Raw genomic sequence first — 112,906 nt, forward strand, 5'->3', positions numbered from 1 at the left:
TCGCGCTACTCCTACGGCTACCAGAGCCTGCACACCGACCACGACCCCAGCCTGCCGCCCTACCTCGTTACCAACCGCACCTCGCGCAGCTACGACGGCACCCAGCGCACCGGCCTGGCGACGCTGCTGTTTCAGAGCGCCATCGGCAACACGGCGCACGTGTACCGCACCGGGCTGAGCTTTCTGTACGACAACTACGACGAGCGCCTGCGCGACGGCCGCACCTACGTGACCGATACCCCGGCCGACATCGACGCCCGCGAGCACCGCACCCGCCGCGAGCTGGTGCCCGGCGCTTTTGCCGAGTACACCTACCAGAACAGCCGCAACCTGACGCTGGTAGCGGGCCTGCGCGCCGACCACCACAACCTCTACGGCTGGCAGGTGACGCCCCGCCTCAACCTGAAGTACGACGTGCTCAAAAACACCGTGCTGCGCCTGGCCGCCGGCAGCGGCTTCCGCGTGGCCAACCCCGTGGCCGACAACGCCGCCATGCTGGCCAGCGCCCGCGAGTTCGTCATCAGCCCCAACCTGCGGCCCGAAAAGGCCTGGAATTTTGGCGGCAGCGCCACCCAGTATTTTACGGTATTGAACCGGCCGGCCACGCTGGTGGTCGATTATTACCACACCGAATTCCAGAACCAGGTGGTGGCCGATATGTACACGTCGCCGAGCATTATTGAGATTGGCAACCTGCAGGCCGGCGGCCGGTCCTACGCCCGCAGCCTGCAGGGCGAGCTGCAGCTTGAGCCGCTGAAAGGGCTGCAGGTGAAGAGCGCCTATAAATACCTCGATGTGCGGACCACCTACGACAACATCCTGCTGCCCAAGCCCCTCACGCCCGCGCACCGGGCGTTCCTGAACCTGGGCTACGCCAGCGCCTTCGATAAGTGGCGGGCCGATTTCACGGTGCAGTGGTTTGGGCAGCGCCCGGTGGCGCACGTTTCCGACTCGCACCAGCACGGCAGCGGGCAGGAATACTCGCCCTCCACTGCCCCCCGCTACGCCCTGCTCAATACCCAGATTACCCGTGCCTTCAAGCGGCTGGAAGTGTACGCGGGCCTCGAAAACCTCGCCAACTACCGCCAGCCCAATCCCATTGAAGGCGCGGCGAATCCCTTCGGGCCGACCTTTGATGCCGCCATGGTGTGGGGCCCGGTGTACGGCCGCCTCACCTACGCCGGCCTGCGCTACCGCATCGAATAGCTCACCCGCTGAACGGCATCGGCCGGCTCGTTCCCAATTTTTTCGGCAGCAAATTTGTTGTGACTGCCTCACCCCAACCCTCTCGTTGATTATGAAATTCCTCCTCGCCCTTCCCTTTTTCGCGCTTCTGAATTTTGCCGCCGCTGCGCAGTCGGCGGCCCCGGCCGCAGTACAGGCGGCTACTTCGGGCCTCGCCACGGTGCAGTTCAAGACCTCGGCCGTGTGCGACATGTGCAAAGCCCGCATCGAGAAAAGCCTGGCCTATGAGAAAGGCGTGCAAAGCGCCTCGCTCGATGTGCCCACCAAAGTCCTCACCGTGACCTACAAGGCGGATAAAACCACGCCCGCCGCCCTGCGCACCGCCGTGCAGAAAACCGGCTACGATGCCGACGACCTCACCGCCGATGCCCGCGCCTACAACCGCCTGCCGGACTGCTGCAAGAAGACGAACGCCGTGCACTAACGAACGCGCCGGTCATTGCGAGCCGGAGCGGAGCAATCCGTCCTCCCAACGTGACCTGTCGTGAGTGGTGATAAAGCCTTTTTAATACGTAAAGCCCCGGTGCTGATGCAGTACCGGGGCTTTTCACGCTTCAAAGGGGCTGGCCTTGACAGGACGGACTGCCGCGCTCCGCTCGCAATGACCGGGCGCTAGGCCTTCGCCCGCCACAAGCGCCACCACGGCAGGTACGGCTGGTCGTGGTGCTCGTAGTGATAGCCAAAGAAATAGCAGCTCGCAAATGCCCACAAATGGTGCCGAAACTGGCTGCGCGACTTATGCGGATTGTCGGGCGCGTGCTCGCCCCGGTGCGGCAGGTAAGTGCCGAAGAAGAACAGCTGAAACGTGGCCAGCACGGCCGGTATCATCCAGAAGGCAATGACGTTGACCTGCGGGAAAAACAGCTTCAGCACGTTGTAGGTAGCGGCCATCAGCAGCACCTGCCACCAGGTCACGTAGTTCCAGGCGAAGCGCAGGAACCAGGGCAGAAAGCCGGGGTGGCGGCCGTCGTGAAAGTCGGGGTCGTCTTCGGTGCCCACGTGGCGGTGGTGCGCGTGGTGCTTGGGCAGCTGGCCGGGAAACCAGTTGTAGGCAAACAGGCCGGCTGCCAATGTGCCGAGACCGTTATTTAGCCGCTTATTGGGGCTCACCACACCGTGCATGGCATCGTGTGCGGTGATGAACAGGCCGGTGTAGAGGTGGGTTTGCAGCAGCGCCAGCAGATAGGGCGCGGGCGAATGCCAATTGGGTTGGTACCACGCCAGCAGGTAGGCCAGCAGGCTGGCCCAGGCCAGTATTACCAGCCCGCCAATGGCCACGCCGGTGGTGCCGATGGGTGTGGGCGCTACTTTTTTCAGAGGCAAAGTCGGCGTCACGGCGGCGGACAGCTAGAGGGTCAGCAGGCGGTCGCGCACCTGCTCCATCAGCCACATGGGGGTGCTGGTGGCCCCGCAGATGCCCACCGACTGCCCCGGCTGGAACCACGCGGAATCGATTTCGGCCACGTTCGAGATGAAGCGCGTCTGCGGATTGGTTTCCAGGCACACGTTGTAGAGCACTTTGCCATTGGAGCTTTTGGTGCCCGACACGAACATGATGTGGTCGTATTGCGTGGCGAAGCGGCGCAGGTCCTTGTCGCGGTTGCTCACCTGCCGGCAGATGGTATCGTTGGCATTCACCTGATAGCCACGCTCTTCCAGCTCGTTTTTGATGCTGTAAAAGCTATTGGTGCTTTTGGTGGTCTGGCTGTAGAGGGTGATGTTTTCGGGCAGCTCGTGGCTGAGCAGCTCGGTCAGGTTTTCAAACACCACAGCCTCGCCGCTGGTCTGGCCCAGCAGGCCCAGCACTTCGGCGTGGCCGTGCTTGCCGTAGATGAAAATCTTCTCCTTGCGGTCGAAGCTGGACTTGATGCGGTTTTGCAGCTTAAGCACCACCGGGCAGCTGGCGTCAATCAGGGTCAGGTTGTTTTCCAGCGCCATCTGGTAGGTGGCCGGCGGCTCGCCGTGGGCCCGGATGAGCACAGCTTCGTTGCGCAGTTCGGCGAGCTTTTCGTGGCAGATGATGCGCAGGCCCCGGGCTTCGAGGCGCTGCACCTCTTCGTCGTTGTGCACGATGTCGCCCAGGCAATAGAGGTAGCCTTGCTCATCGAGCAGGTCTTCGGCCATTTGGATGGCGTAAATCACGCCAAAGCAAAAGCCGGAGTTGGGGTCGATTCGAACACTGAGGTGCAATGCAGGCATACGCCAGGATTAACCGCAAAGGCCCGGTTAAGGTTGCGCTGTTTGGGCCCATTGGTCCGAAAATACGCAGGTTGGCGCTAGTTCAGATTGCCAAATACCTTCTGACCTTCAAAATCCTGAATGATTCCTTCCTCAATCGGGCTTGCTTTTATCACGGCATTGTCGCGCCAGAACTGCGGGTTGTAGCGCCGCTTGCGAATCAGGCTCAAATCTGCAGCCTGCCGGTCGGTGGCGGGGTACCGCTCGCCCGGGGTCGGCGGGCCGTATTCGTAGAAAAAGAAGTACGAGCTGACGGTGGTTTCGTCGCTGAAGCCCTGCACCAGCAGGTTGATGGTAGCGGTGGTGCGGGTGCTGGCCAGGCGCGTGAGCGAGTCCTGATAAACCGCGAAGTCGGACACCATGCGGGCCGTGGCCCGCTCCTGCTGCACGGTGGCGCTGCTGCCCAGGTTGAACATCTGGGCGGCGGGCAGCTCCTGGTCGATGCGAAACAGGGAGGCCGTGCGCGGGTCGATGTAGAGGCTGCCCCGGGTGGCCTGGCCGGTGCCGGTGCGCGGGGCAAAATCTACCACGGCCAGCTCGCGGCCCTGCTCGCGCAGGGTCTGGCGCAGCACGAAGGTGAACCGGGCCAGACCGTCGGGGCTGAGCGGCAAGGCCGTTTTGTGCGGCTCGTCGTTGGGCACGATGAACACCGGCAGGTGGCGGGCAATGGCCGAGAAGTTGGTGAAGCTCAGGCCACCTCTGGTGAGGGCGTAGCGCGCCTCGCCCAGCACCCAGCTGGGCATGTTGCGCGGCGTGAGCTTCACATCGTAGAAGGCATCGAAAAACTCGCGGCAGCGGCCGTTCTGCTGGGTTTTCTGGCGGTAGAAGGCGCGGCCATACTGCACGTCGGCGCGGTGGCGCAGCAGTTTGGCGTAGCAGCGGCGCACCAGCTCTTCGGCTTCGCCATTGGCGCGCACGGTCACTTCGGGCAGCTGCACGGCGCTGGCCCGCAGCAAAATGGCGGCCGGCAGCGGCCCCGCCTGCGTCACCGGCACCGTGGTCCGCTCGTAGCCGATGCTGAGCACCGTGAGCAATTGCGGCAGGGCGGGCAGCTTCAGGCTGAACTCGCCCACTTCGTTGCTGGCCGTGCCGGTGCGGCCATCGGCCAGGGCAATGCTGGCGTAGGGCACGGGCTGCTGCTTTTCATCAACCAGCCGGCCCGAAACAAGTACCTGGGCCGGCGCAGCGGTCAGCTTTAGCAGCAGCAGGCAGAAGAGTAAGTGTCGCATCCGGTGAAGGCAGCACCAGGCCCCGCCGCGCCAGCCAACGCTTGTGCGGCGGGGCCCGCTGCTGCCACGGGGCACTGCTATTCGGCCACTTTGCTCAGGCGCTGGGCATCGGTGTCGCTCACGTGGCCCCGGCCCACCAGAAAGCTGCGCACCGCGCGGAAGGCTTCGGCATCGAGGCCGGAATGGGGGTGGCCGAGGGCGGCGTTGAGCAGCAGCTCCTTGTCCTCGTCCACGTGCTTGCTCAGGCCGAGAAAAGGCGGCAGGTTGCTCTCTACGGAGAAGCGCAGGAAGCGGATTTCCGGGTTTTGCGGGTCGAGGCTCACGGCTTGCTCGAAGGTGCGGGCGGCGTCCTGCACGTAGGTGAGCTTGTTGAACATGGAAGCATCGCGGGCGCGAATGGCTTCGGAAGCGGCTTTGTAGCCCAGCACCAGCGCGTCGCGCTCTTTGTAGTCGGCCAGGAGCTTATAGAACTTTTCGCCGGCGGCTTTATCGGCAGAGGCCTGCTCGAAGTGGCGGCGCAGGGCGGCGGGGTGGAAAGGAGATGTTGACAAATGCGTGGAGGAGAAAGAGGTAGCAAAAAAAGCCGCAGACGCTGACGCAGCAGGCTGGTGCGTGGGCGCGAAGCCGCACATCACCGGCACTATCACCGCCCCGAGTGTCCATCGAATAAAACCATTCATAGCCGCAAAACTAACCCTGGCGCCAAACAATTCAGGTTTTTGCCCGGGCTGGCCCAAAAAAGCAGCCCGCAGATGCATACGACAACTCAGCCCGAACCGGCTAAATCCGCGACAGCCGGTAGCGGAAATACGAGCCCAGCAGCAGCAGCAGCTTGGTGTTGTCGGGCACGCGCACCCGCTCGCCCAGAATGCGCGCCGCCGGCAGTTTTTTAATCTTGTAAAACAGCTTCAGGTAGTACACATACGCCAGGTACACGCCCAGCTTTGCCGAGCGCGGCAGCTGCTGAATGCCCGCGTAGGCGGCTTCAAAATCTGCTTTGATATCGGCTTCAATCTCGCTTTTGGTCGCATCGTTGAACCGCTGATACACGACCCCGGGGAAATACACCCGGCCCCGCTCCTCGTAATCGGACCGGATGTCGCGCAGAAAATTCACCTTCTGAAAGGCCGCGCCCAGCCGGCAGGCGGGTTTGCGCAGGCGCTCAAACAGGGCCGCGTCGCCATCGCAGAAGACGCGCAGGCACATCAGCCCCACCACTTCGGCCGAGCCGTAGATGTACTCGTTGTAGAGGTCGGGGTGGTAGCGATGGTCCTCCAGGTCCATCGCCATGCTGTGCAGAAACGCCTCAATAAACTCGCGGTCAATGCCGTAGCGGCGCACCACGTGCTGAAACGAGTGCAGCACCGGATTGAAGCTCAGGCCGGTTTCCAGCGCCTCGTAGGTCTGCCGGCGGAAATCGGCCAGCAGCGCCGCTTTGTCGTGGTCGTGGAAAGTATCAACTATCTCGTCGGCCCAGCGCACGAAGCCATACACGGCATACACCGGCAGGTGCAGCGCCTTGTCGAGGGTGCGAATGCCGAGCGTGAACGAGGTGCTGTAGCGCCCCGTGATGAGCTTGCTGCACGCCAGGCTGGTATCGGTGAATAGTTTGGTTTGGTCCATTCCTTAATGAGGAATGAGGAATGAGGAATGAAGAATTGCTGTCCTGCTTAAGTCTTCATTCCTCATTCTTCATTCTTAATTTCCTTTAAGACTTCGCCCGCCACCACCTGCCCCGAAATGAGCGAGGGCGGCACGCCCGGCCCCGGCACGGTGAGCTGGCCCGTGAAGTATAAATTTGAGATTTTTTTACTCTTCAACGCAGGCTTCAGAATGGCGGTTTGCTTCAGCGTGTTGGCCAGGCCGTAGGCGTTGCCCCTGAAGCTGTGGTAGTCGGCCATGAAGTCGCGGTGGGCGTAGCTGCGCTTGAACACCACCGCGTCGCGGATGCTGTGGCCGCAATGCTTCTCCAGGCGGTCCATCAGCAGCTCGTAGTACCGCTCGCGGGTGGCTTCGTCGTCGGGCAGGCCGGGGGCCACAGGGATGAGCAGAAACAGGTTTTCCTGGCCCTCGGGCGCTACCGTGGGGTCGGTTTTGCTGGGCACCGAGGCGTAGTAGAGCGGCCTGGTGGGCCACTGCGGCTGCTCGTAAATCTCGCGGGCGTGCTGGGTCAGGTCTTCGTCGAAAAACAGGTTGTGGTGGCGCAGCTTGTCGAGCTTTTTATTCACCCCGAGGTAGAACAGCAGCGACGACGGAGCCATCACGCGCGAATTCCAGTATTTGGCGTCGTAATGCCGATGCTCCGGCGCCAGCACTTCCTGCTCAATGTGATGGTAGTCGGCCCCGGCCACCACGGCATCGGCGGCCACCAGGCCGCTGGCGGTACGCACGCCGGTGCTGCGGCCGTTTTCCACCACAATTTCCGTCACCTCCTGGCCGTACCGGATTTCCACGCCCAGCTCCTCGGCCAGCCGCACCATGCCCTCCACAATCTTGTGCATGCCGCCCTTGGGGTACCAGGTGCCCAGCGCCAGGTCGGCGTAGTTCATCAGCGAATACAGCGCGGGCGTATTCTCCGAAGTCGCGCCCAGAAACAGAATGGGGAATTCCACCAGCTCCAGCAGGCGCGGGTCTTTAAAAAAGCGCCGGACGTGCTTGTGCATGCTTTGCAGCACGTCCATTCGCACCATGTCGACCAGCAGCTTCGGGTCGGCAAACTCGAAAACCGAGCGGCTGGGCGCATACACCAGCCGGTTGATGCCTACCTCGTACTTATAGGCCGCCTGCTTCAGAAACGCATCGAGCCGGGCCGCGCTGCCGGGCTCATACCGCTCAAACAGCGCCCGCAGCTCGCTCATCTTCGCCGGAATATCCACCGCCTCCGGCCCCCGGAAAATCACCTGATACGACGGGTCCAGCCGCAGCAGCTCGTAGTAGTCGGCTACCTTCTTGCCAAAGCGGGCAAAATATTTCTCAAACACATCCGGCATCCAGTACCAGCTCGGGCCCATGTCGAAGGTGAAGCCCTGGGCCCGAAAAACCCGCGCCCGGCCACCGGGACCGTCATTTTTTTCCAGCACCGTGACGCGCCAGCCGGCCTGCGCCAGCGTACTGGCCGCTGCCAGCCCGGCAAAACCGGCGCCGATGACTACTGCGTGTTTAGTATTTGGGGGTTGCAAAGGAAGGGGGGTCAAGTTCCAAGTATACAATATGCCGTGCGTTGCCGGCCCGCAGCCGGGGGTGCCGAAACAGGGATACGCAATGCAAAAAAAACCGCCGGCCCCGCGCCGCAAAAGCAGCAACAAGGCCGGCGGCCAATTCAATTACGACAACCGACTAGTCTTCGACGGCTTCGCTTGCATCGGCGGCCGAAGCCCCTACCGGCGCGTACACCTGCAGTGCCGATTTCAGCTCCTTGCGGGCAATGTGAATGCGGTTTTTGACGGTGCCAATGGGGATTTGCAGCTTCTCGGCAATCTCCATGTACTTGTAGCCGATGTAGTACATCATGAACGGCGTGCGGTAGTCGGTGCCCAGGCCGGCAATGGCCTCGTTGATGTCGCGCACCACAAAGTCCGACGTGGCGCCGTTGTGGGTGATGTAGTTCTGGTCGGTGTTGAAATACTGAAAATACTCCGTCGAATCGATGTTGGAACTGCGCTTGGTAATCTTGTTGTAGTTGTTGATGAAGGTGTTGCGCATGATGGTATACAACCACGCCTTCAGGTTGGTACCGGCTTTAAACTTGTCTTTGTTGAGCAGGGCCTTGAGGAGGGTTTCCTGCACTAAATCCTTCGCGTCATCAGCGTCTCGCGTCAAATTCATGGCGGCGGGCCGGAGGGTGAGCGAAATCTTCTGCACTTGCGAGGTAAATTCGAACGAAGTCATGCTGTTTAGCTTTTCGTGGCCGATTGTTAAACAAATATACGCGCCGGTCGCAAATCAGGCCAGCCTCCGCCGAAAGTATTTTGCTCGGCATGCCTAACACCTTCCTTCAGGCGCGGCAAGGTACGCCCGGCGCGGGTTTTGGTCCCACGAAAATCGTTGGCTCCCCGTGATGTTTTTGTGAAGCTTTCGCGGCAGCTCCGCCAACCGCAGCACCCGCCGGCACCACGCTACCGGCCGCTAAGCCGCCACCGGCTCCGGCTCGTGCTTTCCTACCAGCGCCAGAAAATCGGTCATCAGCTCCGGCGCCACAAAGTTCTTGGGCAATTCCAGGCCTTCCTGCCGGGCCAGCGGGCCATACAGCACCACCAGCTTATCAGGACACAAGGCGGCTATCTCGCGGGCAAACTCCCCTACTTTGCTGCGCTCGGGCTGTGAAGTGAGCACCGTGGCAATGGCATCGGGCCGGTAGGCTTCGCACACTGCTTTCAGCTCGGCAGTGGGCAGGTTCTGGCCCAGGTACAGCGTGTGCTGGCCGCGCGCGCGCAGGGCGTAGTTCATGAACAGCAGCGCCAGCTCGTGCAGCTCATTGGCCGGCAGAAACAACACCCAGCGCCGCGCCGAAGCCGGCACGCACGGCAGGGCATTGGTGGCAGCCAGCATTTTCTGCCGGAGCAAATGGGCCAGTAAATGCTCCTGGGCCGGGTTTACGGTGCCGGCCAGCCACATCAGGCCAATGCGCTGCAGCAGCGGATAGGCCACAAACAACATCATTTTCTCGAAGCCCAGGCTGTGAGCAGCTTCGTCGAAGAGGTAGTTGAGGCGCTGTTCGTCGAAGCTAAGCATGGCGGCCAGCAGGGCATTTACCTGCTGGTGGTAGTCGTGGGCATCGTTGCAGCAGGCCAGCACGGCGGCCTGAATCTCGGCATCGCTGAGGCAGGCCACCTGCGAGATGCGCTTGCCCCGGCCGCACAGCGTGCTCACGTTGAGCAGGCGGCGCAGGTCGTCGTTGCAATACATCCGGATGTTGGTGGGCGTGCGCACCGGACGCAACAGGCCATAGCGCTGCTCCCACATCCGGATGGTGTGCGCCTTGATGCCCGAAAGCTGCTCTAAGTCGCTGATGGAGTAATGGCCCATTGGTTCGAATTAAAAATGATGAGTTATGAATTAGCGGACGGTCACATTGGCCGCTGCCGCTGACGCACTTTCAATCTTCTCCTTCTCAATTTTTAATTGCCGCTGCCTGGCCAGCTTCAGGTATTTCGGCGACACCCACAGCAGGCCAAACTCGGCCGAGCCGTCGCGGCCGGTGGTTTTGTGATGGGTCTTGTGGGCCATGTTGAGGGCCCGCAGATAGGTATTCTGCGACTTTTTCCAGAAGCGCAACCGGCCGTGAATCAGCACGTCGTGCACGAAGAAATAGACCGTGCCATAGCAGGCAATGCCCACGCCCACCCAAAACCACCAGCGCCCGCCATTGTCGCCGGTGATGAATAAAGCGGCCGAAATAGCCCCATAAATCAGAAAAAACAGGTCGTTGCGCTCCACCGGGTGCGGGTGCCGCACGTGGTGCGAGCGGTGCAGAAACCACAGCGGCCCGTGCTGCACAAACTTGTGCATAAACCACGCCCAGAATTCCATGAATCCGAAGGTGGCGAGGGTGATACCGAGGGCAGCGGCGGCGTTCATGCAGGGGTAACCGGAACGGGAAAAGGGTTGTTTGGAAATAGATGCCGAAACGCCGCTCCGGCCCCAATTAATTCCGGGGTCGAAACGGCGTTTCGAATTATGGGGCTACGAATAAACGGCTTTTTGCGCTACCAGCCAATCTTTTGCTTGCTCAGGAAGGCCGCAATGCCCTTGCGGCAGTCTTCGGAGCCGCGGGCTTCGGCGTTTTGCTGGGCGGCGTAGCGCAGGCCTTCTTCGAGGTCGAGTTCGGGCAGGCGGGCCAGCATCTCCTTGGTGGTTTCCATGCTCTGGGCCGAGTTTTCGTGGCACATGCGCTGGGCAAAAGCGTGCACATTGGCCGCCAGCTCTTCTTTGGGGGCCAGGAAGGTGATGAGGCCCATGTCGAGCGCGGCCTGGGCCGAAATGGGGTCGCCGGTGAGCAGCAGGCGCTTGGTGCGGGCTTCGCCGATTTTGCGCAGCAGAAAAACGCTGACAATGGCCGGCAGGAAGCCGATTTTCACTTCGGTGTAGCCAAACTTGGCCTCGGGCACGGCAAACGTGAGGTCGCAGATGGCGGCCAGGCCGCAGCCGCCCGCAATGGCGTGGCCCTGCACCTCGCCAATCACCAGCTTCTTGAGGGTATAAATCTGGTGGAAAAGCTGCATGAGGTGGGTGCTGTCCTCCAGATTATCGGTGTAGCCGAAGCCCTGCAGCTCCTGAATGTAGGCCAGGTCGGCGCCGGCGCAGAAAACCTCGCCGGCGGCCCGCAGCACAATGACCTTGGCGTTTTCGTCGTTTTCGGCATATTCAAAGGCCTGCTTCAGCTCGGTTACCACGTCAGAATTCAGCGCATTGCGCTTGTCGGGCCGGTTGAGGGTGATGTAGCCGATGCGGTCCTGGGCTTCGTAGCGGATGTAGCGAAGGGCTTCGAGTTCGGGCGTGAGCAGGTCTTCCATAGGGCGAGGGAACGGCGCGGACGGATGGGTACTGAGCAATAGATGCCGCCGGGGGCAAAATGGTGGCATCCTCGCAAGGCAATTAACGCAAAAAATGCGCAGATGGACTCTCCCACTCGGCCAAGTGCCGGGCAAAACCGCCCAATTTGCCTGGCAGCCGGCTCGTTGAGGTATTTTAAAGCTAACTCGGAACCGCCCGGGCCGACGGTTGCCTGCGGCCGGGCGGCTACCGGGCGGCCAGCGGCGGCGCACAGCGGAAGGCTCCCTGCGCCGTGACATCCCAGGTGCGAAACCCGTGCGCGCGCAGGCTGGAGTCCTGCCGGGCCACGTACCAGATTTTGCAGGAGGAATCGAAAACAACCTGAGCGCCGGGGCCAAAAACGGCGGCCACCGCCTCGGGCTTCACGCGGGCGTTGCGGCGCAGCACCAGCACATCGACGGGCGTGGGCCGGGTGGCGGGAGAAATGCGGCTGGCCACGAAGGCCACGCGCAGGCCGCGCCACCGGGCCAGCACCACGGGGCCGGGCCTGAAGTACAGGCTTTCGCGGGCGCTGTCGGGGTCGGCGAGGCGCTGCACGGGCACGGTGCAGCCGCGCCAGCCCACGCGGTAGGCCGTGCGCCGCGCCGCCCGCTGAATGATGCCCGGCAGCAGGCGGTAGGTGCGCTCGGTTTCAGTGAGCGGTAGCGAGTCGGGCGTGACGAACTCGGCCGCCGCGCCCTGCCAGAACCCCACCGCCGAGCGGCGCGGAATGCTGTACACAATGAACTCCTCGGTAGGCGCCACGGCGCGGGCTTCGGCCACGCGGCTGCCGGCGTAGCCGAGCAGCAGCAGCGCCATGCCGCGCAGCCAGCCCAGCCGGCGGGTGTTGAGCCAGGCCAGGCCGGTGCCAATCAGGCCAAAGAGCAGCACCGTTTGCAGGGCCGAAACGTGGACTTCGCGCACCACCCAAGCCGAAAAATGGCGGCTGATGAAGGCAATGTATTCGTTGAAAGCCCAGACCATCCATTCGAATACCCAGGCCACGAAACGGGGGAGCAGGTCGAGCCACCAGGCCGCGCTGGCAGGAAGCAGCATTCCCAGCCCGGCCATTAGCCCCTTCACCGCCAGCAGCGCCAACCCAACGTACACGGCCCCGCTCGAAATGGGCACCGCCACCAGGTTGGAGAACAGAAAGCTGAACGGAAACTGATGGAAGTAATACAGCCCCAGCCCAAACGTGGCCACCTGCGCGGCCAGCGACAGCGCCACGGCCTGCCATATTTTATCCAGCAGCCAGCCGCTTCCCTGCCAGAACCGCTGCGCTACTTTGGGCTGCCAGGGCCGTCGGCGGGCATAGAAATAGCCTTCCACGTCGAGCCACCGGGCAATGCGCGGCTGCACGTACACAATGCTTAGCACCGCCAGAAACGAGAGCTGAAAGCCCACGTCGGCCACCAGGAACGGGTTCCAGACCAGCAGGAAAAAGGCCGCCACGCCCAGCGTATTGAAGATGGAGCTTTGCCGCCCCCAGGCTTTGCCAATGATAAAAAACGTGAACATCACCGCCGCCCGCAGCACCGACGCCGACAAGCCCGTGAGAAAGGCGTAGCTCCAAATCACGCCCAGCCCCAGCAGCGCCGACCAGATGCGGAACCCCGGCACCCGGCCAAACAGCTTCTGCAGCAGCCACGACAGCGCGTAGAACAACAGCCCCACCTGCAAGCCGCTCACGGCCATGATGTGCGAGGTTCCCGTGCTGCTGTACGCCTGCTTGGTTTCCGAGTCCACATCGTCCTTAATGCCCAGCACCAGCGCCGAGGCAATGGCGTATTCGCGTTTGGCGTGGAGGTAGTGCCGGAATACGCCATCGAGCTGCTTCGCCGCCTGCATGCTCCAAAAAATCAGCACATTGGGCGGAGCCAGCCGCAGCCTGCGGTACTGGTCGGGGTGAAGGTACTGCTGGTGGTACACCTGCCGGTATTCCAGGTAGCGGGCGTAGTCGAACTCGCCGGGGTTGAGCGGCGGCTTGCTGGGGTCGGGGTGGCCGCGAATAAGCCAGACCTCGCCGTACTGCGGCTGCGCAATGCCGGCCACGCGCGGCAAGGACACGCGCACGCCGCCGGTGGCGGCCCGCCAGCGGCCGGCTACGCGCACGGCCTGCACCCGCAGCGTGGTGGCGTAGGTGGCGGCGCGCACCACGGTGGCCTCGTCCACCACGGCCTGGTAGCATGCTATTTTGTCGGCGAAGCGGGAGAGGTGGTCGGCCCGGCGGCTGTCGGTGGCGCGCTGGGTAAGCGTGGCCCCCAGCGCCACAATGGCGAGCAGCGACAGAACGCCGGCCGCATCCACAGCGGCCGGCTTACGCTGGCGCGTGCTCCAGAAAAGCAGGGCCATGCTCAGCCCGGCCAGGCCCAGACTGACGGGCCACAGCTCCGGCCAGTGCTCGCCGAGGTAGAGGTAGCCCACGATGCCGAGAATCAGCGCGGGCGTGTAGCGCACGAAGGGAAAGGTGGCCCAGGCAATCATAAAGCGGTAGAAGTGGAAGATGCATTGGGCTGGCAATGTAGCGGTTTGCGCCACAACTGCCAAGATGCACCGCCGCCACCGCTGGCCGCCGCCGTATCTTGGAGCGTCGAACCGTTGCCTTGCCCATGTTTTCCTTTCTGCGCCGCCTCAAGCTCAGCTACGCCGCCTACAATGTGTTTCAGCGCCGCCGGCTGGCCCACAACCTGCCCATTTACCAAAAGCTGGGGCTGAACAAGCAGTACTACTCCCCCATCAGCAGCCGCGACTTTGCCCACCTGCCGGCCGACGCCGGCCTGATGCCCGTGCCGCCGCTGGCCGAGCGGCTGGCCGCCGCCCCGGCTTTCCGGCAGCTGCCCGCCGCCAGCCAGGCCAGCCTGCGCGACTTCGCGGACAACGGCTTTGCCGTGCTGCCGGGCTTTTTCAGCGCGGCAGAAGTTGATGGCATCAACCAGGAGCTGGCCAACCTCATTGCTACCCAGAAAATCAGCCTGCGCTACCGCAACAAGTTCATGTTTGCCTTCCGCAAGTCGGCCAGGATTCGGGCGGCGGGCGAAGGCCAGCTGCGCGAATTAATCACGGCCTTGCTGGGGCACGATGCCACGCTTTTCCAGAGCATTAACTTCCTCACCGGCAGCCAGCAGCGCACTCACTCCGACAGCATTCACATGAGCACCTTCCCGCTGGGCGGCATGGCGGCGGCCTGGGTGGCGCTGGAGGACATCACCCCCGGCAACGGCCCGCTGCACTACTACCCCGGCAGCCACAAGCTGCCCTACTACTTCAACGCCGACTACCAGAACGAGGGCACCGACTGGCTCATCGGCGATAAGGACTACACGGAATACGAGAAGTTCATTGCCGGCCGCGTAGCTGCGCTGGGCCTCCGAAAACAGGTTTTTCTGGCCCGCAAAGGCGACGTATTCGTGTGGCACGCCAACCTGATGCACGGCGGCGAACCCCACACCGACCTCACCCAGACGCGCAAAAGCATGGTGTTTCACTACTTCAGCCGCGCCCACATCTGCTACCACGAAATCAGCCAGCGCCCGGCGCTGCTGTAAGCCGGCTTTCCACCCGGACGGGCAGCTACGCCAGCATCATCTTGTAGTGCTGAATGCCGGCTTCCTCAAACATCTCCCCTACTTTCTTAAATCCGTGCCGCTCGTAAAACCGCACGGCCCCAAGCTGGGCATTCAGGTACACAGCGGCATCGGGCAGCTCGGCCTTCACGTCGGCCAGCACGGCGTGGAGCAGCGCCTCCCCGATTTTTTGGTTACGAAACCCTTCCAGCACGGCAAAACGCTCCAGCTTCACGCCGTTCTCGGTTTCGCGCCAGCGGGCGGCACCGGCGGGCGTGCCATCGTCGGCGCGGGCCAGGTAATGGCGGGCATCGGTGCGGTCGTGGCGGTCGTTTTCGAGGGCGGCGGGCACGCCCTGGCCCTCCACAAACACTTTTTCGCGGATGGTGAAGGCAGCGTCGAGGTCGCGCAGGTCGGTGATGCGGTAGGCGGTGGCGGGCATGGGTTTGGGGTTAAAAAAATCTGTCATCCTGAGCGCCGCAAAGGACCTTACCACGTTCGAAACTGATTCAGGTCAGTCTGAGCAAATGTGATAAGGTCCTTTGCGGCGCTCAGGATGACAGACGATGACGGTTGATTACTACAGCGCCTGCTCGTGGTTCACGGGCAGGGGCGCTTCGGCTTCCGGGGCAGCGCCGTCGAGCAGGCCCTGCTCGCGCAGGCGGCGCTCGTGGCGTTCGTCGCGGCGGGTGGCGCTGTTGGCCTGGGCCTGGCGCACCTGCTCGTCGGTGTCGAATTTGTCGTAGGCCTTCACGATTTCCTTCACCAGGCGGTGGCGCACCACGTCCTCGGCATTCATCTCGACGTAGCCGATACCGGGCACATCCTTCAGAATATCAAGCGCCTGCATCAGGCCCGATTTCTGGCGGGTGGGCAGGTCAATCTGACTGCGGTCGCCATTCACCATCACCTTGGCCGTGGGGCCCATGCGGGTCAGAAACATCTTCAGCTGCGAGGGCGTGGTGTTCTGGGCCTCATCCAGGAGCACGAAGGCGTTGTTCAGCGTCCGGCCGCGCATGTAGGCCAGCGGGGCGATTTCGATGATTTTATTTTCCTGGTAGAATTTCAGCTTTTCGGCCGGAATCATGTCTTCCAGCGCATCGTAAATCGGGCGCAGGTAGGGGTCCACCTTTTCCTTCATGTCGCCGGGCAGGAAGCCGAGGCTTTCGCCGGCCTCCACCACGGGGCGCGAAATGATGATTTTCTTCACTTCCTTATTCTTGAGCGCCCGCACAGCCAGCGCCACCGAAATGTAGGTTTTGCCGGTGCCGGCCGGGCCAAGGGTGAAGGTCAGGTCGTGGGCCATCACGGTATCGACCAGCTTTTGCTGGTTGGGCGTTTTGGCTTTGATGACGCCGCCTTTGGCCCCGAACAGGATGACGTCGGGCGAGGCGGCCAGCACGCGGCCTTCGGCCTCCTCAGAGGTGGCGGAGAGGTACTGGTTCACCGTTTTGTCGGTGATGGAGCCGTACTGGTGGTAGTGCTCGATGAGCGAGGAAAGGATGTCGTTGATGCGGGAGATGACTTCCGTCTGACCCTGGATTTTGATTTCGTTGCCGCGGCTGATGATTTTGGAGCCGGGAAAAGCGGCGGCCAGCTGGCGGATATTCTGGTTGTCGGGGCCGAGGAAATCGACCAAAGACATGTTTTCGAGGGTGATGATTTTTTCGACCAAGTTGGAAGAGAGGGGATAAGAGAAAGGGAGTGGGAAAAACGGCCCGTTTTCGCCCCAAACCGGCTACTTTTGCCCCGGTTCGGGCGCTGGAACAATACTACGAAAAACTACGGAACGAAGGCATGGGATTGATTACGCTGCTGACAGATTTTGGCTACCGCGACCACTACGTGGCGGCGCTGAAAGCCCGGCTGCTGCGTCTGGCCCCGGCGGTTCCGGTCATCGACATCAGCCACGGCGTCGAACCCTTTAACATCGCGCACGCCGTTCACGTTCTCCAGGCCGTGTTTCGGGACTTCCCCGAGGGCACGGTCCACGTCATTGGCGTGGACGACCACGGCGTGGGGCCGGAGCCCGGCTGGCAGGCGGCGCTGTATCAGGGCCACTACTTTGTGGCCGGCGACAACGGCATGCTGGCCCTGCTCACCAACGGCGCGCCCGAGCAGCTGGTGGCCCTGCCGGCCGCCGTCACCGCCTCCCCTACCCGCGACGTGCTGCTGCCCGCCGCCGTGGCACTGGCCCAGGGCGCGGCCCTCACCGACCTCGGCCCGGAGGTGACGACTTTCCACCAGCTCAACAACCGCCAGGTCCGCATTCAGGACCACCGCGTGACGGGCCACGTCGCGCACGTGGACCACTACGGCAACCTGATTACCAACATCTCGCGCACGGCGGTGGAGGCCGTGGGCCACGGCCGTCCCTTTGCCGTGCACTTCGGGCGCGACGTGGTGCGCGAGCTGCACCCGCACTTCTCGGCGGCCCCTCCCGGCGAGGCCGTGGCCGTGTTCAACAGCCAGGACTGCCTGTGCCTGGGCATCTGCCAGGGCAACGCGTCGGAGCTGCTCGGCCTGCATTTCGACTCACAGGTGGACGTGCGGTTTGCGGCGGATTAAGCAATAGACAAAAAAGAACGTCAGGCTGAGCGGAGTCGAAGCATCTCTACCGTGCAACTAATCAGGTTTAGTGTTGCGGTAGAGATGCTTCGACTTCGCTCAGCATGACGTTCTGATTATCAGAAAGCCAGTGGCTTAAAGCGCTTACTTCAGCGCGCCTTTCAGGTCGCTCACGGCCACGCTTTGCGCGTCCCTGGCCTCGGGCACCACGGCCGCCATGCCGAAGAACTCGTGGGTGGTGCCGTCGTAGAGCTTGTAGTTGGTTTTCACGCCGGCGGCGGAAAGCTTATCGGCCAGGGTTTTGCCCTCGCTTTTCAGGGGGTCATAGTCGGCGGCGATGATGGTGGTGGGCTCCAGGCCCTTCAGGTTGGCCGCCACCAGGTTGATGCGCGGGTCTTTCAAATCGGCAGCAGTGCGCTGGTAGTTCTTGAAAAACCACTCCATGCCGCCCTTGTTGAGCGGCGCGGTCTGCGTATTCGCCTGATACGAAGGCGTATTGGTGTCGGAACCGGCGATGGGGTACACCAGCACCTGGTACCTGGGCAGGGCCACTTTCTTGTCGCGGGCCATGATGCTCACGTTGCAGGCCAGGTTGCCGCCGGCGCTTTCGCCTACCACGGCCACTTTGGCGGGGTCGCCCTTCATGCTGGCGGCGTTTTTCAGCACGTACTGATAGGCCGCGAAGGCATCGTCGTGCGCCGTGGGAAACTTGTGCTCGGGGCCCTTGCGGTACTCCACCGACACCACCACCGCGCCCACCTGCTCACACAGGGCTTGGGCCGAAGCGGCGTAGGTATCGTTGGTGGCAATGACCCAGCCCCCGCCGTGGTAGTACACGATGACCGGGTACGAAGCCGCGCCGCCTTTGGGCGTGTAGATGCGGGCTTTCACGCCGGGCATCAGCGTTTTGGTCACGGTGTCGCAGTTGAGCGGCGGCGTGGGAATGCCGCTCACTTTCATCTGCTTCATGGCGGCATCGGCGGCGCTGGGCTGCTTGCGGGCCTGAGCGGCGGTAAGCTCGGGGAAAGGCTTGTTGTTGAAGCTCATCAGCTGCTCGATGACGGCCTGCATCTCGGGCTTGAGGTTGGGGCCCCAGGCGGGCTTGGGCCCGGTGGGCTTCACGGCGCCGGCCATGCCGCCGGTGCTGTCGGCCTTGGCCGTCACGGCGGCGCTGTCGGAAGCAGCATTGGTTTCCTCCGATACGACGGTGGCGGTTTTGTCGGCTTCGGTAGCGGTGGGCTGGCTGTTGCAGCTGCTGAGGAACAGGCCACCGGCCAGGGCCGGGGCTAACGCCCACACGAATGCAGCCGGGGGGGAAGAAGGAAATTTCATAAAATGAATGCGAAAATTACTGGATGAGTTGAGCCCATGATTTACGGCCTGCAATCCGGGCGAGTTTGCCGGAATGCACATAAGCGGCCGGACCGGGGAGTAGTCCACACACCTTTTTTTATGCTTGCGCAAACCTTAGCGCACTCATAAATAGCCATTTCCATGTGTGTAGTCCCGCGTTTTTAAATAATTTTGTCATCCTGCTCCCACCCAACCTCCCGACTACTTCAGAGAGATGAGAAAACGCTACGCCTTCCTGGCGCTGCTCCTGCTGTTGCAGCTGAGCCACTTTGCCGCGCACGCCCAAACCACCGTTAAGAAAGTCGTGCTCCAGGCTTTCTGGTGGGACTATTACAACGGCAACTACCGCTTTAAGTGGGCCGATTACCTGACGGAGCTGGCCCCGCGCCTCAAGAGCATGGGCGTGGACGCGGTCTGGATTCCGCCCACGCCCAAGAACAAGAACGCCACCAACGACGTGGGCTACTCGCCCTTCGACCCCTACGACCTCGGCGACAAGTACCAGAAGGGCGACGTGCGCACCCGCTTCGGCTCGAAGGACGAGTTTCTGCGCATGGTGGCCGTGCTGCACGCCAACGGCATTGAGGTGATTCAGGACGTGGTGCTGAACCATACAGACGGGGCCGGCACCACCACCGGCGACGGCGGCCAGGACCCCGAGCCCAACTTCTCGATGGCCAGCAACAGCGGCTACAAAACCTTCCGCTACAGCTCGTTCGGCACGCCCATTCCCGAGGCGGGCGACAACGGCGCGGCCTACGCCGCCCGCCAGGGCCGCTGGCCCAAGAACTACGCCAACTTCCACCCGCAGCTGGGCCACAACACGACCAGCGGCGACCAGGCGGCCCCTTATTTCGGCCCCGATTTCTGCTACGGCAACGATGGCGGCAACGACGGCTACAGCCAGCTCAGCCCCAATTACCTGGCCCTGTACCCCGGCGCATTCAACCCCGTGCAAACGCAGGGCTACAGCCAGAACCAGGCCCGCAGCTGGATAGTGTGGCTGAAGAAGCAGACCGGCGTGGACGGCTTCCGCTGGGACGCGGTGAAGCACTTCAGCTACAACACCCAGCAGGACCTCAGCTACAACCTGAAGTACCTGGCCGGCGGGGCCAGCGGCGGCGAAAGCATGTTCAACGTGGGCGAGTACGTGGGCGGCAAGACCGACCTCGACAACTACGTGACCAGCGTGAAGGGCCAGAACGGCGGCCAGGATTTCCTGATGGGAACCTTCGATTTTGGGCTGCGCGGGGCTATTTACGGCATGGTGACCGGCAATGGCGGCTACGACCTGGGCCAGATTCCGGGCCAGCAGCAGGACCAGCGCGTGGCTTACTACGCCGGCTCGAATACCTACGTGCACCGCACCGCGCCCTTCGTGAACAACCACGACACCTTCCGGCCCCAGCTCGATGCCAACGGCAACTACACCGGCTGGAACACCGGCGACGAGCTGGCCGCCCACATCGACCCGTTCGATGCGCGCCTCTCGGCGGCCTACGCCATTGCTTTCGCCGTAGATGGCAACCCCCACATCTACTTCGAGGACCTGTTCAACATCGGCGGCACCGGCAAGCGCTGGACGCACCTGCCCACCTCCACCACCGACCTGCCCGTGCGCGACGACCTGGTGAACCTGCTCTGGTGCCACCAGCACCTCGGCTTCAAGGACGGCGCCTACAAAGTGCCCTACACCTCCGGCGACCACCTCGTGATTGAGCGCAGCACCAAGGCGCTCATCGGCATCAACGACAACTATAACAACTGGCAGAGCAACGACGTGCGCACCGATTTCGCGGTGGGCACGCAGCTCAAGGACTACTCCGGGGCCAACGGCACGGCCGTGCACACCGTGTATCGGGGCGGCGACGGCAATGCCTACGTGAACGTGAACACGCCCCCCTGCAACGGCAGCGCGCTGCTGGGCCGCCGGGGCTACTCGGTGTGGGCCCCGGTGGGCCAGGACAATTCGACCTACACCACCGCCCGCGCCGCCGAAACCACCCAGGAATGGGAAATGGCCGACGACCTCGGCGACCTGAACTGCGGCGGCCTGGGCCAGGGCGGCGCCCTGCCCAGCAACTCGACAAACACCCGGCTGGTGGGCAAAATCTTTGTGCAGTCGGGCCAGCCGGTGGCCTATAACCTGTTTCCCGAAGCCACTGGCAACACCCGCAGCCTCACCATTGGGGTGTATGACCTGGGCGGCACCCTGCTGAGCAGCGCCAGCGGCATGGCAGCCGCCACGGGCACCTACACGCCCAGCACCACCGGCTGGCTGGCGCTGAAAGTGCGCAACACCAATGCCACCGATGCCGGCCAGCGCTGCTACGTGAAGGTGAGCTACACCGCCCCCGCCGCCGTGAACACCCTCACCGCGCCCACGCCGGCCAACCAGGTGGCCATCTGGACCGGCAACGACGCCTCGGCCGATGCCGCCGACTGCCGCAACTGGGAAGCCGGCGTGACGCCCACCGCCAGCACCGACGTGCTGATTCCGGCCGGCACCAGCTTCGCTCCCACCCTCGCCACCGGCACCCTGGCCGCCCACAACCTCACCGTGGAAAGCGGCGCAAGCGTGACGCTGTCCGCTGGCACCACCTTCCTGGTGAGCGGTAATGTGGTGGCCGCCGGTAGCCTGCTGGGAACCGGTACCCTGGAGCTGAACGGCAGCGCCGAGCAAACCGTGAGTGCCGGCAACAGCGCCGCGTTGGGGTTGAACAAGCTGACCATCAGCAACCCTGCCAACGTCCGCCTGCTCAGCCCGGTAACGATAAGCGGGTTGCTGAATTTCACGGCCGGCCACTTGCTCATCGACAGCCAAAACCTGTACCTGACCGGCAACGCTACCATCTCCGGCGCCGATGCCAGCCGCTACGTGATAACGCCCGACGTGCCCGCCAGCGGCGGCTTCGTGGTGCGGCCGGTGCCCGGCAATAGCAGCGCGGTGGCCTTCCCGGTGGGCACGGCAGCCTCATACACGCCGCTCACTTTGGCGAATAGCGGCACTAGCACCACGTTCCAGGTGCGCACGTTCAGCGGCTTGCTCACCAATGGCACCAGCGGCGCGCCCTACGCCCGCCAGGCCGAATTCGTGAACCGCACCTGGGAAGTGACCCCGGCGCTGACCACCGGCCCGGTGGTGGACATGAGCGTGCAGTTCAGCGCTACCGACCAGAACACCGGCTTCGTGCCCAGCCAGGCCAGCCTTTACCACAACGACAACGGCACGGGCAACACCTGGGCGGAAATCGGGCGGGCCACCATCACGGGCAGTGGGCCGTTTGTGGCCACTCGCACCGGCGTGAGCACGTTCTCGACGTTTGCCTTTGGCAATGGCACTGCGCCGCTGCCGGTCACGCTCGTGCGGTTTGAGGCGCGGCGGGCCAGCGCCAGCACGGCCCGCATCAGCTGGGCTACGGCGCTGGAAAAGGATAACGCCGGCTTCGACATCGAGAAATCGGCCGACGGCCAGAAGTTCAGCCGCCTGGCAACTGTCGCCCCGAGAGGCGGCAGCCAGGCGGCCAGCTACAGCTTCGATGACGCCGACGCGCCCACGGCGGCCTTCTATCGCCTGCGCCAGCACGACACCGATGGCAGCAGCCATTTCAGCCCCGTGGCCTACGTAGCCGGCGCGGCCAGCCCCTACTACCTGCTGCCCAACCCTAGCCACGGCGAAACGCTTCAGCTCCTCGGCGGCCCTGCTTCTGCCGATGATGCCCCGGTACGCCTCACCCTGAGCACCGTGCTGGGCCGCACGCTGCTGGCCCCCGCGCCTGCCCCCCGCGCTGCCCTCGCCGGGCAGCTGAGCAGCTGCCTGAGCAAGGCCGCGCCGGGCGTGTACATTATCAGCCTGACCGGACCCGACGGGTTGCCCCAGCGCCTGCGCGTAGTGCGCGAATAGCCGCCCCTTGTGCTGCAGATTTTGCCGTCGACGCCATCGGAGCTATCCGCTGATGGCGTCGACGGCATTTTTTACACCCAATGCGCCGCATCTTTGCGCCATGCTAATCCGAATTGTCCGCATGACGTTTGAGCCGGAGAACGTGCCGGCGTTCCTGGCCCTTTTCCGCGCTTCCGAAGACCGGATTCGGCAGCAGCCCGGCTGCCAGTCCATGGAGCTTTGGCAGGACCTTGAGAACCCGGCCATTTACTGCACCCACAGCCGCTGGGATAACGAGGCGGCCCTGAATGCCTACCGCAAGTCTGCGCTGTTTGGCGAGGTATGGCCGGCTACCAAGCGGCTGTTTGCAGCTTCGGCGGTGGCTTTCTCGTCGGTGGTGGTTGAGTGATTTAAAACGAATAACCAAGAACATCATGCTGAGCGCAGCCGAAGCATCTCTACCGCGAGAGTAATCAGTTACTTCCCCAGTAGAGATGCTTCGGCTGCGCTCAGCATGACGTTCTTTGATTACTTGTTATCGCTCCTACCGCCAGCCGCCGCCCAGCGCGTGATACAAATCGGTCGTGGCCTGGAGCTGCTGCAGCCGGTCGTTGATGCTGTTGAGCTGGGCGGCGAGCAGGCTTTGCTGCGAAGTGAGCACATCGGTATAGTTGGCCGAGCTGTATTTCAGCAGCTCCTGGGTGAAATCGACGGCGCGCTGCAGCGAGGCCAGCTGATTGGTGCGAATGGCCACTTTCTCGCCGGCCGTCTGGTAGGCAAAAAGCGCGTTGGAAACCTCCTGGCCCGCATTCAGCAGCGTTTGCTGGTAGGTGAGGCGGTACTCTTCCTGCAGGCTTTGGGCGGTGCGCAGGCGGGCGCGGTTGGCGCCCTGGCTGAAAATGGGCTGCACCAGCCCGCCCACCAGCGTGCCGAAAACGGCGCTGGGCGAAAACAGGTCCTGAATGGCCGTGTTGGTGAGGCCGCCGTTGGCCGTGATGGTGAACGAAGGATAGAAATAGGCCCGCGCGGCGTTGGTCAGCTCGTAGTAGGAACGGTAGGCCGCCTCGGCCTCCTGCACGTCGGGGCGGTTGCGCAGGAGCTGGCCGGGCACGCCGGTTTGCAGCATCGTCACCTGGGGCTGTGCATCGAGCCGGCTCCGCTCGATGGCGCCCGGCGAGCGGTTGAGCAGAATGCTCAACGCATTTTCCGTCTCGCGGATGTTGCGCTCCAAATCCGGAATCGACACCTGGGCGGCGTAGAGGTTGGCCTCGCTCTGGGCCACGGCCGCGCCGGTCACAATGGCCGCATTTTTCAGCAGCTTCGTGGTTTCCACGTCCTTGATGCGGTTCACCACCGTTTGGCGCGTGATTTCGAGCTGCGCGTCGTAGGCCAGCAGCTGGTAGTAGTTGTTGGCGATGTCGGCCAGCAGCTGGGTTTGCACGGCGCGGCGGTAGGCTTCGCTTTGCAGCAGCGCGGCCACGTAGCTGCGCTTGGTGCTGCGCAGCTTCCCCCAGATGTCGGCCTCCCAGCTGCTGCTGAGCGTGAGCAGGTACTGCTGGCTGTAGCGGCTCGTCACCACGGAGCTGGGGTCGGTGGTCGTGCCGGTGCCGGTGCCGGTTCCCGTTCCGGTCCCGGTACCCGTTCCGCTGGTGCCGGTGCCGGTCACGGTACCCACGCCGGTGTTGCTGTTCGAAACGCGCGCTTCGGTAGCGCGGGCCTGGGCCGAGAGGCTGGGCAGGAACGCGGCCCGGCTCTGGGCCAGGTTGGCCTCGGCCCGCCGAATGCGGGTGACGGCGATGCGCAAATCCAGGTTCTGGTTCAGGCCTTCTTCGAGCAGCTTTTGCAGCTGGGTATCGGCAAAAACGGTGCGCCAGGGCAGCAGGGCAATACTGGTCGTATCGGTGGTGCTCACCCCGCGGTAGAGGTTAGGCGCAGCGGCCTCGGGCTTATCGTAGGGATGCAGCACGGCGCAGGAAGCCAGCAGCGGCAGCAGCAGCCACAGCTTTCGTATCGGCAAATGTTTTAGCTTGAATAGCATGATGGTAGCTTCTTAAATATTATCCTGCTACTGCTACGGGCGCATCTTTCGGAGCATTTTCTTCCGGTTTCGCACCCGCCGGGTCTTCCTCTTCCTCGCGTTTTATCTGCTCCTGTTTGTCCTTGGGCGAGCCGCTGATGCGCTCCTGCAAGCCCTCAAAAATCATGTAGAGCACCGGAATCACGAATACGCCCAGCAGCGTCCCAAACAGCATCCCGCCGATGGCCCCGGCCCCGATGGAGCGGTTGCCGTTGGCGCCCGCGCCGCTGGCAAACAGCAGCGGCATCAGCCCGAAAATGAAGGCAAACGACGTCATCAGAATAGGCCGCAGGCGGGCTTTGGCGCCTTCCAGCGCGGCGTCCACAATTTCCAGGCCTTTGAGCCGGCGCTCGGCGGCAAACTCCACGATGAGGATGGCGTTTTTGGAAAGCAGGCCGATGAGCATAATCACCGAAATCTGGAGGTAGATGTTGTTGTCGATGCCGAACAGCTTGGCGAAAACGTACACGCCGGTGAGGCCGACGGGCAGCGACAGCAGCACCGCAAACGGCAGCAAGTAGCTCTCGTACTGCGCACTAAGCAACAGGTACACAAATACCAGACAGAGCGCAAACACATAGATGGCCTGCGTGCCACTGTTCTTCTCCTCCCGGCTCAGGCCCGAAAATTCATAGCTGTAGCCCGGCGGCAGGTGCTGCGAGGCCGTTTCCTCGATGGCCGTGAGGGCCTGGCCGGTGCTGTAGCCCTGGTTGGGCGAGCCCTGGATGGACATGGAGCTGTAGAGGTTGAAGCGGGCCATGCTTTCGGGGCCGTACACGCGGGTCAGGTTCACGAATTCGGTGATGGGCGCCATCACGTTGGAGCCGGTGCGGACCTGCACCTTATTCAGCCCGGCGATGCTGGCCCGATAGTTCGTATCGGCCTGAATAATAACCCGGTACTGCTTGCCAAACTCATTGAAGTTGGACGCATACAGGCTGCCGTAGTAGCCCTGCATCACGGCCAGCACGCTGCTCACGGGCACGCCGGCCTCGGCGCACTTCACGGCGTTCACCGTCATCAGGTACTGCGGAAATGTGGGGTTGAACGAGGTGGTGGCGTATTGGATTTCGGGCCGTTTTTGCAGCTCGGCCAGGAAGCTCTGGGCCACTTTGTAGAACTCGTCGGTGCTGTGCGCGCCGCGGTCCTGCAGCTGAAACTCGAAGCCGCCGTTCAGGCCAAAGCCCGAGATGGTGGGCAGCGAGGTAAACACCAGCTTGGCGTCGCGGATGTTGGCCGTCTTCTTTTTCATCAGCTTGATGACGTCCTCGTTGGTCACGCCCTTGCGGTCGTCCCAGTTTTTGAGGGCAATGATTTCCTGCGCGTAGGAGCTGCCCTGGCCCGCCAGCGAGTTCTGTCCCACCGTGCGCAAGGCATTGGCCACCTGCGGAATACTACGCGCCAGGCTATCCACTTCGTCGGCAATTTCGGCGCTGCGCTCCAGCGAGGCCGCCGGCGGCAGGGTGATGTTCACGAAGATGGTGCCCATGTCTTCGCTCGGCACAAAGCTCGACGGCGTGGTTTTCATCAGCCAAAACAGGCTGCCGCCAAACAGGCCCACGGCCAGTAGCGCCACCCATTTCCGCGCCGTCAGAAATCCGATGACGGCCGTGTATTTGGCCACCAGCGCATCGTAGCCCGCATTAAATGCCACGCTAAACCGCTGCATGAAGGACAGCTTTTTGCCTTCTTTATCTGCCGGTTCTTTCTGCGCTTCTCCCGCTTTGTGCTCGGCCGGCTCACCTTCCGTAGCGCCTTTCTGGTGCAGCGGCGGCTTGAGAAACAGGGCCGCCAACGCCGGGCACAGCGTGAGGGCATTGATAGCCGAAATCAGAATAGCCACCGCCAGCGTAATTCCAAATTGCTTGTAAAACACCCCGGTAGAGCCGCTGATAAACGTGACGGGCAGGAACACCGCCGCCATTACCAGCGTGATGCTGACAATGGCACCGCTGATTTCGCCCATTGCGTCAATAGCAGCGCGGCGTGGCGATTTGTAGCCGCTTTCCAGCTTGGCGTGCACGGCCTCCACCACCACAATGGCGTCATCGACCACGATGCCAATGGCCAGCACCAAGGCAAAGAGCGTGAGCAGGTTGATGCTGAAATTGAAGACGTAAAGGAAGAAGAACGTACCCAGAATGGACACCGGCACCGACACGCCGTGGATGATAGTAGACCGGAAATCCTGCAGGAAAATGAATATGACCAGAAACACCAGCGCGAAGCATTCCAGCAGCGTATGAATCACCTTATCAATGCTGGCATCCAGGAACTTATTGATGTCCACGAGCAGCGTATAGTGCACGCCGGCCGGGAAGTCTTTGGACGCCAGCGCCAGCGCCGCCTTGGCATCTTTGATAACCTGCGAGGCGTTGGAGCCCGCCACCTGGTTCACCGACACGCTGACCGAGGGCTTGCCGTTCACTGTGACGCGGGTGTTGTAGGCCTGCGCGCCCAGTTCGATGCGGGCCACGTCTTTCAGCCGCAGAATCTGGCCCTGGGCCTGGTCGCGCAGGATGATGTTGCCGAAGGCTTCCGGCGACTTCAGCTTGCCGCTGTACTTGATGATATACTGGAACGACTGGTCGCCGTTTTCGCCGAATTTGCCGGGCGCGGCTTCCAGGCTTTGCTGGTTGAGGGCGGTGGTGATGTCGCTGGGTGTCAGGCCGTAGTTGGCCATCACATCGGGCTTTAGCCAGATGCGCATGGAGTAAGTGCGCTGGCCCGAGGCCGTAGCATCGCCCACGCCGTTCACCCGCTTGAGCTGCGGAATGACGTTGATTTCGGCGTAGTTCTGCAGGAAAGTCTGGTCATAGGCCGGGTTGTCGCTGTAGATGGACGCCGTTATCAGGTTGCTGGTCTGACGCTTGCGTACCTGCACACCGGCCTGGGTCACCTCCTGCGGCAGCACGCTGGTGGCGCTGGCCACGCGGTTCTGCACGTTCACGGCGGCCTGGTCGCCGTTGGTGCCCACCTTGAAATACACCTGGATGGTGGCCCCGCCCTCGTTGGTGGCCGTGGACGTCATGTAGGTCATGCCCTCCACGCCGTTGATTTGCTCCTCCAGCGGCACAATCACGCTTTTCTGCACCACGTCGGCGCTGGCCCCGCTGTAGCTGGCCGACACCTGCACCGTGGGCGGCGAAATATCGGGGTACTGCGCAATGGGCAGCGCATACAGCCCCAGCAGCCCGAGCAGCACAATCAGCACGGAAATCACCGTGGAGAGAACCGGCCGCTCAATGAATATTTTCAGCATTTTTATTTGATAATCAGAACGTCATGCTGAGCGGAGTCGAAGCATCTCTACCGCATAGCTAATTCAATCGATTCGGCTGACTACTGCAGTAGAGATGCTTCGACTCCGCTCAGCATGACGTTCTACTTATTTTCATTCCCCGCCTTCGCCAGCGAAGCCGCGTACACACTATCGGCCTTCACCGCCCGGGGAACAATCTGGCCGTTGTCCTTCAGGCCGTTAACGCCTTCGAGCACCACGGTCTGGCCCGCTTTCAGGCCGGCGCGCACCACGAAAAACTGCCCGTCGGGCGTGGGCTGCGTGGTAATAGGCGTGTTGTGCACCTTGTTGCCTGCGCCCACGGTGTAGAGGAATTGCTTGCCCTGCAGCTCATACGTAGCGCTTTGCGGCACCAGCAGCGCGTCCTTCAGCGTGCGGGGCGAGCGCACGGTGCCGCTGCTGCCGTTGCGCAGCAGGCCGTCGGGGTTGACGAACGAGGCCCGGAAGCCGCTGGAGCCGGTTTCAGTATTGATTTGGCCAATAGCGGTTTCAACCCGGCCTTTGTATTTGTAGAGCGTGCCGTCGGCCAGCAGCAGCTGCACGTCGGGAAAACGCGCCAGCTTCTCCTGCAGCGTATTGCCGGGGATGTCGCGGGTGAAATTGAGCAGGTTTTTCTCGTTGAGTGAGAAGTAGGCGTAGACTTTGGCGATGCCCGTCACGGTGGTAAGCGGGTCGGCGGAGGTACTGCTCACCAGGCTGCCAATTTTGTTGGGGATGGTGCCCACCACGCCCTTCACCGGGCTGGTGATGTGCGTGTAGCCCACGTTGGTGCGGGCGTTGGCCAGCGTGGCCTGCGCCTGGGCCAGCGCGGCCTCCTTGCTTTGCAGGGTGTACTGCGCCTCCTTCAGCGCATAGGGGCTGATAATGTCTTTCTCGACCAGCGGGCGCAGCTTTTCGACGCCCATGCGGGCCGTGTTCACATCGGCCACGGCAGTTTTGATGCCGGCCTCGGCCGTGCGCACGGCCTCCTCGTACTGCGGCGCCCGGATGTGAAACAGCGGCTGGCCTTTCTGCACCGAGGCGCCTTCGTCGACATAAATGGCTTCGACAAAGCCATCGACTTTGGGGCGAATTTCCACGTTCTGCTGGCCCTGAATGGTGGCCGGGAAGTCGTTGTAGAGCACGGCGGTGCGGGGCTGCACCTTCACCACGGCGTAGGGCAAGACCTTGGGCGGACCGCTGTCCTTGCCGTCTTTGCCTTTGCCGCCCCCATTTGCTCCGCCGCCCGCGGCTCCGTCGGCATCGTCTTTTTTGCCGCAGGCCACGGCCAGCACCAGCAGCGGCAAAAGACTAGCCGCCCGCAACCTCAATTGAATGAAGGATAATTTGGAAAGAGCCATAAAAAAGAAATATTTCGCTCTTAACGCAAAAGCCAGGACGGCGGCTGCGCCCACCCTGCCATTCTAGCCGAGTCCCGATTTTCTGCCGCCGAACCGGGCAAAACCATCGGGCGGTTTTGACGGTACTGCTTGCAATTCGCGGGCCCTGCGCTCGCCTACCTTTGCCCCATGCCCGATACGCCCGACTACTTTGCCTTCTACGGCCTGCCCGAATCCTTCCGCCTCGACGAAGCCGCTCTCAAGCGCCGCTACTACGCCAGGAGCCGCGAAACCCACCCCGATTTCCACGCCACGTCCTCGTCCGAAAACCAGGCCGAGATGCTGCGCCAGGCCACCCTCAACACCGACGCTTACCGCACGCTCTCCGACCCCGACCAGCGCATGGCCTACCTCCTGCGCCGGCACGGCTTGCTCGAAGAAGGCAAGCAGGAGCAGCTCCCGCCCGATTTCCTGATGGACATGATGGACCTCAACGAGCAGCTGATGGAACTGGAAATGGAGCCTGACGCCGCCGCCCACGCGGCAGTGGCCGCCGAAGTAGCTGCCTTGGCAGCAACGCTCGACGCTGGCACCGAACCTGTTCTCGCTGGCTATGAGCAACTCCCCCCTGACCACCGCCCGGCCGCGCTTCAGCAAATCCGCACCTATTACCTAAAAAAGCGGTATCTGTTGCGCATCCAGCAGCAGCTAGCTACCTTTGCAGCCCGCTCCTGATACCGGCAGAGCGGATTTGTTCTGACAAAGCTCATCCTGCCCGGATGGCGGAACCGGTAGACGCGTTGGTCTCAAACACCAATACCGCAAGGTGTGCCGGTTCGACTCCGGCTCCGGGTACTTTTTACGGTTTTTCTAACTGAAAAACCGCTTTAATCAGCCGAAAACCGGCCCTACTCATCGCTGAGCAGGGCCGGTTTTCGGCTTTCTGCATGTGGGCATTTAGCAACCGTTTAGCAAATGAATTTCTCTGCTAAAATCAAACTCCGCAAGCCCGTTCGGGCCGATGGCACCTGCGCGGTGCTGCTTTAGGTCATCATCGGTAAGACGATATGGCCTCTTAATCTGAAAATTGGCTGGCCGCCGCAGCTCTTCGACGAGGAGCTGGGCCGCTGCCTGACCAGCCTCCCCCCGGCCTTGCGCGGCCCGGACTACAAGGCGGCGCTGGAGCAGGCCACGGCCGCGGCCGGCAGCACGCTGCCCCTGCTGGCCAAGCAGACGCAGGCCTGCAACCTGCTCACCGGGCAGGCGCTGGCCAAGGCAACGAGGTATTCGTGAACCGGCTGGCGGCGGAGCCAACTGATACTCTCGCTGGTGCGCTTCAGGCAGGATTGCAGGGACGCTCAGGAGCAAGTGAATCCGTCCGGTTTCTCTCAACTACGCCGACCAGTACCCGAACCGGGCACTCACGTCCACCGGCCGGCAGGACACATCACAATCACCCTCTCGAAGAAGTGAGTGCACGCCGACAACGACAGGAAGCGGGATGCCTTCCGGGGCTGGACGAGCAGGCCGAAGCCTGATGAACTTACCTTGCCCGACTAATGGATGTTGCACCTGCAAAACGATGCTGCTTACGGCCGCTGGTAGCTCTGGGCTTCACCGACCAACGGCAGCGGCTCTCCTGCTCCCTAAAGCCCTCCGGGTCAGTTAGCCGGGAGGCGCTTTCGGGAGCAAAAAAGGTGCATTTTTTCGGAAGTGGCGCATAGAACGTACGGCATTTTACGTAGGCAGGCATTGAGGATTAGCCGCTACCCAATCTGTGGAAGGCTTGGGTGATGCAGTTTATCACCATTCTTGCTCTGCTGACACACATGGAAAAGGACCCGTTTACTCAACCTGCGACCACAGCAACCCTGTTTAACTCCGAAGAGGAGTTTCGCCTGTTCCTGGCCGCCAGCTTTGACATCGTGTACAAGATGAGCGCCGACTGGCGCTACATGTACCGCCTGGTTGGCAAAAGCTTCCTGGCCGACACCCTGGCCCCCACCGAAACGTGGCTGACGACCTACATCCCATCCTCGCAGCAGCGGCAGGTGCTGGCCTGGGTTGCGCAGGCCATCCAGGGCCAGCGCACGTTTGAGCACGAGCATCAGGTATTTCAGGCCGATGGCTCAGTGGGCTGGGTGCGTTCGCGGGCCGTGCCCGTGCGCAACGCCCAGGGCGAGATTAGCGAGTGGCTAGGCACGGCCACCAACATTACGCCGCGTAAACTGGCCGAGCATACCTTATTCGGCGCCGTGCAGCAGGCCGAGGAAGCCGAGCGCAAGCGCATTGCCGAGAGCCTGCACAACGGGCTGGGCCAGATGCTCTACGCCGTCAAGCTGCGGCTGGAAAAATCGCGGTTTTTGCTCCCTGCTCCCAACGCGGAGGTCGATGCCCTGCGGCAGGAAACCGATGAGCTCCTGGCCGATGCCATCCGCCAGGTACGGGCACTCTCGCACGAGCTGGTGCCAATGGTGCTGGAAGAGTTTGGGCTGGCCAATGCCATTCAGGACCTGTGCCAGAAGATGAGCGGCGCGACATTGCGCGTGAGCTGCCGGGTAGAGCTCGACAAAGTGCTGCCACTCCTGCCGGGCGCGCTCGAACTGGCCCTCTACCGCATGGCCCAGGAGCTGATACAGAACGTCGTCAAACACGCTACCGGCGCGACCCTCGCCCGCCTGGAGGTGGAAAATGTGCCGGGCTTCGTACTGCTCCGGGTGGAAGACAACGGGCCGGGCTTTGCCGCCGATGCGTCCGTAGGCGCTGGCCTGGGCCTGCGCAACATCCGTGACCGGGTGACCCTGCTCGGCGGCGTTATCGACATCGGCAATGGCTTGCATTCGGGGGCTTACGTGCGCCTCCGCCTTCCGGTAGCCATAGGCTAAGTACCGCTAGTGCAGCGTTTGGTGCAGCGCCCACATCCTTCCTCATGCCTGAGCGCTACTCAGCCCGCCAGGGCCGCGAAGGTGCCGGCATCGGGCCTGAACGAAGAAGATGCGCAGGGCAGGGCGCCCCCGCGATGGGGCCTTTCCGTGCAGCATGATTCTCTGTTCAATTGCGGAGCCTGTCCTTACGCTTTCTCCCACCTTGCTGCGAACTCCTGCTTGCTGCAATGCATCCACAGGCGGGAAACGGGGTTGATGATGACGATTTCGGCCGGGCGCTCATCGTCGGCGGCGGTCAGGCCCAGCTCGAGCTCGTATTCCTGGCCGTTGCGGAAACCGGCATAGCCGTCCATGCCGCGAAACGTGTACTTCTTTTTCTGAAACTCCATCCGGCAAAGGTAGGCCCACGGCGTAAGGCCGTGCCAGTGGCCATTGGCCGTTTATGGGCCTGGCAAGCGCCACCGACGCAGTGTTCTGCACCATAACCCCGGCTGCAGTGGCAGCCATCTTAGCGGGCCGTGGACGCGGCGCGTTTTCCCAGCAGGCGTTCCAGGAGCTCGGGAAAACGGATGACGGCCGCAATCCACACCAGGGCTTCGATGCCCATTGGGAACAAAATTCCCTGCTGATGCTGCAAATGCGTGGCAATGGCGCCACCCAGGTAAGACGACAGCAACAGCGTGCCCAATACGCCGGTGCGCGGAAACAGAAGCAGCAGCACCGAGGCCGCTTCGAGGAGGCCCAGCGTGCGGTAGCTGGCAGGCGTCAGGCCGAACGAGCCGCCCATTTGCAGCGCGTGGGCGCTGCCCGAGATTTTATCGGCGGCGGAGGCAAGCAGCATCAGGCCGAGGAGGCCCGTCAGTATCCAGCCGAGGATATTGCGTGACTTAGTGGTCATGTCGAAGTGGATGATTAAAACATTCTGATTTGGCTGCAGGCCGAATTCTACTCAATCAGGCCCTGGAAAAGGGTAGCAGGGCGCACGGCTGGCAGCAGACTGCGAGGCGCCGGATTGTTCGTAAGTTTGTTACCCGCTATTCAATGGATACCGACTTAGCCGCAGCCCAATCATGCATCCTCAACCTTATTCCTCCCGTGGGTGCCGCGACGCACACCGCGCCGTGCGCGACACCCTAGACGTGGTCAGCGGCAAGTGGAAGCTGGTCATTCTGGCCGTGCTGCTCGAAGAAAAGCAACGGTTTAAGGAGCTGAGCCGCAAAATTGGCATCTCCCCGCGCATCCTGTCCAAGGAATTGCAGGAGCTGGAGCAGAACAAGCTCGTGACGCGCACCGTGTGCGACACCCGGCCGGTGACGGTGGAGTACGCCGCCACCGAGCACGCCCAAACCCTGGGCAACGTCATCCATGCGATGTACGAATGGGGGCACTTGCACCACGCCACCGTCATCGGCCAGCCGCGCACCAAGGCAGCGGAAGCGGCCGTTGCGCTCGAAGCATAGCCGTGCAGGGCTGCGGGGGCTTACCGCACCAGCTCGCCGGCATCGGCGGCCAGCTCGCTGCCGGTCATGATGAGCGAGAGGTCGGAGGCGGCGAAGAAGAAAACGCGGGCCACCTCGTCGGGCGTAGCAATGCGGCGGAGCGGCAGCTGCGCGGCAAACATGGCGGGGGCATCGTCCAGCCCGGTTAGCTGTTGCAAGTCAGCGGCTTGCCGCTCAATGCCTTCGGTGGCCGTCATGGTGGGCGACACGGCCAGCACCCGAATGCCGGCAGGCCCGAACTCGTGGGCCAGGGTTTTGGTCAGGGCTTCGACGCCGCCCTTCGAGGCCACGTAGGCGGCCATACCGCCGGGCGGGGTGTTGCGGGCGCCGGTGGAGTGGGTGTTGAGGATGACGCCACCGGTGCCCTGGGCTTTCATCTGGCGGGCAGCTTCGCGGCTGGCGAAAAACGTCCCGCTCAGGTTGGTGGCAATGACCTGCTGCCACTGCTCGGGCGTCACGCCCAGCGTGTCCTGCAAGGGGTAGATGCCCGCCACGTTGGCCCAGATGTGCAGCGCGCCGTGACGGGCCACCACGTCGGCAATGGCGGCGGCCACGGCCGTGGGGTCGGTCAGGTCAAACGAGGCAAAACGGTGCGTCTGCCCGGCCGCCGTTGGCAATTCGGCGATGGCGCGCCGGCCCACTGCTTCGTTGCGGCCGGCCAGCACCACCGTGGCGCCGGCTTCGGCAAAGCGGCGGGCGGTGGCCAGCCCGATGCCCGAGGTGCCGCCGGTGACAACGGCCGTGCGGCCGGCCAGCGAAATCAGCTCGGTGAGGGATTTGGAAGAAAGGTCGGTAATCATAAAGGCGACGGAGGAAAAGGGAAGGGCTGGAAAGCCCGGTTCCTGGTTGACGCCTCAAAATTATTGCCCCCTTTTCGCCGCTATGTTATGAATTACCAAAAGGATACCGGTTACCTACAGGGTAGCGGGCTGAGCGGGAGCCGGCGTTGCAGAAGCGGCCTCACCGTGCTCCACGGCGGCGTAGCTCTGCCGAAACAGGTGGTCCTGGCAAACGTGCACCCGGCCTTCGGGCTCGGTGATTACCCAGTCGCCGGCAAATAGCGTGAAGCGCCCTTTGGGGGTGATGAGGTAGGCGTGCGGCGGGCTCGGGAGCAGGCCGCCGCTGCCGGGGTGACCGGGGCTTTCATCGGTCACTCCGGCCATTTGCTGGCCCGGAAACCACTGGGCCGCTACTACCGGAGAGGCGTTGGAACGCTGGTGAATAAAAAAAGGCATGGCGGGGAAATAACTACGCTCGAAAACCGGCACCAGAGACTGCCGGCCCATTTTTAACACAAGATTAATGGGCATGAAATGAATGTTTTATGAGGCGGCAACCGGCTTGCGCGTTCATGCATCCTACACCTGCAGTGGCCGACTTTCCGGCCGGCCCGGGCACCTGCGGCGAGCCGGCGTGGGCAGCTGCCCGGCTGGCTTGCTGCGGTATTTCAAGGCGTTGCTGAGGCGCGGGCGGCGGGCGGCGGCGGGCCGGGGCGCAGCAGGCGTTGGCAGTACGCCGGTAAGCGCCGAAGAAAAAACTATCCCGACCTTCCCAAAACTTTCGCCCTGACTCCCGGCTTTTCTGACCGGTTTTTTCACTACTGCCGTACTTACGACTCCAACCCTAACCCCTTACCTCCGCATGAGCGCAACTTCCCCTAGTCATTCTTTTGGCATGATTGGCCTCGGCACCATGGGCCGCAACCTGCTGCTGAACCTGGCCGACCACGGTTTTTCCGTGGCGGGCTACGACAAAGCCCCCGATAAAATTGACCTGCTGGCCAAGGAAGGCGCCGGCAAGCCCGCCGAAGGCTTCAGCAACCTCAACGACTTTCTGGCCAGCATCAAAACGCCGCGCGCCATCATGATGCTGGTGCCCGCCGGCCCCATCGTGGACAGCGTGATTGCCGAGCTGGAGCCGCTGCTGGCCCCCGGCGACATCATCATCGACGGCGGCAACTCGCACTTCACCGATACCGAGCGGCGCGCCAAGGCGGTGGAAGCCGCGGGTTTCCACTTTTTCGGCATGGGCGTGAGCGGCGGCGAGGAAGGCGCCCGCTTCGGGCCCAGCATGATGCCGGGCGGCGACAAGGCCGCTTACGCCGTGATGCAGCCCATGTTTGAGGCCATTGCCGCGCAGGTGGATGGCCAGCCGTGCGTGACGTACATCGGGCCCGGCGCGGCCGGGCACTTCGTGAAGATGGTGCACAACGGCATCGAGTACGGCCTGATGCAGCTCATTGCCGAAACCTACGCCGTGCTGAAAACCGGCCTGGGCCTCGACAATGCCGCCATCGGCCAGGTATTCGCGAAGTGGAACGAGGGCCGGCTGCAGTCCTTCCTGCTCGACATTACGAAGGATATTTTCGGCTTCGTGGCGCCGGGCACCGACCACCTGCTGCTCGACGACATCAAGGACGAGGCCCGGGCCAAGGGCACGGGCAAGTGGACTTCGCAGGTAGCCATGGATTTGGAGGTGCCGCTCTCGACGGTAGACACGGCCGTTTCGATGCGCGACTTGTCCAAATACAAAGCCCTGCGCGAGCAGCTGGCCGGCATCTACGGCCCGGCCGCCGGGCCGCTGCCGGTAGAGCGCGAGGCCTTTCTGGCGCAGCTGGAGCAGGCCTTTTATTTCAGCATGGTGATTACCTACGCCCAGGGCATGCACCTGCTGGCCAAGGCGTCGAAGGATTTTTCCTACAACTTGCAGCTGGCCGAAATTGCCAAAATCTGGCGCGGCGGCTGCATCATCCGCTCGGGCTTCCTGAACGATATCTTCAACGCCTACCAGCAGGCCCCCGACCTGGCCCACCTGCTGCTCGATGGCCAGGTGCAGCACCTGGTGAAAGAGTCGGCGGGTGGGGCCCGCGCCGTGGTGGCCGCCGCCGTCACGGGCGGCCTGGCGGTATCGGCCTACGCCGCGTCGCTGAGCTACTTCGATACGTTCCGCACCGGCCGCATGCCCTCGAACCTGATTCAGGCCCAGCGCGACTACTTCGGGGCGCACACTTATGAGCTGATTGGCAAGGAAGGCGTTTTCCACACGCAGTGGACGCCGGAGCACGAAGATGCGGCCAACAAACAGGACGCGCAGGTGGAGGAAGGCGGCCCCGAGAAGGAGCCGGTGAAGCCGAACAGCTAGGTATCCCACTGTCATCCTGAGCATGTCGCGCCTCAAGCGAGGACGAAGGACCTTATCACCGGGAAACAGTTTGCCGCAAAATCAGCCGTTGCAAACGTGACAAGGTCCTTCGCTGCGCTCAGGATGACAACTGTTTTTTTCATCCCTCCCCTTCGCACCTAACCACATGAGTTCCAAAACCACTATTCCGCCCACCGTTTTCGTCATCTTCGGCGGCACCGGCGATTTGAATGCCCGCAAGCTCACGCCGGCGCTGTATAACCTGTTTCTGGACGGCTGGCTGCCGGCGCAGTTTGCCATCATCGGCACGGGCCGCACCAAGCTCACCGACGAAGAATTTCGCACCAAGCTGCTGGCCGATATCAACCAGTTTTCGCGCAGCGGCAAGGCCAAAAAAGAGGTCTGGGAGAAGTTTGCGCCCCACATCAGCTACCAGGTGGCCGACGTAAAAACGCCGCAGGCCTACGAGGAATTCGGCCAGCGCATTGCCGCCTTTGAGAAAGAGTGGAACGCGCCCGCCAACGCCATTTATTACCTGGCGGTGGCGCCGGAGTTCTTCCCCACCATTGCCACGGGCATTGCCAAAAGCCACGCCGGCACCGACCCGGCCCGCGTGCGCATTGTGATTGAGAAGCCCTTCGGGCACGATTTGGAATCGGCCCGGGCCCTGAACCAGCTGCTGGCCGAGCACTACGAGGAGCGCCAGATTTACCGCATCGACCACTACCTGGGCAAGGAAACGGTGCAAAACATCATGGCCTTCCGCTTTGCCAACGCCATCATGGAGCCGCTCTGGAACCGCAATACCATCGAGCACGTCCAGATTTCGGTGACCGAGCAGCTGGGCGTGGGCGAGCGCACGGGCTACTACGACGGCTCCGGCGCGCTGCGCGACATGATTCAGAACCACCTGCTGCAGCTGCTGTGCCTGGTGGCCATGGAGCCGCCCGTGAACTTTACCGCCGACGAGGTGCGCAACCGCAAGGTGGACGTGCTGCGCGCCATGCGCCGCTTCACGCCCGAAATGGTGCGCGAGTCGGCCGTGCGCGGGCAGTACGGGCCGGGCTGGATTGAGGGCAAGCAGGTGCCCGGCTACCGCGAGGAGCCCGACGCCAACCCCACCTCCAGCACCGAAACCTTCGCGGCGGTGAAGTTTTTCGTGGACAACTGGCGCTGGCAGGGCGTGCCGTTTTACCTGCGCACCGGCAAGCGCCTGCACCGCTCGGCGTCCATCATCACCATCCAGTTCAAGGACGTGCCGCACGTCATCTTCCCGGCCGAAACGGCGGAGGGCTGGCGCAAAAACCGCCTGATTATCAGCATTCAGCCCGAGATGAGTATCCGGCTGCAGGTGCAGGCCAAGCGCCCCGGCCTCGACATGATGCTGAACACCGTGGACATGGTGTTCGACTACAAAGGCACCTACACCAACGAAACGCCGGAGGCCTACGAAACCCTGCTGCTCGACGCCATGCTCGGCGACCAGACGCTGTTTATGCGCGGCGACCAGGTGGAGGAAGCCTGGGATTTGGTGATGCCCATCCTCACCTCCTGGCAGAGCCGGCCCAGCCTGAGCTTCCCCAACTACTCGGCCGACTCGTGGGGCCCCGAAGTGGCCGAAGCCCTCGTGGCCCGCGACGGCTTCCACTGGTTCACCCTGCCCCTCAGCGACAAGAAATAGCCATGGCCCAGCACGTTTTCGATTCGGTGCAGGAGGTGCTGCACCACCTGGCCGACTTCTTTGTGGAGCAGGCGCACGAAGCCGTCGCGGCGCGGGGCCGGTTCTCGGTGGCGCTTTCGGGCGGCAGTTCGCCCAGAAAACTGTATGAGCTGCTGGCCTCGGCGGCTTATCGCGAGCGGGTGCCGTGGGCGCAGGTGTTTTTCTTTTTCGGTGATGAGCGCAACGTGCCCGCCACCGACCCGCAGAGCAACTACCTGATGGCCAAAACCGCGCTGCTGGACCCGCTCAGCATCTCACCGGCGCAGGTTTTCCCGGTCGATACCTCGCTCCCGCCCAACGATGCGGCAGCGGCGTACACCCAGGCCATCAACGATTTTTTCGGTGCCGGGCCGGCTCGCTTCGACCTGGTGCTGCTGGGCCTGGGCGACAATTCCCACACGGCCTCGCTGTTTCCGCACACGGCCGTGCTGCACGCCACCACCGCCAGCACGGAAGCCGTTTTCGTGGAGGAGCTGAAGGCCGACCGCATCACACTCACGGCTCCGCTCATCAACCAGGCCCGCGCCGTGGCTTTCCTCGTGTTCGGGGCCGATAAAGCGGCGGCCGTGCGGCGCGTGCTGGTAGGCGAGCGGGACGTGGAAGAATATCCCGCGCAGCTCATTGCCCCCGAAGAAGGCGAGGCGCACTGGTTTCTGGACAAAGCCGCTGCTTCGGAGCTTGAAGCGCTTTAGAAAGTCGTCAGGACTTGCGCGAGCATCCTGAGCTGTTTTTTATGCAAAAGAAAAGGCCACCTATCAGGTGGCCTTTTCTTTTATAGTCAACCAGGGCCTGTCAGGCAGCGGCGGCCGGCGGGCGGGCCGTGAGCGTGGCCCCCACACTGGCCACCACAATCAGGGCCACGGCCAGCCATTGGCCAACGAGCAGTTTCTCCCCCAGCAATAGCCAGCCCGAAACCGCGGCCGCCACCGGCTCCAGGCTCATGAGTATGCTGAAGGTGCGCGTGGGCATGGTGCGCAGCGCCTGCATTTCGAGCGAAAACGGCAGCACGCTGGAAAAAAGCGCCAACAGCCCGCCCAGCAGCAGCAGGTACGGCGTGAGGCCCAGCAGGCTGCCGCTGGCTATGCCGAACGGCAGCACCGGCAGCGTGGCAAACAGCATGCCGATGGCCACTGCCTGCTGGCCGGGCAGCACCGCCGCCGTGCGCTGCCCCAGCACGATGTAGACTGCCCAGCACCCACCGGCCGCCAGCGCCAGGGCCAGGCCAACCCAATCGACGCCATTGCTGTGCCAGGGCGCAATCAGGGCAATGCCGGCGCCAGCCAGCACGGCCCACACGGCATCGGTCCAGCGGCGCGAGCCCGCCAGGGCCAGGGCCAGCGGCCCAATGAATTCCAGCGTTACGGCCAGGCCCAGCGGAATGCGCTCCAGGGCACAATAGAACAGTAGGTTCATCAGCCCCAGCACCAGGCCGTAGGGCACCACCGCCCGCCACTGCGCCGCCCGCAGCTGCCCCGGCTGCGGCCGCACCGCCAGCACCAGCATCAGCGCCGACAGCCCCGTGCGCAGGCTGGTAGTGCCGGCCGCGCCCAGCAGTGGAAACAGGCTTTTGGCCACTGCCGCCCCGCCTTGCACGCTCACGATGGCCAGCAACACGGCCGGCACGGCCGGGAGCGAATAACGGGTAGATACGGGCATCAGGCGCTGAAAAAGACGGTGGACGGCGAACGTGCTTACGGCAGTTCCGCAAAGTCGCTGGCGGCAGTGGCTTTTGCGCCGGCCCGCAGCACCTGTACCTCGCCGTGCTGCACGATTACCGCCGCCCGCGCCAGCCCCAGAAACAGGCCGTGCTCCACCAGGCCGGGGATGGTTTTCAGCTTGAGGGCCAGCGCTTCCGGGTTTTCAATGGCCTCGAAATGGCAATCCACCAGCAGGTTGTGCTGGTCGGATTGGGCCAGCGCTTCGGGCTTTAGCTTATCGACGCGCACCACGGGCGCACCGCCGAGAGCCGCCACGGCATCCATCACCCAGGGCAGGGCGAAGGGCACCACTTCGAGCGGCAGCGGAAAGCGGCCCAGCTGCGGCACGGCCTTGCTGGAATCGCCCACGATGAGCAGGTAATCGGAAGCCGTGGCGATGACTTTTTCGCGCAGCAGCGCCCCCCCGCCGCCTTTGATGAGGCGCAGCTGCGGGTCGAGCTCGTCGGCGCCGTCCACGGTCAGGTTGAAGCGCAGGCCGCGCCGGGGCTCCACCATCGGAATGCCGACGCGGCGGGCCAGCTCGTCGCTGGCCTTTGAAGTCGCCGTGGCCTGGATTTTCAGCCCTTCTTCCTTTATCCGCTTGCCCAGCAGCTCGATAAACGGCGCGGCCGTGCTGCCCGTGCCCAGGCCCACGGTCATGCCATCGCGCACCCAGCCGGCGGCGGTGGCGGCAACAAGCTGTTTTTCCTTGGCTAACTGGGTCTGGGTTTGCGGGCTTGACATGAGCGAGTGAGGGACGCGGTACGGGGCCGCTGGCTGGTGAGAAAATCGGGTCTGGGAGCAAAAGTAACCGCCCGATGCCCGACGAAACGGCGTGAAGGCATGGCCTTCGGCTTGGATTGTTGCATTTTTGCAGCTCATCCCTGCCCTTATCCATGGCCCACCCCATTGTTTCCCGCTGCTGGCGCCTTGCCAGCGTGCCCGGCCTGCTCGCCGTCGTTGCCCTTGCCGCTGGCTGCACGCAGCCTGCCCGCGTCAGCACCACTGCCAAAGACTACCTGCTCTACGTGGGCACCAACGTGGCCGGCGAGCAGGAAAACACGATTTTCCTCTACCGCGTGTCGCCGGCCACCGGGGCTTTCACGCGGGTGAGCGCCCAGCGCGGCGGGGCCAGCCCCACCTACCTCACCCTCACGCCCAGCCGGCGCTTTCTCTACGCCGTGAGCGAAACCCAGACCTACAAGGGCGCGGCCGGCGGCGGCGTGAGCGCCTTCTCCGTGGACCAGAAATCGGGCGAGCTGAAGCTGCTCAATCAGCAGCCGTCCAACGGGGCTTCGCCCTGCTACATCAGCCTCGACCGCAGCAATAAGATGGCCATGGTGGCCAACTACCTGGGCGGCAACGTGAGCACCTACCCGGTGCAGGCCGATGGCCAGCTCGGCCCGCCCGCCACCGACCAGCAAACCGGCCGCGGCCCGCACAAAAACCAGAACGCCTCGCACGCCCACTGCCTCCTGCCCGACCCCGCCAATAAGTTCGCCTTCGCCGTGAACCTGGGCACCGACCAGGTGTATGCCTACCGCCTCGACCCGGCCGCCGGCAAGCTCACGCGCCAGCCCGAGCCGGCCTTTGTGGCCAAGCCGGGCGCCGGGCCGCGCCACCTCACGTTTCACCCCGATGGCAGGCACGCCTACCTCATCAACGAGCTGAATTCGACCATCACGGCGCTGGCGTATGACGCCGCGGCCGGCCGCTTCCGCGAACTGCAAACGGTGTCGGCGCTGCCGGCGGGCTACGCGGGCGAGAATTCCTGCGCCGACATTCACGTCGCGCCCAACGGGCTGTTTCTCTACGCCTCCAACCGGGGCCACAACAGCATTGCCGTGTTTGCCATCGACAGCAACAACGGCACCCTCGTGCCCATTCAGGACGTGGACACGCAGGGCAAGACGCCGCGCAACTTTACCCTGGACCCCGCCGGCCGCCTGCTGCTGGTGGCCAACCAGAACTCCAACAACGTGGTCAGCTACAAGGTCGACCCGCAGTCGGGCCTGCTCACGCCCACCGGCCAGCGCACGGAAGTGCCTTCGCCCATGTTTCTGCAGATGGTATCGGATTTCACGCGCTAGCCGGTCGGCCAGCCGCCCCCGGCGTGCGCCGGCCGAGGTTTTGCCGCCACTGGCGGGGCCGGGGCAACGTGGCGGCCGTCGGCCCGTAAGCGTGGCCAGCTTCCCGGCCGAAAAATCTGCCGGGCTTACCCAAATTCTCTGATGCTGCCCCAACCCGACAACCAACCCCGCGAGCTGCAGTTTCCGCTCTATGTGAAAGCGCCGCTGGTGCTGCTGGGCCTGTCGCTGCTGGTGTTCACGCTGCACATTGCCGGCGAAATCATCTTCCCGCTGGTGTTTGCGGCCATTTTTGCCATCATGCTGCACCCGGTGGAGCAGTGGCTGCGGCGGCGGCGGGTGCCCAACCTGCTGGCCATCACGCTCACGGTGGTGCTGGGGGTGGCCGTGGTGCTGGGCCTGGTGTATTTCATTTCGATGGAGGCCGCGCAGCTGTCGGACCAGATGCCGATGTTCAAAAAGAAATTTGCCGAAACCTGGTCGCAGGTGCACGAGTGGCTGCAAAGCCGCTTCGGCGTGAGCGACCAGAAGCTGCAGGGCTGGATGAGCGAGGCCGGCACCAAAGCACAGGGGCTGCTGGGCGGCACGCTCTCGGCGGTATCGGGCCTGGTGGTATCGTTCACGCTGATACCGGTTTACATCTTTTTGCTGTTCCTGTACCAGAAGCGACTGGTCGATTTTCTGGTGCAGGCTTTTTCGGGCCGGCGCCGCGATACCGGCGTGAGCGAAGTGCTGCGCGAAAGCAAAGCCGCCATCCAGAGCTACATGGTAGGCCTGCTGATTGAAGGCAGCATCGTGGCCGCGCTCAACGTCACGGTGCTGCTCCTGATTGGCGTGCCCTACGCCCTGCTGCTGGGCGTGATGGGGGCACTGTTAAATTTCATCCCCTACGTCGGCGGCATGATTGCCATCGCGCTGCCCATGCTCATGGCCTTTGTGGCCCATGCCGGCTATGGCCATGCCCTGGCCGTGCTGGGGGCCTACGTACTCATTCAATTCGTTGACAATCACTACCTCATCCCGCGCATCGTGGCCTCCAAAATCAAGGTCAACGCCCTGGTGGCCATTGTGGGCGTGCTGGTGGGCAATGCCATTGGCGGGGTGGCGGGCATGTTTCTGGCCCTGCCGGTCATTGCCATCGTCAAAATCGTGTTCGACCGCATCGAGCCGCTCAAGCCCTGGGGCATGGTGCTGGGCGATGAGGAAACCCCGCGCGGCCGCAAGGTGAACCCCGCCAGCAAGGCCGCGCTGGCAGCCGAGGGCAAGCCCGAGGAAGCAGCGGAAGTCGCGGCAACAGGCTTATAGCCAATACGCTGCCTGACAACACCAAAGCCGCGTAGCGGCGACAGAAACCTACGGGAATCTGTCGCCGCTACGCGGCTTTTTCTTATTGAAAGCGTGCTGGTTCCCGCCCGCCGCTACGCGGCTGCTTCAACGTTTTTACTTGCTCAAATCGGCCGCCAGCAGCCAGCTTTCGGCGGCTTCCATGGCGTTGAAGCGCTGAAAAATGAGCCCGCCGGGCGAGGCCGAAACCACCGACTGCGTGGATAGCCGGTGCAGGGGGTCGCTGCCTTCCACAATGGCACAGTAGCGGGCCCGGGCCTCCCGAATGGCCTGCGGAATCCACTCGCTGGTGAGCCACTCCTGGGCCGCCCCTGACAGCGGCGGCCGCTGCCCGTGCTCCGACAGAATTTTGCGGGTGCCCGTGCTCAGCATCAGGGCCAGGGCCTGGGCGTAGTAGGCTTTCAGGGCGTCGAGCGGGGCGCGCTCGGCGCTCCAGGCCAGGCGCACGAAGCCGGCGGGCTGGTAATAAAGCTTGCCGGCTGCATTTTGAAAGTAGAGGGTTTCCTGGGGACGGGAGGGCAAATTCATGGAGGGAGGTAGAGCGCGGCAGGGCAGCTTTCGGCCTGGGTCAACAAATTTACGTCATGGCGGGGGTAGTTGGCTGTTTGCCTAACCAAACATTCTTTTCCGCGTAGGATGGGCCAGATGAGGTGACACTGCAGCACAGAAGCAGTGCTTTTTCATCGTTTTATTTATTTCTTTATCAGCGTATTATCATATCATGCGTTTATATTTTGAGAATCCGGTGGGGCGCCTCATGGAGCACCCCGACGGCTATGCCCTGGTACAATACAATGCGGGTGCCCGCGATTTCACTTCCTTTCAGGCCTTCCTTACCCACACCCATCAGCTGCTGCGCCGCCACGGCTGGCACAAGCTGCTGGCCGACCAGCGCGCCATGCTCCCCTTCACCGAGCAGGAGCGCCATTGGATTGGCAACGAGTGGCTGGCCCGCAGCACCGGCGACGGCTACGCGCTGTACGGGGCCGTGATTGTGCCCGGCACCGAAGCCGCCCGCCAGGTGCTGAACAAGGTGATGGACGACGTGGCGCACTCGCCCTACACCTACCGTCTGTTCGACGCGGAGGAAGCGGCCGTGGCGTGGCTGCGGGAGCAGCCGTAGCCGCCGCATGCCGCCTAAATTTCAGAGCGTTAGGTGCGCGGTTGCGGCGGTGCTGCCGCCCGCATCGTCATCGGTCACGAGCAGCAGCTCAAACTGTCCGTCGGGCAGCTGCTGGCGCACGGCAATTCCTTCCACTTTGCCGTAGTACGGGCGGCCATCGGCCCAGCCCAGGCGGGCGAAAGTGGCTTTCTGGCCCAGCACATCGACCGTGCCGATGAAGGAGCCCAGCACCGCGCCGTCGAGCATGGCGTCCATCGTATTTTCGACGGATGCCGCCACGAACAGGCGGCCATTCACGAAGGTGGCGCCGGAGAAACCGGCCGGGCAGCCATCAATCTGCGGCAGCTCAAATACCAGCTGGTGCGGCCGGGGCAGCTCGGCGGGCGCTACGCCGGCCAGCTGGCGCAGCACCGGCGCCAGGGGCAGCACCAGCAGCAGCGCCGCATCGGCCCGGCCCACGGTGCGCTGAAACAGCAGCAGCTCGGTTTCGGTGGTGGCGGCGGCTTCGAGGTTGAGGGTGACGCCAGCCGGCAGCCCAGCCCGCAGGAGTTGGTAGAGCGGCCCCAAATCGACCAGCCGGGGCGCCTGCCCGGCCACCGGCACAAACCAGCCCACCTCGCGGGCCGGCGTGCTGCCCGAGCCCAGCACCAGCACGCCGGCCTGCCCGTCGGGCCAGGTGAGGGCGGCCATGGCTTCGAGGTCGGGCTTGGCGGCTTTGGGAATGCGGCCGGTGCCGAAGGCATCGGTTTCGAACAGCGCCACCCGCGAGCGCACGGCCAGCGTGGCCGCATCGAGCAGGTACAGGAAAGGCGAGTCGTCGCCGATGACGTAGGCCACGGGCCCGATGATTTCGACGCCCGAGGCGGAAGGCAGGTCGGGAATGCGGTTTTCGGAGAGGATGGTGGCCGTCATGCGGAGGGCGGGCGGGCTGTAATGTGCCGCCGGTTTGGGCGATACTTCGGGAAAGGACTTCCCAAATAACAACCGACCGCGCCAACTATCTTGCAGCCTGCTCCTGCCTTTCCCATGGTTTCATACGCTCCCGGCCTGCACATACTGGCCACTTTTGCGGCCCCGGCGCCGGCCCTGTGCGATGCCGAGGCCTGTCGCGCGTTTTTCGATGCCCAGGTGCTGGCCTTCGGGCTCACCAAGGTGGGCGAGGCCTACCACACCTTTCCGGCCGACGCCGACGGGCCGGGCGGCTTCACGGCGGTGCTGGCCCTGACGGAGTCGCACCTGAGCATCCATACCTGGCCGGAGCACGGGCTGGCCACGTTCGACGTGTTTCTGTCGAACTTCCGGCGCGATAACTCGGCAGCGGTGCGCGGGATATACGCGGCCACGCTGGCGTTTTTCGGGGGCACGGAGCAACACAAAACCGAAGTCCGCCGATGAGTGACCGCCTGACTCCCCGGCCCGAATCGGCCCAGCTGGACTGCCCGGCGTGCCACACCAGCATCACGTATTACGACGTGCAGGGCAGCGAATACTATGCTTGCCCCAACTGCCACGCCTACTTCCGGTACTCGGGCGAGGAAACGCCGAAGGTACTGGGCAGCTACAAAGCGCCGACGCACGAAACTCCGCTCCTGCCGTTGGGCACGCTGGGGCAACTGAAGGACCGGCGGTGGCGGGTGGTGGGCTTTGTGGAGCGCTGCGAGTACCGCTCGGAGCAATACCGCTGGACGGAATACCAGCTCTACCAGCCCGAAACCGGCGACTACGCCCAGCTTTCGCAATACCGTGGGCACTGGATGTTTATCCAGCCCCACAAGGAAAAGATAGCGCACAACAAGCTCAGCGGCCGGTTTGTGGTCATGCCCGAAGGCACTTACAAGCTCTACAACCGCTACCAGGCGCGGGTGCTGTGGGCTGTGGGCGAGTTCGACTGGGACATTGAGGGCGACGACCGGCTGAAAATAGCCGAATACATCCTGCCGCCCCGGATGCTGGTGCAGGAGCGCACCCCGGACAACGCCGTGGCCTGGTACCGGGTCGAGCACGTCGAGCCCCGCGACGTCGCGCGCGCCTTCGGCCTGAGCAGCAGCGCCATGCCTTCGCGGGAAGGCATCGGCGCGGTGCAGCCCGACCCGGTGCAGGCCAGCTGGCCTGCGCTGCGGCTGCTCACCACCGTCGCCTTTTTTGCGCTGCTGCTGGTGCAGATTGGCCAGCACATCCGCCGGCCCGACGCGGTGCTGCTGAAAGCCAGCCTGCAGGTGCAGGCCGATACCACGGCCAGGGCGGCGCCCGGCACGGGCCGCGTCATGGTAACGCCCTCGTTCACGCTCGACCACCAGGCCGCGCTGCAGGTCGACCTCGTCACGACCCTGAACAACCAATGGCTGGAACTGCCCGTGAGCCTCGTGAACGAGCAAACCGGCCAGGGCTTCGAGTTCACCAAAAACATTGAGTTCTACAACGGCGTGGAAGGTGGCGAAAGCTGGACCGAAGGCAGCCGCGACGCTGACGCCGTGCTCTCGCGCGTGCCGGCCGGCCGCTACCACCTCAACTTTTACCCCTTCACCGAAGCCGGCCCGGCCGCACCGGGCATCGAAGTGCGCGTGACGGCCGACCCGCCGCTGTGGTCGAATTTCTTTATCGTGCTGCTGCTGCTGCTCATCTACCCCACCTGGCAATACCTGCGCCGCGCCACCCACGAAACCCAGCGCTGGCAGCAGAGCGACTACGGCCCCTCTTCCGAATAAACGTCCCATGCTCGAACGCTTTCTGATTTTCCTGCGCCCCGTGTGGCTCTACGCGCTGCTGCTGCTGCTGCCGCTGGGCTGGTTTGCCTGGGGCACGGCCACGGGCACGCGCCTGCTCGGCGACGACAACGAGAGCACCGAAACCCTGAACGCGCCCGGCAGCGGCCACGCACGCACCGGCCACGGCTTTTACTATCACAAGTAACCTTCGCATTATGACCGACTTACATCTACACCCGCTGCTGGCCTCCATTGTGTACTCGCTGCTGGGCATTGTGCTGCTGGTGGTCAGCTTTTTCGTGTTCGATAAGCTGACGCCGGGCACGCTCCGCAAGGAAATTCTGGAAGACCAGAACACGGCCCTGGCCATTCTGGGCGCGGCGTTTATGCTGTCGGTGGCCCTCATCATCAGCGCCGCCATTCATGGCTGAGCTGCTGGAAGCGCCCGCGCCGGAAGCCGCCGGAAAGGCCGGCTCCGAGGCCCGGCTGCCGGGGCTGCTGCTGGCGGCGGTGGCCGTCATTGCCACCTGCGGGCTCATTTATGAGCTGATTGCCGGCACGCTGGCCTCCTACCTGCTGGGCGACTCCGTCACGCAGTTTTCCACCATCATCGGGGCCTATCTGTTTGCGATGGGCATCGGCTCGTGGCTCTCGAAGTTCCTGGAAGGCTCGCTGCTGCGCTGGTTTATCCGGCTCGAAATACTGGTGGGCATCGTGGGCGGCTGCATGGCGCCGCTGCTGTTCGTGAGCTTCGAGTACGTGGCCTCGTTCCGGCTGCTGCTCTACACACTGGTGGGCCTCACGGGCGTGCTGGTGGGCCTGGAAATCCCGCTGCTGATGCGGATTCTGGAGCACCGCTTCGCCTTCAAGGAGCTGGTGGCGCGGGTGTTTGCCGTCGATTACGTGGGGGCGCTGCTGGCCTCGCTGATTTTTCCGCTGGTGCTGGTGCCGCAGCTGGGCCTGATTCGGACTTCGCTGGTTTTCGGGGCCCTGAACCTGGCCGTGGCCGCCGTGGTGCTGGCCCGCTTCCCCGAAACGCGGCCTTACCGGCGGCGCTTTGCCGTGGGCATCGCCGGGGCGCTGCTGGGGCTGGGCGCGCTGTTCGCATTTGCCAACAAGCTGCTGGCCTACACCGAAACGCTGGCGTTTCAGGACCAGGTTATCTACTCGAAATCGACGCCGTACCAGCGCATCGTCCTCACCCGCAACCCGCGCGAGCTGCGCCTGTTTCTCAACGGCAACCTGCAGTTCAGCTCCGCCGACGAGTACCGCTACCACGAGGCCCTGGTGCACCCGCTGCTGCAGGCCCTTCCGCAGGCCCGCCGGGTGCTGGTGATGGGCGGCGGCGACGGCCTGGCCGTGCGCGAGCTGCTGAAATACCCGCGCCTGCAAAGCATCCGCCTGGTGGACCTCGACGCGGGCATGACCGAACTGTTCAAGCACAACGAGCTGCTGCTGGCCCTCAACAAGGGCTCGCTCAACAACCCCAAAGTGCAGGTCATCAACGCCGATGCCTACCAGTGGATTCGCCAGGACACAACGCACTACGACGCCGTCATCGTCGATTTTCCCGACCCCGGCAACTACTCCATCGGCAAGCTGTATTCGGCCGCTTTCTACACGGCACTGGCCAAGCGGCTGGCACCCGGCGGGCGGCTGGTGGTGCAAAGCACCTCGCCGTTTCTGGCCCGGCAGTCGTTTTGGTGCGTGGCGCACACGCTGGCGGCGGTGGGCCTGCACACCATCCCCTACCACCTCTACGTGCCGTCCTTCGGCGAGTGGGGCTACGTGCTGGCCGGCCCCGACACCCGCTGGCGCGGCGACCTGAGCCCGCTGCCGGCCGGCCTGCGCTACATCACCCCCGCCACCATTCACGACATGCTTCGCTTCCCGCCCGACATGAGCGAAGTGCCCACCGAGGTGAACCAGCTCAATAACCAGGTGCTGGTGCGCTATTTTGAGGAGGACTGGGGGCCGTATGTGCATTGATTCCGGGAGGCAGTTTTCATTTAAACGGTCATGCTGAGCGTAGCCGAAGCATCTCGCGTGTAGCAGTAATTCAATCGTGAGGATGGTGCGAGCGAGATGCTTCGGCTACGCTCAGCATGACGGTCTTATTCAGTTAGCTTTTCTCCTTTCTTCTCTCCTCTCCCATGCCCACCCGTCGCTCTTTTCTGGCCCAAAGCGGGGCGGCCCTCACCGGGGCGCTGCTCCTGCCGGCCCTGCCCGGCTGCGCCCCGGCCAACCCGCTGGCCCACATCAAAGGCCAGCTGCTGGGCCAGGACGCCGCCACCGGCCACCTGCTGCGCGACCCGAGTAAAATCCCCGCGCCCACCCGCACCATGCAGACCGAGGTGCTGATAATCGGCGGCGGCGTGGCGGGCCTCTCGGCGCGGCGCTGGCTGCACCGCCACGGCCAGCCCAACACGCTGCTGGTGGAGCTCGCGGCCGAAACCGGAGGCAATGCCGCGGCCGGGCGCAACGCCGCGTCGGCCTATCCGTGGGGCGCGCACTACCTGCCCGTGCCCGACGTGCGCAACGTGGAGCTGCTTGATTTTCTGCACGAAGCGGGCACCCTCACCGGCTACGCGCCCGATGGCCGGCCCATCTACAACGACTACCACCTCTGCCACGACCCCGAGGAGCGGCTCAGCATTCAGGGCCACTGGCAGGAAGGGCTGGTGCCCGGCCTCGGCCTTTCCACTGCTGACCAGGCGCAGGTTGCCCGCTTCTTCCAGCTGATTGAAAGGCTGAAAACGGCCCAGGGCCGGGACGGCCGCGATGCCTTCTGCATCCCCCTGGCCCACGCCTCGTCCGATGCCGCGTACCGCCAGCTCGACCAGCTTTCCTTTGCCGACTACCTCACCCGCGAAGGCTTCACCGCGCCCGCGCTGCGCTGGTACCTCGACTACGCCTGCCGCGACGACTACGGCGCCACGGCCGCGCAGGTATCGGCCTGGGCCGGCCTGCACTACTTCGCCAGCCGCAAGGGCCGCGCCCACAACGCCACCGGCAGCGACGTGCTCACCTGGCCCGAGGGCAACCACTTCCTGGCCGACCACCTGCGCCGGCAGGCCGGCGCGCCCATTCAGACCCACACCCTGGCCTATGACCTGCGCGAAACCGCAGCCGGCGTAGAAGTGCTGACCTACGACGTGGCCACCCGCCAGAGCACCCGCGTGCAGGCCCGGCAGGTGCTGCTGGCTACGCCCCAGCACATTGCCCACCGGCTGCTGGCAAACGTGTCCGGCCACCAGCTGCTGCCGCCCGGCAGCCTGCATCATGCGCCCTGGCTCATCGCCAACCTCACCGTGGAGGGCCTGCCGCAAGGCCCCGGCCGCCCCCTGAGCTGGGACAACGTGCGCTACGGCAGCGCCTCGCTGGGCTACGTGAACGCTAGCCAACAGTCCTTAAAGCAAGACGATGGCAGCCCCAAAGTCATCACCCTCTACTGGCCCCTTACCGACGAAGCCCCCGCCCTGGCCCGCCGCCGGGCCTACCAAACCACCTACGCCGACTGGCTGCCCCGCGTGGTGGCCGAGCTCGAAACCTACCACCCCGGCGTGACGCCCTACATCCGGCAGGCCGACCTCTGGGTGTGGGGGCACGGCATGGTGGCCCCCACGCCCGGCCTACTCTGGGGCGCCGCGCGGCAGGCGGCCATGCAGCCGGTGCGAGGCCGTATTTTTTTCGCTCACACTGATTTCAGCGGGATTTCCATTTTTGAGGAAGGGTTTTACCAGGGCATTCGGGCGGCGCGGGAGATGCTACATAACAGAACGATGTAGGGGCGGGACCTGCCCCGCCCGGCTATTCGCGCCAAGCCAACAAAACCGTTCAACTACGGGCGGGGGCAAGCCCCGCCCCTACTCTTATTCTCATGGCCCAGCCCTGGATTCGCTCCCTGCGCTACGATGGTTTGCTCATCCTCGCGCCGCCGTTTCTGGCGCTGCTGGTGGTGCTGGCGCTGCCGGCCGCCTACCGCAGCACGGCGGCCATGCCGCTGCTGGCCTGGGTGGCGCTGGTGGTGCTCATCGATGTGGCGCACGTCTACGGCACGCTGTTCCAGACCTACTTCGACCCCGTGAAACGGCGCGAGCGGCGCGTGCTGCTGTGGGCGGCACCGGTGGCCTGCTACGCGGTGGGCGTGGCCCTGCACAGCCGGGGCGGGCTGCTGTTCTGGCGGGTGCTGGCCTACTTGGCGGTGTTCCATTTCATTCGGCAGCAGTATGGGTTTCTGCGGATTTATAGCCGCCACGACGCGCCCGCACCGGGGCGCTGGCTGGCCACGGCGCTGATTTACTACGCCACCCTCTACCCGCTGCTGTACTGGCATTTTTCGCCGGGACGCAACTTCAACTGGTTTGTGGATGGGGACTTTGTGCAGCTGGACTGGCCGGCCGGCCGACTGGTGGCCACGGTGCTCTACGTGGCCCTGATACTCGCCTACCTCGGCCGCGAAGCGTACCTCTGGCAGCGCACCCGCACGTTCAACCTGCCGCGCAACCTGCTGCTGGGCGGCACTTTGGTATCGTGGTACGTGGGCATCGTGCTATTCAATGGCGACCTCGCCTTCACCCTGCTCAACGTGGTATCGCACGGCATTCCGTATCTGGCGCTGGTGTGGGCCGGCGGGCCTTCCCGGCCCGATGCCCCGGCCCCGCCGCGCCGGGGTGCCTGGGCCGGGCGCTACGGGCTGGCCGTTTTTCTGGGGGCGGTGGTGCTGTTCGCTTTCCTCGAAGAAGGCCTGTGGGACGGGCTGGTGTGGCGCGAGCACGGCACGGTGTTCGGCTGGTTTCAGCACTTGCCCGCGGTGGCCAGCCCGGCGCTGCTCATGTGGCTGGTGCCGCTGCTGGCGCTGCCGCAATCCACGCACTACGTGCTGGATGGGTTTATCTGGCGGCGAAAGCGGTAGCGCGGGCTCTGCGAGGCCGAGCAGTGAGCGTAGCGAGTATCGGGCGGCTGCTATGGTCCGGTGCCGCATGCTCGCTTCGCTCGCGCTCGGACTTGCAGAGCCCAAGCCATTGTGCAACTACTTCACAATCACCAGCTCCACCCTTCTATTCAGCCTGCGGGTTTCCTCGCGGTCGTTGCCGTAGCGGGGCCTGGTGCCGCCAAAACCGATGGTCGTGATGCGGTTTTCGCCAATGCCGCGGCCCACGAGGTAGCGCTTCACCTCGGCCACCCGGTCTTCGGAAAGCTGCTGGTTTTTGTCGGCCGGGCCCACGTTGTCGGTGTGGCCTTCGAGGCGCACTTCGGTGGCGGGCGCGGCTTGCAGGGCAATGGCCAGGCGGTTCAGCTCCAGGTAGGACGAGCCGAGCAGCGTGGCCTTGCCCTGGGCAAAAATGATGGTAGGCAAATCAACTTTGGCTCCCACGGCGGCGGGCAGCAGCAGCAAATCGCGCCGGGGCGAGCCGCTGGCCAGCAGCGTGTCGCTCACCGTGAGCAGGCCGCCGCCCGTGGCCGAGAGGGCGTACCGCCCCTGCAGCAGCGACATCTGGTAGTTGCCCGAATTGTCGGTTTTGCTGGTGGCCAGAAACTGCGGGCTGGTTTTGCTGGTGCCCAGCAGGCTGGCCTTCACGGTGGCCCCCGCAATGGGCTGTTTGGTGCGGGCATCGAGCACGCGGCCGGTGAGGTAGGCCCGGCCGGCATTTTCCGAAACTTCGGCCACGGCGGGCTTGGGCAGCGAATCGGCCGGCACGGCGCGGCCCGTGCGCCAGATGTCCTTGGTGCCGTTGGGCGTGGTGGAAGACGAATAATAAGCCGTCTTGCCGTCGGGCGTCAGGGTCAGGAAGGCGTTGAAGCCGGGGCCGTTCAGGGCCGGGCCCAGGTTGCGCGGCTCGCTCCAGCGGGTCCAGCTGTCGTCGAGGCGCTGGCTCACAAACATATCGGCCGAGCCGTAGCCCATGTGGCCGTAGGAGGCAAAATACAGCGTTTTGCCATCGGGCGCGAGCCAGGGCGCGAAGTCGAAACCGGGCGAGTTCAGCACCGGGCCCAGGCTTTTGGGCTCGGTGTAGCCGCCGCTGCCATCGGGCCGGCTCAGGTAAAGGTCGTTGCCGCCTTCGGAGTCGCCGCGCTCCAGCGAGAGCAGCAGCGTTTTGCCATCGGCCGACATAAAAAACCCCGTGCCGGGCACCGCCGAGTAGAAATTGGCAATGCGCAGCGCCTCCGGCCTGGTGCTTTTGGGCGTAGCGCCCGCCGCCGTGGCCGCCGACTGTGCCACCCGGCTCAGGCCGTCGTCCACGAAGCCGTCGCGGCCGTAGGTGCCGCGCACCAGCAGCAGCTGCCCGCCCGTGCCGGTGGTCGATTCCACGGCGTTGTTCTGCGGCGTGTTGATGCCGTCCAGGCGCGTGGGCGCGCCCCAGGTCTGGCCCTTGTCCGGGCTCTGGCTCAGCCAGGCATCGCCCGAGTCGGTGTTGCCCTCGGTGTTGCCGGCAAACTTGGTGCGGGCGAAATACAGCGTGGTGCCATCGGGGCTGAGGACGGGGTGCACCTCGTTGCCGGGCGTGTTGATGGCGCCGGCCAGCGGCTGCGGCGGGCCGAAGGGCGACGGGCCTTCCAGCACGTTCAGCCGCAGCCGAAACAGCCGCCACTGCTGGCTGGCACGGCCGTTGTTCTTCTGGGCCAGCACCGGCGTGCCGTTGAACTTATCGGAAGTCGCCAGCGCCGCCACCCGGCTTTCGCTGCGGTTTTCGAGCTGGAAGCTGCCGGCCGGGCCCGCCGGCACCAGCCGCCACTGCTGCTGCTCGCTGCCCTGAAACGGGCGCTGCACCAGCGGCGTGTTTTCGCCGGGCTTGTCCACGGTCAGGCACTGGCCGCTGTGTTTGGCCTCGATGCGGAAATACTCGCTGCCCTCCCGAATGGGCACAAAGCGCCACTGCTGGCTGTTGGCGTGGGTGAACTCCCACTGCACGGCGGCCGCGCCGCTGGTGGTGCTGGCGCTGGCAATGTCGAGGCAGCGCCCGCTGCCCCGGTCAATCACCCCGTAATAGGCCCGGTCGTCGGGCACGAAAGCGGCCGGCTGGGCCGAAGCAAAAAAAGGCAGCAGGGAAAGCAGTACAAGAAATCGGAGCATTTGCGAAGGCGCCGCGAAAAAGGCCGCGCTGGGTGAACTACGCAAAAGAACGGCGGAATGGGCGGAGTGGTGCGTAAACAGAACGTCATGCTGAGCGCAGTCGAAGCATCTCTACCTCATTACTAATTCAACTGCTTGGATTTCTTCCGAGGCAGAGATGCTTCGACTGCGCTCAGCATGACGTTCTTCATTGGGCAAAAGTCCCGCTACGCCAGCAGCTTGTGCTTGATGGCGTACTGAATCAGCCCAATCACCGACTTGCAGCTGGTTTTGGTGAGGATGTTTTTGCGGTGCGTTTCCACGGTGCGCTCCGAGATAAACAGCGCCTCGGCAATGGCCTGGTTCGACTTTTCATCGGCCACGAGGCGCAGAATCTCCTTTTCGCGGGCCGTGAGCTCCACCACGGGCGGCGCCGCGCTGCGCTGGCCGGGCACTTCGAGGTGCTGCAGCAACGTCTGGCCTACCTCCTGGCTGTAGTGGGTGCGGCCGGCGGCCACGTCGGCAATGGCGGCGCTGAGCTCGGCCTTGGTGGTGTTCTTCAGCAGGTAGCCCAGGCCGCCCGCTTCGAGCACTTCCATGATGGAGGCGTGGTCGTGGAACATGCTCAGGGCCAGCACCCGCACGGCCGGAAACGCGGTGCGAATGCGCTGGGTGAGCTCCACGCCGCTCATGCCGGGCATGTTCAAATCGACGAGGGCCACCTGCACTTCGGGGTGGTCGTGCAGGCGGCGCAGGGCCTCGGCGCCGGAGTTGGCCTGGGCCACCACGCGCACGGCCTGGTCAGATTTCAACAGGGTTTTGATGCCTTCAATCACCATCTGGTGGTCATCAACCAGCAGCACATTGACACGGGAAAGCGGAAGGACGGCGGACATGGGGAAGCGAAAAGAAAGGGTTATACGCAGTGCATACACTCATTCAAACATAGCAGGATTTCATCGTCCTTCATCATTGCTTCAGCAAAAAAAGCCGTCACTCGCCCAGCTCTCAGCCCGCCAGCGGCACCGTGGCCGTCACGGTAGTGCCGTGGCCGGGGCGGCTGTCGAGGTGCAGCGTGCCGCCGAGGTAGGCCACCCGGCTTTCGATGTTTTTCAGGCCGATGCCGGCGTCCGGCCCCAGCGCGGCGGGGTCGAAGCCCACGCCGTTGTCCTCCACCAGCAGGGTCAGCTCGTGGGCGTGGCGGATGAGCTGGAGGTTGATTTCGGTGGCCTGCGCGTGCTTCACAATGTTCTGCACCACTTCCTGCACCACGCGGTAGAGGGTGCTCTCCACGGTGGGGGCCAGGCGGAATTCGTCCAGCCCCAGGGTTTCGACGTGGATGCGCAGCCGGCCGGGCCGCTGAATCAGGTCCAGAAACTCGCGCACGGCCCGGGCCAGCCCGCGCTTGATGAGGGCATTGGGCAGCAGGTTGTGCGAGATGCCGCGCACCTCGCGCACGCCCTCGTCCACTACGCCGATGGCGTCCTCGAAGCGGTGCTGCTGCTCGGGGCTGAGGAGGGGGTGCAGGTCTTCGCACAGGCCGTGCAGGTTGAGCTTGGCCACGCTCAGCAGCTGGCCCACGCCGTCGTGCAGGTCGGCCCCGATGCGGCGGCGCTCGGTTTCCTCGGCTTCCAGCACGGCGGCGGCGCGCTGCTGGGTGAGCTGCTGCCGCTCCTCGCCAAACTCAATTTCGCGGCGCAGCCGGCGGCGGCTCACCAGCAAATACCCCAGCCCGGCCAGCAGCGCGGCAATGGCCAGCCCGGCCCACAGCTGCACGTTGCGCCGCCGGATTACCTGCTGCTGGGCCCGCAGCTGCGCGGCCTGCAGGCGGTTGCGGGCTTCCTTCTGCTCGGTTTCGTACTGGGTTTGCAGCTCGGCCACGGTGCGGGTGGTGGCGGCCAGGCGCAGGGTGTCCTTCAGCAGCTCCAGGGCGCGGTGGTAGTTGAAAGCCCCGCGGTAGTCGGCGCGGGCGGCGGCCAGGTCGGCCAGCCCTTCGAGGGCATCGGCTTCTTCCTGGCGGTCGTGGTTGGCACGGGCCAGCGCCAGGGACTCCTGCAGGTAAGGCGCGGCGGCGCGGGCCTGGCCGGTTTGCACCAGCGACTCGCCCAGAATAGAATATAAATCGGCGCGGGCCCCGGGCGTGATGTTGCCCGCCGCCTGGCGGTTGTAGCCCGCCTCCACCCGGCGCAGCAGCGGCAGCGAAGCCGCCCAGCGGTTCTGGCGCTGCTCCAGCACGGCCAGCGTGAGCAGGACGCCCTCGATGGCGCTGGTGTCGGGCTGGGCCCGCGCCACGGCCAGGCCCTGCGCCAGGTACGCGCGGGCCCGCCCAAACCGGCCCGCGTCGCGGTGAATGATTGCCAGGTGGTTGATGCAGTGCAGAATGTAGGGCGGCACATGCGCCTGCTGCCAGCCGCGCAGGCTTTGCTCGTAGGCCGTTTGGGCGGCGGGCAGGTTTTGCTGCTCCAGATAAATCTGGCCAATGGTGCCGTACGAGTCCGCCACCGCGGCGGTGTCGTGGGCGGCCTGGCGCAGGCGCAGGCCGCGCAGGCTCAGGCGCATGGCCTCGGTGTAGCGGCCTTCTTCGGAGCGGCGGCGGGCGGCATTGGCGTAGTTGTGGCCCTCCCAGAGCGAGTTGCCCAGGCCCCGAAACTCCCGCGCCGAAATCATGTACAGGCGCACCGCATCGTCGTTGTGGCCGCCCTGGGCCGCCAGCGTGGCCAGGTTGTAGGCGGCGCGCGCCAGCCGTTTCCGGTCGCCGATGGCGCGGGCCAGCCGGGCGGCCTGGCGGCCGTAGGCCCCGGCCTGGGCCGTGTCGTTGTACTGAAAGTTGAACATCAGCGTCACCAGCGCCCTGGTGCCGTTGGTGTCGTGCGGGTGCTGGGCCAGCACGCGGCGCAGGCTGTCCACCTCGCGGGTGTTGCGCTTGGGAGCGGCGTATTGGGCCTTTTGGGCCGGGGCCGGCCCCGGCAAGGCCAGCAGCAGCGCCAGCAAAAGAATGTAGGGGAAGTAAAATCGGGGCATAGCACAGCGTCGGGGCGAATACGTATCGTTTTTCTGCTTCATAGCTTCATAAGCTGGTCGAATTCCTTTGAGCCTTAGCCGGCCACGGGCAGCAGCGGTACTTCCAGCGTCACGGTGGTGCCCCGGCCGGGGGCGGCATCAAAATCGGCCCGGCCGCCGAGGTAGGCCATGCGGCTTTCGATGTTTTTCAGGCCGATGCCGGCGTCCGGCCCCAGCGCGGCGGGGTCGAAGCCCACGCCGTTGTCTTCCACCAGCACCGTCAGCTCGTCGGGGTGGCGGATGATTTGCAGCGTCACCTCCGTGGCCCGGGCGTGCTTGAGAATGTTCTGCACCAGCTCCTGAATCACGCGAAACAGCACGTTTTCGGTGGTCGGCTCCAGGCGGCCGCCCCGGTCCAGGCCCACCACTTCGAGGTTGATTTTGACCCGGCCCGCCGCCGGCAGCTTGTCCAGGAAATCGCGCACGGCCTGGGCCAGGCCCCGCTTTAGCAGGGCGTTGGGCATGAGGTTGTGGCTGATGCTGCGCACTTCGGCAAAGCTTTCATCCACCACGGCCAGGGCGTTTTGCAGCAGCGCCTGCCGGCCCGCGGTCTGCACGCCCAGCTCCTCGCCCAGCGAGTGCAGGTTGAGCCGGGCCGCCGTGAGCAGCTGGCCCACGCCGTCGTGCAAATCGGAGCCGATGCGGCGGCGCTCGGCCTCCTCGGCCTCCAGCACGGCCTGGGCCCGCTGGCGCTCCAGCTGCTGCCGCTCCTGGGCAAACTCCACTTCGCGGCGCAGCCGGCGGCGGTTGGCCAGCAGATAGGCCAGCCCCGCCAGCAGCGCCGCCACGGCCAGCCCGCCCCACAGCTGCACGTTGCGCCGCCGGATTACCTGCTGCTGGGTTTGCAGCTGCTGGGCTTGCAGGCGGTTCCGGGCTTCCTTTTTCTCGGTGTCGTACCTGGTCTGGAGCTCGGCCACCTGGTCGGCGCTTTCGCGCTCAAAAATGCTGTCGTTGAGCGCGGCAAAGCGCTTTTGCCAGGCCAGGGCCAGTGCCGGGCGGCCGGTTTCCTCGTACAGGCTGGCAAAGCCGTTGTACACCACGCGCACCAGCGGCAGGGCCTGCGCCTGCCGGGCCAGCGGCAGGGCGCGGCGGTAAGCGGCCTCGGCCTCGGCGGGGCGGTGCAGCAGGGCCAGCGCATCGCCCAGGTTCAGCCAGGATTCGGCCTGCGCCTGCACGTCGCCCCGCGCCTGGTCGATGGCCAGCGTCTGGCGGTAGTAGTCGTAGGCGGCCTGCCCCTGCCTGGTGCGAAGCGCCAGCGCCCCCAGGTTGTAGAGCGCTAGGCTGGCGGCGCTGGAGTCGCCCAGGGCACGGCCCTGGCGCAGGCTGGCCAGCAGGTCGGCCCGGGCCGGGCCGTATTGCTTCATTTCCATTTGCACCGTGCCGCTGTTGCACAGGGCTTTGGCAAACGCCGCGCCGGCCCTGGCATTGCCGGCGCGGGCCAGCGGGGCCAGCAGCGCCTGGGCCTGGCGGGCATTGGCCAGCGCCTTCGGCAGCTGCCGAAGGTTCTTGTTGGTGTTGCCCAGGTTAAGGTAGGCCACGCCCTGGCCCAGGGTATCGTGCAGGGCCTCGGCCAGCCGCAGGGCCTGCACCAGGTGGCGGGCCGCCGCCTCAAAGCGGCCCTGCCCGTTGCTCAGGCGGCCCAGCAACAGGTGGGCGCTCTGCTCGCGGGCGGACTGGCTGGCAGCGTGCGCCGCGCCCAGCGCCTGGGCCGCCAGCTGGTAGGCGGCCTGGGGCTCCGCATCTTTCAGGGCCTGCGCATCGGCCAGCAGCAGCCGGGCCCGGGCCGAATCGGGGGCCTGGGCCCGGCGGTGCGCCAGGCTGTCGGCCAGCACTGTCTGCGCCCGGCCTGCCACGGTGCCTCCCCCAAGCAGCAGCAGCAGCAACCCCGTCCGACGAATAACAGCGAAGTTTCTCAAAAGTAGCTTCATGCACAACACCGGCCCCCGGCCTACCCGGCCGGACCACGCCGGGCGGGCAATTTGGTCAATAATCGGCATATAACCGCTCAGCTATACGTTATCAAACGCAGCAGCCTGCCGTGGCCTGAGCACGCCAGGCGAGCGGCAACGGTACGGGCCCAATCGGAGTACATAGCCCGATACGCTCCCTGCTTTTCTTTCTTCCCAATTCCCATGCGCAAAGGCACCAAAGTCAGCTGGAAATACGGCACCGGCACAGCTATCGGCAAAATCGAGTCGGTGCACAAAGAGGCCATTTCCCGCACCATCAAAGGCTCCGAAATTCACCGCAACGGCACGCCCGAAAACCCGGCCCTGGTGATAGTGCAGGAAAACGGCGACCGGGTGCTCAAGCTCAAAAGCGAGGTGAAGGCCACGGCTTAAGATATATAAATCAAAATATTTATCTCATATTCGCAAGCGCCTGGTGGCCGGCAACTTCGCCGGTGGCTGGCGCCTGCGCCTATGGATGCCTCCGCCCCTTTGCCCGCCGCCCCGCTGGCCGAAACCGACCGCGCCGAGCTGCTCGATGCCCTGCGCGGCTTTGCGCTCTGCGGCGTGTGCCTGGCCAACCTGCTCACCGGCTTCAGCTTCTGGGGCGAGAAAGGGGCGCCGCCCGCTGCCTCGCTGGCCACGGCCGCTACCGACCCGGCCGCCGCTTTTCTCATCCGCGCCCTGGTCGATGGCAAGTTTTACTCCCTGTTTTCGCTGCTTTTCGGGGTAGGCTTTGCGCTGCAATTGCAGGGCGCTACGGCCCGGGGCGATACCCGGCTGCTCACCTACCGGCGGCGGCTGTGGGTGCTGCTGGGCATCGGGCTGGCGCATTTGCTGCTGCTGTGGCCGGGCGATATTCTGGCTTTTTACGCCCTGGTGGGCCTGCTACTGGTTCGCCTGCGCGGCCTGTCCGACCGGGCTATTTTTCGCTGGGCCGTGGGGCTGCTCATCGTGCCAGTGCCCATGTGGGTGCTGTTCTGGCTGGGCGGCGGCTGGAAAGCACCCGTGCCCCTCACCCCGGCCCTGCCCTTCTATGGCTTCGGCGAGCACCTCGCCCGGCAAGTCGGCATGCAGTCCTATTTCGACGTGTATGCCACCCACAACTACTTCGTTTTTTTAAAAGCCCTGCTGGCCGGCGCGTTTTTCCGGGCCGGCGACCTGCTGTTTCAATGGCGGGTGTGCAAGGTGCTGGCCATGTTTCTGCTGGGCCTCTGGATAGGCCGGCACCAGGTGTTCCGGCAGCTCGAAGCCTACCGGCCCGTGCTGCGGCGCGTGGCCGCCTGGGGCCTCGCCGTGGGCCTGCCCGCCTGCCTGCTCAACGGCTACCTCGACCTGGGCGGCGCTTACAGCCAGGGCGAAACCGCCGGGCTGGTTTTTGCCGCGCTCTACGCGCTGGGCGTGGGGCCGCTGGCCCTGGGCTACGCCGCCAGCTTTGGGCTGCTGTGGCAGCGGCCGGGCCCGCGCCGGCTGCTGCGCCTGCTGGCCCCCGTGGGCCGCATGGCCCTCACCTGCTACCTGGGCCAGACGGTTATCGGCACGCTGTTGTTTTCCGGCCTGGGGCTGCACTTAGCCGGCCGGGTGGGCCCTACCCTGCTGTGGCCGCTGGCGGCAGGCATTATTCTGTTCCAGCTGCTGCTCTGCGGCTGGTGGCTGCGGCATTTCCGTTTCGGGCCGATGGAGTGGCTGTGGCGCAGCCTCAGCTACGGGCGCCTGCAGCCGTTGCGGCGGGACGCACCGGCTCAGCTGACAGCTGGATAGCGCACAGGGGCAAAACCGAGGCAACAGCCATGCCGTGAGATGGGCTAGCGCCGGATTATGGCCGCGCGCTCGTCATAAGTTGTGCCATCGGCCACAACGGCGACGCCATTGAGCACAAAACGTCGCCGTTTGTTCGTGCCGCAGTCGCAGCAGATATCGCCGCCGCCTGCACCCGCTTGCACCTCAATGCTGCTGAGGCTGTACGTCCGGTTGGCGGCGGGCAGCACAAAGCGAAAGCTGTAACTCCCCAAATCATACGGCACGGGCAATGCCGGCCACGGCAGCCGGCGCAGGGTGGTAATGGCCCCGTAAAAATCGGCTCCGCCACGCGTCTGCCAAACGGTATCGATTGGGTTGGTGAAGCCGGGCGCACTGTACCGCACCGCATAGGCCCCGTTTATTTCGGCTTTGCGAAAACCACCTTGCAGGCTGTCGCGGTCAAAAACCACGGTAATGTCGTCCAGCAAGCCGTTGCAGGGCGCGCAATTCACGCCCACGCATTTGTCGAAGCACCCGCTCAGGGTCACACCTGACGTTACCAGCAATGCAATGACACCGATGCGAGCAAGCGCGAGAAAAGGCTGCATGTAGAAAAGATTGGAAAGAGGTTGTAAAGTTGACTCCCCACTCGCCGGAATGGTTGCTCCACAAGCACAAAAAATCCCTGCCGACGGATGTCGGCAGGGATTTTTTGTGCATTAAAATTCACAGGCTTACCGGTTGTTCGGGTCGGGCTTGATGAAGGCTTCTTCGTCCATTTCCGTGGGCACCACTACCACGCCCTTCTGGAGCATGGAGTTTTTCTTGCCGTAGAGGAAATACACGATGAAGCCGAGCAGCATCCAGCCCAGGGCCAGTTTCAGGGTGTTCGAGTCGAGGGCCAGAATCATGAGCGTGCAGATGGCCGCGCCCAGGATGGGCACCAGCGGGAAGCTGGCCGACGAGAGCGGCGAGCGGAACGGCCGGGGCTGGTCGGGGTCGGAGCGGCGCATGAGCCACACGCCGATGCTCACCAGCACGAAGGCCAGCAGTGTGCCGAACGAGGTCAAATCGCCGGCCACCGAGCCGGGCACGAAGGCCGCAAACGCACCCACGAACACCAGCAGGGCCAGGTTCGACTTGTAAGGCGTGTTGAACTTGGGGTGCAGGTCGGAGAAGGCTTTGGGCATCAGGCCGTCCTTGGCCATCGAGAAGAACACGCGGCTCTGGCCCATGAGCATCACCAGAATAACCGACGAGAAGCCGAGCAGAATGGCCACCGTCACGGCCGTGCCGAGCCACTCGTAGCCGGGCATGTGCGCCTTGATGGCGTAGGTTACGGAAGCCTCGCCGCCCAGGGCCGGGTCGGCAAACTCGCGCCAGTTGGCCACACCCGTCAGCACGTGCCCAAACAGGATGTAGAGCACCGTGCACACCGCCAGCGAGCCCAGAATCCCGATGGGCATGTCGCGCTTGGGGTTTTTGGCCTCCTGCGCGGCCGTGCTCACGGCATCGAACCCGATGAAGGCAAAGAAAACGATGGCCGCGCCACCCAGCACACCGCCCCAGCCGTGCTTGTTCCAGGCCGTGTACTCGCGCACCACTTCGCCGGCCGCGTTTTTCACGGGCTCGGCGTTGTCCGGAATCAGGTAGGGCGTGTGGTTGGCGGGGTTGATAAACTGCCAGCCCACGGCAATGAATACCAGCACGATGGCCACCTTCAGCACCACCACAATGGCGTTGAACATGGCCGATTCCTGCGTGCCCTTGATGAGCAGCAGCGACAGCATGACGATGACAAACAGGGCTGGCAGGTTGATGAGGCCGTGCTCCAGCGTGCCGTTCACCACGGCGCTCTCGAAGGGCGAGTGGCTGAGATTATACGGTATACTGGTCCCAAACACCTGCAGAAGCTTGTTCAGGTATTCGCTCCAGGCAATACTGACGGTGGCCGCGCCCAGCGCGTATTCCATAATCAGGGCCCAGCCGATGACCCAGGCCACAAACTCGCCCATGGTGGTGTAGGCGTAGGTGTAGGCCGAGCCGGCAATGGGAATCATGGCCGCAAACTCGGCGTAGCACAGGCCGGCGAACACGCAGCCGATGGCGGCCACGACGAAGGCCAGCGTCACGCCCGGCCCGGAGGCCTGCGCGGCGGCGGCGGCGGTGCGCACAAACAGGCCCGCCCCGATGATGGCGCCCACGCCCAGGGCCACGAGGTTGCCGGCGCCCAGCGTGCGCTGCAGCGTGCCGTGCCCGGAAGCATTGGCCTCGCCCAGGAGCACGGCCAACGGTTTTTTGGCGAAAATACTTGCCATGTGTTAGGTGTAAAGGAGGAAGAAGTGTGAAATAAAAAAGAGGGTAAAACAAAGCCGTCCGGCACGGGCGGCCCCAACGTTCGGGTCCGGCCACAGCGGCGGGTCCGAAATATAGCGAGTAAAACAACGTCGGGGCCGTTCAGGCGCCGGCGGCGCAATGGCGCAGTTTGCCGCCGGGGCTGATATTGCGGCTCAAATCCGGCCCGGCCCCGGCGCTGCCGTTAAACCCGCTTGCCGCGCCCGCATCCAAACCGGCATTCGCTATTATCCCAATTCTTACCATTTTATGAAAAAGCTCCTCCTGCTGCTCGCTACCGTGGCGGCCACTACTGCCACCAGCTTTGCCCAGGCGCCCGCCGCGCAGCCCGCCCCGGCCGGCACCCAGAAATCGCCCGACCAGATGGCCGAGCGCCGCGCCCAGTACCTCGCCAAAGAGCTCGGCCTCTCGGCCGACCAGCAGGCCCGGCTGCAGCCCGTGCTGCTGGCCCAGCGCCAGGAAATGCTGGCCCTGCGCGAGCAGGTGCAAACCGGCGGCCGCCGCCGGGGCATGGGCCAGGACCTGAAAGCCTCCCAGGCCAGGTACGATGCCCAGATTAAGGGCATCCTCACGCCGGAGCAGTATGCCAGATTCGGCCAGATGAAGGACGAGCAGCGCGACAAGATGCGTGAGCGCCGCCAGAGCGGCCAGGGCCTGGGCGCGCCCGCCGCGCAGTAGTTTCGGGTGGCTCCATCCACAAAAAGCGCCCGTTTATCGACAGATGCGGGCGCTTTTCGTTAGGCCATTATTCATGGCATACCGCTTGCAAAGACCTCGGCAGCCGGAGCGGTTGTCGCCTCCGAGGCTGCTGTTCCCTCACCCCTTCTTACTTCTTTATTTTACGTTTCACTCATGAAAAAGACCCTCGCCCTGCTGGCAGCCCTCGCCTTCGCTACTGCCGGCACCAGCTTCGCCCAAACCGCCGTGAAAACGACCGGCTCCGATGCCAACGCCACGGCCCGCCACTACCAGAAGGGCCCCAAAGACCCCGCCAAGATGGCCGACCACAAAGCCGGCAAGATGGCCAAAGAGCTCGGCCTCAGCGCCGACCAGGAAGCCAAAGTAGAGCAACTGCTGCTGGCCCGCCAGCAGGAAAGCCAGGCCCTCAAAGCCAAATATGCCGCCAACAAGGATGCCGGCCGTGCCGAGATGAAGGCCTCGCACGAGAAATACCAGGCCCAGCTCAAGGCCATTCTCACGCCCGAGCAATACGCCAAATTCGACAAGATGAAGGACGAGCACCACGGCCACGGCAAAGGCCAGGGCGGCGGCAAGATGAAAGTAAAAGCCAAAGCTTAAGCCTCACGCTCAGCCGATAGCAAACAAAGCCCCAACCTCTCCGGTTGGGGCTTTTTCGTGTTCCAGCCCCGGCCACGCAGGTCCGTGCATTCGGCCGCTTGCTTATATTTGGCCAAACCACCCGGCTTAAAAACTCCTCTCCCCATGCCTCCCCTTCCCAGTAGCACGGCCTCGGCCGTGCAAATCCAGCAGTTTTACGATAAGGGCCTGGCCCACGCCAGCTACGCCGTGCGCAGCGGCCGCCAGGTTGCCATCATCGACCCGGGCCGCGACCCGCAGCCTTACTATGATTTTGCCGACGAGCACGAGGCCCGCATCGTGGCCATTATCGAGACGCACCCGCACGCCGATTTTGTGTCGTCGCACCTGGAGATTGCCGAAGAAACCGAGGCCCCCATCTACTGCAGCAAGCTGGTAGGGGCCAGATACCCGCACAAAACCTTCGACGACGGCGACCGCATCAAGCTGGGCAGCTACGAGCTGCACGCCATCAACACCCCCGGCCACTCGCCCGACTCCATCAGCATCCTGCTCATGGATGAGCTGGCCCAGAGCCGCGCCGTGTTCACCGGCGATACGCTGTTTGTGGGCGACGTGGGCCGGCCCGACCTGCGCGAAGACGAGGCCGTGGGCGGCCACAAGCGCGAGGAGCTGGCCGCCCAGATGTACAAGAGCACCCGCAACAAGCTCATGACCCTGCCCGGCGCCACCAAGGTATACCCGGCGCACGGCCCCGGCAGCCTCTGTGGCAAAACCACCAGCCCCGACCTGGACAGCACCATTGCCAAGGAGCTGAAAACCAACTACGCCCTTCAGCCCATGTCGGAGGACGAGTTTATCAAAGTGCTGCTCGAAGACCAGCCCTTCGTGCCCAAATACTTCGGCCACGACGTGAAGCTGAACAAGCAGGGCGCCCGCGGCTTCGAAGACAGCATCCGGGCGGTGCCGCACCTGAGCAGCGCCGCCGCCCTGGAGCCCGGCGTGCTCCTCATCGACACGCGCCCGGCCGCCAAATTCCGCGCCGGCCACCTGCCCGGGGCCATCAACCTGCAGGATGGCGGCAAGTTTGAAACCTGGCTGGGCTCGGTAGTGGGGCCCGGCGAGAAGTTCTACCTGCTGGCCGACTCGCAGATTGCGCTGGACACGGTGGTGCGCAAAACCGCCAAAATCGGCTACGAAGGCAACATCAAAGGCACCCTCCTGGCCCCTTCCGCCCTGCCCGCCACCTCGCCGGCCGTGGATGTGGAGGCCGTGCGCCAGCACCCCGAAGCCTTCACCATCGTGGACATCCGCAACCGCGCCGAGGCCAAGGTTCCGGTTTTCGACAATGCCCTGCTCATTCCGCTGCCCGAGCTGCGCGAGCGTGCCCACGAAATCCCCGCCGATAAGCCGGTGCTTGTTCACTGCGCGGGCGGCTACCGCTCGGCCGCCGGGGCCAGCATCGTGCAAAATGCGCTGCCCGGTGTGGAGGTGCTGGATTTAGGCGAAGCCATTAACGACTTTCAGAAGGCGGCCGTGCATTAAGCGACTGTTGTTTCTAAGGTTTCTGCCCCAGCGGCGGGTATGCTTACACTGAATTGGGCTTGGTGCAGTTAGTCTGGCGTCTAATTGCACCAAGCCCAATTTCATGCTGCCCCAAACCGCCTCACGACGCTCTCCGATGAAATCATTCCTGATACTATTAATCACCCTTTGTGCTCGCCTGTCTTTTGGGCAAGCAGTGGATAGCTCGGGCGCTAAGCATGAGGAGCTTGATAATTATGAGCACTTAAGAACCCGGCAAAAGGAATCAGGAATTGACAAATTAACCTATGTAGATTCGACGTTTAATTTTCAGGTTCAGGTTCCAGACTGGCTCCATTTGAGAGATACCAAATCGGCTTTTGTGTGGGGAGGCACTTTGCCTGCTGTAGAAGGAATTGAAAATGCCATCGTTATTAAAGCCTTCCGAAAATCGGATTATAAATCACTGAAAGACTTTAGGAATTTTCTGGTTGAAGGGCTTGAATTTGGTCATCCGGTGCGGTGGAGTCAATCGCATCTATTCATGGGCAAAAAGCCGCTCGGGCATTACAAAAACGTAGGCGATGCTTACAAAGTTTATATCATGCAGAGAGGGCTGCTGTACCATTGTGAATACATTTTACTCGAAACAAAAACGGCTTATCTCTGGATAGATTACACGGCGACGGAAACAACTTTCGATAAAAACATTGGCAAGTTCGAAGAATTTATGAGCGGATTTAAGGCAATGAATTTTTGAATCTGCTGGCACAATCCGTTAATTACCGGCATCTACATTTCGAATACCAGCATTAGCAGATTGATATTCAAGAAACACTGGAAATGCTGTTCCGAAAATTTATTTAGCGCAGGCTATTGTTGGTAATTTGGATAAGCTGATGGCCGTGGAACTGTTATCTTCGAAGTCCGCTACTCCATTTTCTACTCCATTATGCGCGTCCTTCACACCGCCGACTGGCACCTGGGCCAGCGCCTGCAATCCGGCCACGACCGGCACGACGAGCACCAGCGCTTCCTGCACTGGCTCACCGCCACCATTGCCGAGCAGCGGGTGGAGGTGCTGGTGGTGGCCGGCGACGTATTCGACACCGGCAACCCGCCCAGCGCGGCGCTGGAGCTGTACTACTCGTTTCTGGTGGGGCTGCGGGCCACCGGCTGCCGCGACGTGGTGATAGTGGGCGGCAACCACGACCACCCCGCCACCCTGAACGCCCCGGCCCGGCTGCTGCGCCACCTGCGCGTGCACGTGGTGGGCTGCGTGCCCGAGTGCTTCGAGGAGCAGATTTTTACGCTGGAAAATGCGCAGGGCCAGCCCGGCCTGGTGGTGTGTGCGGTGCCGTTTCTGCGCGACCGCGACGTGCGCCTGTCGGTGCCGGGCGAGTCGGCGGCGGAGCGGGAGGGCCGCATCCGCCAGGGCATTGCCGACCATTACGCCCGCCTGGCCGAGTGCGAGGCCGTGTGGCTGGCCCGCGATACCCACGGCCTGCCGGTGCTGGCCACGGGCCACCTCTACGCGGCCGGCGGCGCGGCTTCCGATTCGGAACGCACCATTCACGTAGGCAATCTGGGCCAGGTGACGGCCGACCATTTTCCCGAAATTTTCGATTACGTGGCGCTGGGCCACCTGCACCGGCCGCAGCAGGTGGGCGGGCGGGCGCACATCCGCTACTGCGGCTCGCCGATTCCGCTGTCGTTTTCGGAGCGGCTGGATGCCAAGCAGGTGCTGCTGCTGGAATTTGAGGGAGCCGCCGCGCCGCGCGTGGAGGTGCTGCCCGTGCCGGTGGCGCGCCGGCTGGTGCGCGTGCAGGGCACGCTGCCCGAGGTGCTGGCCGACCTGCTGGCCTACGAAAACGCCACTCACCCCCTACCGGCCTGGGTGGATGTCGAAATCCACTCCGACCTAGCCCCGGCCGAAGTCAGCGAGCAGCTGGCCAAGGTGCTGGACCTGCTGGACCGCCAGCAGCTGGAAGTGCTGCAGCGCCGCCACCTGCGCCTGAGCGCCGTGCGCCCGCTGGGCGCCGAAACCGAGGAGCCCGAAACACCCCTCACCCGCAACCTGCACGAGTTTTCGGCCCCCGAGGTGTTTGCCCAGCGCCTGGAAAGCGAGCCGGAAGACGGCCGGGCGGTGTTGCAGGCGACCTTTGCGGAACTGCTGGAGTTGATGCACCTGTAGCGCCTGCTTCAGCTTGCGCCCTAGCCGTTCATTGCGATGAAGTCACGCATTATGTACATCGAGAAGAAAGCCGGTTCGCTGACGGGTCCTGCCCGCATCGGGCGGGTTATTTTTTCACGGACTTACCAAAGCCTTTACTACCAGGGGCAGCATTTTATGCGGCTTGGCGGCCACGGTTTCAAGAGCAACTATTACGATGTGGCCACCGGCGAGGAATACTGGATATCTGGCTGCAAAAAGAATGGTGCCGACCGGCTGTATGGTGAGCGGCTGCCAGTTGCAATTGACGAAGAGGTGCGCGAAGAATACTGGACCATGATTCGGAGCAATTCGAAATAAGCATTCCTTCAGCCACCGACCAATTTAATTACAGGCATTATGCTGATGCCACCGGCGCAAGCTGAAGCATGCGCTACTTGATATGAAAATTCTTCGCGTCCGTTTCTTCAACATCAACTCCCTGCGCGGCCGGCACGAGCTGGATTTCACCCAGACGCCGCTGCGCGACGCGGGCCTGTTTGCCATTACGGGGCCGACGGGCGCGGGCAAAACCACTATTCTGGACGCCATTACGCTGGCCCTCTACGGGCAGGTGCCGCGCCACGACAGCAGCGTGGAGCAGGTGATGAGCCAGGGCACCGGCGAAAGCTGGGCCGAGGTGGAATTTGCGGTGAACAACCAGCACTACCGCTCGAAATGGAGCCAGCACCGCGCCCGCAAAAACGCCGATGGCCCGCTGCAGGACTCCAAAATGGAGTTGAGCCAGCGCCCCGCCGAGGCCGACGAAACGGTGGACAAATGGCCGTTTCTGGAAACGTACAAGTCGAAGGTGCCGGGCCGGGTAGCCGAGCTGAGCGGACTGGAATACAAGCAGTTTCTGCGGTCGGTGCTGCTGGCGCAGGGCGATTTCACGAAGTTTCTGAAAAGCAGCCCCGGCGAGCGGGCTCAGCTGCTGGAAAAAATCACCGATACCCGTACGTACTCCGACATTTCGCGCTTCGCCTTCGAGAAAGCCAAGCAGGAAGACCAGCGCACCGCCGAGCTGCGCACCGGGCTGGCGGGCGTCAATCTGCTGTCGGACGAGGAGGTGGCCACGCTGGAAGCCAGCGCCCGGGACCTGACCGCCCAGGTGCAGGCCACCACCGCCGAGCAGCAGCGCCTGACGCAGGCCCACACCTGGCGCCGCCGGCTGGCCGAGCTGAGCGAGGCCCAGCGCCAGGGCCAGACGCGCCTGCACGCCCTCAGCAGCGAGGCCGAAACGCTGGTGCCCGTGCGCCAGCGCATGGCGCGGCACGAGCAGGCCCTGCCCTTCCGCACGCCGTGGGCGCTGCTGCGCGAGGCCGACAAGCAGCACCTGCAGCTGGGCCAGGAAGCCGAAGCCCTGCGCCAGCAGCTCCCGCAGCTGCAGGCCGCATTGGCAAAGGCCGTGGCCAGCCAGCAGCAGGCCGAAGCAAGCCACGCGGCGGCCGTAGCAAGCCGTCGTGAGCAGGAACCCCGGCTGAACCAGGCCGCAGAGAAGGACATCGAGCTGACCGCCGCCCGCAAGCAGCTCGACGAAAACCGCCGGGAATACGACCGCCGCAACGAGCAGTGCAAGCTGCTGAAAACCTCCACCGAGGCGGCCACCAGCCAGCAGCAGGCGCTGCAGCAGCAGTTCAGACAGCTCCAGGACTGGCTGCTGAAGAACCAGCACACCGCCGACTACGGCGAGGCGCTGGGCGCCCTCACCGGCAACCTGCAGGACTGGGAGCACCTGCGCGGCGAGCTGGGCGAGCTGCAAACCAGCGAAGCCAACCGCCAAAAGCGCCTCGAAGCCGCGCAGGCGGCCGCGCAGCAGGGCCAGGCCGCCGTGGAGCAGGCCACGCAGCAAGTGGCCGCGCTGGAAGAGCAGAAGCACGCCGCCACCGCCACCCGCGACCACTGGACGGGGCAGCTCCATCGGCACCAAACCAGCCTGCGCCAGCAGCAGGCCGAGCAGCAGGGCCACTGGCAGGACCTGCGCCGCCTGGTGCAGGCCCAGCAGCTCATTCTCAGCCACGAAGAGGCGCGCCAGCACCTGACCGCCGGCGAACCCTGCCCCCTGTGCGGGGCCACCGAGCACCCGTTTGCCACGGGTGAGCTGGCCGTTTCGGCGGCATCGGTGCGGCAGGACCAGCGGCGCGAGCAGGAGCTGGGGCAGCGGCTTCAACAGCTCAATACGCGCCTGACGCAGGTGGCCGGCCTGCTGGGCATGGTGGAAAGCCACGCCACGGCCGGTGAAGAAACCAGCGCGGCGGGCGCGCTGCTATCGGAAGCCGAAGAAGCAGCAGCCGCGGCTGGGCTGCGCGCCGCCGTGCAGCAGCTGCGCGCGCTGGACCAGCAGCAGCCCGCCCTGCAAGTGCAGCTGAGCCGGGCGCAGGGCACCGTAAAAAATGCCGCCGAGCAGCAGCAGGAGCTCACCGAAGAGCTCACCCGGCTGCGCCAGCGCCTGGCCGATGCCCGCGAGCGGGAGCCGCTGGTGCGCGGGCTGATTGCGAGCATCTGCAGCAGCTTCGGCCTGCAGTTTGGCGGGGAGAACGGCCCGGCGCTGGTTGACCAGCTCAAAACCCTGGGCGCGGCCTACCAAACCCAGCTCAAAGCCGCCCGCGATGCCGAGCGGGAGCTGGCGCTGCTGGCGCAAAAGCTGGCGAAGGAAGTTCCTGAAAAAGACGAGCTATTGGCCTGGCTGAAAACGAACAAGGGCGAATTGCTGCAGCAGCACGAGGCCATTCAGCAGCTTCAGCAGACGCGCCAGGAGTTGTTTGCCGGTGCGGATATTGCCCGGGCCCGCCAGCAGCTGCAAGCCGCCGAAGACACGGCCGCGCAGCAATTGCGCCTGGCCGAGCAGCAGGCCCAAACCCACCGCACGGCCCTGGCCCTGACCGAAGAAAAGCAGAAGCAGCGCGAAACCGACGCCGCCCGCCAGGCCCAGACCCGCGACGCGCAATACGCCGACCTGGTGGCTGGCCTGCGCACCGCCGGCCTGCCCCCCGCTCCCACCGCGCTGGCCGAGCGCCTGCTGCCCGACACCGTGGCCCAGCAGCTCAGCCAGCAGCTCACCCGGCACGAGCAGGCCGTGGCCGCCGCCCAGCAAACCCTGCTCGACGTGGCCCAGCAGCTGCACACCGAAGAAGGCCGGGCCCTCACCACCGAGCCGCTGGAAGCGCTGGCCACGCAGCTGAGCGCCAGCACCGCGCACCTCGCCCATCTCAACCAGCAGCTGGGCCAGTGCCAGCAGCAGCTGCGCGCCCACACGCAGGGCCTGGAACGCCACGCCGCCCTGGCCCAGCAGATTGAGAAGCAACAGCACGAAGCCCGCCGCTGGCGGATTCTGGCCGACCTCATCGGCTCGGCCGACGGCAAGAAATTCAGCGAGTTTGCCCAGGGCCTGACCCTGGCCCGGCTGGTGGAGCTGGCCAACCGCCACCTGCGCCGCCTCAACGAGCGGTACCGCATTGCCCGCCACCCCAGCGAGCACCTCGACCTGCTGGTGGTGGACGAATACCAAGCCGGCGCCACCCGCTCCATGAACTCATTGTCGGGCGGCGAGAGCTTCCTCGTCAGCCTGGCGCTGGCCCTGGGGCTGAGCGAGCTGGCGGGCCGCAAAACCCAGATTGACACCCTGTTTATCGACGAAGGCTTCGGCACCCTCGACCCCGACACGCTGGAAGTAGCCCTGGCCGCCCTGGAGCAATTGCAGGGCCTGGGCAAAACCATCGGCATCATCTCGCACGTCGAGGCGCTCAAGGAGCGCGTCAACACCCAGATTCAGGTGCGGCGCGGGGCCGGCGGCGTGAGCACGCTGCACGTAGTGGGCTGAGGCACAGGGAACGGGCTTACTGCCGAGGATTGGCCGTGCCCGCCGCTTTCACCTCAGCCCAGGTCCAGTATTTCCTGGGCTGAATGCCGGCATAGCCGTCCCGAAAAAACGCCACCACTTCCCTCTCCATCACCTCGGGCGCAATGGAGGAGGCGTAAATCGGCCGGCCGTCGGGGTCGGCGTAGCGCTCGGCTTTGGGGAGCTTGCGGCCGGCGAGGCGCAGCAAGGGGCCGGTGTCGGTGATGCCATCGGCGGCCCAGCGCTGGCCACTGGTTTCCAGCTCATTGAGCCGGGCCACCAGCGGAGCCAGGTTCAGGCGCGGCAGCGTGGAGCGGCTTTCCAGGTCAATCCAGGTAGTGTACTTGTATTCGAGCTCGTAGCGGTTGCCATCGTATTGGCTCAGCACAACATCGCACCCGGCCGTGGGGCCGAACAGCGCATAGTAAGGCACCGGGGCCGGCGTTTTGATGACGGCCAGACCGGTTTCCGGATGGCGCTGAAACGTCGTCAGCGGCCCCTGCAGCTGGGAAACCGCCCCCTTCACCCGCTCATATTCCGGCTGCCAGGCGGCGCGGCCGGCTTCGGGGTCTTGCAGCACTTCGGCGAAGCGCGGCAGAAACCAGTCGAACTTCCCGGCCGACGCCTCGTCCTCACGCCGGCGGCGGATGGGCGCACCGAAAGGCTCGTAGAAACGGGCTTTCTCTTCGGCGTTCAGCCAGCACACCAGCTTCAGCGCCGTGTCTGCCAATGGGCTGGCCCAATCGATTTCCCGAAAATCGCCCAGCACGGCCACCCTGCGCAGCAGCTCTTCGTGCTGCAAAGCCAGCGCCGGATTGAGCAGGCTCCACACGCCGATAAAGCCATCGATATCGAAGTGGTTCGCCGTCACGGCGCGGGCTTCCAGGCCCGGCGTTTCGGGGTGGCGCAGGGCGCGCAGGGCCGAGCCGGCGCTGGTATCGTCGCGCAGGTGCCCGGGCGTGGGCGCCGCCCGCCAGTGCGCCAGCGTAAGCACCGCCCCCAGCCCCACGCTGTCGACGATAATAGTGGGCTGCTGCCGAAGCTGCGCGAAGGGCACAAAATATCTCACAGGGAATGGCGCTGGTTGCGGCAGCAAAGCAACACCGGATAGCGCTTAAAACTCAACATTCACCCCTCAAAACTTCTTCCCGCGCCGGTTGCTGATGCGCTCCACGCGCTGCTTCCGAATCCAGCGCAGGTAGGTTTGCAGCTCCTCGGCCGCCCGTAGCGCCGCTACCGACGGGTAGCGGCGGGCCAGGTCGCGGTTGCTCAAAAACCGGTGCACGCTGCTGTGGCAGGGCTGGCACAGCTCCACCGTGGGGCCGTATTTGCCGCCTTCGGCACGGGGCACCAGGTGGTGGCGCGAGGTGGCCTGCACGGTGCGCTCGCAGAGGCCGCACTGGCAGCCGGCGGCCGAAACCGTGTGGGTGAGCGAGTTGGCAGAAGGCTGGATGTGCTTCCGGGCCATCGTGGCGGAGCGGTCAGAGCGGACGGTGAATTTCGGTGATTCTTAACACAAGGAGCGCGGCGCAAGTTGCGGAATTGTTATGGCCGCGCTATCTTGGCTGCCTTAGGCGTCGAAGCAGGTCTTCATTTAGCCTTTGTTTTACAGTGCTTTCATCTTTTTTTTCAACCGCTCTATGACTACACCTATACTCTCTTTTCTGCTCAAACGCCTGCCGTGGACGGCAGCCCTGGGGCTGCTGCTGCTGGGCGCTGCGCCGGCCGCGCACGCCCAAACCTGGATGGTAAGCACCACGGCCCAAATTAAGCTGGGCGTGCTGGACAAATACGGCCAGCTGGGGCCCTACACAGCCACTTTCATTGTGCACAGCGAAAAAACCGGCAAAGATTTCTACCTCACCAAGGAGCTCGCCAAGGGCCAGACCGGCGTGGATGTGCTGTTTCCCACCGACCCGTCGGACCCGCAGTATTTCAAGGCCGAAACCGGCGAGGCGGCCACCGCCGCGCCCGGCCGCTACACCTGGGAATGCCGCGTGAAGGGCGTGAAAGCCGTGGGCGGCCGGTTTACTTACCCCGAAGTAGCCAACGACGTGACGGTTATCAAGCAATAGCAACGCGGCCCGCTCCAACGTTTCGGCGCGAAAACCCTGCAAAAAGCCTAGCCATGCGCCGGGCTTTTTTCGTTTAGGGGCTGTTATTCGTTTTCACTTTGCTCATTCTCAATCATGCCCCGCAAGTCTTTCTCCGAACTCATCAACAGCCCCGGGATGCCCGTATTGGTCGATTTCTTCGCCACCTGGTGCGGCCCCTGCAAAACCATGGCCCCCATTCTGGAGCAGGTGGCGGCCCAGCACGGCGGCAAGCTGCGCGTCATCAAGATTGACGTGGACAAGAACCAGGCGGTGGCCCAGCAATACCGCGTGCAGAGCATTCCCACGCTCATTCTGTTCCACCAGGGGCAGCCGGTGTGGCGGCAGGCGGGCGTGGTGCCGGCCGCGCAAATTTCGCAGGTCTTGCAGCCTTTCGTGGGCAAATAGGCTCTATTCGCCGGGCGAGGCCGCCGAATAGGGCGGCCGTAAACTATCCGACGAATTCAGGCGTTGGGGAGGGCGCTACCTTTGCAGCTTCCCCTATTGTTACCCTATGGTTTTAGATTCGGCTACGCGTTATTTCTGGTTACTTTTATTGGTAGTGCTGGGGCTGAGCGGGCCGCAGCGGGCAGACGCTCAAAATGCTGCGCGCTTCACCATCAGCGGCACGGTGCGCGGCGGGCGCGGCGAAACCCTGCCCGGGGCCAGCGTGGCCGTGCCCGCCCTCAACACCGGCACGGCGGCCGACTCGCTGGGGCATTTTTCGCTGAGCTTGCCGGCCGGCCGGCACCAGCTGGCGGTGGCCTTTATTGGTTATCAGCAGATTACCCGCGACATCAACCTGACGAAGAACCAACGCCTCAGCTTCGACTTGGCCGAGAGCGGCAACGAGCTGGGCGAAGTGGTGGTGGAAGGCGCCGTGACGCTGGAGCAGAAGCTCAAAACCACCCAGATGGGCGTGGAGCACCTCAGCATTCAGGAGGCGAAGCTGCTGCCGGCCCTGTTTGGCGAGGTCGACATTCTGAAGACCCTGCAGCTGAAGCCCGGCGTGCAGAGCGGCGGCGAGGGCACCAGCGGCCTGTTTGTGCGCGGCGGCTCGGCCGACCAGAACCTGGTGCTGCTCGACAACGCCATCGTGTACAACCCCAACCACTTGTTCGGGCTGTTTTCGGTGTTCAACTCCGACGCCGTGCAGAGCGTGGACCTGTACAAGTCGGGGTTTCCGGCGCAGTTTGGCGGGCGGCTGTCGTCGGTGGTGGACGTGAAGCTGCGCGAGGGCGACCGGCAGCACTACGTGGCCACCGGCGGCGTGGGGCTGATTTCATCGCGCCTCACCTACGAAGGCCCCATCAACAAGGGCAAAGGCTCGTTCATTGTGAGCGGCCGGCGCACTTACTTCGACATTTTCACGCGGGCCCTCAACAAGGCCAATGAGGGCAAAGAGGACTACAGCCCCATTCCGGACTACTATTTCTACGACCTCAACGCCAAGGCCAACTACACGCTGGGCGAGAAAGACCGGCTATTTTTGACCGGCTACCTGGGGCGCGACATTTTTGGTTTCAGCAGCACCAACGGCTTCAATTTCAACTTTCAATGGGGCAATACGGTGGGCTCGCTGCGCTGGCAGCACACGTTTTCGCCCAAGCTGTTTGTCAATACCTCGGTCACGCTGTCGGACTACAAATACAGCCTCGTCAACAAGCTCGACCAGTTCAGCTTCTCGCTGGGCTCCGAAATTCGGGACTACACCGGCCGCACCGATTTCGAGTACACGCCCGACGACCGGCACCAAATTAAGTTCGGGGCCATGCTCACCGAGCACAAGTTTGGCGTGGGCCGGCTCGATGCCAATTCCGGCGACGGCCGCGTGAACTTCGGCTCCGACGTGAACTACTACGGTCTCGATGGGGCTGTGTACTTGTCAGATAACTACAAGTACAACGACAAGCTGCAGCTGGAAGGCGGCCTGCGCCTCACCGGCTTCCGCAGCGGCTCGGACCAGTACGGCGGCCTGGAGCCCCGCGCGGCGGCCCGCTACGCGCTGAACGACAAGACCTCGTTCAAGCTGAACTATGCCATGATGTACCAGTACGTGCACCTGGTGACCAACTCGGGCGCCACGCTGCCCACCGACATCTGGTACCCGTCGCGGCTGAATGTGAAGCCGCAGCAGTCGCAGCAGGTGAGCGGTGGAGGCAGCTTTCTGCTAGGCGGCGGCAAGTATCTGCTGACCAATGAGGTGTACTACAAATGGGGCCGCAACCAGGTCGATTTCCGCGACGGCGCCCAGCTGTTTGTGAACCCCGAGCTGGACGCGGAATTCATTTTCGGCAAAAGCTGGAGCTACGGCAACGAGCTGTACCTGGAAAAGAAAACCGGCAAAACCACCGGCTGGATTGGCTACACGCTGGCTTGGGCCTGGCGCAATTTCCAGCCTCAGCGCGGTGGAAACGGCGTGAACAACGGCCAGGATTTCCACCCCAACTACGACCGCCGCCACAACCTGACCGTGGTGGTCATGCACAAGCTCAACCCGCGCATCACGCTCACGGGCAGCTTCATCTACACCTCCGGCAACCTCACCACGCTGCCGCTGGGCCGCTTTGGCATTCAGGACATTCCCGGCGCCAGCACCGGCCTCGACCCGCGCCCCGTGCCCATCTACCCCGACCGCAACTCCTACCGCCTCATCCCCTACCACCGCCTCGACCTCGGCGTGGTGTATAAAATCGGCGCCCGCCGCGACCAGGACCTCACCCTGAGCATCTACAACGCCTACAACCGCCGTAACGCCTATTTCGTGTTTTTTGAAACGGTGAAGGACAAGGCCACCGACCGCATCACCGGTTTCCGGGCGCAGCAGGTGTCGCTGTTTCCGGTCATCCCGTCGCTCACGTACAATTTCCGGTTTTAGAAAAGAACGCCGTGCCGAGCGCAGCCGAAGCATGACGTTCCATATTGCCCGACCTATCCTATGCTAATCTTCCCCAAAGCCGCCGCCCTGCTCTCCCTCCTGGCCCTGGCCGGCTGCGGCAAGCTGCAGAACAACATCGACGTGCCGCTGCCCAGCTACTCCTCGGAACTGATTGTGGAGTGCTACCTCGAAGCGGGCAAGGTGCCGAGCCTGGCCGTGACCACCTCGGTGCCCTACCTGAGCCCGGTGCTGCCCCAGGTGCCCACCGACGTGACCGTGACCCTGACCCTGCCCAACGGCGCGCAGGTGCCCCTGGCCTTCTCGCCCAACTACAGTGCTTTGCTCGATACCACGGGCGTGAAATTCCACAGCCACATTGGGCGCGACCCGCTGGTGGCACAGCCCGGCGACGTGTTTAAGCTGGACGTGCGCGACACCAAGGGCCGCCACGCCACCAGCACCACCACCATGCTGGCCCCGGTGCCCATCGACTCGATGAGCTACAAGTTCAACGACAAAAGCCCGGCCGAGCGCCGCGCCTACGTCCTTACCAGCTTCCGCGACCTGGCCGCGCCCGACGACTGCTACCGCCTGCAGCTGCACAAGGGCAACCCCGCCCGCGGCGTGCTCCTGAAAGCCCCCGAAACCGATAACTCGCTGGAAGACCGGCTGCTCAATGGCCAGCAAATCGTGTTTGGCACCAGCTACCGCTTCTACCCCGGCGATACCGTCACGGCCACCCTCTACCACACCGAGCGGGCCATGTACCGCTTCCGGCAGTCGGTGCGCGACGCCCGCAGCGCCAACGGCAACCCTTTCGGGCAGCCCTCCGCCATCTACGGCAACGTGCAGGGCGGCATCGGCATCTTCGCCGTGCTGAGCGGCACGAGGATGACGAAGATTCTGCGGTAAGCACCTGTAGCACATGCTTTAGCTTGTGCCCGTCTGCAATAAGCCACTTAAGACGGGCACAAGCTAAAGCATGTGCTACAAGCCTGCCACCACTGCCCGAATCAGGGCGGTCAGCCGTGGCTCGGCGGCCCCGGCGGCGGCGAAAATATCGGCCAGCACCACGGGCTTGAGGTGGCCGGGCGCGCACAGGTCGGTGATGACGGACACGGCCAGCACCGGCAGGCCCAGGTGGCGCGCGGCAATAACCTCCGGCACGGTGCTCATGCCCACGGCATCGGCCCCGATGGTGCGCAGGTAGCGGTATTCGGCGGGGGTTTCGAGCATGGGGCCGGGCACGCTGGCGTACACGCCGCGCCGGGTGGTGGCGGTTTGGCCCAGGGCTTCGGCGGCGGCTTCGGCGCGGCGGAGCAGGTCGGCGTCGTAGGGCGCAAACATGTCGGGGAAGCGCGGGCCCAGCTCGTCCAGGTTGGCGCCGATGAGCGGGTTGCCGGGCTGCAGGTTGATGTGGTCGTCAATCAGCATCAGGTCGGCGATGTTGAAATCGGGATTGAGGCCGCCGGCCGCGTTGCTCACCAGCAGCCGGCTGATGCCCAGCAGCTTGAGCACGCGCACGGGCATGGCCACCTGCTGCATGGTGTAGCCCTCGTAGTAGTGGAAGCGGCCCTGCAGCACGGCCACCTGGCGGCCACCCATGCGGCCTAGCAGCAGCCGGCCGGCGTGGCTCTCCACGGTGCTCAGCGGGAAATGGGGAATGTCGGCGTAGTTGATTTCGTATTCGACGTCGACCTCGCGGGCCAGGGCGCCCAGGCCGGTGCCGAGGATAATGCCCGTTTCGGGCCGGAAGTTCTGAGAATTGGCCTGAATGAAGGCGGCGGCTTCCTTGAGTTGGTTCAGCATGGCGCGAATGTAGCCTGCCTACGGGAATGCCCGCTCTTCCATGAGCCGCAAGCCTACCCAATACGTTGGTATTTGGCCACGAAGAACGAAATCCATATTATTTTTTCGATAATAGTTGACTTATCCCGCGAACTGTATATATTATAAATTTACTGTGATTTTTGTAAAATTTATTTTCCCCAAACGTTTCTGACAATAGAAATAATAAAAAATTAAATCTATATGAAAAAACTTTCAATAATCTAACCCTCAAGTTATTATATTGATAGCAAAACGTTATCGGCGGTAAGTTGATTCGCTTCTACATTTAGCGGCAGCAACTTAACCAACCGTTTATGCGCAAACCATTTACCAACTATCTAAAGCTCGTACTCCTGGCACTGGCCCTGGGCACGGGTTTCACCTCACAGGCTCAGGTTACCTACAGCCAGGTGCCGCTCACTGCGGGCAGCTTCAATGCCGACGTGATTGCCGACGGCACGGCAGCCATAACGCCTGCTTCGGTGCCCACCACTGGTACCAATCAGAACGTGGACGGCGGCGGCTGGTATTTCATCTCACAGGACTACAACACGAATACGGCCTCCCATGCCTCAGGCATTCCTAACAGCGGCATTATTCCCAACTCAGTGGCCGGTTATTCGGCCTTGACCTACCAGCTGGCGCCCTTCACCGGCAACAACTCGCTGCGCATTCCGGCCACTGGCAACACCCAGGTGGCCGGCTCGGGCACCGTCACGTTTGCCACGCCCCAGGCCGCGACCGAGGTGTACGTGCTGGCCAGCAGCGGCTCGGCCATTTCAACCGTGACGATGACGGTGAACTACAGCGACGGCTCCACGACGGCCTTCGCCGGGCAGACAGTGCCGGACTGGTACACCGTCGATGCTTCGGTGAACGTTTTCGGGATGTCGGCCCGCGCCAACAGCACGGCGGCGGTGAGCCCCACCGCCGCCACGAACACCGCCCCCTTCTTCAACCAGGTGAAGCTGACCATTCCCGCCGATAAGGTGACCCAGCCCATCGCCAGCATCACATTCAATAAAGCGGCGGCCGGCTTCCTGCACATTTTCGGCGTGAGCGTGGGCGCGAAGCCAACGTGTACGGCCGCTCCCGCCAGCCAGGCACAGGCTACTACCACCAGCGGCGGCAGCACGGCCCTGACCACGGCTTGTTCCTCCACCAGCATCTACCTGTCGCTCACGGGGATGCCCAACTCGGCGGGGTACACCTACCAGTGGCAGTCCTCGCCCGACAATAACACCTGGACCAACATCAGCGGGGCTACCAGCAGCACCTACACGGCCACTGGCCAAACGGCGGCTACTTACTACCGCAGCCTGGTGTATTGCCTCTACGATTCCGGTAGCGGAGCCACTCCCGTTGCCTCGGGCGCGGTGCAGGTAGGGCAGAATGCGGCCGTGAACTGCCCATGTATTCCAAACCGTACCAACACGAGCACCAGCTATACCAACGTAACGGCGGTGTCGCTGCCCGGCGATGGTGGGGTGACCCTCAGCAACGCGCCGGGCACCATCACCAGCGCTTCGGCCGGCTATGTGTCGAACAGCTACGCCGTGTACCCGGCCAGCACGACCACGACCACGCTTGTCCCCGGCTCCACCTACACGCTGTCGGTGTCAGTGCCGAGCTTTACCCGCGCTTCGGCCTGGATTGACTACGACCAGAGCGGGACCTACAGCGCCAACGAGTTTTATATTCTGAAAACGTCGGGCAATGCCGTGTATGCTTCTTCGGCTACGACTCTGACGGTTAGCATTCCGGTGCCGGCCACGGCCACGGCCGGCCAGACCCGGCTGCGCATTCGCACGGAATACTATTCCAATACGGTGACGAATACCTACACCGGCGGCTGTGGCAACACTGCCTACGGGCAGTCGATGGACTACTATCTCACGATGGCTACCCTGACCGCCTGCGCAGGCACGCCGCCGGCCATCACGCTGGCTTCGTCGAATGCGGGCCCGGTGTGCGGTGGCACGGCCTTCACGCTCACGGCCAGCGGGCCGGCCGCCGGCACCACCGGCCTGAGCTACCAGTTTCAGAGCAGCCCCGCCGGGGCCGGCACGTTCACCAACCTGGGCAGTGCCCAAACCACGCCTACCTACACGATAAGCAGCCAGACGGCCGCTACCGACTATCAGGTGGTGGTGACCTGCACCAACAGCAGCCTGAGCACCACCTCGAACGTGACCTCCATATCGCAGAACCCGTTCTATAACTGCTACTGCACCATTGCCGTGCCGAGCGGCGGTGCCAACGAGTACATCACCAGCTTTGGCCTGCCGGGCACCAACGGCTTTACCAGCACGTCGAACCCTACCCCGGTGCCGGGCACGCCGAACGGCAACAGCACCGGCTACTCGGACTACACCACCAACTCGGCCCTGACCACCACGCTCTACCAGGGCGCTACGTACCTGGGCGGCATCGCCCTGACGGTGCGCTCCAACGCGGCCAACTCGGCGGGCGGCATGTGGATTGACTACAACCACAGCGGCACCTTCGATGCCTCGGAATACATTGCCATTGGCGGGTCGAGCCAGACGTCCAGCATTGTTTCCTTCAACAGCGACCTGACGATTCCCGCCTCGGCCCTCACCGGCGTCACGCGGGTGCGGGTGCGCTGGCGCAACGGCAGCATTGCCACCACCGATGCCTGCGTGACGGGCTCGGGCAACTGGTTCGGCGAAGCCGAGGACTACCTCATCACCATTGCCGCGCCCACCACCTGCTCGGCCCCGCCGGCATCGGTGACGGCCGCCACGTCGGTGAGCAGCGCCTGCGCCAATGGCAGCTTCACGCTGAGCGCCGTGGGCATTCCGACCACCCTGGGCGGCTACACCTACCAGTGGCAGAGCAGCCCGGCCGGCGCCGGCACCTTCGCCAACATCAGCGGCGCCACTACCCAGACCTATGTGGTGAGCGGCCAGACGGTGGCCACCGACTACCAGCTCATCGTGGGCTGCCAGTACGGCGGCACGCCCGTGAAGTCTAACGTGGTGAGCGTGGGCCAGAACGCCTTCGACCAGTGCTACTGCGCGCCGGCCTACACCAACGGCTGCGGCGGCTACGGCCAGATTGCCAACGTGCAGCTGAACACGCTGAACTACAGCTCGGGCTGCGCGGCCTCGCCCTACTACACGGTAGTGCCGGCCGGCACGGCCACCACCACCGTGAACGGCGGCAGCAGCTACACGCTGCGCATCACCAACGCCGGCACGGCCTCGACGTTTGGGGTGTGGATTGACTACAACCAGAACGGCACGTTTGAGTCGACGGAGTTTGTGTACGGTGCCACCGGCTCGACCAGCGGCGTGGGCACTACCATCACCATCCCGACGACGGCCCTGGGCGGCGCTACCCGCATGCGCGTGCGCACCGACTCGTACACAGCCTTCACGTCGGCCTCGAACCCCTGCAACACGCTCAACTACGGCGAAGCCGAAGACTACACCATTACCATTGTAGCCCCCACGGTTTGCAGCGGTACGCCCGCCACCACGGCCTCGGCCAGCACGGCCAGCGCCTGCGCTGGCAGCTCGTTCACGCTGTCGGCCACCAACCCCGGCAACGCCACGGGCCTCACCTACCAGTGGCAGAGCAGCCCGGCCGGCGCCGGCACCTTTGCCGACATCAGCGGCGCCACGGCCCTGACCTACACCGTGGCCAGCCAGACGGCTGCCACCGACTACCAGGTGGTGGTGACCTGCACAGCCAGCAGCCAGTCGGTTACGTCCAACGTGGTGAGCGTCGGCCAGAACTCGTTCCTGAACTGCTACTGCCTGCCGACCTATACCAACACCACCAGCAGCGGCGACGGCATTGCCCGCGTAGTGCTCGGCCCCCTGAGCAACGCCACCGGCTACAACGCGCCGTATAGCAACTACACCACGGCCCAGACCGGAGCCACGCCCACCCTGCAAATCCCCGACCTGACGCCGGGCACCAACGCCAGCGCAGCCGTTACCTTCGGCTCGGACGGCAACCAGTGGGGCGCGGTCTGGATTGACTTCAACCAGAACGGCGTGTTTGGCGATGTGGCCAATGAATACGTGGCCGCCACGTCGCAAACCGGCAGCGGCGGTACCTACACCTTCACGCTGCCCGTGCCCCTGACGGCCATTGCCGGCCAGACCCGGATGCGCGTGCGCGGCGGCGAGGACAGCAGCAGCCCCAGCCAGAGCCAGGCCTGCGGGGCCAGCAGCTCCAGCTACGGCGAAGGCGAAGACTACCTCGTTAACATCCTGGCCACGGTGGCCTGCACCGGCACGCCGGCGGCTACCACGGCCACGGCTTCGGCCAGCACGGTCTGCCAGAGCACCTCGCTCACGCTCAACGCTACCGGCATTACGGCAGGCACCACGGGCCTGACCTACCAGTGGCAGAGCAGCCCAGCCGGCGCCGGCACCTTTGCCGACATCAGCGGGGCCACCACCAACCCCTACACGCTGACCGGGCAAGCCACCGCCACCGACTACCGCCTGCAGGTGACCTGCACCGCCAGCGCCCAGACCACCCCGTCGAGCGTGGTAGCCGTGGGCCAGAACGCCTTCGATACCTGCTACGGCACGCCCACGGGCGGCGTCTGCACCAACGAGTACATCCGCAGCGTCACGCTGAACACGCTGAGCAACATCGGCACCGGCACGGCCGGCACCGGCTGCACCGGCAACGGCTACAACGACTACACCGCTAACTCGGCCCTGACCACTACGCTGAACAAAGGCACGGCTTACACCATCAGCCTGAACCTGCGCATCAACTCCAACCCGGCCGGCGCCGGCATCTGGATTGACTACGACCACAGCGGCACCTTCGACGCCAGCGAGTACGTTTCGGTGTACAGCAACACGGCCGCGGCTTCCAACCTCGACGTGTCGGGCTCGGTGAGCTTCACCGTCCCGGCCTCGGCCCTCACCGGCGCTACCCGCCTGCGGGTGCGCTCGGCCAACAGCTCGGTGCCCATCAGCGCCACCACGGCCACGCCGCCCAACCCGTACTACGGCGAAATCGAGGATTACCTGGTGACCATTGCGGCTCCGCTGCCGGTGCAGCTCATCAGCTTCACGGCGGCGGCCCAGGACAATGCCGTGCGCCTGGCCTGGGCCACGGCCTCGGAAAAAAACAGCGAGCGGTTCGACGTCGAGCGCAGCCTCGATGGCAAAACCTTCGAGCGCATTGGCACGGTGGCCGCCCAGGGCAGTTCCACCCACCGCGTCGACTACGAGTTCTTCGATGCCAAAGCCCTCGGCAAGGCCGCCATGCGCTACTACCGCCTGCGCCAGGTCGACCTCGACGGCTCGGCTGAATACTCGCCCGTGCGCAGCGTGCAGGCCGGTGGCCTCAGCCACCTGGAGCTGTACCCCAACCCGGCCCACCGCGACCTGTCCGTGACCGGTGCTGCTGCCGGCGCGGCCGTGGAAGTCTTCGACGCCCTCGGCCGCACCGTGCTGACGGCCCCGGCCAATGCCGACGGCCAGGCCCGCCTGGTGCTGCCCGCCGGGCTGCCCAGCGGGGTGTACCTCGTGCGCAGCGGCACCGACGTGCGTCGCCTCACGGTGGAATAATCTTTCCGCCGCGTGCCTCTAAGGCCCGGCCGCTCCCTGTGGGGCGGCCGGGCTTTTTGTTTAACGAGGTATCTTTGATTTTTACAGCACCCGCGATGAAGCCTAATTCGCTCGAAGAATTCTACACCAAGCTCGTGCCGTCGGCCCGGAACGCGCCCGACGCCCTGCTGCCAGCGGACGTGCAGCGCGAAATCGGGCACTTCAACGTCTTCAACGTGGCCGACCTGATGGCCACCAAGCACCAGCGCCCGCCCATGACGTTCGACCGCCGGGCCTTCTGCAAAATCAGCCTGATGCGCGGGCGCTGCCGGGTCGAGAACGGCGACCAGGTGGTGGACATTGACGGCAACGGCCTGTGGTTTGCCACCTCCCGGGTGCCCTACCGCTGGCTGCCGCAGGACCAGGACCAGACCGGCTATTTCTGCATTTTCACCGATGAGTTTCTGCTGCCCGCCAAGAGCGGCGTGGTGCTCGATGAGCTGCCGATTTTCCAGCCGGGCGCCCAGCCGGTACTGGAAATAGCGGATGCCGACTATGCGGCCATCGAAGGCATCTTCCTGCGCATGACGCAGGAAATCAATTCGACGTATGCCTACAAGTACGACCTGCTGCGCACTTTCCTGCTGGAGCTGATTCACTACGGGCAGAAGCTGCAGCCAGCGTCGGCCCAGGCGCCCGTGCCCAATGCCTCGGCCCGCGTCACGGCCCAGTTTGCTGAGCTGCTGGAACGGCAGTTTCCGCTCGATACGCCCCAGCAACAGCTGCGCCTGCGCACCGCCAGGGACTACGCCGACCAGCTGGCCGTGCACGTCAACCACCTCAACCGGGTGCTGAAGGAAACCACCGGCCGCACCACCACCGCCCTCATCGGCAGCCGGGTGGCGCAGGAAGCCAAAATCCTGCTCAAGCAAACCAACTGGAACGTCTCGGAAATTGCCAACAGCCTCGGCTTTGCCGATGCGGCCCACTTCTGCAACTTCTTCAAGCGGCAGACCGGCCTGGTGCCGGGGGCGCTGCGGGAGCAGGCCACTGTTTGAATTCTTCAGTAGATGGTTTGACCGGCGCAATACCGGCAGCGGAGGCGCACCAGACCTTTGTGCTGTTCTTATTCATCCACACAAAGACCACTCACATGCGTGTTTTCGTCACCGGCGCCACGGGCTTTATCGGCTCGGCCGTTGTTTCAGAATTACTCGAGGCCGGCCACCAGGTGCTCGGCCTGGCCCGCACCGACGAGGGTGCCCAGCGCCTGGCCGCCGCCGGGGCCGAGGTGCAGCGCGGCTCGCTCGAAGACCTCGACAGCCTGCGCAGCGGCGCGGCCGGGGCCGACGGCGTCGCCCACCTGGCCTTTATTCACGACTTTTCGCAGTACCAGGCTGCGGCCGCGGCCGACCAGCGCGCCATCGAGGCAATGGGCAGCGTGCTGGCCGGCTCCAACCGCCCGCTGGTCGTCACGTCGGGCCTGGCCGGCTTTGCGCCGGGCCGCCTGGCGACCGAAGAGGACGTGCCCGGCCACTTCGCCCGCGTGTCGGAGCAGGCGGCGCTGGCGCTGGTGCCGCAGGGTGTGCGCGCCATGGTGGCCCGGCTGGCCGCCTCGGTGCACGACGCCAATGACCACGGCTTTGTGCCCTACCTCATCCAGCTGGCTCGCCAGAAGGGCGAGGCGGCTTACATCGGCGACGGGCAGAACCACTGGCCGGCCGTGCACCGGCGCGATGCGGCCCGCCTGTTTCGGCTGGCGCTGGAGCGGGGCGAGGCCGGCGCCCGCTACCACGGCGTGGGCGACCAGGGCATTGCCTTCCGCGACCTGGCCACCGTTATCGGCCGGCACCTGAATGTGCCGGTGGTGTCGAAATCGGCCGAAGAAGCCGAAGCGCACTTTGGCTGGATGGCCCGCTTTGCCGGCCTCGACATGCAGGCATCGAGCGCGCTCACGCAGCAGTGGCTGGACTGGCAGCCCACCCACCCCGGCCTGCTGGCCGACCTGGAGCACGGCGACTACTTCAGCAAATAACCACTTGCTGAAAAGCCAAAAAAGCCCCGGCAGTGCCGGGGCTTTTTGGTGGCCGGTCCGACGGCGCAGCCGTCCGACCGGTTGAAGTATGCACGTTCTGTATAGACTAAGCACGTTCTGGAGAGGCAACGACAACCGGTCGGACGGCTGCGCCGTCGGACCGGGGCGGCTTACTGAATGTCCAGCGTGTAGGGCAGGCGGGCCTGCACGCCGCGCATCTGCAGCAGCAGCTGATACTGGGCGTAGGCGGGATAGAGCGGGCCGAGCTCCGCTTTGATGGCGCGGGTTTTGGCTTCGTCGTCATCGCCCACGAAGCGGGCCATCAGGCTCTCCAGCGACGAGCGTTGGCGCGGGAGGCGCTGCACGCGGTAGTCGTCGGCCTTGAGGTGGGCGCGCTGGGCGGCGATTTTCAGGGCGTCTTCGTAGTCGCCGAGGATGTCCACCAGGCCGTTGTTTTTGGCTTCGAGGCCGCTCCAGACGCGGCCCGAGGCCAGGCGGCGCAGGCGCTCCACGGGCATGCGGCGGCCGATGGCGGCTTTGCTGGTGAAGTCGGCGTAGATGTTATCGACTTCGTGCTGCAGGGTCTTTTTCTCAAAATCCGAGAGCGGGCGGGTGATGGTGGGCAGGTCGGAGAACTTGCCGGTGGTCACGCGGTCCACGGTGATGCCGAGCTTGTCGGCGAGCAGCGGCTGGATGTTGGGCAGCACGCCAAACACGCCGATGGAGCCCGTAATGGTGTTCGGATGGGCCACAATGGTGTCGCAGGCCATGGCAATGTAGTAGCCGCCGGAGGCCGCCACGTCGCTCATGCTGGCGATGATGGGCTTCACTTTGCTGGTCAGCAGCACTTCGCGGTAGATGATATCCGAGGCCAGCGACGAGCCGCCGGGCGAGTTGATGCGCAGCACCACGGCCTTCACTTTGTCGTCGAGGCGGGCCTTGCGGATGGCTTCGGCAAACTTGGTGCTGCCGATGTTGTCGTCGGAGCCCTTGCCGGTCACGATGTCGCCTTCGGCATACACCACGGCAATGCGGTTGCCGCTGGTATTGCCTTCTTTTTCGTCGGCTTTGTCGCCTTCGGTGTAGTCGCTGAGGCTCACTAGGCTCGGTTTTTTGTCTTTAGCCAGGCCCAGCTTGCCGCGCAGGTAGTCCTCCACTTCATCGAAGTAGCCGAGCTTGGTCACCAGGTTCAGGCGCAGGGCGTCGGGGGCGTTGTGCACCAGCATGGAGTCCGAAATCACCTTGAGGCGGGCCGGCTCGATGCGGCGCGACTCGGCCACACGGCCAATCATGTAGCCGTTGATGGAATTGAGGAACGACACGGTCTGGTAGCGGGCCGAATCGGAGAAGTTCTCGCGGAAAAACGGCTCCACGGCGCTCTTGAACGAGCCCACCCGGAAGATGTAGGGCTCGATGCCGGCCTTGGCAAACAGCCGCTTGTAGAACATTACCTCCGAGCTCAGGCCGTTGAACTCCAGCGTGCCCTGCGGATGCAGGTAAATTTCATTGGCCACCGACGACAGGTAGAAGCTCTTTTCGGAGCACACCTCGTGGTAGGCCACAATGAACTTGCCCGACTTCTTGAAGTCCAGCAGCGCGTCGCGCACCTCTTCCAGCGAGGCCATGCCGCCCTGCACCAGCCCCAGGTTCAGCAAAATGCCCTTGATTTCGCTGTCGCCCTTGGCCCGGCCAATGGCTTCTTTCAGCTCCACCAGGCCCGTGCTGCCGCTGTTGCCGCCGAAGGCCCCGAAGCGCCCGTCGCGCCCGCGCTCATTCAGCGGCTCGTTGAGCTTGAGCTCCAGCACCGAGTTGGCGGCGGTTTCCTTCTTGGTGTCGCTGCTCACGGCCGCCCCGATGATGCCGGCCACCACCAAAAATCCAATAAACCCAAACACGAACAGGCCCACGATGGTGGCCAGCACGAATTTCAAAAACTGACGCATAAAAACGAATGAGGTAAGACGGAGTAAATGTAGGCGGCGCGGGCCGTTTGACCGTACGAACACTGTTCCCGCCCTCGGGAACAGTCTTCCCGGGCTTTCGAACACTATCCCCGAGGTCGGGAACACTATCCCCGAGGTCGGGAACACTGTTCCCGAGGGCGGGAACACTCTTCCCGAGGCCGGGAAGACCGTTCTCAAGGCAGGGAACAGTGTTCCCGATGGCGGGAAGAGTGTTCGAAACGCCGGGAAGACTGTTCCCGAGGGCGGGAACAGTGTTCGAAGCGGCGGGACCGGTGTTTGCAGGGCCGCGCCCACTGTTCGACATGCCGGGCAGGGGGTTCGAGCGGGCTTAGTAGCCGTACTTCTCGCCCCACCAGCCGCGCAGGCGCTCCTGGATTTTGGCCTCGCTGGGGTTGAGGCCGGGCGCGTAGAAGCGGGTGCCGCTCAGGGCGTCGGGCAGGAACTCCTGCTCCTCGAAATTGCCCTCGCCGTTGTGCGAGTAGGCGTATTCTTTGCCGTAGCCGAGCTGCTTCATCAGGCGCGTGGGGGCGTTGCGCAGGGGCACCGGCACGGGGTGCACGCCGTGGGCCTTCACCTCGGCCTGGGCGGCCCGAATGGCCAGGTAGGCCGCGTTGCTTTTCACCGACGTGGCCAGGTAAATGACGGTTTGGGCGAGTATCAAATCGGACTCGGGCAGGCCGATGACGGTGCAGGCCTGGAAGCAGCTCGTGGCCAGCATCAGGGCGTTGGGGTTGGCGTTGCCGATGTCTTCGGAGGCCAGGATGAGCATGCGGCGGGCAATGAACTTCACGTCCTCGCCGCCTTCGAGCATCACGGCCAGGTAGTAGAGGGCGGCGTTGGGGTCGGAGCCGCGGATAGACTTGATAAAGGCCGAAATCACGTCGTAGTGCATCTCGCCGCCCTTGTCGTAGCGGGCCAGCGGGCGCTGGGCTACCTGCTGCACCACGGCATCGGTGATGTCGACGACGCCTTTTTTGTCGGGCGGCGTGCTCTGCACCACAATTTCCAGGAGGTTGAGCAGCTTGCGGGCGTCGCCGCCGCTCAGGGCCAGCAGGGCGTGGTCTTCTTTCAGCCGGACCTTTTTCTGCTGCATGGCGGCGTCTTCGGTCAGGGCTTTTTGCACCAGCCCGCGCAGGGTGTCGGCGCTCAGCGCCTCCAGCACATACACCTGGCAGCGCGAGAGCAGGGCCGGGATGACTTCGAAGGACGGGTTCTCCGTCGTGGCCCCAATGAGCGTCACGGTGCCGTGCTCCACCGCGCCCAGCAGGGCATCCTGCTGCGCCTTGCTGAAGCGGTGGATTTCGTCAATAAACAGGACGGTGCCGCGCTGCCGCTTCGCCTTTTCGATGACGTCGCGCACGTCTTTCACGCCGGCGTTGATGGCGCTCAAGGCCGAAAACGGCTGCTTTAGCTCCGAAGCCAGCAGGTGGGCCAGGGTGGTTTTGCCCACGCCGGGCGGCCCCCACAGAATGAGGCTGGGCAGCCGGCCGGCGTTCAAATAGCGGCGCAGTACGCCGGCCTCGCCCACGAGGTGCTGCTGGCCGGCGTAGTCGGCCAGGCGGCGGGGGCGCTGGCGCTCGGCCAGCGGGGCATCGGGGCCGGGCGCGGGCGGCGGGGTGAAGGCGGCGGGTTCGTCGTCGGGGAAGAGTTTCATTGTAGCGCATGCTTTAGCTTGCGCCACCGGCAACAAGCACCGCAAAGTTCGGGTTAAAGGCCGACGCTTTCGATTACCACCCAACGGCGCAAGCTAAAGCATGCGCTACACGCTATGTCCAACCAATTCCGCGTCCACGCGGCCCTTCTCGTCGTCACCATCATCTACGCGGCCAACTACAGCCTGTCGAAAGATGTGATGCCCACCTACCTGCACCCGTTCGGCATCGTCACGCTGCGCATCATCGGGGCCATTCTGTTCTTTGCCATCATCAAATTCTTCGTGGCCCGCGAGGATAAAATCACCGGCCGGGCCGACAACCTGCGCTCCATTGCCTGCGGCATTCTCGGCATCGGGCTCAACCAATTGCTGTTTTTTTCGGGCCTGAACCTGACCGCGCCCATCAGCGCCTCGCTGCTGCAAACGGTGGCCCCCATTGTGGTAGTCATTGCCTCGGCGGTATTGCTGAGCGAGCGCATCACGCTGCCCCGGGCGCTGGGCATTGCCGTGGGCGCGGTGGGCGCGGCCACGCTCATTCTGGGGCGCAACGCCCAAACGGCGGCGGTGTACCCGCAGGGCACGCTGGGCAATATTTTCATCCTGCTCAATGCCACGGTGTTTGGCATTTACCTGGTCATCGTCACGCCGCTCATGCGCAAGTACCACCCGTTCACGGTGCTGGGGCGGGTGTTTCTGGTGGGCGGCTTCATTGCCATTCCCTTCGGCTGGCGCGAGGCTTTGGAGGCCAACTACGCCAGCTTTCCGCCCTACATCTGGGCCGAGGTCGGGTTCATGATTTTCTTTCTCACCATTCTCTCCTACCTGCTCAACAACTGGGCGCTGAAATACGCCTCCCCCGCCCTGCTGGGCGTCTACATCTACCTGCAGCCCGTGCTGGCCGTGCTCATCGCCGTGGGCCTGGGCAAAGACCACCTCACCTGGGGCAAGGCCGGGCAGGCGGCGCTCATCTTCCTGGGCGTGTGGCTGGTGAGCCAGAAGCCGAAAGCGACTACGGTGCCGGCCGTGGCGGCGGAGGCAGTGCAGGATTAGTTATCCTGATTAATCAGGTTCACCACCAGCTTCACCATCGTGTCCTTGTCCTCCGGCTTGCTTTCGGCAATGAGCAGCGTGAGGGCCACCAGGGCATTATCGGCCAGCCGGCGCGAGCCGTCGGAGTGGTACAGGCACTTATTCCGGTCCAGAAACCACACGAACAGGAACGCCGCAATCCGCTTGTTACCATCCGAAAACGAGTGGTTTTTCACCACGAAATACAGCAGGTTGGCCGCCTTTTCCTCCACGCTCGGGTACAGGTCCTCCCCACCAAAGCTCTGGTAGATGGACCGCACCGAGCTTTGGAATGAAGCATCCTTCTCCCGCCCAAACAAGGCACTGCCGCCGAACTGCGTGCGCAGGCTGTCCACTGCTTCCAGCCCCGCCTCATAGGTCAGCTCAAACGGCTCGTCGGTCGCCGTGCCGCGCACCCGCAGACGCTGGTGGTCATACTGGTCGAGCACGTCGAGGGCGCGGGCATAGTCGCCCAGCACCCGCAGCAGTGCGTCTGATTGGTCAGAAGTCAACTCCTGATTCGCGGCCACTTCGCCCTGTAGCTGCACCAGCCGCTTAAGGTCGGCCAGTTGGCGGGCGCTTTCGCGCAGGCGCTTCTCATTTAGCACGAAGCCCTGCACGAGGTATTGCCGCAGGATATTGGTAGCCCACTGGCGGAAATGGGTGCCGCGTAACGACTTTACTCGGTATCCGACAGAAATAATGACATCAAGATTGTAATACTTGGTGCGGTACTTCTTGCCGTCTGCGGCAGTTAGTAAGGAATCCTTACTAACTGAAATCTCATCTAATTCACCCTCCTTAAACACGTTACGCAAGTGAATAGTAACGTTAGGTCTAGAAACGTCGAATAGCTCCGCCATCTGTGCCTGCGTCAGCCAGACGGTTTCATGGTCCAACTGCACCTCAAGTTGCGTTTGCCCATCGGGTGCTTGGTAGAGAAGGATATTATCGGCAGAAGTCATTTTCAAACGGGCAGTTGCGGAATCAAGGTAACAGATTTAAAACCACTGAACGCAACGAGGCCCGGCTGAATCAGCCGGGCCTCGTTGTCTTCAATCAAAAGAAATTCTACAAGTGAATCACCTCACCGTAAGCCGCAGCAGCGGCTTCCATAATGGCTTCCGACATAGTGGGGTGCGGGTGCACGGCCTTGATGATTTCGTGGCCGGTGGTTTCCAGCTTGCGGGCCACCACTACTTCGGCAATCATCTCGGTCACGTTCATGCCAATCATGTGGGCACCGAGCCACTCGCCGTATTTCTTGTCGAAAATGACTTTCACGAAGCCGTCTTTGGCGCCGGCGGCGCTGGCTTTGCCCGAGGCTGAGAACGGGAACTTGCCCACCAGCACGTCGTAGCCTTTTTCCTTGGCTTCGGCTTCGGTCATGCCCACGCTGGCGATTTCGGGCGAGGCGTAGGTGCAGCCGGGGATGTTCTGGTAGTTGAGCGGCTCGGGGTGATGGCCGGCAATTTTCTCGACGCAGATGATGCCTTCGGCCGAGGCCACGTGGGCCAGCGCGGGGCCGGGCACGATGTCGCCGATGGCGTAGATGCCGGGCACGTTGGTCTGGTAGAAGTCGTCCACAATCACGCGGCCGCGCTCCACTTTGATGCCCAGCTCCTCGATGCCGATGTTTTCGAGGTTGGTGGTCACGCCCACGGCGCTCAGCACCACGTCGCACTCAATCACCTGCTCGCCTTTGGCGGTTTTGATGGTCACTTTGCAGCCTTCGCCGGCGGTGTCCACCTTGGTTACTTCAGCGCTGGTGAGCACGTTCACGCCGATTTTGCGGAACGACTTCTCCATCTGGCGCGATACTTCCTCGTCCTCCACCGGCACGATGCGGGGCAGGTACTCCACCACCGTCACCTCGGAGCCCATGGTGCGGTAGAAGTAGGCAAACTCGACGCCGATGGCGCCCGAGCCCACCACCACGAGGCGCTTGGGCAGCTGCTCCATGCTCATGGCCTTGCGGTAGCCGATGATTTTCTTGTTGTCAACCGGCATCGTCGGCAGCTCGCGCGAGCGGGCCCCGGTGGCCAGAATGATGGATTTGGCTTCCACCGTTTCCTTGCTGCCGTCGGCTTTGGTCACTTCTACCTTGCCGGGGGCCACCACTTTGCCGGTGCCCATCACGGCCTCAATCTTGTTCTTTTTGAACAGGAAGTTGATGCCCTTGCTCATGCCGTCGGCCACACCGCGGCTGCGCTTGATGACCGCGCCGAAGTCGTAGCCCACGCCGCTGGCCGTAAGGCCGTATTCGGACGCGTGGTTGAGGTATTCAAAAACCTGGGCGCTTTTGAGCAGCGCTTTGGTCGGAATACAGCCCCAGTTGAGGCAGATGCCGCCCAGCGACTCGCGCTCGATAACCCCCACTTTCAAGCCCAGTTGCGAGGCCCGGATAGCGGCCACGTACCCGCCGGGGCCACTGCCGACCACGACCAAATCAAATTGCAATGCCATAAAATTCTGCGAAAGAAAAAAAGTACACCGGGCCCGGCTGGGGGACCCACCCAATTGTGGCCGCAAAGATAGCCGCAGCCCCGTACCGCGCCGCACCTGCCTGCGCAACCGTTTGAACCCTGTTAACAAAGAATTGGCAGAAGTTGTGTCAGCAGCCAAATTCAGTTTCTCACCGTATAAGCCTCCGGTTACGGCGCAGCTTGCCGTGGCTTCCTCATTTCTGCATTCCATGAAATTACATTTTCGCTTTCCTGTGGCCGCCCTCGGGCTGCTTGCTTTCCTCACCAATTGCGCCACCACGGTTACTGAAAAGGAGAAACCGACCAATTCGAGCCAGCTCCTGACCATGCCGGAGGCCTCCGGCGCCCGCCGCCCCGACTCGACCGGGGCCGCCACCACTGCTCCCGATGCCCGCACCACCGGCGAGGCCAACGGCATCTCGGCCACGCCCGCCACGGCCGTGGCCGCCGACGCGGCCACCGCGTCGGCCGCGGGTGCTACCGGCTCCGAAGAAATCCTTTCGGCCTCGGCCGCTTCGGCCGAGCGCGAAAAGGAGAAAAAAATGACGACGCTCGACTACCGCAACATGCTGGCCAACGCCGACGCCATTTTGAAAGTGGACCCCAAAAGCTCGAAAGCCTACCTGCAGCGCGCCAAGGCCAAGAGCTATCTGAAAAATTATGCCGAAGCCCTGCCCGACTACGCCGCCGCTATCCGCTACCAGCGCGACAACCCCGACGCCTACTACAACCGGGGCGTAAACCGCCTGATGATGAAGCAGTACAAGGCAGCCGTCACCGATTTTTCGGGCGCCATCAAGTACCGTCCCGAGGACAAGGAGTCGTACTTCGGCCGGGGCGTGGCCAAGATGCAGAGCTACCAGTACAAGTCGGCCGTGCTTGATTTCAGCAAAGCCATTGCGCTCGATTCGACTTACGCCGATGCCTGGGAATATCGCGGCATCAGCTATTCGTCGTTCGACAAGCTCTCCGAAGCCCGCCGCGACCTAGAACATGCCGCCAAGCTCAACCCCGAAGCGGCCAAAAGCCTGAAGCGCTACGTGGGCACCGACGAAGGCCACGCCCCGATTAAAACCCCGGTGACGCGCACCACGGGCGGCTACCACCCCCGCCCCGGTGCCCACTAGGCATCGGCTTCAGCTGATGAATAACTGAACGTCATGCCTCGGCTCTGCCCGGCATGACGTTCTTGTTTGCAAGCCCAGCGGCTACTTCCCGCCAAACAGCAGCTTGAAGTAGAAGCTGGGCTTGCGCAGCTGCTCGCGCAGGTCCAAATCCATGAACATCATGGAGAGCGTGGCGGCCAGCGTGGGGTTGCGGGCGGCGCGGTTGGCCACGATGTTGAACAGGCTGGGGAAGTTGAGCAGCCGCTGCATGACGGTGCTGATGCGCAGCTCCTGGCCCAGGCGGTTGTAGACGGCCTTGTCGTAGTTCTTCAGGAATGCGGGGCTGAAATCCTGCTGTTTCACGGCCTCGGCGGCCCAGGTGGCGGCGTGCCGCCCGCTCACCATGGCGTGCGAAATGCCCTCGCCCGAAAACGGGTCGATGAGCGAGCCGGCATCGCCGAGCAGGAAATAGCCCGGTCCAGACAACGCGCGGCGCTTCGAGCCCAGCGGCAGGCCGAAACCTTTTACGGAGCCCAGCCGCGTGGCGCCGGCAAAGCGCGGGGCCAGCGTGGGGTGCGTGGTCAGAATCTCGTCGAGGCGCTGGCGCAGGTTGATTTTTTTGTCCGAAACGGTTTTGGAGAGCATGCCCACGCCCACGTTGGCCTGACCGTTGGGCAGCGGGAACACCCAGAGGTAGCCGGGCAGGAAGTCCTTGATGAAATGCAGCTCGATAAAATTATCGGGGCTGAGGCCGGCCACGCCGTCGTAATAGGTGCGCAGGCCGGCGCAGTGGTGGTCGGGTTCCAGGGCGTGGCCGGCCACTTTGCGGGCGAACTCGGATTGTGCGCCGTTGGCAACCAGCAGCAGGCGGCAGGTGGCAATTTCCTCACCGGCTTTGTCGAACAGCTGCCAGCCGGCGGGCGTGCGCTCGGTGCGGGCCACGTCCACGTTTTCGCGGAAGTCAATTTCGGGGCGTTGGCGCACTTCCTCCACCAGGAAATTATCGAAGTCAATGCGCTTGGCGACGTGGCCGGCAGTGGCATCCTGGGCTTTGTCGAATTTCGGCTTGAACGGGATGCTGAGCTTGCGGCCGTTGGGCGCAATGAAATCGATGCCCCAGCTCGGAATCTGGATGGGCGCGGCGGCCAGCCTGGCGTGCAGGCCGGGCTCGATGCGCTTCAACTCGTTGATGACCTTGCCGCTGAGGGCGTCGCCGCAGGTTTTGTCGCGCGGGAAGGCGGCGCGGTCCAGCAGCAGGCAGGGCTGGCCGGCGTTGGCGAGGTGCAGGGCGGCGGTGGCCCCGCCGGGGCCCGCGCCCAGAATGCAGATGTCGTAATGGGGCATAATGTGGCGCGAAGTTAGGCCGATGTAGCGCGGACTTTGCAGTCCGCGTCTCCGCGCCACCTCACTAGTCAGCAAGCGGCGCGGGGACGCGGACTACAAAGTCCGCGCTACTTACCTTCGCCCCATGACCAACACACTCACCGGAAAAGTGGCCCTCGTGACGGGCGCTTCCAAAGGAATTGGCCGCGCCATAGCGGCGCATTTCGCCCAGCTCGGCGCCGATGTCGCCTTCACGTATTTATCTTCCGTCGAGAAGGGCCAGGCCCTGGAAACCGAGCTTTCGGCCGCCGGCACCAAGGTAAAAGGCTACCGCTCCGACGCCTCCGACTACGCCCAGGCCGAAAAGCTGGTGGAAGACGTCGTGGCCGATTTCGGCAAGCTCGACATCCTCGTCAACAACGCCGGCATCACGCAGGATGGCCTGCTCATGCGCATGAGCGAGCAGCAGTGGGACCAGGTGCTCAACGTCAACCTCAAGTCGGTGTTCAACCTCACCAAAGCCGCCACCAAGCCCATGATGCGCGCCAAAGCCGGCTCCATCATCAACATGACCAGCGTGGTGGGCATCAAGGGCAACGCCGGGCAGGCCAACTACGCGGCCAGCAAGGCCGGCATCATCGGCTTCACCAAGTCGGTGGCCCTGGAGCTGGGCTCGCGCAACATCCGCTGCAACGCCGTGGCCCCCGGCTTCATCGAAACCGAAATGACCGATGCCCTCGACCCCAAGCAGGTCGACGAGTGGCGCAAGGCCATTCCGCTCAAGCGCGGCGGCCGACCCGAAGACGTGGCCAAGGCCACGGCCTTTCTGGCGTCGGATGATTCGGCCTACATCACCGGCCAGGTGCTGCAGGTGGATGGCGGGATGCTGACGTAGGGAGAAGGTGCCTTCCAATCAAAAGGACACCGCGCTAGTATTGCACGGTGTCCTTTTATTTTAAATTCAGACATCAATTCCACGCCTTTTCGCTTCCGAATTCATCTTCACTCGCTCGGCAGGATTACCGATTGGTTGGATTGCAAAGACTTGGAAAACCTCATTTGCTTTGGTAAAATCTCCTAACTCAGCATAAGTAAGCGCAACATCATAAGTGCAGGTTTGGCCGGGTGGATAAACTTGTTTTTGGGCAACCAAACAGTCTTCCAATTTCACAATTGAAGCAAACCACTGGATAACAGCATCGATTTCGAATTTGACCAATTTTCCAAATTGATTTAAGTCAGTGCCTTCCTCGATATTATAGGCGCGATAATGACCAGTTAAGGCGTCAGTTCGAAATCGGTACTGACAGTCAGATTCCATAGGCCGGGCAGGAAGTGGCCAACTATACCGCCATCCATAAGTCAGGGGGAAATGTAAACCTGCATTAAAATAGAAAGCGGCAGAATAGGCAGTATTGAATTGGCTGTTTTGGATATTGAATACTTTAACCAAACCGTTTTCTTCTTTTCTGAAAGTGTTGCCATCAATGCGGAATCCTGCCGATTTGAAAGCAGGCTTCACGACGTTTTTAATTAGCTGACTTACCGACTCTTTTGGCGTCATTTGTTTCTCACATTTTGTTTAAGCAAGGGTGAATTAAGACACAAATACTACAAATGCCCCGCTGGCTCCTCCCCTTCCTGCTCCTAGCCGCCCTTGCCCTAGCCGCCTACCCGCGCATGCACCGCCGCCTGCTGCGCTACCAGCGCCACCGCGCCGCCGCCGCCACTACCGCCCAAATCGCGCCCCAACTCCGCGACGGCGACCTGATTTTCCACACCTCCCTTTCGGCCCAGAGCCGGGCCATTCAGCTGGCCACGCACTCGCCCTGGAGCCACTGCGGCATCGTGTATAAGGAGGCCGGAAAGTGGCAGGTATTCGAAGCCGTGCAGCCGGTGAAACGCACGCCGCTGGCCGACTGGGTGGCGCGGGGCCAGGGCGGCCACTTCGTCACGAAGCGGCTGCGCGATGCGGAGGCCGTGCTTACGCCCGCCGCGCTGACCCGGCTGCGAGCGGCCGGGCAGCCGATGCTGGGCCACAGCTACGACCTGTATTTCGGCTGGTCCGACGACCGGATTTACTGCTCCGAGCTCATCTGGAAAGTGTACGAGCGCGGCCTCGGCCGGCGGCTGGGGCAGCTCCAGCACCTGCGCGACCTCGACCTGAGCCACCCCGCCGTGCAGGCCAAGCTGCGTGAGCGCTACGGCAGCACCCTGCCGCTGATCGAAACCGTTATTTCGCCGGTCAGCATCTTCAATAGTCCCGAACTGGTTGGCGTGCTCAGCCGTTAGCAACAGACGGCATGCTTACCTTGCCATTCTCATCCATGCTGCTATGTCAACCATCACGCTAACCCTCGACGACGAGTTTATTGCTCAGGCCGAAGCTTATGCTCACCGCATGGGCACCGACTTAGCTACGCTGTTCACGACTACCATGCGGCCGATTATTGCCCAGTCTCCACGGCACCGGCGGCCTATCTCCCCGGCGGTCGCAGCCCTGGCCGGCAGCTTGCCCGTGCCCCCGGACTTCGATTATAAAACGGCTTTGGGCGATGCGCTGATGGAAAAGTATTTATGAAACATTACCTGCTTGACACGAATGTTCTCATCGATTACTTAATCAACCGTGAGCCATTTGGCCGGGATGCCGTGGAACTGATGGAGGCGGGAGCCAGCGGGGAGGCCCGCTTTTATGTGGCCAGTGTTTCCTTTACCAACATTGAGTATGTGACGCGCCGGCTGACAACCGCCGCGCACGCCTGGCGGTTGCTGGACCGTCTGGTACCAATGGTGGAGATTCTCTCCGTAGATGCGGCCATCATTCGACTGACACTCGACAGTGATTTTACTGATTTTGAAGATGGAATTCAATACTTCACGGCCCTCACGCAGCCTACTATTACGGCCGTCGTCACCCGCGACCCCAAGGGGTTTCGCCGAAGCACATTGCCGGTACTCTCGGTGGCTGACGCGCTAATTGAACTGGATAACGCCACCCGACCAGAGCGGTAAATTTATTAGCCTGCACTTTTGCTGACCACCCAATATTCTCCCTGGCTCATCCTCGTCTGCCTGCTGGTGGGCGCGGGCTACGCCGCCCTGCAATACTCGGCCAAAGCGCCCTGGAGCCGGCAGCGCAACTACGCGCTGGCCGCCCTGCGCTTTGCCGTGGTGAGCTTCCTGTGCTACCTGTTGCTGGGGCCGTTCATCAAAACCACCACCACGCACACCGAGCAGCCCACGCTGGTGCTGGCCGTCGATAACTCCCAGTCGGTGGAGCTCTTCACGCCTAAAAACATGCTGAGCCAAGCCACCAGCGGCCTCACCAAACTGGCCGAAACGCTGCGCGGCAAGGGCTTCACCGTCGAAACCCGGACGCTGACCGCCCCGCCCGGCCGCCCGGCCCGGCCCGATTCGCTGCGCTTCCCGGCCGCGTCCACCGACCTCGACCAGCTCCTCAGCGGCACCCGCGACGCCTACGACGGCCGCAACCTGGCCGGCGTGGTGCTGCTGAGCGACGGCCTCGTGAACCAGGGCCGCAGCCCCGCTTACTCGGAGTTCAGCTTTCCGATTTACAGCGTGGCGGTGGGCGACACCATCCCCAAAAAAGACCTGCGCCTCACCGGCCTCACCTACAACCGCGTGGCGTTCAGCGGCAATAAATTCCCCATTGAGGCCGAGCTGGGCTTCGAAGGCTACGCCGGCGGCACGGCCACCGTGGAGCTGCGCGAAGGGAATAGGACGCTCGACAGCCGCCGCGTGGCCCTGCCGGCCGGCCGCCGCCGGGCGCGCACCGCATTCCAAATCACGGCGCCCGCGCCCGGCAAGCGCCGTTACGAAGTCCGCATCGTGCCCCAGCCGGGCGAGTTTACGGAGCTGAACAACGCCCGCACGGCCTTCATCGAGGTTGTGAAGGGCAAGCTGCGGGTGCTGCTGGCCGGCGCCGCCCCGCACCCCGATTTGAAAGCCCTGCGCGCCGCCATTCTGGCCAACGACAACTTCGACCTCACGCTGGCCCTGCCCGGGGTGCAGCCGCTGAAAGCCGATGCTGACTTCGATGTGGCCATTCTGCACCAGCTGCCGGCGCAGGGCGGGCTGGGCAACGAGATGCTGGCCCAGGTGAAGGCCCGCAAAACGCCCGCCTTCTACATTCTCGGGGCGCAATCGGACCTCGCGGCCTACAACCAGCTGGGCGCGGGCCTCACCATTCAGCCGCGCGGGGCGCAGACCGATGAGGTGACGCCGGTGCCCAATCCCGGCTTCGCCCGCTTCGCCACCGCCGAGGAATCGGCCCGCCGCTTTGCGCAGTACCCGCCCGCGCCGGTGCCCTTCGGCGACTACCGCCTGGGGCCGGGAGCCGAGGCCGCCCTCTGGCAGCAGGTGGGCCGCGTGGCCACCCAGAAGCCGCTGCTGGTGTTCGGCGGCCCGCAAGACCGGCGTCAGGCCACGCTGCTGACGGATGGCAGCTGGCAGTGGCGCCTGAGCGAAGCCGTAGCCCACGACGACAAGCCCGAAGCCTACGACCGCCTCATCATTCGCACGCTCCAGCTGCTCACCCAAAACGCCAACAAAAAGCGCCTCGACGTGTACCCCACGCAGGACGCCTTCGGCACCCAGGACGACGTGACGCTGGGCGCCGAAACCTACAACGCCGTCTTCGAGCGCCTCTACAACCAGAAAATCGACCTCACGCTGACCGACGAAAAGCAGCAGGCCCACCGCTTCAGCTTCGCCAATGCCGAGGACGGCTCGCCCCTGCACCTGGGGCCGCTGCCGGCGGGGCTGTACAAGTACCAGGCCCGTGCCACGCTGGGCGGCCAGCCCCAACAGGATGCCGGCGAATTGCTGGTGCAGTCGCAGCCGCTGGAAGCCCTGGAATCGAAGGCCGACCACAACCTGCTGGCGCAGCTTTCGCGGCGCAGCGGCTCGCGGCTCTATTATCCGTCGCAGCTCGATAAGCTGGCGCAGGACATCATCAAGGCCAACTACAAGCCGGTGATTTCCTCGGAGGAGGATTTGAAGGACCTGATAAATCTGAAGTGGATTTTCTTCGTGATTCTGGGCTTCCTGACGGTGGAATGGGCCGTGCGGAAGTATTCGGGCAGCGTGTAATTGTACGGCCGTCAACCTCACCCCCTGACCCCCTCTCCAAAAAAGAGGGGGCACCGGGTTTGCTTCTAACAGGTTTGACGGAAGAGTCGCCCTCACGAGCCGGTGCCCCCTCTTTTTTGGAGAGGGGGTCAGGGGGTGAGGTTTCGTCAGCGCCGTAAAGCAAAACCGCCCGCCAACCGTCCTCCCTCCTACTTTACCGAACTGATATGAAAATACGAGCCATTCTGACCGGTGCCACCGGCATGGTGGGCGAGGGCGTGCTCCTCGAATGCCTGCAAAACGCTGATGTGGAGCACGTGCTGGTGCTCACGCGCAAGCCCACCGGCCGCACCCACGCCAAAATGAGCGAGCTGCTGGTGCCCGACCTGGCCAACCTGAGCGCCGTGGAAAGCCAGCTGACGGGCTACAACGCCTGCTTTTTCTGCGCCGGCATCTCGTCGGTAGGCGTGAGCAAAGAGGAATACGAGCGCATCACCCACGACCTGACGCTGGCCGTGGGCGAAACCCTGGCCCGCCTGAACCCCGACCTGACGTTCATTTACGTATCGGGTGCGGGCACCGACAGCAGCGAGAAGAGTAGCCAGCACTGGGCCCGCGTGAAAGGCCGCACCGAAAACGAGCTGCTGACGCTGCCCTTCCGGGCAGCCTACATGTTCCGGCCCGGCTTCATGAAAGTTACGCCCGGCCAGCGCAACATCCTGAAATGGTACGGCGCCATCGCCTGGCTCTACCCCGTGGCCCGCAAGCTGACGCCCAACTACGTGAGCACTATGCAGGAAGTGGGCCGCGCCATGATTAAGGCGACCCTGGCCGGCTACCCCAAACCCGTGCTCGAAGTGCGCGACATCGTGGCCCTGGCCCACGCCAATGTCTCGGCCCGCGCATGAGAAAACCCCTTAAAATCTTCCTCATGACGACTGGCGGCATCCTCGGCACCCTGCTTATTGCGGTGGTGGCCTTCACCGGCCTCAGCCCGCAGCTGGGCGGCAAGCCCACCAGGGCCGACGTGCAGACCTACGTCAAATCGGGCCACTACAACGAAAAGGAGGGCGAGTTTGTGAACCTGATTCCGACCCGCGAAATGACGGGCGGCAGCATGCCTTCGGTGATGTGGAAATTCCTGTTTCATAAATCGAAGCAGGCCGAGCCGCCCGCCCCGCTGCCCACCCAGCCCCTCGACTCGCTGGCCATCACCCAGAAAACGCCCGACCTGGTGCGCGTGACGTGGTTCGGCCACTCGGCCAGCCTGGTCGAAATCGCGGGCCAGAACGTGCTGCTCGACCCCATGCTCAGCATCGAGATGGGCCCCGTGAGCTGGGCCACGCCCAACCGCTACAACCGCAGCCTGGCCATCGCGCCCGAAAAGCTGCCGCCCATCGCCGCCGTCCTCATCTCGCACGACCACTACGACCACCTCGACTACGCCACCATCCGCAAAATCAAGGACAAGGTGGGCCATTTCTACGTGCCGCTGGGCATCGGGCCGCACCTGCGCCGCTGGGGCGTACCGGAAACTAAAATCGTGGAAATGAACTGGGGCGACAGCACCCGCTTGGCTAATGGCCTGCTGCTGCGCTGCACGCCCAGCCGCCACTTTTCGGGCCGGGGCCTCGGCAACCGCAACTCCACGCTCTGGTGCTCGTGGGTGATGCAGACGCCCGCCAAGCGCGTGTTCTACACCGGCGACGGCGGCTACGGGCCGCACTTCGCCGCCATCGGCCGGCAGTACGGCCCCTTCGATTTGGCTTTGGTAGAATGCGGGCAGTACAACGAGAGCTGGGCCGACATCCACATGCGCCCTGAGCAAAGCGTGCAGGCCGCCCGCGACGTGCGCGCCGCCGTGATGCTCCCCGTGCACTGGGGCGCCTTCACCGAATCCCTCCACGCCTGGAACGAGCCCGTGACCCGCGCCACCGCCGAGGCCGCGCGGCTGGGCCAGATGATGACCACCCCCCACCTGGGCGAGCCGGTAACACTGGGGGCCACGCTGCCGCAGACGCGGTGGTGGGAGAAGTAGAGAAAGCACTGAAAACCCGGCTATTCTGGTCCGGTTTCGTTACGCAGGCACATGCGAAGTAACCGGCAAACGTTTTAATCTGGCAGGATTAGAACTTGTGCCCGCGAAGCGGTGAGCGACGCCCTAAAACGGCAGGGGCTGGGTATTTCTTTTGAGAATTGCTTCCTCCGTTTTGGGAATGAAATAATTGTGCAGCATGGCCAGCGCCGTGGCCTGGCATTCTTCGATAAAGGGCCGCAAACCATGGTCGTATTCCTGAAAGGCCAGGTTGAAATCACCGGGGTGTTTTGCTAGCGCATCGGCCACGGCGGCGGCCCCGGTCATGGCCAACGAGGCCCCGATGCCCGCCGCGGGCGAGGCGCAGTAGCCGGCATCGCCCACCAAAGCCACGCGGCCTTTGGTCCACGCTGGCATCTTGATTTGGCAGAATTTATCGAAATAAGAAATTTCTGCCTGCTTCACTTCTTCCAGCAATTCGGTGGTGCGCCAGCCCTGGCCGGCAAACTGGTCCAGGATAAGCTGGCGCTGCTGCCCGGCATCCCGATAATTGTAGGAAATTTCTTTTTCGGAATAAAACCAGAAAACAATATCGGTTTTGCCGTTGTACGCATTCAGCATAATTCCCTTGCCCGGCACATTATATAGCTGGGCGGTATTGGGGGTTATCAACGAGTGGTCGACGATGCTGAGCGAATAATAATGTTCAAGAAAATGGGCGTATTCCAGCTCGTGGCCAAACCACAGCTGCCTTACCCCCGAGTGCGCCCCATCGCAGCCAAATACCAAGTCAAAGACTTGAGAGGGACCATGTTTGAAGGCCACCTGCACCGCGTCCGCGGTTTCGCTGAGCGCGGTAATGCTGTTATTAAAAATTACGTCAACCTCATTTTTTATCGTATTCATCAAAATGGCCACGAGCTTCGCGCGCTCAATTTCGATGTCTTCGATGTCCTCGTCGGCCGGCGACGCCCCCTCGTTTTGCATCAGCAACGAGCCTTCCGTTACATCGTCGCTATTTTTAAATTCCAACCGTTCCAGCTGTAATCGGTTGGCTTTTAATTGCGCAAAAATGCCCATCCGCTTCGCGCTTTCTAAGGCAGCCCCCTGCACATTGATGGCGGCCCCACCCGTCCGAAGTTCCGCGGCCAATTCTACTACCGTTACCTGATAGCCAATTTTAGTTAGCCAATAGGCGGTGGAAATTCCGGCAATGCTGGCACCCGAGACGAGTACTTTTTTTCCGTTTGCTGATTCCATTTTCAGTCAATTTTGTGTGACAGTGCTCGTGCATAATTGCCACACAAAATTCTGGCAGGCGTCTGCATCAGGCTAGAACAAACGCGACAAAATCGGTACTCACCGTTTCTTGCCAATGCCGGGCTTTGCGGGCGAAAGCGGCGGGCGTGGTGCCACTGTAGCGCTTGAATTCCCGGCCCAGGTGGGCCTGGTCGGCATAGCCCAGCTCCTGCGCCAAGGTGGCCAGGCTGGCATCCGGAGAAAGCCATAGCTGACTGCGTACTTGTTCGAAGCGCATGAGCCCGGACACGTCTTTCACCGTGTGGCCGGCCGCCTGTTTAAACTTTCGTTCCAGGGTGCGCACCGTGGTATGGGCCGCCGCCGCTACCTGGCTCACGGGCAGGGTGCCGTTGGCGGCCCGCATGGCCCCGCCCGCTTTGCGAAGCACGACGTCGCGGGCTAGCCCCGCCCGCGCAGTCAGGCAATACTGCGCCACCTCGGCCAGCGCCTCCGCTATGCGGCCCGCCCGAATCCATTCGGCCAACGGCGCTTGCAGCTGGGCGATGGAGTGGGCAAAGCTGCGTATGCCGCCGTCTTGGCCAGGCGATAAGCCCAGCAGGTCGAACACGGCCCAGGGATAACACTTAATCCCAATGAATTCCAACTGATTTTTTGCGGTCAGCAGCAGTGGCTGATTGAGCAGCCCCACCAGAAACGGAGAGGGCAAAAGCTGCTCGCCGCCGGCCGTGGCAAGACCATTAGCGCTACCGAAGTGAAAGACAATTTCCGCGTAGCCATCCGGCGCTATCTCGAAACTCGATGGGCTGGCACCGAAGTCCCGGCGGGCATACCAGAAGTCTTTGATGGTATCGCGTAGCACTGCCGGTGGTTCAATTTCCTGATGATGCATAGTAGAAGGTAACAGCTGTAGCCCGTTAGGCGGCCACGAGCGCGGCCATAGAGCGTCGTCAGCCGCGCATTTCCGCGCCTGTCACCGGCCGGTAGCAACGTAGCACGGTTCGATGGTCAGGCCGGGAAAGTGCCGCAAAGTAGCCGAGCCGTTACTTTTGAGGCTCATGGCGCCCCGACCGGGCGGCCGTTGGCCTATGCATTATATCCTGCTGAACAAGCCCTACGAAGTCCTCACCCAGTTCACCGACGAGCACGGCCGCGCCACGCTCAAGGATTTCGTGCCCGTGCCCGGCGTGTACCCCGTGGGCCGGCTCGACTTCGACAGCGAGGGCCTGCTCCTGCTCACCGACGACAAGCAGCTCCAGCACCGCCTGAGCGACCCCAAATTCAAAGTCCCGAAAACCTACTGGGCGCAGGTGGAAGGCACCGTTTCGGAAGAAGCGCTGCAGCTGCTGCGGCGCGGCGTTCAAATTAAAGAAGGCTTCACCGCCCCCGGCGAGGCCGCCGAAATTCCCGAGCCGGCGTACCTCTGGCCGCGCACCCCGCCTATTCGCTACCGCGCCAGCATCCCCACCAGCTGGCTGGAAATTCAGATTTCGCAGGGCATGAACCGCCAGGTGCGCAAGATGTGCGCGGCCGTGGGGCTGCCGTGTTTGCGGCTGGTGCGGGCGGCCATCGGCCCGCTGGAGCTAGGCAGCTTGCAGCCCGGCCAGTGGCGCGAGTTGACGGCAGCCGAAGTGGCGGAGTTACGTAAAATAAGTGGCATTGTGCGGCGTTAACCTCACCCCCGGCCCCTCTCCCCAGGAGAGAGGAGCATGAAAATTTTCAACGCAGGATTTTAATAAGGTGCCGCCGTGGCTCCCCTCTCCCCAAGGAGAGGGGCCGGGGGTGAGGTTCCGCCCATGAAACGACGCCTATTCTACCTCCTACTCGCCGGCTTCGGAGCCATGAACGCCGTGGCCTTCTTCCACGCCTGGCGCTTCACGCACTTCGCCAACGAGCCCGGCCTGCACTCCCCCAACCCCGAGCAGCTCAGCCCTGGCCAGAAGCTCTGGCTGCTGCTCACCGGCATCCGCAACCCCAAGCCCCAAAACGGCCCCAAGCCCAGCTTCCCGGTCGAAACCGTCACCATCGCCAGCCCCAACGGCCCGCTCGAAGCCTGGTACGCCACGCCCGACAGCGGCCGGGCGCGCGGCACCGTGGCCCTGTTTCATGGCTACACCAGCAGCAAGTCGCACCTCACCCACGAGGCCGGTTACTTCCGCCGCCTGGGCTACAACGTGCTGCTCGTGGACCAGGCCGGCAACGGCAATTCCGCCGGTTTCCGCACCACCGTCGGCTACCGCGAGGCCGACGACGTGGCGGCCGTTTTCCGTTGGCTGAAAGATTCCACAAGAAATTCGTCAGGCTCCCCTCTCCGCAGGAGAGGGGCCGGGGGTGAGGTTATCCTCTACGGCGTGAGCATGGGCGCCGTCGCCATCCTACGCGCCGAGGCCGAGCTAGGCATCCACCCCACCGCCAACATCCTCGAATGCCCCTACGGCAACATGCGCCAAACGGCCTACAACCGCTTCGCCTCCATGCACGTCCCCGGCTTCCCGATGGCCGATTTGCTGGTGTTCTGGGGCGGCGTACAAAACGGGTTCTGGGCTTTCGGCCTCAACGCCGAGCACTACGCTAGCCAAATCCACACGCCCACCCTCCTGCTCTGGGGCACCGCCGACCCGCGCGTGACCCGCGCCGAAACCGATGCCATCTTCGCCCACCTCGCCGGCCCCAAAACCCGCCACGACTTCCCCGGCGTAGGCCACCAGCCCTACTGGAAGCGCTACTCCGCCGATTGGGAGCAACAGACGCGGGCGTTTCTAAGCCGCTGAAGATGCTTTGATTTAATCGTAAGACCAGCCGGAATTTACATTGGTGACAATACTATCTGCATTGAATGTCACACCTGACCTATACCAGGCTAAATCTCCAACCAAGGCGAATTTCTTATCTGTTCTTCTCTTCAAATACCTATCATTCGTGTAATGGTAATCCATTGTCGCTGCATCCTTAAACTGAAATAATGGCTTGCCGACAATCTCCCGGACTTGATTTATAGTCATCCCAACTTTTACCCGCTCAAACTTCTCGGGTGAGTATGACTTTCCGAATTCAGTATCGGCGTAAGGGTCAAAGGGATTATAGGATTCACTAGCGGATAATAAACCGACCCCAAATACCAGCGAAAGAACGAGGCATATCCTTCCGGCGGTAGTTTTTTTGCTTAAACCTGTATCCATTTTTAGAGCAGTGTAGAAAGGCAGGCAACTAAGTTTCCTAAATAAAAGGTCGTCACAGTCGCGATAAAAGCCAGGATAAAGGCCTTGAGGCCCTTTTGAATGGTGCCTCCATTCATCCAAGGCAAAAGGCATCTGCCGACTGCGAGTGTAGGCAGACCGAACAAAAGAAAAAATCCGAAAGCAAAATCCATTTACAGAGCAAAATTCATCAACCAATATGTGTTGGTTTTATTGCATTCAACTCACTCATAGCTGATTTCCGCCCCCTTGTCAGGAAAATTTTGGCTACTCGAAACAAATCCCGCCACCGCGTCGGATAATCTTCCGCGCCGGGCCGAATCGGTGACAATCTGTCACCAAAACGACGCTGGTACGTTGCTTGTAATCCCCCGGTAGTGGCGGCAACGCTGCTTCCAACCTGACACATTCCACTCTCAATCTTAACCAACACACCCCTCTCATGGGCAAAATAATCGGCATTGACCTCGGCACCACCAACTCGTGCGTAGCCGTAATGGAAGGCAACGAACCCGTTGTAATTCCCAACAGCGAAGGCCGCCGCACCACCCCCAGCATCGTCGCTTTCCTCGACGGGGGCAAGGGCGAGCGCAAAGTGGGCGACCCGGCTAAACGCCAGGCCGTTACCAACCCCAAAAACACGATTTCCAGCATCAAACGCTTCATGGGCCGCCACTTCAACGAAGTGACCGCCGAGCAGAAGCACGTTTCCTACGACGTCGTTTCGGGCCCCAACAACACGGTTGCCGTGAAGATTGGCGACCGCAACTACACGCCGCAGGAAATCTCGGCCATGGTGCTCCAGAAAATGAAGCAAACCGCTGAGGATTATCTCGGCACGACCGTAACCGAAGCCGTTATCACGGTGCCCGCATACTTCAACGACGCCCAGCGCCAGGCCACCAAAGAAGCCGGGGCCATCGCCGGCCTCGACGTGAAGCGCATCATCAACGAGCCCACCGCGGCGGCCCTGGCCTACGGCCTCGACAAGAAGCACAAAGACCAGAAAATCGCCGTGTATGACCTCGGCGGTGGTACGTTCGACATCTCCATTCTGGAGCTTGGTGACGGCGTGTTTGAAGTACTGAGCACCAACGGTGACACCCACCTCGGCGGCGACGACTTCGACCAGGTCATCATCAACTTCCTGGCTGACCAGTTCAGCAGCGAAAACGAAGGCCTCGACCTGCGCAAAGACCCTATGGCCCTGCAGCGCCTGAAAGAAGCCGCCGAAAAAGCCAAAGTGGAGCTCTCCAGCTCGACCGAAACCGAAATCAACCTGCCCTACATCACCGCCACGGCCTCGGGCCCCAAGCACTTGGTGGTGAAACTAAGCCGCGCCAAATTCGAGCAGCTCGCCGACGACCTCGTGCGCCGCTCGATGGACCCGGTGAAAAAAGCCCTGCAGGATGCCGGCCTCAGCACGTCGGACATCGACGAGGTTATCCTCGTGGGTGGTTCGACCCGCATTCCCCGCATTCAGGAGGAAGTGGAGAAGTTCTTCGGCAAGAAGCCCTCGAAAGGCGTGAACCCCGACGAAGTAGTGGCCATCGGCGCCGCCATCCAGGGCGGTGTACTCACCGGCGAAGTGAAGGACGTGCTGCTGCTCGACGTGACCCCGCTCTCGCTCGGCATTGAGACGATGGGCGGCGTGATGACCAAGCTCATCGAGTCGAACACCACCATCCCGACCAAGAAATCGGAAACCTTCTCGACGGCTTCGGACAACCAGCCTTCGGTAGAAATCCACGTGCTGCAGGGCGAGCGTCCGCTGGCCAGCCAGAACCGCACCATCGGCAAGTTCCACCTCGACAGCATCCCGCCCGCACCCCGTGGCGTGCCGCAGATTGAGGTAATCTTTGACATCGACGCCAACGGCATCCTGAACGTAACCGCCAAGGACAAAGGCACCGGCAAAGAGCAGAAAATCCGCATCGAAGCCAGCAGCGGCCTGAGCGAGGACGACATCAAGCGCATGCGCGACGAAGCCGCCGCCAACGCCGATGCCGACAAGGCCGAAACCGAGCGCATCGGCAAGATGAACGCCGCCGACTCGATGATTTTCCAGACCGAGAAGCAGCTGAAAGAGTACGGTGAGAAGCTGAGCGGTGGCAACAAAACCGCCATCGAAGGCGCGCTGGCCGACCTCAAATCGGCCCACGAAGCCAAAGACCTCGCCCGCATCGACACCGCCATGGAGGCCATCAATGCCGCTTGGCAGGCTGCTTCGCAGGAGATGTACGCCGCTGGTGGGGCCGAAGGTGGCCAGCCCGGCGCCGATGGCCAGCCGCAGGGCGGCAACGGCCAGGGCCAGCCCGCCGGTGACCACGTGACCGACGTGGACTACGAAGAAGTGGACGGCAAATAAATCATTGATTTCCGCTGATTAGGCTGATTTCACTGATTCAATCCGTTGAATTGCAAAAGGCCGGAGGCGTACGCTTCCGGCCTTTTTTTGTAGGTTTATGCCATGTTGATTTGGTGGAATAGCAGGCTTTGGCTGACTGGGTTTTTAGTGTTTTTGTGCAGTGCGGCAGCAATGGCCCAGGATAAGCCGGCGCTGGGCGGCATGGACGCGGCCCCGGCCGCCAAGATTCCGGTGCTGCCGGTTGTACACGCTAGCACGGCCGACACCTCGCGGTTTCCGCTCACCTACGGCTTCGCGCTGCCAGCCCTCAGGCCTGCCGGGCAGTGGGAAAAAGACTACGCCCGCTACCAGCGGCTGGTGCCGCCGGACGTGCGAAACAGTCAACTGGGCCACGATTTTATGGCGCTCAACGGGGTGCAGACGTGGTGGTGCGCCAACTCGGCCAGCCCCTACGCCCAGCTGGATACCGCCACCCGCATTGCCGATGCGCAACGGCTGGTGGGCGAATGGCACGGCGTGGCCAACCGGCTCATCACGCACGTTGATTCGTTTTCGATAGCCGACCAGAAGTTTTACCGCAGCGCAGCCGCGCAGGATACGCCCGGCCCGTTCACCGTCCGCTTCACGGCAGGCAAGCTGAACATGAAGCCGGCCTCGCTGCGTAGGAACCGGGCGCATAGCCACTACGTGCTGCTCAACCAGCGCTATCTGCTGCTGTATGGCATGGCGAAAGGCGGCGGCAACGTGTCGCTGGTGGGCCTGGACCCGGCAGGCCGGCTCATATTTCACACCAGCACCGTAGTTGAGCGCAAGGTGCCCGGGCAGTTCAGCACCTACCAAACGGTGACGCGCCAGCTCATTTGCGAGCGGCCCCGATAAGCCCGGCAGGCCCGCTGACAGGTACTCAATCTGCCCTTGGCGAAACCACTTATTTCTTTACCAGGCCGCACTAAGCCGGTATTTGCGCACTTTATGTCCGATTTTCTACCCTACCAGTCCTTTGCCTCGGAAGCCGTGGCCCAGCCGTTGCTGGAGCTGCTGGGGCGGCACCAGGTTCCGCTCGAAACGGGTTGGGCCAAGCCGGATTTCGACGTGAGCATGGCCAACAATGCCACCGATACCCGTTTCGTGGTGCGGTTGCGGGCCACCGATTTTGAGCGGGCGCGGCAGCTTGAGGAAGCGGAAAACGATTCCCTGGCGGCCAGCGCGGCCCCCGACCACTACCTGTTCAGCTTTTCCGACGATGAGCTGTTTGACATTCTGGTGAAGCCGGACGAGTGGAACAGCTACGACGTGAGCCTGGCCAGGCACCTGCTGCGGCAGCGGGGCCGCGAAGTCTCGGCCGATACCGTGCGGCTGCTGCGGCGCAACCGCGTGGCCGAAATGGCCAAGCCCGAGCCCACCCAAAAAGCCTGGATTATCCTCGGCTACTTCTCCGCCGCCATTGGCGGGGTGCTGGGCATCCTCATAGGCTGGCATTTGCATTACCACAAAAAAACGCTTTCCGACGGCACGCAGGTCCGCGCTTTCTCGGCGCGCGACCGGGTGCACGGCTTCCGGATTTTGCTGCTGGGCGTGTTCGGGCTGTTCATTTCCATCCTGCTGCAAGCGCTGAAAATGTGACCCGGCCGGAGGCGCTATTGTCGCGTTGGGCTAATCTTTGCCGGCCCTTCTCTCGTAAGCGCGGCCAGGGTGGCTTCTTACTACATTAATCAATTGCCTGTGCAAGGCCCCTTCTTATGAAAGTTTCCTCCCTCCTATTGCCTGCCCGCGCCCTGGCCCTGGGCACCCTGCTCGTTGCCGCCAACGCCTGTAGCGTGAGCGAGCAGGTGAAGGACAAGCCCACCGGCAAAAACGTATCCGTCGAGGCCATGGAAAACGAGGCTTATACCCTCATGCAGTACCGCCTCAACTTCGTGGACGAGGCCAAGCTCGGCGGCCAGGACATTCTGTTTGTGCGCCAGGCGGCCGATATTGCCTCGCCCCAGCAGGAGCAGCTGCAGGCAGCCCTGAAAAAAGGCATGCTCCCGCTCCAGCTCAGGATGCGCGTGTACGCCCGCAACCCCAGCGTGACCAGCGTGCAGCTCAAGCAGCTCGACTACAAGCTGTTGCTCGACGGCAAGGAGCTCACCAGCGGGGTCACCGGCATCAATACCGAGCTCGAAGCCAGCGCCATCGAAACCCTGCCCATCGCCGTGAACATGAACGTGAAGCCCGCCCAGCTGGCCGGCAGCACCCCGGCCGCCTTCGCCGCCGGCCTTACCGATTTCACGGCCGCCAACCGCCGCCTCACCGTGCAAATCCGGCCGCTGTACGTGGGGGCCAATGGCCGGCAGGCACCGGCTTCGGCCTTTGAAACCGTGCAGCTGGTGACGGCCAAGAAAGCCGTTTCGGTGAAATAACCGCAGCGCGCCCCTGACGCAGAAGCCCGCCGTGCAGTGCTGCACG

General features: G+C 63.5%; 98 protein-coding genes and 1 tRNA gene (1 of these 99 only partly in view). 55 read left to right on the top strand and 44 right to left on the bottom strand.

What is annotated here, in order from left to right:
- Positions 1-1,206, top strand: the 3' portion of a protein-coding gene (locus ACYVHT_RS00480; protein WP_460546826.1) for a TonB-dependent receptor. The gene continues 1,191 nt to the left of window position 1, outside the view; 1,206 of the gene's 2,397 nt are visible here — the last part of the coding sequence; its start codon lies beyond the left edge, outside the window; the stop codon is at positions 1,204-1,206.
- Positions 1,207-1,297: 91 nt separating this feature from the next.
- Complete coding sequence (locus tag ACYVHT_RS00485) at positions 1,298-1,669, top strand: heavy-metal-associated domain-containing protein (RefSeq protein ID WP_460546827.1); 372 nt, start codon at positions 1,298-1,300, stop codon at positions 1,667-1,669.
- Positions 1,670-1,857: 188 nt separating this feature from the next.
- On the opposite strand, the gene ACYVHT_RS00490 is transcribed toward ACYVHT_RS00485, so the two are convergent.
- The 11 genes from ACYVHT_RS00490 to ACYVHT_RS00540 form a co-directional block, all read right to left on the bottom strand.
- Positions 1,858-2,580, bottom strand: coding sequence for a fatty acid desaturase (locus ACYVHT_RS00490; RefSeq protein WP_460546829.1), 723 nt, complete (start codon positions 2,578-2,580; stop codon positions 1,858-1,860).
- Positions 2,581-2,592: 12 nt separating this feature from the next.
- A complete protein-coding gene (locus ACYVHT_RS00495; protein WP_460546831.1) occupies positions 2,593-3,444 on the bottom strand; it encodes a 4-hydroxy-3-methylbut-2-enyl diphosphate reductase in 852 nt (283 codons plus the stop codon).
- Positions 3,445-3,521: 77 nt separating this feature from the next.
- Complete coding sequence (locus ACYVHT_RS00500; RefSeq protein WP_460546833.1) at positions 3,522-4,712, bottom strand: peptidase associated/transthyretin-like domain-containing protein; 1,191 nt, start codon at positions 4,710-4,712, stop codon at positions 3,522-3,524.
- A 77-nt stretch (positions 4,713-4,789) separates the two neighbouring features.
- Entirely contained in the window at positions 4,790-5,263 is a 474-nt protein-coding gene (locus ACYVHT_RS00505; protein WP_460546835.1) for a hypothetical protein, read from the bottom strand.
- 229 nt (positions 5,264-5,492) lie between these two features.
- On the bottom strand, positions 5,493-6,335 hold the full coding sequence (locus ACYVHT_RS00510; protein WP_460546837.1) for a phytoene/squalene synthase family protein: 843 nt from the start codon (positions 6,333-6,335) through the stop codon (positions 5,493-5,495).
- A gap of 62 nt (positions 6,336-6,397) precedes the next feature.
- The gene (locus tag ACYVHT_RS00515) at positions 6,398-7,891 is read right to left on the bottom strand and encodes a phytoene desaturase family protein (RefSeq protein ID WP_460546839.1); all 1,494 of its coding nucleotides are present in this window, start codon (positions 7,889-7,891) and stop codon (positions 6,398-6,400) included.
- Positions 7,892-8,048: 157 nt separating this feature from the next.
- The gene (locus tag ACYVHT_RS00520) at positions 8,049-8,600 is read right to left on the bottom strand and encodes a sigma-70 family RNA polymerase sigma factor (protein ID WP_460546841.1); all 552 of its coding nucleotides are present in this window, start codon (positions 8,598-8,600) and stop codon (positions 8,049-8,051) included.
- A gap of 237 nt (positions 8,601-8,837) precedes the next feature.
- A complete protein-coding gene (locus ACYVHT_RS00525) occupies positions 8,838-9,737 on the bottom strand; it encodes a MerR family transcriptional regulator (protein WP_460546843.1) in 900 nt (299 codons plus the stop codon).
- Between the two features lie 30 nt (positions 9,738-9,767).
- Positions 9,768-10,289, bottom strand: coding sequence for a sterol desaturase family protein (locus ACYVHT_RS00530; protein WP_460546845.1), 522 nt, complete (start codon positions 10,287-10,289; stop codon positions 9,768-9,770).
- Between the two features lie 128 nt (positions 10,290-10,417).
- Positions 10,418-11,224, bottom strand: a complete 807-nt coding sequence (locus ACYVHT_RS00535) for an enoyl-CoA hydratase/isomerase family protein (RefSeq protein WP_460546847.1) — start codon at positions 11,222-11,224, stop codon at positions 10,418-10,420.
- Between the two features lie 226 nt (positions 11,225-11,450).
- Entirely contained in the window at positions 11,451-13,730 is a 2,280-nt protein-coding gene (locus tag ACYVHT_RS00540; RefSeq protein WP_460546849.1) for a ComEC/Rec2 family competence protein, read from the bottom strand.
- A gap of 125 nt (positions 13,731-13,855) precedes the next feature.
- Here ACYVHT_RS00540 and ACYVHT_RS00545 point away from each other — a divergent pair, with 125 nt between their 5' ends.
- Complete coding sequence (locus tag ACYVHT_RS00545) at positions 13,856-14,791, top strand: phytanoyl-CoA dioxygenase family protein (protein ID WP_460546852.1); 936 nt, start codon at positions 13,856-13,858, stop codon at positions 14,789-14,791.
- A gap of 25 nt (positions 14,792-14,816) precedes the next feature.
- Here the strand turns inward: ACYVHT_RS00545 and ACYVHT_RS00550 are convergent, their stop codons facing one another.
- Together ACYVHT_RS00550 and ACYVHT_RS00555 are read right to left on the bottom strand one after the other, a co-directional pair.
- Positions 14,817-15,251, bottom strand: a complete 435-nt coding sequence (locus tag ACYVHT_RS00550) for a GNAT family N-acetyltransferase (RefSeq protein WP_460546854.1) — start codon at positions 15,249-15,251, stop codon at positions 14,817-14,819.
- 138 nt (positions 15,252-15,389) lie between these two features.
- Positions 15,390-16,484 (bottom strand): PhoH family protein, encoded by a 1,095-nt coding sequence (locus ACYVHT_RS00555; protein WP_460546856.1) that lies wholly within the window; start codon positions 16,482-16,484, stop codon positions 15,390-15,392.
- Between the two features lie 122 nt (positions 16,485-16,606).
- Between ACYVHT_RS00555 and ACYVHT_RS00560 the strand changes: the two genes are divergently transcribed.
- Positions 16,607-17,377: an SAM hydrolase/SAM-dependent halogenase family protein gene (locus tag ACYVHT_RS00560; protein WP_460546858.1), complete on the top strand. Its 771-nt coding sequence runs from the start codon at positions 16,607-16,609 to the stop codon at positions 17,375-17,377.
- Positions 17,378-17,521: 144 nt separating this feature from the next.
- Here ACYVHT_RS00560 and ACYVHT_RS00565 read toward each other — a convergent pair whose 3' ends face one another.
- Positions 17,522-18,709 (bottom strand): alpha/beta hydrolase, encoded by a 1,188-nt coding sequence (locus tag ACYVHT_RS00565; RefSeq protein ID WP_460546860.1) that lies wholly within the window; start codon positions 18,707-18,709, stop codon positions 17,522-17,524.
- A gap of 235 nt (positions 18,710-18,944) precedes the next feature.
- Between ACYVHT_RS00565 and ACYVHT_RS00570 the strand changes: the two genes are divergently transcribed.
- Positions 18,945-22,634 carry an alpha-amylase domain-containing protein gene (locus ACYVHT_RS00570; RefSeq protein ID WP_460546862.1) on the top strand — a complete coding sequence of 1,230 codons (3,690 nt, stop codon included), beginning with the start codon at positions 18,945-18,947 and terminating at the stop codon, positions 22,632-22,634.
- A 100-nt stretch (positions 22,635-22,734) separates the two neighbouring features.
- On the top strand, positions 22,735-23,022 hold the full coding sequence (locus ACYVHT_RS00575; RefSeq protein WP_460546864.1) for a putative quinol monooxygenase: 288 nt from the start codon (positions 22,735-22,737) through the stop codon (positions 23,020-23,022).
- A 135-nt stretch (positions 23,023-23,157) separates the two neighbouring features.
- Here ACYVHT_RS00575 and ACYVHT_RS00580 read toward each other — a convergent pair whose 3' ends face one another.
- The 3 genes from ACYVHT_RS00580 to ACYVHT_RS00590 all read right to left on the bottom strand — a co-directional run bounded on the left by ACYVHT_RS00580 (position 23,158) and on the right by ACYVHT_RS00590 (position 29,331).
- Complete coding sequence (locus tag ACYVHT_RS00580) at positions 23,158-24,651, bottom strand: outer membrane factor lipoprotein domain-containing protein (protein ID WP_460546866.1); 1,494 nt, start codon at positions 24,649-24,651, stop codon at positions 23,158-23,160.
- A gap of 19 nt (positions 24,652-24,670) precedes the next feature.
- Positions 24,671-27,952, bottom strand: a complete 3,282-nt coding sequence (locus ACYVHT_RS00585) for an efflux RND transporter permease subunit (protein WP_460546868.1) — start codon at positions 27,950-27,952, stop codon at positions 24,671-24,673.
- A gap of 122 nt (positions 27,953-28,074) precedes the next feature.
- Positions 28,075-29,331 carry an efflux RND transporter periplasmic adaptor subunit gene (locus ACYVHT_RS00590; protein WP_460546870.1) on the bottom strand — a complete coding sequence of 419 codons (1,257 nt, stop codon included), beginning with the start codon at positions 29,329-29,331 and terminating at the stop codon, positions 28,075-28,077.
- A gap of 168 nt (positions 29,332-29,499) precedes the next feature.
- Between ACYVHT_RS00590 and ACYVHT_RS00595 the strand changes: the two genes are divergently transcribed.
- From ACYVHT_RS00595 to ACYVHT_RS00610, 4 genes are all read left to right on the top strand, one after another.
- On the top strand, positions 29,500-30,045 hold the full coding sequence (locus tag ACYVHT_RS00595) for an iron-sulfur cluster co-chaperone HscB C-terminal domain-containing protein (RefSeq protein ID WP_460546872.1): 546 nt from the start codon (positions 29,500-29,502) through the stop codon (positions 30,043-30,045).
- 38 nt (positions 30,046-30,083) lie between these two features.
- Positions 30,084-30,165 (top strand) — tRNA-Leu (locus tag ACYVHT_RS00600).
- A gap of 297 nt (positions 30,166-30,462) precedes the next feature.
- On the top strand, positions 30,463-30,603 hold the full coding sequence (locus ACYVHT_RS00605; RefSeq protein ID WP_460546874.1) for a hypothetical protein: 141 nt from the start codon (positions 30,463-30,465) through the stop codon (positions 30,601-30,603).
- A gap of 536 nt (positions 30,604-31,139) precedes the next feature.
- On the top strand, positions 31,140-32,195 hold the full coding sequence (locus ACYVHT_RS00610; RefSeq protein WP_460546876.1) for a PAS domain-containing sensor histidine kinase: 1,056 nt from the start codon (positions 31,140-31,142) through the stop codon (positions 32,193-32,195).
- A gap of 185 nt (positions 32,196-32,380) precedes the next feature.
- Here ACYVHT_RS00610 and ACYVHT_RS00615 read toward each other — a convergent pair whose 3' ends face one another.
- Positions 32,381-32,584, bottom strand: a complete 204-nt coding sequence (locus ACYVHT_RS00615) for a hypothetical protein (RefSeq protein ID WP_460546878.1) — start codon at positions 32,582-32,584, stop codon at positions 32,381-32,383.
- Positions 32,585-32,703: 119 nt separating this feature from the next.
- Positions 32,704-33,093 (bottom strand): DoxX family protein, encoded by a 390-nt coding sequence (locus tag ACYVHT_RS00620; protein WP_460546880.1) that lies wholly within the window; start codon positions 33,091-33,093, stop codon positions 32,704-32,706.
- 223 nt (positions 33,094-33,316) lie between these two features.
- Here ACYVHT_RS00620 and ACYVHT_RS00625 point away from each other — a divergent pair, with 223 nt between their 5' ends.
- A complete protein-coding gene (locus tag ACYVHT_RS00625) occupies positions 33,317-33,655 on the top strand; it encodes a winged helix-turn-helix transcriptional regulator (protein ID WP_460546882.1) in 339 nt (112 codons plus the stop codon).
- 20 nt (positions 33,656-33,675) lie between these two features.
- Here ACYVHT_RS00625 and ACYVHT_RS00630 read toward each other — a convergent pair whose 3' ends face one another.
- Together ACYVHT_RS00630 and ACYVHT_RS00635 are read right to left on the bottom strand one after the other, a co-directional pair.
- A complete protein-coding gene (locus ACYVHT_RS00630; RefSeq protein ID WP_460546884.1) occupies positions 33,676-34,494 on the bottom strand; it encodes an SDR family NAD(P)-dependent oxidoreductase in 819 nt (272 codons plus the stop codon).
- A 114-nt stretch (positions 34,495-34,608) separates the two neighbouring features.
- Complete coding sequence (locus ACYVHT_RS00635) at positions 34,609-34,929, bottom strand: hypothetical protein (RefSeq protein WP_460546885.1); 321 nt, start codon at positions 34,927-34,929, stop codon at positions 34,609-34,611.
- Between the two features lie 406 nt (positions 34,930-35,335).
- Here ACYVHT_RS00635 and gndA point away from each other — a divergent pair, with 406 nt between their 5' ends.
- The 3 genes from gndA (at position 35,336) to pgl (ending at position 39,247) form a co-directional block, all read left to right on the top strand.
- Positions 35,336-36,835: an NADP(+)-dependent, decarboxylating phosphogluconate dehydrogenase gene (gene gndA, locus ACYVHT_RS00640; protein ID WP_460546887.1), complete on the top strand. Its 1,500-nt coding sequence runs from the start codon at positions 35,336-35,338 to the stop codon at positions 36,833-36,835.
- A gap of 166 nt (positions 36,836-37,001) precedes the next feature.
- The gene (gene zwf, locus ACYVHT_RS00645; protein ID WP_460546888.1) at positions 37,002-38,516 is read left to right on the top strand and encodes a glucose-6-phosphate dehydrogenase; all 1,515 of its coding nucleotides are present in this window, start codon (positions 37,002-37,004) and stop codon (positions 38,514-38,516) included.
- 2 nt (positions 38,517-38,518) lie between these two features.
- Positions 38,519-39,247, top strand: coding sequence for a 6-phosphogluconolactonase (gene pgl, locus ACYVHT_RS00650; protein WP_460546890.1), 729 nt, complete (start codon positions 38,519-38,521; stop codon positions 39,245-39,247).
- Between the two features lie 100 nt (positions 39,248-39,347).
- Here pgl and ACYVHT_RS00655 read toward each other — a convergent pair whose 3' ends face one another.
- Both ACYVHT_RS00655 and rpiA read right to left on the bottom strand, forming a co-directional pair.
- Positions 39,348-40,211 carry an EamA family transporter gene (locus ACYVHT_RS00655; protein WP_460546892.1) on the bottom strand — a complete coding sequence of 288 codons (864 nt, stop codon included), beginning with the start codon at positions 40,209-40,211 and terminating at the stop codon, positions 39,348-39,350.
- Between the two features lie 35 nt (positions 40,212-40,246).
- Entirely contained in the window at positions 40,247-40,996 is a 750-nt protein-coding gene (gene rpiA, locus ACYVHT_RS00660) for a ribose-5-phosphate isomerase A (RefSeq protein WP_460546894.1), read from the bottom strand.
- Positions 40,997-41,148: 152 nt separating this feature from the next.
- On the opposite strand from rpiA, the gene ACYVHT_RS00665 reads away from it, so the two are divergent.
- The gene (locus ACYVHT_RS00665) at positions 41,149-42,342 is read left to right on the top strand and encodes a lactonase family protein (RefSeq protein ID WP_460546896.1); all 1,194 of its coding nucleotides are present in this window, start codon (positions 41,149-41,151) and stop codon (positions 42,340-42,342) included.
- Positions 42,343-42,483: 141 nt separating this feature from the next.
- Positions 42,484-43,644 (top strand): AI-2E family transporter, encoded by a 1,161-nt coding sequence (locus ACYVHT_RS00670; protein WP_460546898.1) that lies wholly within the window; start codon positions 42,484-42,486, stop codon positions 43,642-43,644.
- 135 nt (positions 43,645-43,779) lie between these two features.
- Here ACYVHT_RS00670 and ACYVHT_RS00675 read toward each other — a convergent pair whose 3' ends face one another.
- The gene (locus ACYVHT_RS00675; RefSeq protein ID WP_460546900.1) at positions 43,780-44,211 is read right to left on the bottom strand and encodes a hypothetical protein; all 432 of its coding nucleotides are present in this window, start codon (positions 44,209-44,211) and stop codon (positions 43,780-43,782) included.
- A 193-nt stretch (positions 44,212-44,404) separates the two neighbouring features.
- On the opposite strand from ACYVHT_RS00675, the gene ACYVHT_RS00680 reads away from it, so the two are divergent.
- Positions 44,405-44,806 (top strand): hypothetical protein, encoded by a 402-nt coding sequence (locus tag ACYVHT_RS00680; protein ID WP_460546902.1) that lies wholly within the window; start codon positions 44,405-44,407, stop codon positions 44,804-44,806.
- A 21-nt stretch (positions 44,807-44,827) separates the two neighbouring features.
- On the opposite strand, the gene ACYVHT_RS00685 is transcribed toward ACYVHT_RS00680, so the two are convergent.
- The gene (locus tag ACYVHT_RS00685) at positions 44,828-45,718 is read right to left on the bottom strand and encodes a DUF6929 family protein (protein WP_460546904.1); all 891 of its coding nucleotides are present in this window, start codon (positions 45,716-45,718) and stop codon (positions 44,828-44,830) included.
- Between the two features lie 114 nt (positions 45,719-45,832).
- Here ACYVHT_RS00685 and ACYVHT_RS00690 point away from each other — a divergent pair, with 114 nt between their 5' ends.
- From ACYVHT_RS00690 to ACYVHT_RS00720, 7 genes are all read left to right on the top strand, one after another.
- A complete protein-coding gene (locus ACYVHT_RS00690) occupies positions 45,833-46,201 on the top strand; it encodes an S-adenosylmethionine decarboxylase family protein (protein ID WP_460546906.1) in 369 nt (122 codons plus the stop codon).
- Complete coding sequence (locus tag ACYVHT_RS00695; RefSeq protein ID WP_460546908.1) at positions 46,198-47,511, top strand: DUF4178 domain-containing protein; 1,314 nt, start codon at positions 46,198-46,200, stop codon at positions 47,509-47,511. The genes ACYVHT_RS00690 and ACYVHT_RS00695 overlap by 4 nt, the downstream gene beginning before the upstream one ends.
- A 7-nt stretch (positions 47,512-47,518) precedes the next feature.
- A complete protein-coding gene (locus ACYVHT_RS00700) occupies positions 47,519-47,716 on the top strand; it encodes a hypothetical protein (RefSeq protein ID WP_460546910.1) in 198 nt (65 codons plus the stop codon).
- Between the two features lie 10 nt (positions 47,717-47,726).
- Positions 47,727-47,942 (top strand): DUF350 domain-containing protein, encoded by a 216-nt coding sequence (locus tag ACYVHT_RS00705; protein WP_460546913.1) that lies wholly within the window; start codon positions 47,727-47,729, stop codon positions 47,940-47,942.
- On the top strand, positions 47,935-49,500 hold the full coding sequence (locus tag ACYVHT_RS00710) for a spermidine synthase (RefSeq protein WP_460546915.1): 1,566 nt from the start codon (positions 47,935-47,937) through the stop codon (positions 49,498-49,500). The genes ACYVHT_RS00705 and ACYVHT_RS00710 overlap by 8 nt, the downstream gene beginning before the upstream one ends.
- Before the next feature lie 164 nt (positions 49,501-49,664).
- Positions 49,665-51,299: a flavin monoamine oxidase family protein gene (locus ACYVHT_RS00715; RefSeq protein ID WP_460546917.1), complete on the top strand. Its 1,635-nt coding sequence runs from the start codon at positions 49,665-49,667 to the stop codon at positions 51,297-51,299.
- Positions 51,300-51,391: 92 nt separating this feature from the next.
- Positions 51,392-52,426, top strand: a complete 1,035-nt coding sequence (locus ACYVHT_RS00720; protein ID WP_460546919.1) for a hypothetical protein — start codon at positions 51,392-51,394, stop codon at positions 52,424-52,426.
- 117 nt (positions 52,427-52,543) lie between these two features.
- Here ACYVHT_RS00720 and ACYVHT_RS00725 read toward each other — a convergent pair whose 3' ends face one another.
- The 4 genes from ACYVHT_RS00725 to ACYVHT_RS00740 all read right to left on the bottom strand — a co-directional run bounded on the left by ACYVHT_RS00725 (position 52,544) and on the right by ACYVHT_RS00740 (position 59,541).
- On the bottom strand, positions 52,544-54,586 hold the full coding sequence (locus tag ACYVHT_RS00725) for an RICIN domain-containing protein (protein WP_460546921.1): 2,043 nt from the start codon (positions 54,584-54,586) through the stop codon (positions 52,544-52,546).
- A gap of 206 nt (positions 54,587-54,792) precedes the next feature.
- On the bottom strand, positions 54,793-55,461 hold the full coding sequence (locus ACYVHT_RS00730; RefSeq protein ID WP_460546923.1) for a response regulator: 669 nt from the start codon (positions 55,459-55,461) through the stop codon (positions 54,793-54,795).
- Between the two features lie 112 nt (positions 55,462-55,573).
- Positions 55,574-57,586 (bottom strand): tetratricopeptide repeat-containing sensor histidine kinase, encoded by a 2,013-nt coding sequence (locus ACYVHT_RS00735; RefSeq protein WP_460546925.1) that lies wholly within the window; start codon positions 57,584-57,586, stop codon positions 55,574-55,576.
- A 74-nt stretch (positions 57,587-57,660) separates the two neighbouring features.
- On the bottom strand, positions 57,661-59,541 hold the full coding sequence (locus ACYVHT_RS00740; protein WP_460546927.1) for a tetratricopeptide repeat-containing sensor histidine kinase: 1,881 nt from the start codon (positions 59,539-59,541) through the stop codon (positions 57,661-57,663).
- A 216-nt stretch (positions 59,542-59,757) separates the two neighbouring features.
- On the opposite strand from ACYVHT_RS00740, the gene ACYVHT_RS00745 reads away from it, so the two are divergent.
- Both ACYVHT_RS00745 and ACYVHT_RS00750 read left to right on the top strand, forming a co-directional pair.
- Positions 59,758-59,967 carry a hypervirulence associated TUDOR domain-containing protein gene (locus tag ACYVHT_RS00745; RefSeq protein WP_460546929.1) on the top strand — a complete coding sequence of 70 codons (210 nt, stop codon included), beginning with the start codon at positions 59,758-59,760 and terminating at the stop codon, positions 59,965-59,967.
- Positions 59,968-60,048: 81 nt separating this feature from the next.
- Positions 60,049-61,335, top strand: a complete 1,287-nt coding sequence (locus tag ACYVHT_RS00750; RefSeq protein ID WP_460546931.1) for a DUF418 domain-containing protein — start codon at positions 60,049-60,051, stop codon at positions 61,333-61,335.
- 44 nt (positions 61,336-61,379) lie between these two features.
- Here ACYVHT_RS00750 and ACYVHT_RS00755 read toward each other — a convergent pair whose 3' ends face one another.
- Complete coding sequence (locus ACYVHT_RS00755) at positions 61,380-61,922, bottom strand: hypothetical protein (protein ID WP_460546933.1); 543 nt, start codon at positions 61,920-61,922, stop codon at positions 61,380-61,382.
- 126 nt (positions 61,923-62,048) lie between these two features.
- Complete coding sequence (locus ACYVHT_RS00760; protein ID WP_460546934.1) at positions 62,049-63,632, bottom strand: amino acid permease; 1,584 nt, start codon at positions 63,630-63,632, stop codon at positions 62,049-62,051.
- A gap of 286 nt (positions 63,633-63,918) precedes the next feature.
- Here ACYVHT_RS00760 and ACYVHT_RS00765 point away from each other — a divergent pair, with 286 nt between their 5' ends.
- From ACYVHT_RS00765 to ACYVHT_RS00795, 7 genes are all read left to right on the top strand, one after another.
- Positions 63,919-64,347, top strand: a complete 429-nt coding sequence (locus ACYVHT_RS00765) for a hypothetical protein (protein WP_460546936.1) — start codon at positions 63,919-63,921, stop codon at positions 64,345-64,347.
- 174 nt (positions 64,348-64,521) lie between these two features.
- The gene (locus ACYVHT_RS00770) at positions 64,522-64,968 is read left to right on the top strand and encodes a hypothetical protein (RefSeq protein WP_460546938.1); all 447 of its coding nucleotides are present in this window, start codon (positions 64,522-64,524) and stop codon (positions 64,966-64,968) included.
- A 144-nt stretch (positions 64,969-65,112) separates the two neighbouring features.
- The gene (locus ACYVHT_RS00775) at positions 65,113-66,492 is read left to right on the top strand and encodes an MBL fold metallo-hydrolase (protein WP_460546940.1); all 1,380 of its coding nucleotides are present in this window, start codon (positions 65,113-65,115) and stop codon (positions 66,490-66,492) included.
- 136 nt (positions 66,493-66,628) lie between these two features.
- Entirely contained in the window at positions 66,629-67,231 is a 603-nt protein-coding gene (locus ACYVHT_RS00780) for a hypothetical protein (RefSeq protein ID WP_460546942.1), read from the top strand.
- 192 nt (positions 67,232-67,423) lie between these two features.
- Complete coding sequence (gene sbcD / locus ACYVHT_RS00785; RefSeq protein ID WP_460546944.1) at positions 67,424-68,665, top strand: exonuclease subunit SbcD; 1,242 nt, start codon at positions 67,424-67,426, stop codon at positions 68,663-68,665.
- 51 nt (positions 68,666-68,716) lie between these two features.
- Positions 68,717-69,004, top strand: a complete 288-nt coding sequence (locus ACYVHT_RS00790; protein WP_460546946.1) for a hypothetical protein — start codon at positions 68,717-68,719, stop codon at positions 69,002-69,004.
- Positions 69,005-69,086: 82 nt separating this feature from the next.
- The gene (locus ACYVHT_RS00795) at positions 69,087-72,503 is read left to right on the top strand and encodes an AAA family ATPase (protein WP_460546948.1); all 3,417 of its coding nucleotides are present in this window, start codon (positions 69,087-69,089) and stop codon (positions 72,501-72,503) included.
- Between the two features lie 16 nt (positions 72,504-72,519).
- Here ACYVHT_RS00795 and ACYVHT_RS00800 read toward each other — a convergent pair whose 3' ends face one another.
- Together ACYVHT_RS00800 and ACYVHT_RS00805 are read right to left on the bottom strand one after the other, a co-directional pair.
- A complete protein-coding gene (locus ACYVHT_RS00800; protein ID WP_460546950.1) occupies positions 72,520-73,590 on the bottom strand; it encodes a DUF6687 family protein in 1,071 nt (356 codons plus the stop codon).
- Positions 73,591-73,656: 66 nt separating this feature from the next.
- Entirely contained in the window at positions 73,657-73,989 is a 333-nt protein-coding gene (locus ACYVHT_RS00805; protein WP_460546952.1) for an HNH endonuclease, read from the bottom strand.
- Between the two features lie 172 nt (positions 73,990-74,161).
- On the opposite strand from ACYVHT_RS00805, the gene ACYVHT_RS00810 reads away from it, so the two are divergent.
- The 4 genes from ACYVHT_RS00810 (at position 74,162) to ACYVHT_RS00825 (ending at position 78,404) form a co-directional block, all read left to right on the top strand.
- Complete coding sequence (locus ACYVHT_RS00810; protein WP_460546954.1) at positions 74,162-74,596, top strand: hypothetical protein; 435 nt, start codon at positions 74,162-74,164, stop codon at positions 74,594-74,596.
- A 114-nt stretch (positions 74,597-74,710) separates the two neighbouring features.
- Positions 74,711-75,022, top strand: coding sequence for a thioredoxin family protein (gene trxA, locus ACYVHT_RS00815; protein WP_460546956.1), 312 nt, complete (start codon positions 74,711-74,713; stop codon positions 75,020-75,022).
- Positions 75,023-75,128: 106 nt separating this feature from the next.
- The gene (locus ACYVHT_RS00820) at positions 75,129-77,492 is read left to right on the top strand and encodes a TonB-dependent receptor (RefSeq protein ID WP_460546958.1); all 2,364 of its coding nucleotides are present in this window, start codon (positions 75,129-75,131) and stop codon (positions 77,490-77,492) included.
- Between the two features lie 60 nt (positions 77,493-77,552).
- On the top strand, positions 77,553-78,404 hold the full coding sequence (locus tag ACYVHT_RS00825; RefSeq protein WP_460546960.1) for a DUF4249 domain-containing protein: 852 nt from the start codon (positions 77,553-77,555) through the stop codon (positions 78,402-78,404).
- 75 nt (positions 78,405-78,479) lie between these two features.
- Here ACYVHT_RS00825 and ACYVHT_RS00830 read toward each other — a convergent pair whose 3' ends face one another.
- On the bottom strand, positions 78,480-79,301 hold the full coding sequence (locus ACYVHT_RS00830; protein ID WP_460546962.1) for a purine-nucleoside phosphorylase: 822 nt from the start codon (positions 79,299-79,301) through the stop codon (positions 78,480-78,482).
- 335 nt (positions 79,302-79,636) lie between these two features.
- On the opposite strand from ACYVHT_RS00830, the gene ACYVHT_RS00835 reads away from it, so the two are divergent.
- The 3 genes from ACYVHT_RS00835 to ACYVHT_RS00845 all read left to right on the top strand — a co-directional run bounded on the left by ACYVHT_RS00835 (position 79,637) and on the right by ACYVHT_RS00845 (position 86,906).
- Positions 79,637-84,892: a GEVED domain-containing protein gene (locus tag ACYVHT_RS00835; RefSeq protein WP_460546964.1), complete on the top strand. Its 5,256-nt coding sequence runs from the start codon at positions 79,637-79,639 to the stop codon at positions 84,890-84,892.
- A gap of 95 nt (positions 84,893-84,987) precedes the next feature.
- A complete protein-coding gene (locus tag ACYVHT_RS00840) occupies positions 84,988-85,929 on the top strand; it encodes a helix-turn-helix domain-containing protein (RefSeq protein ID WP_460546966.1) in 942 nt (313 codons plus the stop codon).
- A 95-nt stretch (positions 85,930-86,024) separates the two neighbouring features.
- Positions 86,025-86,906, top strand: a complete 882-nt coding sequence (locus ACYVHT_RS00845; protein ID WP_460546968.1) for an SDR family oxidoreductase — start codon at positions 86,025-86,027, stop codon at positions 86,904-86,906.
- Positions 86,907-87,076: 170 nt separating this feature from the next.
- Here ACYVHT_RS00845 and sppA read toward each other — a convergent pair whose 3' ends face one another.
- The gene (gene sppA, locus ACYVHT_RS00850) at positions 87,077-88,849 is read right to left on the bottom strand and encodes a SppA family protein (protein WP_460546970.1); all 1,773 of its coding nucleotides are present in this window, start codon (positions 88,847-88,849) and stop codon (positions 87,077-87,079) included.
- Positions 88,850-89,198: 349 nt separating this feature from the next.
- Positions 89,199-90,524 carry a replication-associated recombination protein A gene (locus tag ACYVHT_RS00855; RefSeq protein ID WP_460546972.1) on the bottom strand — a complete coding sequence of 442 codons (1,326 nt, stop codon included), beginning with the start codon at positions 90,522-90,524 and terminating at the stop codon, positions 89,199-89,201.
- A 114-nt stretch (positions 90,525-90,638) separates the two neighbouring features.
- Between ACYVHT_RS00855 and ACYVHT_RS00860 the strand changes: the two genes are divergently transcribed.
- A complete protein-coding gene (locus ACYVHT_RS00860) occupies positions 90,639-91,574 on the top strand; it encodes a DMT family transporter (protein ID WP_460546974.1) in 936 nt (311 codons plus the stop codon).
- Here the strand turns inward: ACYVHT_RS00860 and rhuM are convergent.
- Together rhuM and lpdA are read right to left on the bottom strand one after the other, a co-directional pair.
- Positions 91,571-92,401: a RhuM family protein gene (gene rhuM / locus ACYVHT_RS00865; protein ID WP_460548051.1), complete on the bottom strand. Its 831-nt coding sequence runs from the start codon at positions 92,399-92,401 to the stop codon at positions 91,571-91,573. The genes ACYVHT_RS00860 and rhuM overlap by 4 nt on opposite strands.
- 262 nt (positions 92,402-92,663) lie before the next feature.
- On the bottom strand, positions 92,664-94,058 hold the full coding sequence (gene lpdA, locus ACYVHT_RS00870; protein ID WP_460546976.1) for a dihydrolipoyl dehydrogenase: 1,395 nt from the start codon (positions 94,056-94,058) through the stop codon (positions 92,664-92,666).
- Between the two features lie 229 nt (positions 94,059-94,287).
- On the opposite strand from lpdA, the gene ACYVHT_RS00875 reads away from it, so the two are divergent.
- Positions 94,288-95,205, top strand: coding sequence for a tetratricopeptide repeat protein (locus ACYVHT_RS00875; protein WP_460546978.1), 918 nt, complete (start codon positions 94,288-94,290; stop codon positions 95,203-95,205).
- Between the two features lie 81 nt (positions 95,206-95,286).
- Here the strand turns inward: ACYVHT_RS00875 and ACYVHT_RS00880 are convergent, their stop codons facing one another.
- Entirely contained in the window at positions 95,287-96,528 is a 1,242-nt protein-coding gene (locus tag ACYVHT_RS00880; protein ID WP_460546980.1) for an NAD(P)/FAD-dependent oxidoreductase, read from the bottom strand.
- Positions 96,529-96,652: 124 nt separating this feature from the next.
- Between ACYVHT_RS00880 and fabG the strand changes: the two genes are divergently transcribed.
- A complete protein-coding gene (gene fabG, locus ACYVHT_RS00885; protein WP_460546982.1) occupies positions 96,653-97,402 on the top strand; it encodes a beta-ketoacyl-ACP reductase in 750 nt (249 codons plus the stop codon).
- Between the two features lie 66 nt (positions 97,403-97,468).
- On the opposite strand, the gene ACYVHT_RS00890 is transcribed toward fabG, so the two are convergent.
- A complete protein-coding gene (locus ACYVHT_RS00890; protein ID WP_460546984.1) occupies positions 97,469-98,071 on the bottom strand; it encodes a DUF4304 domain-containing protein in 603 nt (200 codons plus the stop codon).
- A gap of 53 nt (positions 98,072-98,124) precedes the next feature.
- On the opposite strand from ACYVHT_RS00890, the gene ACYVHT_RS00895 reads away from it, so the two are divergent.
- The 6 genes from ACYVHT_RS00895 (at position 98,125) to ACYVHT_RS00920 (ending at position 103,639) form a co-directional block, all read left to right on the top strand.
- Entirely contained in the window at positions 98,125-98,799 is a 675-nt protein-coding gene (locus ACYVHT_RS00895; RefSeq protein ID WP_460546986.1) for a C40 family peptidase, read from the top strand.
- A 43-nt stretch (positions 98,800-98,842) separates the two neighbouring features.
- Positions 98,843-99,088 carry a DUF6364 family protein gene (locus ACYVHT_RS00900; protein WP_460546988.1) on the top strand — a complete coding sequence of 82 codons (246 nt, stop codon included), beginning with the start codon at positions 98,843-98,845 and terminating at the stop codon, positions 99,086-99,088.
- A complete protein-coding gene (locus tag ACYVHT_RS00905; protein WP_460546990.1) occupies positions 99,085-99,522 on the top strand; it encodes a type II toxin-antitoxin system VapC family toxin in 438 nt (145 codons plus the stop codon). The genes ACYVHT_RS00900 and ACYVHT_RS00905 overlap by 4 nt, the downstream gene beginning before the upstream one ends.
- 18 nt (positions 99,523-99,540) lie before the next feature.
- Positions 99,541-101,622, top strand: coding sequence for a VWA domain-containing protein (locus ACYVHT_RS00910; RefSeq protein WP_460546991.1), 2,082 nt, complete (start codon positions 99,541-99,543; stop codon positions 101,620-101,622).
- A 206-nt stretch (positions 101,623-101,828) separates the two neighbouring features.
- Positions 101,829-102,509: a Rossmann-fold NAD(P)-binding domain-containing protein gene (locus tag ACYVHT_RS00915; protein ID WP_460546993.1), complete on the top strand. Its 681-nt coding sequence runs from the start codon at positions 101,829-101,831 to the stop codon at positions 102,507-102,509.
- Positions 102,506-103,639: an MBL fold metallo-hydrolase gene (locus tag ACYVHT_RS00920; RefSeq protein ID WP_460546995.1), complete on the top strand. Its 1,134-nt coding sequence runs from the start codon at positions 102,506-102,508 to the stop codon at positions 103,637-103,639. Before ACYVHT_RS00915 ends, ACYVHT_RS00920 begins: the two co-directional genes overlap by 4 nt.
- 123 nt (positions 103,640-103,762) lie before the next feature.
- Here the strand turns inward: ACYVHT_RS00920 and ACYVHT_RS00925 are convergent, their stop codons facing one another.
- A complete protein-coding gene (locus ACYVHT_RS00925; RefSeq protein ID WP_460546997.1) occupies positions 103,763-104,896 on the bottom strand; it encodes an FAD-dependent monooxygenase in 1,134 nt (377 codons plus the stop codon).
- Positions 104,897-104,963: 67 nt separating this feature from the next.
- Positions 104,964-105,785, bottom strand: a complete 822-nt coding sequence (locus tag ACYVHT_RS00930) for a helix-turn-helix domain-containing protein (RefSeq protein WP_460546999.1) — start codon at positions 105,783-105,785, stop codon at positions 104,964-104,966.
- Between the two features lie 196 nt (positions 105,786-105,981).
- On the opposite strand from ACYVHT_RS00930, the gene ACYVHT_RS00935 reads away from it, so the two are divergent.
- Positions 105,982-106,566, top strand: coding sequence for a pseudouridine synthase family protein (locus ACYVHT_RS00935; RefSeq protein WP_460547001.1), 585 nt, complete (start codon positions 105,982-105,984; stop codon positions 106,564-106,566).
- 123 nt (positions 106,567-106,689) lie between these two features.
- Complete coding sequence (locus tag ACYVHT_RS00940; protein ID WP_460547003.1) at positions 106,690-107,664, top strand: alpha/beta hydrolase; 975 nt, start codon at positions 106,690-106,692, stop codon at positions 107,662-107,664.
- Between the two features lie 12 nt (positions 107,665-107,676).
- Here the strand turns inward: ACYVHT_RS00940 and bamE are convergent, their stop codons facing one another.
- Complete coding sequence (gene bamE / locus ACYVHT_RS00945) at positions 107,677-108,072, bottom strand: outer membrane protein assembly factor BamE domain-containing protein (RefSeq protein ID WP_460547004.1); 396 nt, start codon at positions 108,070-108,072, stop codon at positions 107,677-107,679.
- Between the two features lie 2 nt (positions 108,073-108,074).
- Positions 108,075-108,263, bottom strand: a complete 189-nt coding sequence (locus ACYVHT_RS00950) for a hypothetical protein (RefSeq protein ID WP_460547006.1) — start codon at positions 108,261-108,263, stop codon at positions 108,075-108,077.
- A gap of 269 nt (positions 108,264-108,532) precedes the next feature.
- Between ACYVHT_RS00950 and dnaK the strand changes: the two genes are divergently transcribed.
- The 4 genes from dnaK to ACYVHT_RS00970 all read left to right on the top strand — a co-directional run bounded on the left by dnaK (position 108,533) and on the right by ACYVHT_RS00970 (position 112,860).
- Positions 108,533-110,458: an Hsp70 family protein gene (dnaK, locus tag ACYVHT_RS00955; RefSeq protein WP_460547008.1), complete on the top strand. Its 1,926-nt coding sequence runs from the start codon at positions 108,533-108,535 to the stop codon at positions 110,456-110,458.
- Between the two features lie 171 nt (positions 110,459-110,629).
- The gene (locus tag ACYVHT_RS00960; RefSeq protein WP_460547010.1) at positions 110,630-111,337 is read left to right on the top strand and encodes a hypothetical protein; all 708 of its coding nucleotides are present in this window, start codon (positions 110,630-110,632) and stop codon (positions 111,335-111,337) included.
- A 93-nt stretch (positions 111,338-111,430) separates the two neighbouring features.
- Complete coding sequence (locus ACYVHT_RS00965; protein WP_460547012.1) at positions 111,431-112,081, top strand: hypothetical protein; 651 nt, start codon at positions 111,431-111,433, stop codon at positions 112,079-112,081.
- A gap of 116 nt (positions 112,082-112,197) precedes the next feature.
- Positions 112,198-112,860, top strand: coding sequence for a hypothetical protein (locus tag ACYVHT_RS00970; protein WP_460547014.1), 663 nt, complete (start codon positions 112,198-112,200; stop codon positions 112,858-112,860).
- Positions 112,861-112,906: the final 46 nt, after the last annotated feature.

The organism is Hymenobacter daeguensis (genome assembly GCF_054780555.1).

What these genes read in the sequence shown, in the direction of transcription:
- ACYVHT_RS00770 (WP_460546938.1), top strand. Translation starts at nt 64,522, where the DNA reads ATGAAAAAGACCCTCGCCCTGCTGGCAGCCCTCGCCTTCGCTACTGCC.
- ACYVHT_RS00810 (WP_460546954.1), top strand. Translation starts at nt 74,162, where the DNA reads ATGACTACACCTATACTCTCTTTTCTGCTCAAACGCCTGCCGTGGACG.
- ACYVHT_RS00710 (WP_460546915.1), top strand. Translation starts at nt 47,935, where the DNA reads ATGGCTGAGCTGCTGGAAGCGCCCGCGCCGGAAGCCGCCGGAAAGGCC.
- ACYVHT_RS00510 (WP_460546837.1), bottom strand. Translation starts at nt 6,335, where the DNA reads ATGGACCAAACCAAACTATTCACCGATACCAGCCTGGCGTGCAGCAAG.
- trxA (WP_460546956.1), top strand. Translation starts at nt 74,711, where the DNA reads ATGCCCCGCAAGTCTTTCTCCGAACTCATCAACAGCCCCGGGATGCCC.
- ACYVHT_RS00920 (WP_460546995.1), top strand. Translation starts at nt 102,506, where the DNA reads ATGAGAAAACCCCTTAAAATCTTCCTCATGACGACTGGCGGCATCCTC.
- ACYVHT_RS00580 (WP_460546866.1), bottom strand. Translation starts at nt 24,651, where the DNA reads ATGCTATTCAAGCTAAAACATTTGCCGATACGAAAGCTGTGGCTGCTG.
- ACYVHT_RS00730 (WP_460546923.1), bottom strand. Translation starts at nt 55,461, where the DNA reads ATGTCCGCCGTCCTTCCGCTTTCCCGTGTCAATGTGCTGCTGGTTGAT.
- ACYVHT_RS00840 (WP_460546966.1), top strand. Translation starts at nt 84,988, where the DNA reads ATGAAGCCTAATTCGCTCGAAGAATTCTACACCAAGCTCGTGCCGTCG.
- ACYVHT_RS00760 (WP_460546934.1), bottom strand. Translation starts at nt 63,632, where the DNA reads ATGGCAAGTATTTTCGCCAAAAAACCGTTGGCCGTGCTCCTGGGCGAG.
- ACYVHT_RS00715 (WP_460546917.1), top strand. Translation starts at nt 49,665, where the DNA reads ATGCCCACCCGTCGCTCTTTTCTGGCCCAAAGCGGGGCGGCCCTCACC.
- ACYVHT_RS00675 (WP_460546900.1), bottom strand. Translation starts at nt 44,211, where the DNA reads ATGAATTTGCCCTCCCGTCCCCAGGAAACCCTCTACTTTCAAAATGCA.
- lpdA (WP_460546976.1), bottom strand. Translation starts at nt 94,058, where the DNA reads ATGGCATTGCAATTTGATTTGGTCGTGGTCGGCAGTGGCCCCGGCGGG.
- ACYVHT_RS00705 (WP_460546913.1), top strand. Translation starts at nt 47,727, where the DNA reads ATGACCGACTTACATCTACACCCGCTGCTGGCCTCCATTGTGTACTCG.
- ACYVHT_RS00875 (WP_460546978.1), top strand. Translation starts at nt 94,288, where the DNA reads ATGAAATTACATTTTCGCTTTCCTGTGGCCGCCCTCGGGCTGCTTGCT.
- ACYVHT_RS00750 (WP_460546931.1), top strand. Translation starts at nt 60,049, where the DNA reads ATGGATGCCTCCGCCCCTTTGCCCGCCGCCCCGCTGGCCGAAACCGAC.
- ACYVHT_RS00835 (WP_460546964.1), top strand. Translation starts at nt 79,637, where the DNA reads ATGCGCAAACCATTTACCAACTATCTAAAGCTCGTACTCCTGGCACTG.
- ACYVHT_RS00935 (WP_460547001.1), top strand. Translation starts at nt 105,982, where the DNA reads ATGCATTATATCCTGCTGAACAAGCCCTACGAAGTCCTCACCCAGTTC.
- ACYVHT_RS00520 (WP_460546841.1), bottom strand. Translation starts at nt 8,600, where the DNA reads ATGACTTCGTTCGAATTTACCTCGCAAGTGCAGAAGATTTCGCTCACC.
- ACYVHT_RS00915 (WP_460546993.1), top strand. Translation starts at nt 101,829, where the DNA reads ATGAAAATACGAGCCATTCTGACCGGTGCCACCGGCATGGTGGGCGAG.
- ACYVHT_RS00820 (WP_460546958.1), top strand. Translation starts at nt 75,129, where the DNA reads ATGGTTTTAGATTCGGCTACGCGTTATTTCTGGTTACTTTTATTGGTA.
- ACYVHT_RS00550 (WP_460546854.1), bottom strand. Translation starts at nt 15,251, where the DNA reads ATGCCCGCCACCGCCTACCGCATCACCGACCTGCGCGACCTCGACGCT.
- ACYVHT_RS00940 (WP_460547003.1), top strand. Translation starts at nt 106,690, where the DNA reads ATGAAACGACGCCTATTCTACCTCCTACTCGCCGGCTTCGGAGCCATG.
- sppA (WP_460546970.1), bottom strand. Translation starts at nt 88,849, where the DNA reads ATGCGTCAGTTTTTGAAATTCGTGCTGGCCACCATCGTGGGCCTGTTC.
- ACYVHT_RS00780 (WP_460546942.1), top strand. Translation starts at nt 66,629, where the DNA reads ATGAAATCATTCCTGATACTATTAATCACCCTTTGTGCTCGCCTGTCT.
- ACYVHT_RS00500 (WP_460546833.1), bottom strand. Translation starts at nt 4,712, where the DNA reads ATGCGACACTTACTCTTCTGCCTGCTGCTGCTAAAGCTGACCGCTGCG.
- ACYVHT_RS00805 (WP_460546952.1), bottom strand. Translation starts at nt 73,989, where the DNA reads ATGGCCCGGAAGCACATCCAGCCTTCTGCCAACTCGCTCACCCACACG.
- ACYVHT_RS00825 (WP_460546960.1), top strand. Translation starts at nt 77,553, where the DNA reads ATGCTAATCTTCCCCAAAGCCGCCGCCCTGCTCTCCCTCCTGGCCCTG.
- ACYVHT_RS00495 (WP_460546831.1), bottom strand. Translation starts at nt 3,444, where the DNA reads ATGCCTGCATTGCACCTCAGTGTTCGAATCGACCCCAACTCCGGCTTT.
- gndA (WP_460546887.1), top strand. Translation starts at nt 35,336, where the DNA reads ATGAGCGCAACTTCCCCTAGTCATTCTTTTGGCATGATTGGCCTCGGC.
- ACYVHT_RS00790 (WP_460546946.1), top strand. Translation starts at nt 68,717, where the DNA reads ATGTACATCGAGAAGAAAGCCGGTTCGCTGACGGGTCCTGCCCGCATC.
- ACYVHT_RS00905 (WP_460546990.1), top strand. Translation starts at nt 99,085, where the DNA reads ATGAAACATTACCTGCTTGACACGAATGTTCTCATCGATTACTTAATC.
- ACYVHT_RS00620 (WP_460546880.1), bottom strand. Translation starts at nt 33,093, where the DNA reads ATGACCACTAAGTCACGCAATATCCTCGGCTGGATACTGACGGGCCTC.
- ACYVHT_RS00590 (WP_460546870.1), bottom strand. Translation starts at nt 29,331, where the DNA reads ATGGCTCTTTCCAAATTATCCTTCATTCAATTGAGGTTGCGGGCGGCT.
- ACYVHT_RS00890 (WP_460546984.1), bottom strand. Translation starts at nt 98,071, where the DNA reads ATGACGCCAAAAGAGTCGGTAAGTCAGCTAATTAAAAACGTCGTGAAG.
- rpiA (WP_460546894.1), bottom strand. Translation starts at nt 40,996, where the DNA reads ATGTCAAGCCCGCAAACCCAGACCCAGTTAGCCAAGGAAAAACAGCTT.
- ACYVHT_RS00895 (WP_460546986.1), top strand. Translation starts at nt 98,125, where the DNA reads ATGCCCCGCTGGCTCCTCCCCTTCCTGCTCCTAGCCGCCCTTGCCCTA.
- ACYVHT_RS00610 (WP_460546876.1), top strand. Translation starts at nt 31,140, where the DNA reads ATGGAAAAGGACCCGTTTACTCAACCTGCGACCACAGCAACCCTGTTT.
- ACYVHT_RS00575 (WP_460546864.1), top strand. Translation starts at nt 22,735, where the DNA reads ATGCTAATCCGAATTGTCCGCATGACGTTTGAGCCGGAGAACGTGCCG.
- ACYVHT_RS00855 (WP_460546972.1), bottom strand. Translation starts at nt 90,524, where the DNA reads ATGAAACTCTTCCCCGACGACGAACCCGCCGCCTTCACCCCGCCGCCC.
- ACYVHT_RS00930 (WP_460546999.1), bottom strand. Translation starts at nt 105,785, where the DNA reads ATGCATCATCAGGAAATTGAACCACCGGCAGTGCTACGCGATACCATC.
- pgl (WP_460546890.1), top strand. Translation starts at nt 38,519, where the DNA reads ATGGCCCAGCACGTTTTCGATTCGGTGCAGGAGGTGCTGCACCACCTG.
- ACYVHT_RS00685 (WP_460546904.1), bottom strand. Translation starts at nt 45,718, where the DNA reads ATGACGGCCACCATCCTCTCCGAAAACCGCATTCCCGACCTGCCTTCC.
- ACYVHT_RS00655 (WP_460546892.1), bottom strand. Translation starts at nt 40,211, where the DNA reads ATGCCCGTATCTACCCGTTATTCGCTCCCGGCCGTGCCGGCCGTGTTG.
- ACYVHT_RS00830 (WP_460546962.1), bottom strand. Translation starts at nt 79,301, where the DNA reads ATGCTGAACCAACTCAAGGAAGCCGCCGCCTTCATTCAGGCCAATTCT.
- ACYVHT_RS00615 (WP_460546878.1), bottom strand. Translation starts at nt 32,584, where the DNA reads ATGGAGTTTCAGAAAAAGAAGTACACGTTTCGCGGCATGGACGGCTAT.
- ACYVHT_RS00880 (WP_460546980.1), bottom strand. Translation starts at nt 96,528, where the DNA reads ATGCCCCATTACGACATCTGCATTCTGGGCGCGGGCCCCGGCGGGGCC.
- dnaK (WP_460547008.1), top strand. Translation starts at nt 108,533, where the DNA reads ATGGGCAAAATAATCGGCATTGACCTCGGCACCACCAACTCGTGCGTA.
- ACYVHT_RS00925 (WP_460546997.1), bottom strand. Translation starts at nt 104,896, where the DNA reads ATGGAATCAGCAAACGGAAAAAAAGTACTCGTCTCGGGTGCCAGCATT.
- ACYVHT_RS00960 (WP_460547010.1), top strand. Translation starts at nt 110,630, where the DNA reads ATGGCCCAGGATAAGCCGGCGCTGGGCGGCATGGACGCGGCCCCGGCC.
- ACYVHT_RS00665 (WP_460546896.1), top strand. Translation starts at nt 41,149, where the DNA reads ATGGCCCACCCCATTGTTTCCCGCTGCTGGCGCCTTGCCAGCGTGCCC.
- ACYVHT_RS00720 (WP_460546919.1), top strand. Translation starts at nt 51,392, where the DNA reads ATGGCCCAGCCCTGGATTCGCTCCCTGCGCTACGATGGTTTGCTCATC.
- ACYVHT_RS00900 (WP_460546988.1), top strand. Translation starts at nt 98,843, where the DNA reads ATGTCAACCATCACGCTAACCCTCGACGACGAGTTTATTGCTCAGGCC.
- ACYVHT_RS00535 (WP_460546847.1), bottom strand. Translation starts at nt 11,224, where the DNA reads ATGGAAGACCTGCTCACGCCCGAACTCGAAGCCCTTCGCTACATCCGC.
- ACYVHT_RS00560 (WP_460546858.1), top strand. Translation starts at nt 16,607, where the DNA reads ATGGGATTGATTACGCTGCTGACAGATTTTGGCTACCGCGACCACTAC.
- ACYVHT_RS00570 (WP_460546862.1), top strand. Translation starts at nt 18,945, where the DNA reads ATGAGAAAACGCTACGCCTTCCTGGCGCTGCTCCTGCTGTTGCAGCTG.
- ACYVHT_RS00795 (WP_460546948.1), top strand. Translation starts at nt 69,087, where the DNA reads ATGAAAATTCTTCGCGTCCGTTTCTTCAACATCAACTCCCTGCGCGGC.
- ACYVHT_RS00690 (WP_460546906.1), top strand. Translation starts at nt 45,833, where the DNA reads ATGGTTTCATACGCTCCCGGCCTGCACATACTGGCCACTTTTGCGGCC.
- sbcD (WP_460546944.1), top strand. Translation starts at nt 67,424, where the DNA reads ATGCGCGTCCTTCACACCGCCGACTGGCACCTGGGCCAGCGCCTGCAA.
- ACYVHT_RS00725 (WP_460546921.1), bottom strand. Translation starts at nt 54,586, where the DNA reads ATGCTCCGATTTCTTGTACTGCTTTCCCTGCTGCCTTTTTTTGCTTCG.
- ACYVHT_RS00565 (WP_460546860.1), bottom strand. Translation starts at nt 18,709, where the DNA reads ATGAAATTTCCTTCTTCCCCCCCGGCTGCATTCGTGTGGGCGTTAGCC.
- ACYVHT_RS00680 (WP_460546902.1), top strand. Translation starts at nt 44,405, where the DNA reads ATGCGTTTATATTTTGAGAATCCGGTGGGGCGCCTCATGGAGCACCCC.
- ACYVHT_RS00525 (WP_460546843.1), bottom strand. Translation starts at nt 9,737, where the DNA reads ATGGGCCATTACTCCATCAGCGACTTAGAGCAGCTTTCGGGCATCAAG.
- ACYVHT_RS00585 (WP_460546868.1), bottom strand. Translation starts at nt 27,952, where the DNA reads ATGCTGAAAATATTCATTGAGCGGCCGGTTCTCTCCACGGTGATTTCC.
- ACYVHT_RS00670 (WP_460546898.1), top strand. Translation starts at nt 42,484, where the DNA reads ATGCTGCCCCAACCCGACAACCAACCCCGCGAGCTGCAGTTTCCGCTC.
- ACYVHT_RS00745 (WP_460546929.1), top strand. Translation starts at nt 59,758, where the DNA reads ATGCGCAAAGGCACCAAAGTCAGCTGGAAATACGGCACCGGCACAGCT.
- ACYVHT_RS00735 (WP_460546925.1), bottom strand. Translation starts at nt 57,586, where the DNA reads ATGCCCCGATTTTACTTCCCCTACATTCTTTTGCTGGCGCTGCTGCTG.
- ACYVHT_RS00950 (WP_460547006.1), bottom strand. Translation starts at nt 108,263, where the DNA reads ATGGATTTTGCTTTCGGATTTTTTCTTTTGTTCGGTCTGCCTACACTC.
- ACYVHT_RS00630 (WP_460546884.1), bottom strand. Translation starts at nt 34,494, where the DNA reads ATGATTACCGACCTTTCTTCCAAATCCCTCACCGAGCTGATTTCGCTG.
- ACYVHT_RS00965 (WP_460547012.1), top strand. Translation starts at nt 111,431, where the DNA reads ATGTCCGATTTTCTACCCTACCAGTCCTTTGCCTCGGAAGCCGTGGCC.
- ACYVHT_RS00775 (WP_460546940.1), top strand. Translation starts at nt 65,113, where the DNA reads ATGCCTCCCCTTCCCAGTAGCACGGCCTCGGCCGTGCAAATCCAGCAG.
- bamE (WP_460547004.1), bottom strand. Translation starts at nt 108,072, where the DNA reads ATGGATACAGGTTTAAGCAAAAAAACTACCGCCGGAAGGATATGCCTC.
- ACYVHT_RS00635 (WP_460546885.1), bottom strand. Translation starts at nt 34,929, where the DNA reads ATGCCTTTTTTTATTCACCAGCGTTCCAACGCCTCTCCGGTAGTAGCG.
- ACYVHT_RS00755 (WP_460546933.1), bottom strand. Translation starts at nt 61,922, where the DNA reads ATGCAGCCTTTTCTCGCGCTTGCTCGCATCGGTGTCATTGCATTGCTG.
- fabG (WP_460546982.1), top strand. Translation starts at nt 96,653, where the DNA reads ATGACCAACACACTCACCGGAAAAGTGGCCCTCGTGACGGGCGCTTCC.
- ACYVHT_RS00545 (WP_460546852.1), top strand. Translation starts at nt 13,856, where the DNA reads ATGTTTTCCTTTCTGCGCCGCCTCAAGCTCAGCTACGCCGCCTACAAT.
- ACYVHT_RS00595 (WP_460546872.1), top strand. Translation starts at nt 29,500, where the DNA reads ATGCCCGATACGCCCGACTACTTTGCCTTCTACGGCCTGCCCGAATCC.
- ACYVHT_RS00530 (WP_460546845.1), bottom strand. Translation starts at nt 10,289, where the DNA reads ATGAACGCCGCCGCTGCCCTCGGTATCACCCTCGCCACCTTCGGATTC.
- ACYVHT_RS00765 (WP_460546936.1), top strand. Translation starts at nt 63,919, where the DNA reads ATGAAAAAGCTCCTCCTGCTGCTCGCTACCGTGGCGGCCACTACTGCC.
- zwf (WP_460546888.1), top strand. Translation starts at nt 37,002, where the DNA reads ATGAGTTCCAAAACCACTATTCCGCCCACCGTTTTCGTCATCTTCGGC.
- ACYVHT_RS00845 (WP_460546968.1), top strand. Translation starts at nt 86,025, where the DNA reads ATGCGTGTTTTCGTCACCGGCGCCACGGGCTTTATCGGCTCGGCCGTT.
- ACYVHT_RS00695 (WP_460546908.1), top strand. Translation starts at nt 46,198, where the DNA reads ATGAGTGACCGCCTGACTCCCCGGCCCGAATCGGCCCAGCTGGACTGC.
- ACYVHT_RS00540 (WP_460546849.1), bottom strand. Translation starts at nt 13,730, where the DNA reads ATGATTGCCTGGGCCACCTTTCCCTTCGTGCGCTACACGCCCGCGCTG.
- ACYVHT_RS00485 (WP_460546827.1), top strand. Translation starts at nt 1,298, where the DNA reads ATGAAATTCCTCCTCGCCCTTCCCTTTTTCGCGCTTCTGAATTTTGCC.
- ACYVHT_RS00970 (WP_460547014.1), top strand. Translation starts at nt 112,198, where the DNA reads ATGAAAGTTTCCTCCCTCCTATTGCCTGCCCGCGCCCTGGCCCTGGGC.
- ACYVHT_RS00700 (WP_460546910.1), top strand. Translation starts at nt 47,519, where the DNA reads ATGCTCGAACGCTTTCTGATTTTCCTGCGCCCCGTGTGGCTCTACGCG.
- ACYVHT_RS00860 (WP_460546974.1), top strand. Translation starts at nt 90,639, where the DNA reads ATGTCCAACCAATTCCGCGTCCACGCGGCCCTTCTCGTCGTCACCATC.